The following is a 115,343-nucleotide window of genomic DNA, read 5'->3' as shown; positions in this document are numbered from 1 at the left end:
GGGCCGCAGCAGCGTGAGAGCAGCCGTCCGGTCCGGACGCAGCGCGTGTATGTCAAAATTTCTGCGGACCACGAGCAGCCGCAGGTGCTTACCCGTCTCAAGGAGCTGCTGCTGCTGCATGAAGGGCCGCTGTCCGTCATTTTGTATTACGAGAAGAGTCAAAAAACGATCAGCTTAAGCGATCAATTTAAGGTCAAGCCTTCTCCCAAGCTGTTTCAAGCGATGGAGGAGCTGCTTGGTAAAGATACGGTAAAAGTGAAATAATCGGCGCTTCCTCCGCATACATTTAGTAACCCGGGCTGTCTTACGGCTTGACCGAATAAGACACGTTAAGCGTGAACCGGCCGCATCGTCAATCGGTCCGCCGGAATCACGGTAAGGAATACGTTCGCTATCCTTATAGCTTGTCCCTATGCCAGCGTAATGGACAGCGGAACGATTCCCCTTGGTTATTAGCTGGCTATGGAGGAGGCGTTGTTTCATGTCACATCAGCACATTGTGGAATGGTTGGAAAATCGGGGCGTTACGATCGAGAGGATCGCCGATATCGTTTTGAAGCTGCAGCTGCCTTACAACGCTCAACTGAAAAAAGAAGATTGCATCGAAAGCGTTTTGGCGATTCTGAAAAAACGCGAGGTTCAATATACGCTGTTTACCGGTATTGCGCTTGATGAACTAGCGGAGAAGAAGCTCCTTCCTGAGCCGCTTCAGTCCATCATGGAGCGGGATGAGTCTCTTTATGGCGTTGACGAGACGCTTGCGCTCGGCATCGTTCATGTCTACGGCATGATCGGCTTGACGAGCTTCGGCTATCTGGACAAAGAGAAGCTGGGCATTATTCGCGAGCTGAACGATCACTCGACAGGCATTCATGTATTCCTGGACGATCTTGTGGCGGGACTAGCTGCAGCGGCTTCTGCCCGCATCGCCCACCGGCACCAGGACGAGCTGGACCATTCGACGGTTTCTCCAGCCTCTCCTTCTGCGTCGAATGCGGTACAGGACGGGTCTGATGTCCCTTCAGCCGGCACCTCCCGTGCTGACGACGACGCAACCTCCGAACCATAAACTTCGAACAATTCCTGGATCGAACAGGGGTTTCTGAACCATATGCAGAAGCGGGGGCTGCCCGGCTTCTCTTCTTTTTTTCACCACAGGATAAAAACGTGTGCGGACGCCTTGAACCTTTCTTGCGGGGAAAAGAGAAGATATGATATCATTAGTGCATTATGTTCGGGAGGTCTTTTTTCATGTGGACCGTTATTTATATAGCTCCTACAGCAAAAATTGCAGACAGAATCAAGCAGAAATTGACGGAAGAGGGCTTTCTGGTTCAAGTACGGGCCATAAACATGACGAAAAATCAGTTTGAAATTTTAGTCCCGGAAGGTGAACTTGAAGAAGTTCAAGATGTGCTGAATTCCATATTGCATAGGTCTTAAGAACCGAATGGATCACATTTGAACTCTACGCAAGCGAGGTGTAATCGTGTCATTTATAGATTTGTTTCAGAAGAAAAGAAAGTATGCTACCATTCCAAGCGCGGACAGGTCTGTCACACGAGCAGGTGACGGCGGTGACTTATTGCCGGAGGATAAGCCGAAACGGGAAATTCCCGAGGGCTTGATGAACAAATGTCCGAAATGCGCTGCGATTCAATTTACTAAAGAATTGGACAAAAACTTGAAGGTATGTACCACATGCGGGTATCACTTCAAACTCAGCGCGGTCGAACGCATTCAGATGGTTATGGATGAAGGCCGCTTTTTTGAATATGACGCCGAGATGAGCTCGGAGGATCCGCTTGAATTTCCGGATTATGTCGGCAAGTATCGTAAAGCCGTCGATGCGACTGGCATGAACGATGCGGTGATCACAGGCGAAGGAACGATCGGCGGTTTTCCTGTCGTTGTAGCTGTCATGAGCTTTGACTTCATGGGAGGCTCGCTCGGCTCGGTCGTCGGCGAGAAAATTACGAGCGCTATTGAGCATGCGATGCAAAAGCAATATCCGTTAATTATTTTCTCTACATCAGGCGGCGCCCGCATGCAGGAGAGCATTCTCAGTCTGATGCAGATGGCCAAGACAAGTGCGGCTTTGGCTCAATTCAATGAGCAGGGCGGCCTTTATATCTCGGTCATTACTGACCCTACGTTCGGCGGGGTTTCGGCCAGCTTTGCGATGCTTGGCGACTTTATTATTGCCGAGCCCGGAGCAGCATTCGGATTTACAGGCAAGCGCGTCATCGAGCAGACGATTCGCCAGAAGCTCCCCGACAATTTCCAGACGGCGGAGTTCAACTTGAGTCATGGGCAGGTAGACATGGTAGTTGTACGCAAAGAAATGAAAAACACGCTGACCCGGATACTGGATCTGCATGTTGTGAAGGGGGATTTGGCAAATGGCCGGTGAATTGCCCTTTGAGCAGCCGCTATTGGAGCTGAAAGCCAAGATTGAAGAGCTGCGCAAGTTCGGCGCCGAGAAGCAAATCGATTTCTCGGACGAAATCGCCCGTTTGGAGCAGCGCTACGAGCAGGAAGCCGAGAAGGTCTACAGCAATTTGACGACGGCGGAGAAGATGCAGCTTGCCCGTCATGCGCAAAGGCCGACGACGCTTGATTATATCCAGCATATTTTCACGGACTTTATGGAGCTGCACGGTGATCGTCATTACGGTGACGATCTGGCCATTGTAGGTGGACTGGCCCGCCTGGACGGAATTCCCGTTACCGTAGTCGGTCACCAGAAGGGCAAGGATACGAAGGATAACATTGCCCGCCATTTCGGGATGCCGCATCCGGAAGGCTTCCGTAAAGGCTTGCGTTTGATGCAGCAGGCTAACAAATTCAAACGCCCTATCATTACGTTCATCGACACTCCGGGGGCTTATCCTGGAGGCGCTGCGGAAGAGCGGGGACAGAGTGAAGCGATCGCCAGAAACTTGATGGAGATGGCTTCCTTCGGTGTGCCGATTCTCTGTGTCGTTGTCGGCGAAGGCGGCAGCGGCGGTGCGCTTGCGTTAGGAGTAGGGAACCGCGTATTTATGCTGGAAAATGCGATCTATTCGGTGAGTACGCCGGAAGCGGCCTCGTCGATTCTGTACAAGGACGCGTCCAAAGCAGGGGAAACAGCGGCGGCGATGAAAATCACCGCGAACCATATTCATGCTCTCGGCGTCGTGGACGGTGTCATTCCTGAGCCGCGCGGCGGAGCGCACCGTGATGTAGTCCGCCAGTCTGAGCTCATTAAAGAAACCTTAATAAAGCAGTTGAAGGAGTTAATGCAGCTCTCAGAGAAAGAATTAATCGAAGATCGCTATCAGAAATTTAGAAAAATCGGTAGGTTTACTTACATTCAGGAGGGTAATCACAATCATGCGTAAAACCAAAATTGTATGTACGATCGGTCCGGTGAGCGAATCGCTTGACATGTTCAAGAAGCTCATCAATGCCGGAATGAACGTCTGCAGACTGAACTTCTCACACGGCGATTTCGAAGAGCACGGCAACCGGATCCGCAACGTGCGCCAGGCTTGTCAGGAGCTTGGAAAGAATGTAGCGATTCTGCTTGACACGAAAGGCCCGGAAATCCGTACAGGTAAATTAAAGGATGACCAAAAGGTCGAATTGATCCAGGATAACTTCATTACATTAACGACGGAAGACGTGCTGGGCGATGCCGATCGTATCTCTGTCACTTATAAAGATTTGCCGAAAGACGTGAAGGTCGGTTCCACGATTTTGATCGATGACGGTCTTATCGGCTTGGAAGTCGTAGACTTGACGAGTAAGGAAATCAAATGCCGTATCGTGAACGGCGGCTTGTTAGGCGGTAAGAAGGGCGTTAACGTCCCAGGCGTTAAAATCAATCTTCCGGGGATTACGGAGAAGGACGCTAACGATATTATTTTCGGTATCGAGCAGGGAGTTGACTTCATCGCTGCTTCGTTCGTGCGCAAAGCGAGCGACGTCATCGAAATCCGCGAAATTTTGGAGCGTCATAATGCGACGCACATCCAGATCATTTCCAAAATCGAGAATCAAGAGGGCGTTGAGAACCTGGATGAGATTCTTGAGGTGTCCGACGGCCTGATGGTTGCGCGTGGTGATCTTGGCGTTGAGATTCCTGCCGAAGATGTGCCGATCGTGCAAAAAGCGATGATCAAAAAATGTAACCAAGCCGGGAAGCCGGTTATTACCGCAACGATGATGCTGGATTCCATGCAGCGCAATCCGCGTCCGACTCGTGCGGAAGCAAGTGACGTGGCCAATGCGATCTTCGACGGTACCGATGCAGTGATGCTGTCCGGTGAAACGGCTGCAGGGAAATATCCGATCGAATCCGTTATGACGATGGCCAAAATTGCCGAGCGTGCTGAGACGGCTCTGGAGCACCGTGAAATCTTTATCCGTCAAAGCAATGCTCAACAAAGAACGGTTACGGAGTCGATCAGCCAGGCTGTGGCTAACTCCGCTATGGATCTTGATGCCCGTGCGATCTTGACGGCCACAGAGAGCGGCTATACGGCACGGATGGTATCCAAATACCGCCCTAAAGCGCCTATTATCGCCGTAACTCCTAATGAACAGGTGCTTCGCCGCTTGTCGCTCGTATGGGGTGTCATTCCGGTTAAGGGTGAAAAATGTGAAACGACGGACGAGCTGTTCGAGCTTGCCGTAGACAGCAGCGTCAAAGCGGGCTTGGTCAGCTTGGGCGATACGGTTGTTATCACGGCCGGCGTTCCTGTAGGCCGCTCCGGAACTACGAACCTGATCAAAGTGCACCAAATTGGCGAAATGATTGCCAAAGGTCAAGGCATCGGAACGCAAATCGCAACAGGCAAGGTTATTACCGCCCGCACTCCGGAAGAAGCGAACGCCAAGGCTGTAGAAGGCTGTATTCTTGTGACCCTTACAACGGATAAAGAATATATGCCGGCTATTGAGAAGGCTGCAGCGATCATCACGGAAACCGGCGGTATTACCTCTCATGCGGCAGTGGTCGGTATCAGCTTGAGCAAGCCGGTTATCGTCGGCGTTGAGGGCGCTTTGGGATTAATCAGTGACGGCACAGAGGTATCCATTTATCCTGAGGTCGGTGTCATTTATTCCGGCCGTGCCCGCGTATTGTAAAAAGAAAAGAGGCTTGTTAGGCAGCAGGAGGGGACATGCCTGCTCCCAACAAGCCTCAACCCCGGAGTGAAGTCGACGTTATAATCGGTTTCACTCCTTTTTTATCAGCAAAGCAGGTAATATCCGTTACACGCGGGTGAACAAGGCATAGTCCGTGACCAGGCCAAATTTTTTAAAAAGGCCATAATAGCATAGTAGGAGGGAAAGCATGACTCCATCCGCATGGTTTGAACATACGATTAGAGTTCGGTATCAGGAAACGGACCAGATGGGTGTCGTCTATCATGCCAATTACTTGAATTGGTTTGAAATCGGAAGGACGGAGCTGATTCGGGCACTAGGCATGCCTTATCAGACGATTGAAGAGCTGGGGCTGCTGCTGCCTGTTATTGAGGCCGAGCTGAATTTCCGATTGCCCGCGAAGTATGACGATCTGATCACGATTCGTACCCGAATAGAGGATTTCACTCATTTGCGGCTGCAGTTTGCCTCCGAAATACGCCGGGGCGAAGAGCTGCTGGTCAGCGGCGGAACGCGGCACGTATGGGTGAATAAAGAGTGGAAGCCTACCAGAATCGATAAGGCTGCGCCGGAGCTGTATGAGCTGCTTCAAAAACAAGGCTGAATCGGAATACATAGCGCGTCTTTACATAAAATTTACAAACAACCTAATCTCCGATGACAATGTCGAACTACCATGAAGAAAGTAGAATGAAAACGGTAAGCCGTTGCAAGAGACGGATAGTTTCATTTTCGAAAACGGGCAAATCTGATGGAGGTTACGTGATCCTATGAAAGAGATGACGCAAAGAGAAAGAGAAGCATCATCGAATTATTTGAATAGAGATTTAAGCTGGCTTGAATTTAACTGGCGGGTCTTGGAAGAAGCTCAGGATGCGGAGACGCCGCTCCTGGAACGAATCAAATTTTTATCGATCGTATCGTCTAATTTAGATGAGTTTATGAGTGTCCGGGTCGCAGGAATCAAGGACCAGATTAAGGCGGGCTACGTAAAAAAGGATTTCACAGGCTATACTCCGGCAGGCTTGTTCAAGCGCGTCATGAAACGGTCTGCCAAAATGGTAGCGGAGCAGTACAAAACGTATCGCGATATATCGCGGCAGCTGGCCAAGGAAGGCATCATGTTTACGGAGTACGAGGATCTGAATTTGACGCAGCGCAAAGCGATGGATGAATATTTCCATGAGATTATTTTTCCTGTGCTGACTCCTATGGCGGTTGACCAGAGCCGGCCTTTTCCGCTTGTTCATACCCAGGCGCTTTATCTGGCGGTCGTCCTTATGAAAGAGGGAGAGGATCCGGACAGCGAGCCTTATTTTGCTATTGTTCAAGTGCCATCCAATTTATCTCGCTGCATAGAGGTTCCGGTTCGTACCAACAGCAAGAAGCATGAGTTCGTCCTGCTGGAGGAGCTGATCGAGCAGCATATTCAGACGCTGTTCTCCGGCTATATCCCTATTGCCGTGAACGGCTTCAGGCTGACACGGAACGCCGATCTGACGCTGAACGAAGAAGGCGCGGAGGATTTGCTCGAAGAGATCGAGAAGGAGCTGAGACGGCGCAGATGGGGCTCTCCTGTCCGTTTGGAGGTCCAGAAGGGCATTCATCCCTATGCCCTGGATCAGCTGCAGGAGGAGTTCGAAATTTCGGACAACATCTTTGAAATTGACGGGCCTTTGGATCTGACCTACTTTATGAAGCTGTCCGGCTCCTTGAAGGGCTACGATCATCTTCGCTTCAAGCCGGTAGAGCCTGTCTATCCAGCGGAGCTGATGGATACGGATGACGTATTCGAAACGTTAAGACAGCAGGATGTGCTCGTCTACCATCCATACGAATCGTTCGATGCCATGACGGACTTTATTTGCCAAGCGGCTTATGATCCCCAAGTGCTGGCGATCAAAATGACGCTCTACCGGGTCAGCGGCAACTCGCCGTTAATCCAGGCGTTGGCGAGCGCAGCGGAATCGGGTAAGCAGGTGACGGTTGTCGTTGAGCTGAAGGCCAGATTCGACGAGGAGCGCAATATTGCTTGGGCACGCATGCTTGAACAGGCGGGCTGCCATGTCGTCTACGGGCTGGTCGGCTTGAAGACCCATGCCAAGATCACCTTGGTCGTTCGCCAGGAGCAGGAGGGGTTACGCCGGTATGTGCACGTCGGCACAGGCAATTACAACGATAACACGGCAAAGCTGTATACGGATGTCGGCCTGTTTACTTCCCATCCGATCATCGGCGAAGACGCCTCTGCTCTGTTTAACGAAGTGACAGGCTATTCGGCGCCGCATAACTGGAAAGCGTTCGGCGTCGCTCCTACTGATTTAAAGGATAAGCTGTTTGAGAAGATACGCCGAGAAGCGGCTCATGCCTCGATGGGCAAACCGGCTCGAATCATCGCCAAATTCAACTCCTTGTCCAATCAACAGATGGTCGATGAGCTGTATGAGGCTTCCAAAGCGGGGGTTAAGATCGATTTGATCGTACGCGGGGTTTGCTGCCTGCGTCCCGGTGTGCCGGGACTCAGCGAGAACATTCGCATCTTAAGCATCGTGGATCGATTCTTGGAGCATTCGCGCATTATCTATTTTGAGAACGACGGAGACCGGGAGGTTTATATCTCCAGCGCGGACTGGATGACGAGAAATTTGACCCGCCGCATTGAGCTGATGTGCCCGGTATTTGATAAGGATATACAGGAGTCCCTCATACGTATACTGGAGCTGAGCCTCAACGATAACGTCAAGGCCAGGCAGCTGCAGTCCAATGGAATGTATGAACGGGTAGTCAATGAGGAAAAACCGCTGAGAAGCCAATTTGAGGCCATGAAAATCAGCTCATGGAAGAAAAAGCATCACTTCCATCTAACGTAAGCTTCAGGCCCCATATTTTTTTAAAGTCTTTTTGCAAAGCCGCGACCTCACCGTATTCCACGGAGGGGTCGTGTTTTTGTTTCACTTGAAGCTGCAGCTTGTTATCCGGTGTAACGGCCGCCTCCAAGGAAGTGAAGACTTGAGTTTCCGAGCTGTCCAGCGCAATGGCCAGCTGCAGCAGCGTGCCGAGCTTGATGATGAGGTCACAGTCGGATTCCTGCAAAACTTCCTTGTATTGAAGGCAGATTTGCTGGGTTCTGCCTTTCGTTTTGAATGCCGCAATGGCCGCGCAGAGCAAGGTTTCCCGATGACTCAGCCCATCCAGCCTCGAATTGGCGATCATATAAAAGGAGTGCTTGGAGAACTGGTAATACTGGAACGATACACCGATCCGATAAAGCAGCGCCGCGATACGAAGGCAGGTTCGGCTGCTATCGTCCAGCCCATGCAAGCCTTGAAGGGCGTCGAACAGCTCCGTGGCGAAGTCAGCTACCTGCTCCAGATGCTCCGGAGGAACGCAGGAATGAAGCCCTAGCAGATTGCGGGCGCTTCGTTCGGCCAAGCTGTACGGCGAATGCTGACTGGACAGGTATGATTCGTAAAACAATCCGTCCCTAAGCCCCGCGCCGCTGATGATGTAATGGCTTGCTCCGCAGGCTTCATACAGAGTATGCAGGATCGTCAGCCCCGGCACAATGATGTCGTACCGGTCCTTGGAAAGTCCGTCGACCTTTTTTCTTTTATCTGCAGGGAGCGAGGGCAGCCATTGCATGAGTTCGTTCATATCCTCCGCTGACATGGCGTAGTTATGCGTAAGCGGAAGCGGGTATTTCCGCTTCTTTTGATTGATTTTGCACAAGCTTCGTATCGTGCCTCCCAAGCCTATCATTGGAAGCCCCGGATGCTCCATGATCCAGGGCTCGCTTACGACAGCTTGCTGGACCATATGACGGATGCCGTTAATTTGCTCATGGGTGAACAGGTTTCCTGAAGCGAAACGGGCCGTAGTATTCACCGCGCCAAAAGGAAAGGATACGCTTCGTTCGAGCTTGCGGTTACGGAACAAAGAGACCTCTGTACTGCCACCGCCGATGTCGACCAGGAGACCATGCTCAACGTTCAACGCATGGATCATGCCCAAAAAGCCGATTCGCGCTTCATCCTCTCCGGACAGCAGCTCGACGGTCATTCCGCTTCGTTCCTGTATCATATCGATAATTTGCCTGGAATTCGCCGCATTCCGTATGGCCGCCGTTGCTGCTGCCCGTACTTCTGTAACATGATAGGTGCGGCAAATCGTTTGAAAATGAAGCAAAATCCTAACAATAAATTGTATGTTATCTTGAGAAAGTGTATTATCGGCGTCAATCCGTTGGCTCAGTCTGGCCGATTGCTTGAACTCTCCAATTACTCTATAAGCATGAGAAGCGTTGATTTCATATACGACAAGTCGAATGGAATTGGAACCGATATCGATGATGCCGATTCTGCGGGTAGCAGGCATAGGATTCCTCCGTAGGCTTCATAGTTTCAAATAACATTATTTTACCATCGTTTGTCTCCGGAGCAAAATGTTTCTGAAAACGGACTTCTCGCTTGAACGAGAACACTTCTTAAGTGGAAGTGATAGGAGTTTTGCACTTTTTTCATAAATAATCATAAAATATCAGCACCCCATAATGTTCAATCCTTTTCCTCTGCCAAAGCGGAGGCTTTTTTTACCTGTTTCCTGTTTATAAAAAATAAACCCTCACTCCTTTGGGAATGAGGGTTTACTCTGCCATAATCGAACGGATAACATTCCGACGATATCGGATGCGGCAATTTTCGAAGCACAAGGCTCCATTTTGTAGGGATACTTTTCGGATATTAAGGAGCTGTGTGAGCAGATGCAGTGAGAGATGAATAAGTGATATTAGCAGTGGTTCCAACGGCTAGAGTAACCCCGCTCACAGTCACCTGTATGGCATAGGTATGCATCCCGGGAGCTAATGAAGCAGCGAAATACGTAATCGGAATAGAGCGACTGATCGATAGAGCCCCAAGAAGAGTAATGGCAAGAAGCTCAGAACTAGCTGCTGTTGCAACAGGAGCACCATCTTGAAGTAATGTTACAGTGAATACAGGGTTTAATGCAGCAGCGAGTACAGCTGTAAAGCTAAGGTTTACGGTTACCATACCGTCAACAATGGCTTGGTTATAACTAGCAGTTGTGATAGGTAAAACAATAGAAACAGCATTAACTGGGGTACCAGCGGCAGTGATTGGGGTTGGTACAGTACCCTGAGCACCGACTGCGGCAGAACCTAGCCCAGTAGGTCCAGTAGGCCCAGTAGGCCCAGTAGGCCCGGTAGGTCCAGTAGGTCCAGTAGGTCCAGTAGGTCCAGTTAGTCCAGTAAGACCGGTTAATCCGGTAAGACCTGTTTCACCCAAATTTCTCATCTCCTTTCATTGTTTATACAGCATGATATGCTAAGAGACTCTAATTGATAGGGTGTCTGCATTACAGCATGTACCTATTTTTGCTAAAACGGAACAACTGACATAAAAAGAGCAGGTTATGCTTTGCTAAAAGCCATAACCCGCCGCTATAAGTTTAGTCATCTTCTTTAGATTGGGGCAATTTATTCGATGAAGTGTCTGATAGGAATGCCAATTCGTTGATGGAATAGTTAAGTCGTTTACCAAAGTTTTTTTGATTCCGGATTGTCTTGTTATTTGCACGATTGGAAGCACCCAATTTATCCTTCTTAATCGACCTTTTACCATTTCTTTGTTTCTTATTTTTCATTGGTTTTATCCTTTTTTAAGAATTTACACTCGTTTTATTAATACGCTGACAACTTCGCTATGGTGACTAAAAACGAGTCTGTATACCATGCAGTGACGATTTTGTAATGTATGCGTGAAGCTCATGCACCGGGCAAGCTTCTTTATGATAAAGGCGATAAAGGGGAGGGATGCGTCTGTAGTGCTCTTATCTCCCGCAATTGGACAAGGTGTTGTTTCAGGAATCATTATGCTATTATTGGAAAGACTAAAATCCAGTGCCGTATCGGTTTTTGAAACTTCTTGACTCATGGGAAATTCCCTGTGAATACAGAGATAGCATATGTTTATTGTGCTGATAATGAACTTTTATGTCCAAATTTGTTTCCTTTGTTCGTTAAATCATTTATAGTAGAACTATAGAAGTTCTCTATAAGTGAACAACTTCACTTATATGCATGGACGTCTTTTCCATGTATAAGTTATTTGCTTGCACGCATAAAAGCAAGTACAGACCCTTGGTCGGGGATGCTTCGATACGTTTTTTTCAGAACCATGATCTATGGTATAGTAACTATATGAACTTGATCGCAAAGGAGAGATTGCTTTGACTGCTACTAAAGGATTAGAAGGAATTGTTGCTACTACGTCCTCCATCAGCTCCATTATTGACGGTGTTCTCACCTATCGTGGGATTGACATTGATGATTTGGCTGAAAACGCAAGCTTTGAAGAGGTTGCTTATTTGCTGTGGTACGGCAAGCTGCCGAACCGCTCCGAATTGGCTCAACTGGTGAAAGACCTGAATACTTACGCTCCGGTTCCAAGCCAAGTGATCGAGCAAATCAAATTGTATCCAAAGGATACGAACTCTATGGCAGCTCTTCGTTCGGCAGTATCTTCTTTGGCCCTTTATGATAAAGAAGCCAATGATATGTCGCCGGAGGCTAACCTTCGCAAAGCGATTAAATTGCAAGCTCAGATTCCTACGATCATTGCTGCTTTTGCTCGCATCCGTGAAGGCAAAGAACCGATCGCACCTAAGAGCGATGCTACTTCGGTTGCGCAAAACTTCCTGTTCATGCTGACTGGCAAAGAGCCGGATAAAGTGGCTATCGAAGCTTTGGATAAAGCGCTTGTTCTTCACGCTGACCACGAGTTGAACGCTTCCACATTCGCAGCTCGCGTTACCGTTGCTACGCTGTCCGATATTTATTCCGGTGTTACATCGGCTATCGGCGCTTTGAAAGGACCTCTTCACGGTGGTGCGAACGAAGCGGTTATGGCTATGCTTGAAGAAGTAGGCACCTTCGAGAACGTTGAGAACTACATCAACACTAAGCTTGAAAACAAAGAAAAAATCATGGGCTTTGGTCACCGCGTTTACAAAAACGGCGATCCGCGTGCAAAGCACCTGCAAAAAATGTCCCAAGAGCTTGGTAAAATTACAGGCAACATGAACTGGTACAACATGTCCATCAAAATCGAAGAAATGGTTACCGGACAAAAAGGTTTGAAGCCAAATGTTGACTTCTACTCCGCTTCCGTGTACACTTCCTTGGAAATCCCTCGCGATTTGTTCACGCCGATCTTCGCGATCAGCCGTGCATCCGGATGGACTGCTCATATCCTAGAGCAATACGAGAACAATCGCTTGATTCGTCCTCGTGCAGAATACACAGGCCTTTCTAACCAAAAATACATTCCGATTGAAAATCGTTAATCGATTATCAATAAAGATTATTTAAGCAAGCAACGGGTTGTTGCAGTTAGCTTGTCCCAATCCCTAGAGGAGCGGGGACAAGCGCTGCGGCTCCCGTTCAATTTTGTGTTTTCTTACCCACCATTTTAAGGAGGCAAACAAAGAACATGGCTCAATTCGAAAATTACGCACTGCCTACAGAAGGCGAGAAAATTTCTATTGTTAACGGTAAGCTGAACGTTCCTAACAACCCTATTATTCCTTTCATCGAAGGTGACGGAACAGGTCCAGACATTTGGGCAGCTTCCAAACGCGTGCTTGACGCAGCTGTAGAGAAAGCATACAAAGGCGAAAAGAAAATCGCTTGGTACGAAGTATTTGCCGGCGAAAAAGCATTCAACAAATTCAACAACTGGCTGCCAGCTGATACATTGACAGCAATTCGTGAATATATCGTTGCTATTAAAGGACCTTTGACAACACCAGTTGGCGGCGGTATCCGCTCCCTGAACGTTGCTCTTCGTCAAGAGCTTGACCTGTACGTTTGCTCCCGTCCGGTTCGTTACTTCAACGGCGTTCCGTCCCCGGTAAAACGTCCTGAGCTGGTTGACATGGTTATTTTCCGTGAAAATACAGAAGATATCTATGCAGGTATCGAATGGGAAGCAGGCTCTGCAGAAGTTAAAAAAGTGCTTGAATTCCTGCAAAAAGAAATGGGCGTTAAGAAAATCCGTTTCCCTGAAACTTCCGGTATCGGTGTAAAACCTGTATCCTCCGAAGGATCCAAGCGTTTGGTTCGCTCCGCTATTGAATATGCAATCCAACACAACCGCAAAACGGTTACCTTGGTACATAAAGGTAACATCATGAAATTTACTGAAGGTGCCTTCAAAAACTGGGGTTATGAGCTGGCTGAGCAAGAGTTCGGCGACAAAACCTTCACTTGGGCACAATACGACAAAATCAAAGCAGAGCAAGGCACTGACGCTGCTAACCAAGCGCAAAAAGAAGCTGAAGCTGCTGGCAAAATCATCGTAAAAGATGCTATCGCCGACATCGCTTTGCAGCAAGTATTGACTCGTCCTACGGACTTTGACGTTATCGCTACATTGAACCTGAACGGCGACTACTTGTCCGATGCTTTGGCAGCGCAAGTTGGCGGTATCGGTATCGCTCCAGGAGCTAACATTAACTATGTAACAGGACACGCTATCTTCGAAGCTACTCATGGTACGGCTCCGAAGTATGCTGGTCTGGACGTAGTTAACCCAGGTTCCGTTATCTTGTCCGGCGTTATGATGCTTGAGCACCTGGGCTGGCAAGAAGCTGCTGACCTGATCTACAAAGGTATGGAAACAGCTATCAACAACAAAACCGTTACTTACGACTTCGCTCGTTTGATGGAAGGCGCAACTGAAGTTAAATGCTCCGAGTTCGCTAACCAAGTTATCGCTCATATGGAGTAAGAGGGACCAACCCCCTAAATCCCCCTTCGCAAGGGGGACCCCAAGGGTTACGCCCCCTGGACGACGTAAAGTTGTCTAAGGAGAGGCAAAAGTGGATGGAAGCATGGCAAGTGTATGGACCGCGTTTGTCCCGGAAGCTTGAGCTAACGCCAAGCATCCCGCGACACGCTACCAGATAGAGCCTGAACCAACCCCCTAAATCCCCCTTTGTAAGGGGGACCCCAAGGGTTACGCCCCCTGGACGACGTAAAGTTGTCTAAGGAGAGGCAGAAGCGGATGGAAGCATGGCAAGTGTATGGACCGCGTTTGTCCCGGAAGCTTGAGCTGACGCCAAGCATCCCGCGACACGCTACCAGATAGAGCCTGAACCAACCCCCTAAATCCCCCTTTGTAAGGGGGACCCCAAGGGTTACGCCCCCTGGACGACGTAAAGTTGTCTAAGGAGAGGCAGAAGCGGATGGAAGCATGGCGAGTGTGTGGACCGCGTTTGTCCCGGAAGCTTGAGCTGACGCCAAGCATCCCGCGACACGCTACCAGGTAGATAAAAAAATTGTGTGTGCCTCAGATTCTTTGAGGCACATTCTTTCTACTCTGGACGAGGGAAAGGTTACATTATTCTGCTTATCAAAAGTGCGAAAAGGGGACAGGGATTGTACCGAAAAGTTTACGTGCCGCCTTTGAAAGTGTGTTCCCACCTTCTAATCTAATCAAGGAACATACTTTCAACAGCGGCTGAAGGTACAACCCTTCACCTGGCAGCACTCTTTTTGAATAAGTAAGACCAAATAAACTTTCAGGAGGCTATACTCATGGGAATCAAGCGTAAAAAAATTACGGTTGTCGGCGCTGGTTTCACTGGTGCGACTACGGCGTTGATGCTGGCTCAAAAAGAACTTGGTGACGTAGTATTGCTGGACATCGCACCTTTGGAAAACCCTACTAAAGGGAAAGCATTGGACATGATGGAAGCTTCCCCGGTCCAAGGGTTTGACAGCAACATCGTAGGCACAGCCAGCTACGAGGACGCGGCCGGATCCGATATCGTGATCATTACGGCTGGGATCGCCCGCAAGCCTGGCATGAGCCGCGATGACCTCGTGAACACGAACGCAGGCATCGTAAGATCCGTTTGCGAGAACGTTAAACAATCCTGCCCGGATTCCATCGTGATCATCCTGAGTAACCCTGTGGATGCCATGACTTACGTAGCCTACCAAACTTTGGGCTTCCCTAAGAACCGTGTCATCGGTCAATCCGGTGTCCTGGATACGGCCCGCTACTGCACATTTATCGCTCAAGAGCTGAATGTATCCGTTGAGGACGTACGCGGCTTCGTATTAGGCGGCCATGGTGACGACATGGTTCCATTGGTTCGTTACTCCAACGTTGGAGGCATTCCTATCGAGAAGCTGATTCCAGCTGACCGCATTGAAGCTATTGTGCAGCGTACCCGTACAGGCGGCGGAGAGATCGTCAACCTGTTGGGCAACGGCAGTGCATACTATGCGCCTGCAGCTTCCTTGGTTCAAATGACGGAAGCCATCGTGAAAGACAAGAAACGCATCCTTCCTTCCATCGCACTGCTAGAAGGCGAGTATGGCTACGAAAACCTGTTTATGGGCGTACCTACTTTGCTCGGCGGCGACGGCATCGAGAAAATATTTGAGCTGGAACTGCTTCCGGAAGAGAAAGCAGCTCTGGATAAATCCGCCGAATCCGTACGCAACGTCATCAAAATCGTTACGGGCTAACGGACTCGAATAGAGCCTATCATCCATCCAATAACCAGTCGGGGACTCGTCCCTGGCTGGTTATTTTTTTGCCGACACTCGTTAAGTGGACACCATTGCATAGGTTGGAAAATGATGCTATTATACATATGACTGACTCATCAGTCATAAATGGAGAGCTTGATTTGTAAGAGGGGGATGGAGTGTGGGAGAGGACAAGAAATCCAATATGATCGAAGCCGCACTGAAGCTTTTTGAAGAGCAGGGCTATCATCAGACGAAGGTTTCGGATATTGTTCGGGAGGCAGGAGTTGCTCAAGGAACGTTTTATTTGTATTTTCAAAGCAAGGAGGATTTGTTCAGAGAGATCGCCGCATCGTGCCTGGAGGAGATTTCAGCGGCGCTCAAGCTCGGCCCGGACCAATCCTGCGAGGATGACGGAGTGTTTTATTGGATGATTCACCGGGCATTAACGGTCTATTATCAGAACCGGACGATTTTACAGATCTTGTACCGTAATGGAGTAGCTTCCCAGGAGATTAAAGATATATCGGACGCCTTTTATTATGAAATGATGCTGATTATTAAAGGGCATATGATGGAAGCAGGAGATGCACCACAATTTACGGAGGAGCAGCTGGAGATAGCCGCCTTTTCCAAAATCGGGATGGTCGAGATGGTCGCCTATCAATGGTTCGTCGTTAAGCAATGCGGTCCGGAATATATCGATGCCATAACGGAAGCTATCGTGAAATCGGATTGTCCGCCAGGCATGAAAACGGAAGTGAGCGCGGAATGATCGACAAGCTGATACGATACCGCAAGGTGACGCTGCTGTTTTTTATCATGGCTGTTCTTATTGGTATTGTGAATATATTTACTTTGAAGCAGCGGGAGAATCCGGAGGTTGACCTGACGGTGGCTTTGGTGAAGACTGTGTATCCAGGAGCGTCACCGGAGAAAGTCGAGCAGTTCGTAACGCGCCCACTGGAAGAAAAGATCAAAGAAATGAGCGATATTTCGGTTCTCAGCTCCACTTCTATGGCTAACGTGTCCATTATTAACGTAGAGGTGAAAGCCGACACGGATATTAAAAGTGCCTGGGATACTTTGAAGCAGAAGGTACAGTCCGCCGAGAGCGAGCTGCCGTCCGAAGCGCATAAGCCGGAAGTGAATGATGATTTAAGCAAGATAGCGGAGCAAATCTTGCATTTTACCGTGGAAACTCCCGATCAGCTGGAGCCGCTCAGACCGACGATGGAAAACTGGAAGAAGCAGCTGGCTACGATTAGTGGAGTAAGCAACGTGGACATTGTGGGCTTACCCGATCAGGAAGTGGCCGTCGTTCTGGACACCGAGAAGATGGATACGTTCCATCTGCCTTGGAGCATTGTCGCGCAGGCGCTCCTGAACGGCCATGACCGAGTTCCCTTGGGGACGGTAAATAAAGACAGCAAATCCTACTACGTCAACTTGAGCGGGGAATGGAAGTCTGCCGCGGATATCGCCAATACGGAATTACTCGGACTCCCTAACGGCAAGTCCCTGAAAATAAAGGATGTAGCGGATGTCAAGCAGCGCCCTAAGAAGACGGAAGTCAGCGTGCTCCATAACGGCAAACCTACTCTGGATATTGTCATTAATGCGGAGAAAGGGGCTGATATTCCGGCTCTGCAAAAGAGAATCGACAGCAAAGTGGCGGAGCTTAAAACGCAGCTCCCCGAGCAGGTGACCTTAAGCTCGCTGTTTTCGCAAAAAGAGAGCCTCGATCATTTATTCAAGGAATTGGGCCGGGAGCTGCTCATAGGGATTGCCGTAGTTATTGTAGTCTGTTCATTGGGCTTGACGTTCGGTACCTCGCTGATCGTAGCGCTTGCGATCCCTATATCGATTACGGTTGGCTTTATTCCTGTAGAGGCGCTAGGGATTGACCTGAACCAGATCACGATTGTAGCTATTGTCATTGTTCTTGGGATTCTGGTCGATGATGCTATCGTAGTCAATGATAATATCCAGCGGCGTCTTCAGCTGGGCGACGATCCGGCCAAAGCGTCTTTAGAGGGCAGCCGGGACGTAGCCATTTCGATTCTGACCGCTACGATTGCCACTGCCGCTGCATTCATGCCGCTGTTTTTCCTGAAAGGCAATATCGGAAGCTTCATTCGTCCTCTGCCCGTCGTTATTACGTTGACCCTTGCAGCTTCTATGGCGATGTCGCTGACCATCATTCCTATATTTCGTCAGTGGGTTGGGGAACGGGTATTGAAGAGAGGCAAGGCATTACATACAGGAAATACGGCGCCGGGCTTGTTAGGCAAACCGATTCAGAAGCTCAGCGCGCTGTATGGCAAGCAGATTTATAAGTTTTTAAAAAGGCCTTTACTAACAGGGCTTGTAGCGCTGTTAATCGGAACAAGCAGCTTCGGATTGCTGCCGCTGCTAGGGGTACAGTATTTTCCTCCGGCCGAAAAGGACGAAATGCTAATCGATTTCAAGCTGCCGACCGGCAGAGTATTCGCGGAGACGGAATATACGCTAAGTAAAGCGGCCGATTGGATGCAGAAGCAGAAAGGCGTCGTATTTGTATCGGCATACTCGGGCAGCTCGACCCCGCGGTTCTATTATTCGGAATCCGACATGTCTGGAATCGAGCTAGGGCAGCTATTCGTCAAAATCGACCCGAAGGTCATTCGCACGAAGGAAGTAATTACCGAATGGAGACAGCAGCTGAAAGCGATGTTTCCGAAGGATGTGGAAATTACGCCTCGTGAGCTGGAGCAGGGACCTCCGGTAGGAGCCCCTATTGCGGTAAGAATCAGCGGCGATGATCTCGACCAGCTGCGCCAGCTGTCGGAAGAGGTGAAGGGGATGCTGGCCCGTATTCCGGGTACGGTGAGCATTTCGGATGATGTAGGCGTCGATATGAACACGATTGAGATCAAGGCGGATCCTGACAAGCTGAGATTGTTCGGGGTAAGCGACAAAGATCTGTCCCAGACGCTGAGAATAGCGACGGAGGGTCTGAAAATTACGACGCTGCAGCAGGGCAAGGAGCTGTTGGACGTATCCCTTTACGCCAAGGAAAGGAATGCCAATCCTGTAGACACGATGGGTAAAATGTATGTCCCTGCGCAAAACGGCGGAACCGTGACGGTGCGCGAGCTGGGCGATATTCAGAGCAGCAAAATGATGAAGCAGATACATCACCGCAACCAGACACGAACGATCATTGTCCGCAGCTATGCACAGGACCGGCTACCTGACGAAATCGTTAAGGATTTGAAGGCCGACATGAACCAATATAAGCTTCCGGCGGGGTACACCGTAGAATTCGGAGGCGAGAATGAGGAGAGGAACGACGCCTTCGCTTCGATCGGCAAGCTGTCTATAGTCGTTGTATTGCTCATTTACATTATTATGGTCATGCAATTCTCCTCCTTATCGATCCCGATTCTCATTCTTTCCACGGTGTATTTGGCCGCCGGGGGCGCTGTTATCGGATTATTTCTTTCGAACTCGCCGATCGGGTTCATGGCTCTGATGGGGCTGGTCAGCTTGGCTGGCATTGTGGTGCGAAACGGTATTATACTCATCGAATTTATCGAGCAGGCCAGAGAGCATGGCTTACCGCTGTATGAAGCGGTGGCGGAAGCGGGCAAGGCAAGACTCAGACCGATCCTGCTAACAATGGCAACTGCTATCGGCGGCTTGCTTCCTATGACCATCATGGGCGGCAACTTGTGGAGGCCGATGGGGATAACCATCATTTCGGGCTTGATTTACTCGACCCTGCTAACCTTGATTGTGGTGCCGTCCCTTTTCGTCATTCTGGCCAAATGGCGTGATAAACGAGCTGCCAAAAAAGGCGTTGCCGTTCACAATTAGGGATGAAATATGTGCCAAAACAGCTGCCAACATTTGCTTAGGATTGGACAATTCAGGTATAATTAAAAGGATTAAACTAAGCAGATGGGGGCATCCGAATGATACAAGTGTTCGTATATTTACACGTGCTGTCCGCTATTCTTATGGGGATTTATCTCATGTTTCCGTTCCTGTCCATGCGGGTTCAAGCCTTGTCCGGTTCGGCGCAGTTCGGCTTTTTAAGCGTGCTGTTCGCAGCGAATCGGGCCGGCCAGCTGGCATTGGTTATCGGATTGTTGTCAGGCGGATATTTGGTCAGCAAGCAGCATTACAGCGTTCTGTGGATGGTTCTGGCGGTCGTATTGTTCCTGGCCTTGGGAGCATTAACCGGAGTGCTGGGCAGCGCTATGCGCAAAGCTTTGGCTGATCCATCCGGCAGCAAAATCAAGGACCATATCGGTAAAATCAAATCGGTTAGCGTGATCGCAGGGATTGTTTTCTTTGTCCTCGTCACCTTGATGAAATTCCCGTTCTACGCCAGCTAATAGCAGATAGGCAAAAAAGCTCGAAGGTCAAGTAAGGCCTTTGAGCTTTTTTTACATTATAAACTTATCAATTCAGGTGCTTCCCCAAAGTACCTGGCTCAGCTTCGAAGCCTGAGCCACACTTTGTGAGATGATTTTACTTGCAGGTCTACTCATTCATGTTCAAGTCGTTCTGAATTAGAGTTGCGAAGCTTGTTCTTATAATATACGGTCATAGCCTGCTTCAAAAAGGCAACCTCTTCTTCCAGAATATGATAGGCTTGCGCTTTCCGCTCATCGGGCAGCGACTGGAATTCGGCGCAAGTCCTCTTCATTCCTTCCTTGATCACGCAAGCAAAATAACCCCACAAAGTGGGGAATTGGCTTCGAAGCTGATTCAGATACTTTGCGGAGAGCCCCGAAATTTATAAATTCTGGCCGTCAAAAAAGCTCAGGGATAGGTATCCCCAAGCTTTCGCGTATTATTCTTCGGACAATTCGTCCAGCGTCTTTTCCAGACTCGGTGCCATATGCTTCAGGAAATACTCCATTTCCGGCATGTTCATCTCCTGAATGGAGTGCTCGATTTGCTTCTTGGCGCTACCGAATTCCTTGTTGCCTGCGGACAGCTCGGTCACGCATTTCAAATAAGCGTCTAACAGATCGGCCGCCTTGACATAACGCTTCAGCTCCGGATCCAGTCCGGCGGATTTGGCGTCGATCAGAGGCTCGTACACGGGCTTCAGCTTTGGAGGTATCATGTCCAGCAGGCGCTCTGCCGCCATCTGTTCGATGTCGCGAAAATTGGATAATATTTTGGGATTATGATGCTTGACCGGCGTCGGGATATCCCCCGTGAACACTTCCGTAGCGTCATGGAACAAGGCCATGCTGACAATGCGGTCGGTCGGAACGTTGCGGTTGAATTCCTCATTAGCAATGGTGCAGAGCACGTGAGTCAGCAAAGCGACATGAAACGAATGCTCCGCCACGTTCTCCTTAACGATGTTGCGCATGAGGCTCCAGCGTTCAATATAACGCAATCGGTACATATAAGCGAAAAAATGACTGTCCATCCAACTCATCCTATCCTGTTTACTACTTTATCACCGGCGTCTGCCGAGCGGAAAAGCTTTGTACAGTAGGATTATACACGATTTGCGCTCCGATGACAGTTTCCAAATCTTTTAGCGTGATAAATAGTTGATGATTCTTCGTCCATAACGCCTTCTGCAGCGTCACCGGCTTGGCGGTATTGCCCGGATTATTGCCGGCAGCGGCGATCTTCTGGCTGTTGACGGTTCCGGTCCACTGGCCGGTTTTATACTGAATGGTCACCGTATTCCCGTTTACGGTGGCTTTGCCTCCCAGCTGCGCCATCGTTTCCACAAGAGGCAGCTCATTGGTTGGCGGTGTGAGAGCTACAATGCTGCGAACAATGGAATTATGAAGACCCTCGGGTGTAATCAGACTGTTCCCGGCATTGATTCGTGGGATTTTCATCGCATCGACATCTCTTGTCGCCATTTCCGGTATGATCGTGAATGCGTATTTAATTCCGCCTTGGCGGATATATTCAATGGCTTTATCATCATAGAAGCCGTAAGGATAAGCTAAAGTGTCGGGCGGCTCGGGGTCCACCGCGCTTAATTTGGTTATGCAGGTCTGGGTATCCTTAATGACACGCTGCTTGTATTCTTCTTCCGTCTCCTTCTTGCCGTTGGTGACCAGCCTGCCGATGAGTGCGGCGGAACCGTCGGGCAGCTTATGGTGAAAATCATCCGTATGACATTGGGCGTCAATGAAATTCGTATCGCTCGTCATCTCGGTAATCTCGTCCTGGGATAATGAAGGGATGTAGCTGGCTAACGGATTCTCCAAATCCTTCGTTATGACGAAATTAACGGCAGGGATCCGCATGCTTTTCAAAATAGGGTAAGCGTTCACATAGAAGCTCTCATAGCCATCGTCGAAAGTGACCAATACGGCGTTATTCGGCACGGAGGCCCCGTTCATGAACTCCTTAAACTGGCTCAGCGTAATGAATTGGTAGCCTTTGCTTTTCAAAAAGGTCAGCTGATCCTGAAACAGCTTGGTGGTGATAGTGCCGAAGCTTTTGGCGTCGTCATCCACATGATGATACATAATGACTGCAACCTGGTCCTTATATAGGACATTAGTCTTGGCCGCTTGCAGGGACGGAAGAACAAGGCAAAGCCCGAGAATGCTTAATATAACGGCCCTGATGACGAGTTTTCTCATAGCTGTGAGACTCCTTATACGTATAGTCAAAAGTTCCTAATTACGTGTAGTTAAGTATTCTATGATCACTAGTAAATTCCTGCTGTAAGGTTAGAAATCTAAATAAAACTTTAAGGGAGGCGACTTTCTGGAGGATAAAGGGACGTGAAGCCTTACAGGCACTGCATTTCACGGTTTTTGAAGCTGGCGGAATGTGCTATTATATACTTATGCATCATTGTATATATTGAGCAGGGCCTAATTTGGAAAGGGGATTATATCATGCAGCATTTTCAAGACAGCGTCTATAAACTGATTGTCGAGACATCGACCAATCTTCCGGCGGACGTCCGATTGGCGATTCAATCGGCTCAGGAGCGCGAGGATGCGGGAACGCGTTCGGCCATTTCCTTATCTACCATCGGGAACAACATCGATATGGCGGAATGCAACGTATCTCCTATCTGTCAGGACACGGGGATGCCGACGTTCATCATTCATTGCCCTGTAGGCGCGAATCAGATTGTCATGAAAAAGCAAATTCTAGAAGCTGTCGCTCAAGCGACTAAAGATAGCAAGCTGCGTTCGAACTCCGTTGATTCGTTGACCGGTTCCAACACAGGCGACAATCTTGGACCAGGAACTCCAGTCGTTCATTTCGAGCAATGGGAACGTGAAGAGATTGAAGTCAAGCTGATTCTCAAAGGCGGCGGCTGTGAGAATAAGAACATTCAATACAGTCTTCCGACTGAGCTGGAAGGGCTCGGCAAGGCAGGCCGCGACCTGGACGGTATCCGCAAATGTATCCTGCATGCGGTATATCAAGCACAAGGTCAAGGCTGCAGCGCGGGCTTTATTGGCGTGGGCATCGGCGGCGACCGGACAAGCGGTTATGAGCTGGCCAAGCAGCAGCTGTTCCGTCGCGTGGATGATGTGAATCCTATCGAAGATCTCCAGAAGCTGGAAGATTACATTATGGAAAAAGCAAATACATTGGGAATCGGTACCATGGGCTTTGGCGGCCAAGTATCCTTGCTCGGCTGTAAAGTGGGCGTGATGAACCGTTTGCCTGCAAGCTTCTTCGTCTCCGTTGCTTACAACTGCTGGGCTTTCCGCAGACAAGGCGTTCTGCTGGATGCGAACAGCGGCGATATCAAGGAATGGGTATACGAGAAGGGCGAGACCGTCTCGATGAAGAAGGAAGCGGCAGCGGGTGCAGAAGCGTCCGAACGCCGTGAAGTTGTCCTGCAAACTCCAGTGACGGAAGAGCAAATTCGTCAGCTGCGCGTTGGCGACGTCGTTATCATTAACGGACCAATGTACACTGGCCGCGATGCGCTGCACAAATATTTGATGGATCACGATGCTCCAATCGACTTGAACGGCGCTGCGATTTACCACTGCGGTCCGGTCATGGCGAAGGACGAAGCCGGCGAATGGCACGTGAAAGCGGCAGGTCCTACCACGAGCAGCCGGGAAGAGCCTTATCAAGGTACGATCATTAAAAAGTTCGGCATCCGCATGGTTATCGGCAAAGGCGGAATGGGCGCCAAAACGCTGGCTGCTCTGCAGGAGCATGGCGCAGTTTATTTGAACGCTATCGGCGGTGCCGCTCAATATTACGCTCAATGCTTCAAGAAGGTTAACGGGGTCGATTTCCTGGAATTCGGTACTCCGGAGGCAATGTGGCATCTTCAAACCGAAGGCTTCGCCGCTATCGTAACGATGGACTCCCATGGCAACAGTCTGCATGCGGAAGTAGACAAAAATTCCCTGGAGAAGCTTTCCCTGCTCAAAGAGACGGTTTTCGCCTAAGATGAGAGTATTCGGATTAAGGCTTAATGCCATCATAGAAAAATATTTATCTCTAATTGTCCCAGTATCTTTGATACTTGGGTTTCTTTTTTCTGCGCATCTGAACGGACTCACAGGATGGGCGCCTTACTTGTTCGCCTACTTGACCTTCGTAATGGCTACCGGCTGCAGCTGGAGCCAAATTAAGCAGGCCTTCCGCATGCCCATCCCGATGCTGCTTATTTTTACGGCTGCGCATATTATCGCGCCTATCGTGTCTTATGCGCTGGGCAGCGCCTTTTTCGGCACCCAGTCGCCTTATGTGGTGGGATTCGTACTATTCACGGTTATTCCTCTCGGAGTATCGTCCGTGATCTGGATCGGGCTCTCGAAAGGCAGCGTTCCGTTAGCGTTGTCCATGATCGTGATCGATTCGGCTTTGAGCCCGTTCGTCATTCCGTTCGAGGTATCCGTGTTTTTCGGAGCGGAAGTGGGTTTCGATCATCTCAAGGTCATGATGGATTTGATCAAAATTATCGTTGTCCCGACGGTTCTGGGGGTTATCGTGAACGAGCTGTCGCGGCAAAGATTCAAGGAATGGTCGGCACCGTTCTGTGCTCCCAGCTCCAAAGTGGCCATGGTGACGGTTGTAGCGATCAACGCGGCGGCTATTCAGCCCTACGTCATCCAAATGAAGCATGACATGGTCGTCGTCATCCCGTTGGTTGTGCTGATGGTTATCTTTTGCTATTTGATCGGCTTTGCGTCCATGTTCGTGATGAAGCGGCATGATATTGTCGTCACCGTCGCCTATTCCTCTGGAATGCGCAATATTTCACTAGGCCTGGTGCTAGCGCTCGCTTATTTCGAGCCGTTAACGGCGGTGCCGGTCGTACTGTCGATTCTTATCCAGCAGCCTTTTGCAACCCTGAACTTCTGGTGCCTGAAAAAATACGAGAAGTCTCGTCTTTACAAAAAATTAACTGGCATTCCTCCTGCTGAACAGCTACGCTATTGACTATACTGTCTATTAAATGAATGAGTGATAGCGGGGAGGACAGCATGGCAGTAAGACCATGCGGCTCCTGCACATAGAACGGCCCTGCAAGTCGATAAGCAGCCTCAAACGGAGGGAATTATGCAAAAATTTCGAGTTCGTCTCACCTTGCTATTTATTGTGCTGATCGGAGCCTCGATGCTGGCAGCCGGACTGTTCATGTCACGGATGTTGAAGGAGTCTCATATTGAGGCCCTGAAGACGAATATGGATAGAGAGCTTAAGGTGATCTTGTTTACCCTGGATTGGAAGCAGGAAGGTACGGAGATCGAGCAGATGCGATACTTCACCGATCTGGCGAAGCAGCTGAAGCAGTCTGCCGATGCCCGCGTGACGTATATACGAGCCGATGGTAAGGTGCTTGGGGATTCGGATTCGAATCCGCAGGAGATGGAAAATCACTTGTCGCGAAAAGAGGTAGCCGAGGCGGCCAAAAACGGGGAGTTCGGCTCCGACATGCGGTACAGCACAACGATTCAGCGCAATATGCTCTATGTTGTCGTTCCGGTCAAGGACGGCTCTAGCATCAAAGGCTATGCCCGGCTGGCCATGAGTCTGGAGGATGTAGACGCCTCGATCCGCAAGGTTTGGTATGGCATCCTGATAGGCTTGCTGACGGTTTTCGTTATTGCTGCTTTAATCAGCTACAGGGTTGCGTATGGTCTGACCCGCCCCATTGAGATGATTACAAGAGTCGCTAATCAGATCACGAACATGAACTACAAAGCCAGAGTGCACCTTCGGAAAAAGGACGAGGTAGGTCAGCTGGGGCAGGCGATTAACCAGATGGCGGACAGTCTGCAGCTGCAGATGAACCGGATTCTCGAAGACGAGAGCCGGTTGAAAAGCGTCCTCGAGAATATGATCAGCGGGGTCGTTATGATCGACCGCGACGGGAAAATTGTGCTGCTGAACCCATCGGCGGAAGATATCCTCGGCTTCTCCGCGCAGGAGCTGCTGGGCAAAAAATTCGACGAAGCGAAGCAGCAGTATGAGTTTACGCAATTGATTCAGGAATGCATTGATTCCCGGGAGCTGATCCGGGATGAAATGATATTTTATTACCCGTCAGAGCGCATATTAGAGATCAACCTCATCCCTATCACTTTGAACGAAGAGGAGTGGGCGGGTGTGCTGATCGTACTCCATGACATTACGGCCGTCCGGCGTCTGGAACGGATGCGCAGCGAGTTCGTCGCCAATGTATCCCACGAGCTCAAAACGCCGATTGCTGCGGTCAAAGGCTTTGCGGAGACGCTGCTTGCCGGAGCATTGAACGATAAGGAGACGGCAAGATCGTTCCTGCAGATTATTTTTGACGAGAGTGAGCGGCTGAACAGGCTGATCGGAGACATCCTCGAGCTCTCGAAGATTGAGTCCAAGCGGATCCCGCTGCAGTTCTCTCCGGTGCATATGCATACGTTTGTCGGCAACTGCCTCCATGTCATGAATACGGAAGCGATGAAGAAATCGATCTCCCTCGATATGCAGGTGGATGAAGACATGTACATTGAGGCGGATGAGGACAGGCTGCGGCAGATTTTGATCAACCTTTTATCCAACGGGATCAATTATACGCCGGAAGGCGGTAAAGTGAAGGTGAAGGTAGAGCCTATCGATCCTGTCGGAGATGAATACGAGCGGATTCTTATGACGATCTCCGATACCGGCATAGGGATTCCCAAAAAAGATTTGCCCCGCATCTTCGAACGGTTCTATCGCGTAGATAAAGCCAGATCACGCAGCTCCGGCGGAACCGGTCTGGGTCTCTCCATCGTAAAGCATCTGGTAGAGCTGCATAAGGGAACCATTCGTGTGGAAAGCGAAGTGGGGATGGGAACCCGATTCATCATTGAGCTGCCTGTGATTCATTAATTGTATATAGAGGCCTTATGGATTTTTCAAGATTCCATAAGGCTTTCTTAACATTGGTGCTTGAAACGGTAGCTGGAGGGGCATCCCACCGGAGTATATTGGCAATAGTTCTAGCTCTATAGGTTTCTCAGCAAACTTACCCAATATTTGATGCCAGGGGGCAAAATTTTTACATGAAATTAACACTTTACATTTTGCCAACAAAACTAGGCTATGATAAGCTTGTCTTATTAGAAACTAAAACGGGGGATTCCCATGACGCAAAAAATTTTAGTTATTGAAGACGAGCCTACGTTAGCAAGACTGCTCTCTTATAATCTTTCTCAAGACGGGTATGAGACGAAAGTGGTCGATCACGGCAGTGAAGGGCTGCAGACCGCACTTCAGCATGCTTTTGATTTGATCATTCTAGATATTATGCTTCCGGGGTTGAACGGGTTTGAAATCCTGTCCAAGCTTCGTCAGAAGGGCAATAAAACGCCGGTCATCATTTTGACGGCACGGAATGCGGAGGAAGAAGTCGTACAAGGTCTGAAATACGGCGCGGATGATTATATTACGAAGCCTTTCGGAGTAGCCGAGCTGCTGGCGCGCGTCTCGGCGGTGCTGCGCAGGACGATGTCCGAGGAGCAGCTGCAGGATAGAAATACGACCGGGGAAAAGGTCATTACCGCCGGCGATTTGTATATTTACCCGGAAAAGTATGAGGTTATGCTGAACGGGGAATCCATACCGCTTCGACCGAAGGAGTTTGAGGTTCTTCTCTATTTGGTTCAACGGCCCGGAGTTGTCGTGACACGGGATGATCTGATGAATATCGTCTGGGGCTTCGACTATATCGGCGGACAGCGGACGGTGGATGTGCATGTCAGCTCTTTGCGCAAGAAGCTGGAGATGAATCAGCAGAGCGTACAGATTGAATCGATTCGGGGAGTCGGCTATAAGCTCGTCACCTCCGTGGTGAAAAAAGCATAGTTGCTGAAAATAGAAGCGGGCCTGCTAAGGTGGCGCTTCTTTTTTTTGACTTACTTTAGTTGGGTTCACCGAAAAGTACCCGAATCAGACTCGATGCCATGGCCCGCATTAAAGTTGAAGCTGTTGAGGAGCCCTGGTTTCGAATGACGATGCTTCTGCCATTTCCCGGGAAATTTCTGTCGATTGCTGACGACTGGATGCGGCAGGATGATTTGGAAGCGAATCATTATTTCATGACAAAATCGGATATAATATCAGCCAGATTAGAAATATCTTTTCGGGACATTCTTCACTATACTATGGCTAAGTAAGGAACAAGTTCATGTGAGAGACCGTACCCAAGGAGGACGAACAGAATGTCTGCTAAATTTAGAATAGGGATTATCGGCTGTGGCGGCATTGCCAATGGGAAGCATATGCCGGCATTGAAAAATCAGGCTAACGTTGAAATGGTCGCCTTTTGCGATATTGAGCTGGAGAGAGCTCAGGAGGCGGCAGCCAAATTCGGAACTCCGGATGCCAAAGTATATGAGGATTATAGAGAGCTTCTGAAGGATAGCTCCATCGATATTGTGCATGTGTGCACACCGAACGATTCCCATGCCGAAATCTCGATCGCTTCGCTTGAAGCGGACAAGCATGTCATGTGTGAGAAGCCTATGGCCAAGACAGCCGCTGACGCGCGCAGGATGGTGGAAGCTGCCAAGCGCACCGGCAAGAAGCTGACAATAGGGTATCAGAACCGCTTCCGTTCCGACAGCCAGTACCTGAAGAGAATATGCTCCGACGGCGAGCTGGGCGAGATCTATTTTGCAAAAGCACATGCCATTCGCCGCCGTGCCGTACCGACCTGGGGCGTGTTCCTGGATGAGGAGAAGCAAGGCGGAGGCCCATTGATCGATATCGGGACGCATGCGCTGGATCTGACCCTTTGGATGATGGACAATTATAAGCCAAAAGCGGTATTGGGCACGGCCTTCCATAAGCTGTCCCAAAAGCATGATGCAGCTAATGCCTGGGGCTCGTGGGACCCGGAGAAATTTACGGTGGAAGATTCGGCGTTCGGAATGATCACCATGCAGAACGGTGCAACGATCATGCTGGAATCCAGCTGGGCGATCAACATGCTGCAAACGGGAGAAGCCAAAACCACCCTTTGCGGCACGGAGGGCGGGGCCGATATGCAAGACGGTTTGCGCATTAACGGTGAAAAGCACAGCCGCCTGTTCATGAATCAAATTCAGCTGGACGCCAAAGGCGTAGACTTCTACGACGGGAAAAAGGAAAGCCCGGCCGATCTGGAAATGCGCTTGTGGCTTGAAGCTGTCGAGCAGGATAAGGAGCCAGTTGTTACGCCGGAGCAGGCCTGCGTCGTTTCGGAAATATTAGAGGCGATCTATGAATCGTCGAAAACAGGGAAGGCCGTTTATTTCGACTGATGCCTGTTACATTATAACGAGCGAAAGCCCGGGTTCCTTTCAAAATAGAAGGCGCTCGGGCTTTTTTTACTTTTTTACGCCGGGAGGATGGGCATTGCCGGCTTTTTCACATGTGAAGAAGGGAAAGGTTTGATTGTGGTCCGGCTACTTGCCTGCCTTGCCCTGGACGTACGAAGCATTGAACAGAAACAGCCTCATAAGCAAATACAGCGAAGGGATGAGCAGCAGCAGGCCTGCAATAAAGGCGATGATCAGCGCAATGCCCATTTCCGGGCTTGTGACGCTCTTGTGGATCGAAACGATAGGATACAAGATGTACGGCAAATGCGCCGCTCCATAGCCAAAGAAGGCAAAGAAGAATTGCAGCATGACCAGAATAAAGGATAAGCCCAGCCTTCGCCGCTTCCAAATCAAATAGGTTGCGATTAAGAAGCAGACGAGCGAGAGCACGAACATCCATGCATAATGAAGCATGTTGTCAAAGTGCCACGGATTATGGCGGTATATGGCAAAGAAGACGAGCAGGCTTGCCAGAATCGTTGGGGCGCTCCAGCCGATAGCGAAGCCGCGCAGAACTTCCATTGCCTGGCTGTCCTTGGCTTTATTGGCGTAGTAGGTCAGAAACGCCGCAGAAATAAACAGAATACTGACCAGCGACAGCACCACGACGGACCAGGCGTAGGGACTGGTGAACAGCTTGCCGTACAGAAGGTTGACCTGTCCGTCCTGCTCCTGAATAAATCCTCCTTCCGAGAGGGTCAGCACGATGGACAATGCCGCCGGAATGAACAGGCCGCTAGCGCCATACAGCAGCAAATAGATGCTGTTATCTTTAGCTCCGTAAGTGCTGAACGCGTAATAGGAGCCGCGAATGGCAAGCAGGATGATCGCAATGCTGCCGGGCAGCAGCAGGGCGGTTCCCAGGTAATAGGCCGTATCAGGGAAAAAGCCGACTATTCCGACCATAAAGAAGATGAGGAATACGTTCGTAACCTCCCACACGGGGGACAAATACCTCTCGATGATGCCATGCACGAGATGCTTTCTTCCCGTTATCATGCTGTAATAGCTGAAAAATCCGGCGCCGAAGTCAATTGAGGCGACGATCAAATATCCATAAAGGAAGATCCAAAGTACCGTAATGCCGATAATTTCGATATTCATCTCATTTCGCCCCCCTCCAGGCCTCGTCCGGCCAATTCCTTCTCTGCTGAGTTGCTCCTGAACATTTTGCGAAGCACAGCCCATACCGTAACTCCCAATACCAGGTACAATAGGGCGAACAGCAGCAGCATCCAATCCACATTCGCGGATGTGGTGGCTCCGTGCACGGTTTTCATATAACCGCGGAGAATCCAGGGCTGCCGTCCGACCTCGGCCAATATCCAGCCGCATTCGATGGCAAGCATAGCCAGAGGTCCAGAAGCCACAATACAGCGCAGCAGCCAGCGGGGCAGCTCGCCCCCCTTCGCACGGCGGGCTCTTCGGGCGAACAGGATGTACGCCAGGCACAGCACGATCAGGAGGCTGCCGATGGCCACCATCATATCAAACAAGTAATGAATATAGAGCGGAGGCCGCTCATCCGGAGGAATGTCGTTCAATCCGGTTACAACGGCATTCGGCTTGCCGAAGGCAAGAATGCTCAAGGCGAATGGAAGCTTAAGCCCATAACGGACTTCATGGTTTTCATCGAGAATTCCGCCGAGGACCAGCGGAGCCCGAGCAGTTGTCTCGAAGTGCCATTCCGCGGCGGCAAGCTTCTCCGGCTGATATTCGGCAAGGAACTTGCCGGACATATCCCCGATGACGGCCGTCAGCACGGAGAACACTAGTCCGGCGAGCATCGTCAGCTTCAATGCTTTGGTGTAATAAGCATGTCTTTTCCTTGCAAGCAGCGATACAGCGGCGATGGCCGCCAGCAAAAACGCGCTGGTCATATAGGCGGAGGACAGTACGTGAGCGGTTTTGCTAGGCGTTGCCGGGTTAAACATAGCGACCAGAGGGTCGATATCGATGATGGTTCGCCCCTCCAGCTTGAAGCCTTGAGGCGTATTCATAAAGGCGTTCACCACAGTAATAAAAAAAGCGGATAACGAGGATCCGATAATGACCGGGATGACGATGGAGAAGTGGGTCCACGGATTGCGGAAACGATCCCAAGTATATAAATAAATGCCCAGAAAAATAGCTTCAAAGAAAAAGGCGAAGGTCTCCATGAACAGCGGCAGGGCGATAGCTTGACCGGCAATCTGCATGAAGCTCGGCCATAGCAAATTCAGCTGCATCCCTATGCAAGTTCCGGTGACTACCCCTACGGCGACGGAGATGACGAAGCCGCGTGCCCAACGGCGGGCCAACAGTTGATAGTGAGGGTCCTTCAGCTTGATTCCAAGAAACTCCGCAATGGCAATCATCACGGGAACGCCCACCCCGATCGTGGCGAACAGGATGTGAAAGCCCAAGGTAAGCCCTGTCAATATGCGACTGTACACCGCAGGATCGTAGGACATCATTATCAGCTCCTTATGTCATTAGGCAGGATATGGATTATTGTTATCCATTTCCTCCAATGTTAGTATAAGTATATGAATGTGATTTAATTCACATGGAATGAGGGAATGGTGCTGACGTTGACAGACGCTCTGAACGCTGATATGTTGAACGAAAAGCAGGGCGGCGGTAAGCTTGGGAAAGTGGGGCTTGTAATGCTCATAAGATGGGAGCGGGTATATGGGCAGGTCCGCCTTTTGGCTCTCTATGACTTCAACCATGGCTATGATTGCTGAAGGTAGTCATACATCATTTGAAACCGGATACATCCCCTAGAGGAGTACGGTCAATGTTCATCGATTATTCATTATGTCATGAGTAAGGAGAAGCGATTGTGTATAAAGTGCTGTTGGTAGATGACGAAATGTATGTAAGGAAGGGCTTGATGAGTTTAATCGATTGGGAGCAGCTGGGCTATGTTATCGCCGGGGAGGCGGAGAATGGCCAAGAGGCTCTTGAGCTTATAAAGGAGCTGGAGCCGGACCTGGTCATCATAGATATCCGTATGCCGGTTCTTGACGGTTTGGACGTGATAAGGACTGTGGCGGAGCAGGAGGGGAGTCAGCCCAGCTTCATTATTATAAGCGGCTACCACGATTTCAAGTATGCACAGCAAGCGCTTCGCTACGGCGTTGTCGATTACATATTGAAGCCGATTGACGAAGAGGAGCTCCAGGGCACTCTGCTTAAGCTATGCGATACGATCAACATGAAGAAGCTGACCCGGATAAGCAAGGGCAGGCGTGTAGGAGGATCGGTGCTGGAGCTGCTAATCCAGGGACAAGTGAAGCAGGAGGACGAACCGGAGCTGCTATCGGCCCTCCGTATGGAGGGGGCTGCCCGATTCTGCTGCGCTCTCATTGAGCTGCGCTTGAAAGGGGATACATTACCGGCACCCCGACAGGAGCACGTTATAGATTGCATTCTTCAAGTGTTCAACGTGCCCGGTATGTCCGTTGACCGAATTCCTCTGATACAGCATGCTGACGGTAAATACAGCCTCCTCATCCACTACGCGTGGCTGGAGAGCTTTGACCAGAGACTGGAGATCAGCCTTCGAGCCTTGCAGGGAAGTTTAACGAAGCTGGCCCAGGGGACGGTAACCATCTTCGCCGGAAAACCGGTGAGCAGGCTGACGGAGGTGAGGGAATCCTTTGTAACCGCTGGTGAGGCCGCACAATATCAATTTGCCATGGACGGCGAGACGGTAATCATGTATGAGCAGGTACAGGGGATTCCGCTGTATGCGCTCGATATCGATGCGGAGCTGTATAAGCAGCTGATGGACCAGCTGGAGGAGCAGGATCAGGAAGCCTTGCTGCGCACGGTGGATCATATGTTTCACCAGTTTCAATATAAACGCTTTGCGCCCCGTGCCATCGGGAATACTATCGCCCGCTGCGTTATCAGCGTAATTCAGCTGGTCAAGGAGCTTGAAGGCGATGAGAAGCCCCTCACGGTATTGCCGGAGATTATGCAGTGGCAGCAGATGAATATAACGCTCAAGGAGCTAAAGGAGCTGCTTGTCCGATTTTTGGTCCAGGCGTCGGAATATCTTGATCAGCTTCGTAAGGAGCAGTCCAAGGGAAGTATTCATAAGGTGAAAAAATATATTGAAACCCATTATGCCGAGAACGTCAGCCTCAAGAGCATGGCGGCAGCCTTCTATATGAATCCGGCTTACCTCGGTCAGCTGTTCCGTAAAACCTACGGCGTCTATTTCAACGATTTTTTACTGCAGCTTCGGATTGATGAAGCCAAGAAGCTTTTGCGCCAAACCGATTTGCGCATTTATGAAATCGCCCAGACGGTCGGCTTTCAGAATGCAGACTATTTTGTGACCCAATTCGAGAAGCGCGAAAGTGTAACGCCTACTGAATACCGGAATAAAATCATCGGACACTAAAACCAAGGCGGCGGCAATCATGCTAAGATTATTTTTGAATAATGTCAAGCTTCGGAATAAGCTGCTTTTGATGTACTTCTTCTCTGTGTTTATTCCGATTGTATTAACCAACGTTATTTTTTACTACGTGACCACGAATAACGTTAAAAATCAGAAGACCCGGGACGCCGTGACGGCTATGGAGCAAACGAAGAGCGAGATTCGGAATTTCATCGACGAGGCGGTAGGAATCACCTACCTGTTTTATACGGATACCGTGTTTAATCAGATGCTGGATGAGGATTATTCCAGTAACAGCGAATATATCGAGGCTTATCAGTCCTATATTCGACCGTCCTTTTACCGGGTATGGCAAGCGAATAAGTCCGTTAAGGAAGTGCAGCTGTTTGTCGATAATCCGACGATTTTGACCTCAAGCAATATCGATCATATTTCGCAAGAGCTTCAAAAAACAGATTGGTACACTACATTGTTTCGGACCAAGGTTCCTTATCCGCTAGTTTTCAAATCCGGCAATACGTTAAGCCTGCTCCAGCGTCTCGACAATTATGCTTATTATTCCAATTATCTCAAGCTTTTAAAGGTGGAGCTGAATATGCAGACGATGCAGGAGCTCCTTCAGCATTCCGCCTTTGAGGGTAAGCTCTACCTTGTGGACCCGCAAGGGCGGATCGCGTACTCTAACGACGGTTCCGTTGATTGGGCGGACAGCAATATTTCCATGGCTTCGCTCAGCTTTCCTGATCAGCGTGTTCTAACCTTCCGGTCAGATTATCAAAATATCAATTATTTAAACGGCTGGAGTCTGCGCGGGGTTATGGATGAGGTCAGCATGCTGGAGGAGGTGCGTAAATCCGGTTCCTTCGTCATTATTTTGGCCTGTCTAAATTTCCTGGTGCCGTCAATCATCCTTGTGTTTATCGCCCGTTCCTTGCATGTGCGGCTGATTCGTATTTTGAAGCATATGAAAAAGGTGAAGAATCAAAATTTCGAAACGATTCCCGACGAGGAGTCCAGAGACGAAATCGGCCAGCTGATCGGCGAATTTAACAGGATGACCCTGCAAATCCAGAGCTTGATCGAGGATGTCTATATGGCAGATATTCAAAAAAAGAATTTGGAGCTTAAACAGAGGCAGGCTCAGCTGCATGCGCTTCACAGCCAGATTAATCCTCATTTTTTATTTAATGCGCTGGAGACGATCCGCATGCGGAGCTTGATGAAATCCGAGAAGGAAACGGCCCGAATTATTCAGAATATGGCCAAAATGCTCCGGAGGTCCATAGCCTGGGGACGTGACTGGGTTACGGTAAGAGAGGAAATGGAGCTTGCCTTATGCTTTCTGGAAATTCAGAAGTACCGCTTCGGTGATAGATTGGAATACCGTTTGAATGTTCAGGAGGAGGCGTACGGCAGTTCGATTCCCAAGATGTCCTTTCTCCCTTTTATTGAGAATGCCAGTATTCATGGTGTGGAGAAATCCCCGGAGAGCGGACTCATCTGTATTGATCTATACCTGGAAGAAGATGTTCTCGTATTCCGATTAAGCGATAACGGGATGGGCATTCCGAAGGACAAGTACGCGGAATTGATGGAATATCTTCACGAGAAGGACTCGTTCGGAGAGCATGTTGGAATCAAGAATGTATACACACGGTTGCAAATGTGTTATGGCGATTCATTTGATTTTCGGATACAGAGCGAGGAAAACTTCGGAACGATCGTCGAAATCCGGCTTCCGTCAGGCGACCCGGTTACATGATGTGAAGGACAAGGGTGCGGCTGAAAAGCTTTCCGTATCGGCCCCCCCTTGTAAAATGTGTGAATAAGCATGCCCCACTTAGTGGGGTTATTATATTTTCATGCATTTTTCAAAGTATAATCTAAAGTTTGCCGGGTGAACAAGAAAACGATTACGAGCTATACTGAAAATGCTTACATAGAAACTAAATGGTGAAAGGGGAACAAATATAGAAATGGTCAAACGGAAAATAGTACTGGCCGGCTTAGCCGTGTCCCTCTTAGCTGCGACGGTTGCCTGCAGCAAACAGCCCGCAGCAGATAAACAACTAACTACATCCGACGATACAACACCGGTTACCTTCTCGTATTACAGCTTTTCGAGCGGTAAGGATATCATGGCTAACCAGACCGTGATAGGTAAAGAGCTGGAGAAGCAGACAGGTGTCAACTGGAAGATGGAATTTATAGTGGGAGACCAAAAAACGAAGTCCGGCGTCATGATCGCCTCCGGTGATTATCCCGACGTCATAGTACCCGAAGGCGAAATCGATAAGCTGATGGATGCAGGCGCATTCATTGCACTTGATGATCTGATCGAAAAGTACGGACCGAATATTAAACGGGTATATGGCCCGTACATGGATAAATTCCGCCAGAAGGACGGTAAGATTTATCACCTTCCGTTCTCCGCGAACCAAGGATATATCATGGACCCGAACATAGGTCAGGGTGCCTTCTGGATTCAGCGCTCCGTGTTGAAGGAGTTTAATTATCCGAAGATCAAGACGCTTGACGAATACTTCGATCTCATTAAGAAGTACAAGGAGAAGCATCCGCAAATGGATGGCAAGGATACTATCGGCTTCGTTTCCTTTGCAGGCGTGGCGGACAACTTCTTTACGCTGACGAATCCTCCGATGCACCTCGCCGGATATCCGAACGATGGCGGCGTCATTGTCGATATGAAGACGCAGGAAGCCAAAATTTTTGCAGCTACGGACTTGGAGAAGCGCTGGGTCCAGAAACTGAACGAGATTAACGCAGAGGGCTTGTTCGATCCTGAATCGTTCGTCGTGAACAAAGACCAATATTTGGCGAAGCTGACCTCCGGCCGCGTTCTTGGTTACTTCAACTACGGCTGGCAAGTAGGCGATGCTACGAACAACCTGAAGAAAGCAGGGATTGATGAGAAACGGTATGCTCCCCTGCCGATCGTATTCGATAAGGATATAAAGGATCAATACATCGATCCGCCGTCCTTCGTGAACAATCGCGGGATCGGAATCTCCGTAAAGGCGAAGGACCCGGTCCGCATTATCAAATATTTCGACAACATGCTCAAGGAAGAGAATCAAATCCTCACACAATGGGGGATTAAAGACGAGACTTACTCGGTTAATGACAAGGGACGCTTCGTTATGAACGCGGATCAGATCGCCAAGCGTAACGACCCGGAATTTAAGCGCTCTTATGGCTTCCAATATTTTGAATACAGCTGGCCTCGGTATGGCAACAATTCCTTGCTGAAGGACGGCAACGCGTTCGCCGTAGGAAATCAGCCGGAAGTAGCTTCAATGAGCTATACCGAAGGGGATAAGAAGATTCTAGAGGCTTATGGCGCTAAAGTATTTACCGACTTGTTCGCTAAGCCCGATAACCGTCCTTGGTTCCCGGCATGGAGCATTAACCTGGGTCAAGGGACACCGGAACAGCTTTTCGGTCAAAAATCAGGCGACCTGCAGAAGAAATATTTGCCGAAGCTGATCATGGCTAAGCCGGAGCAATTCGATGCGATATGGAACGAGTATGTAGGAGAAATGAACAAATTGGATAAAAAGCAATATGAGGCGACCATAACCAAGGTGGTTAAGGACCGTGCGGCAGGCAAGTGGTAAGGAATATGCGATGAAAGGTTTTCGGAAGGCCGGCTTGCATGAACTCCGGCCTTCTCTTTATAGAACGCTGTTTTCGTAAATATTGTTGCTATTAAGACAAAAAAACCGCTTAAAGCGGTTGGTAAACCCAATAAAGCATATTATTTCTTCTTAACGTCCGCCGTCGTCTGTGCTGGGTAAGACTGGTCAATACCGCCGCCGTTCGGAATTTCAATGCTCACTCGGTCACCTACCGCAACCGCGTCGTAATCAGCTTGTTCCGAAATCCACATTGCGTTCGGTTCGGCGTTCATCAATATTTCATTAAGGGGAGCTTCGAAATTGGAAGGTTTGTCACGTACCACGAGGATTCTCCCGCTTTCTTTTGAGACGACGAATCCATCTTTGTAATCCCAACGTTCATCGGAATTGCTTGAAGATGAACAACCTGTAACAACAACAAGCATTGCTATCAAATTTTTGTTGCGTACTCATATAGGTATTTAATAGTAGGGGTAGTTATGCGCTTTCCCTGAACTTCTGGACAGTCATAAAGTTGGCTCTTCTGCATGTATCTAGGAGCATTTTCTTCTGCCTATCTGCATGCTCCAGCCTCTTGTGCAATTCCAAGAATCGGAACCAGAACATGTAGTTGTCAATGTACTTGGTCGCAACGCCTTGGAATCTGTCCATCCACTTCTTCAAGCGAGAATGGAACGAATTGACGTGCTGGATGTGGTAAACCGACTTCGACACATGCGTTCCACGCGGAAGAACTTCATGGGTCAAACCCTTCATCTTGGCGAATTTTTTGTAATTGGTGGCACTGTCCGTGCATAGCAAAGAGGAGGGTGCAAGATACCCTCCGATGACCTTATCTATTTCTTCCGCTTTGATGCGACCACGACCGCCCATTTGACAGATGATATTGCCGCTGCGGTCATAGGCGACAACGATGCTCACTTGCTCCCTGGAGATGCCGCGTTTGCGCTGTTCCTTCTTTTCGTTCGACCGCGTTTGCGAGCGTTACGATGCGGAATGCCGCCTTTACGACCTTTCTCGGACTCCAAAAAGTGAGTTTCATCGCTTTCGATGATACCGCTGAGTTGAGCGTTTCCAAGAGAGCGGATTGCGTTGAGTATCTTGTGCCTCCAGTAGAATGCGGTCGAAATATGCATCTTAAGCCGTTCTACGATTTTGGGCAGTGTATAACCTTCAACCATCAACTCGAAGTATTTGAGCCATAGGTTTGGCTTGTGAGTACCCGCCATCGGTGTTCCCGTCATGTCATTGAAAGATTTGCCGCAGTCCTTGCATAAATAACGCTGGCGACCGCGATATTTGCCGTTCCGCTTAACACTTAGGCTTCCGCAGTGAAGGCACGCCAAACCACCCGAGAACTTCGTTTCTCGGATATCACCTATTATTCCGTGAATTTTGGGGGTGGGGAACAGCGTTTCTTTCATTGCTTCGAATAAGCGGTGCTGCTCCTTTTCTGGTAGGTCGGTAAAGTTCTCGTATACTTTGAGCCAATCCATGAATCATTTCCCTCCTGCGGGATTTTCACTGTATTAATAGTATACCCAAAAGAGCAACAATATTTCAGAAAACAGCGTTATAGAAAAAGCTCGGAAAGGAGCAACATCAGGTGAGAAAACATACAGATACGGCCATCCTGCAGGCAGGAGCAAACGCCTCAAAGCTGCAAGCGTCCCGGCTATCGCTTTTCTTTAAAAAGCTGATGCAGCAAAAAACGCTGGTTGTGATGTCGGTACCGTTCTTGATATGGGTGTTTGTGTTCAAATATGTTCCATTGTGGGGGTGGACCATCGCCTTCCAAAAATACCGGCCTGCGAGAAGCTTCGCTGATCAGGAATGGGTAGGCTTGGCAAACTTTCGGTTTCTGTTTAATGACGATGCGTTTTACAGGGTGCTGCGCAATACGCTTGTAATGAGCTCTATCAAGCTTGTGCTTGGCTTCGTCACGGCGATTGCCTTGGCGATTCTGCTTAATGAGCTGCGCCATTTGGTGTTCAAGCGGGTAGTTCAGACCGTCAGCTACTTACCGCATTTTATTTCTTGGGTCGTTGCGGCCAGCATCATTTCGACAGTGTTATCGCCGGAAGGCATCGTGAATATAATCTTGTTGAAGCTGGGATTGATTGAGGGCCCTGTGCTATGGCTTGGCAAGGGCGAATATTTCTGGGGTATTCTCGGAATGTCCGAGGTTTGGAAAGATGTAGGCTGGAATACGATTGTGTATTTGGCTGCGATCACGACGATCGACCCTTCACAGTATGAAGCGGCTGAAATCGACGGAGCCAACCGGCTGCAGCGCATTGCGTACATTACACTTCCCGGGTTGAAGCCGGTTATTGTCATTTTATTGATTATGAATCTTGGGCATATTCTGGAGTCGGGTTTCGAGCCGCAATACTTGCTCGGGAACGGGATGACCGTGGACTTCTCCGACAACCTTGATATATTCGTGCTGAAATACGGATTGAACATGAACAATTATTCCCTTGCGACGGCGGCAGGCATGTTCAAGACGGTAGTTAGCTTCATATTCCTGTTCGCTGCCAATTCGATCGCGAAGAAGCTGGGCGAAAGCAGACTTTTCTAAGGAGGCAGAGCAAGAATGAGCGACATTACCCCTTCGTCACGGAGATATTCCAATCTGCCGGACACCTTATTCGATATAGGCAACGTGATAGCGATGTGCTGTCTCATGGTTGTCACGCTGTATCCGTTTGTCAACATGGTAGCTGTATCGCTCAATGATGCGAACGATTCGATTCGCGGCGGTATCTACCTATGGCCTCGAATGTTTACTTGGAAGAACTACGAGTACATTTTTAATGAAGCAAGCATTTATCACGCAACCTTAATATCCGCGCTGCGAACGGTCCTCGGTACGGTCGTATCCGTGTTCTGCACGGCCATGCTGGCCTATACGATCACCCGCCGGGAGTTTGTGCTGCGCAAATTTGTCACGCTGGCTTTCGTCTTCACCATGTACTTCAGCGGGGGCCTCATTCCGGGATACCTGCTGATTCGTGAACTGGGTCTGACGAACTCCTTCTGGGTCTATATCATTCCCGGTATTATCGGCGTATTCAACATGATCGTCATTCGCTCGTTCATCGAGGGCTTGCCGGACGGCTTGCTGGAATCGGCGCGAATCGACGGTGCAGGCGAATTTACGACCTTCATGCAGATTGTGCTCCCGCTAACGGTTCCGGCGCTCGCGACGGTTTCGCTGTTCGTGGCGGTTGGACAATGGAATTCCTGGTTTGATGTGTTCCTGTACAATTCCTCGAACACGAATCTCAGTACCCTTCAGTACGAGCTGATGAAAATATTGCAGACGTCGAACACATCCGCGAATTCCGGCGCTACTGCCGCCGACGCATTCGCTTCCGCTCAAAGTGGTGTTACAGCTGTAACACCGACATCCATACGTGCAACCATGACGATTATCGCCAGCTTGCCGATCATTATCGTGTATCCGTTCTTGCAGAAATATTTTGTCAAGGGCTTGACCGTAGGCGGAGTGAAAGGCTGATACATCAATCGCGATTGGATGAATTGCCGTTCTGCCCGCCCATGGAAGTAGAATGGCATGCCGTCATGCATCCCAATCTAGGAGGACCTCAAAGTGATAGATAACGGCTATTCTGCCTGGCTTCGATATGAAGAGATAACAAATAAGGAGATACGGAAGACAGACCTGCAGTGGTTGAAGCAGCTGATTATCCCTGCCGAGGCGGGAGAAGGCCCGCTGCAGACAGCTGTACAGGAGCTTGCCGAGGCCATCGGCAGCATTTCCGGTGAAGCCCTGCAAGTAACAGAGCGCATACCCGGCTCAGGACGTTTTCTGGCTATCGGCGTATACGGCGGCTCCGCTTTGGTTAACGCAGCTGTCTCCCAAGATGAAACGGAGAACGTATCAGATGAGTGCTATTGGATTCGGACGGTCCGATCTGCCGACGCTTCATACGAATATGTGGTGCTTGCAGGTCTATCGGAGAAGGGCGCTTTGTATGCCGCCTTCCATTTCTTACGGCTGCTTCAGACAGGCGAGCGCCTCGACGCTTTGGATATACGAGAGGCGCCGGTGAACCGGCTTCGGATGCTCAATCACTGGGATAACATCGACGGCAGTATCGAACGCGGCTATGCAGGGAGATCTATTTTTTTCAATAATGATGCAGTGCTGTCGGACTCCGGGCGCATTCGGGATTATGCGAGATTGGCCGCCTCGGTCGGCATCAACGCCGTTGCTATCAATAACGTCAATGTACACCGTCAGGAAACCTTCCTCATCACGGAGACCTATTTGCCTGATGTAGCCCGAGTGGCTGAGGTATTCCGCAGGTACGGTATCAAGCTGTTCCTGAGCGTAAATTACGCTGGCCCGATGGAGCTTGGCGAGCTGGATACGGCGGACCCGCTTGATCCTGTCGTTGCCGACTGGTGGAAAGCCAAGGCCAAGGATGTATACCGCTATATTCCCGACTTCGGCGGCTTTCTGGTCAAGGCGGATTCCGAGAACCGTCCGGGTCCGTTCACTTACGGTCGCGATCACGCCGATGGCGCCAATATGCTAGGGGAAGCTCTTAGGCCTTATGGCGGTCTCGTGCTATGGAGATGCTTCGTCTATAACTGCCATCAGGACTGGAGAGACCGTTCCACGGATCGGGCGCGTGCGGCGTACGATCATTTCAAGCCGCTGGACGGGCGGTTCGCGGACAATGTCATTCTCCAGATCAAGAATGGCCCGATGGACTTCCAGGTGCGGGAGCCCGTTTCACCGCTGTTCGGGGCGATGGAGCAAACGAATCAGCTGATGGAATTCCAGATTACCCAGGAGTATACCGGGCAGCAGAAGCATGTATGCTATTTGATTCCGCAGTGGAAAGAGATACTGGATTTTGATACCTGCATCCAAGGGGAAGGGTCGTCCGTTAAAGCGATCGCCGCAGGCAGCGTACATCCATACCGCTATTCCGGCATCACGGCGGTAGCGAATATCGGAGACGATGAGAATTGGACCGGACATCATCTCGCGCAGGCTAACCTGTACGGCTTCGGGCGTCTGGCATGGAACCCGGACTTATCCGCCCAAGCCATAGCTGAAGAATGGACGAAGCTCACCTTCGGCCAGGACCCTGAGGTGTTGAAGACGGTTGTCGGCTTCTTGATGGCCTCTTGGCCGATCTATGAGAGCTACACGTCGCCCCTCGGCGTAGGCTGGATGGTTACACCTCACTATCATTACGGACCGGATGTGGACGGGTACGAATATTCCAAGTGGGGTACCTATCACTTTGCCGACCGCGACGGCATCGGCGTAGACCGTACACAGGTAACGGGTACAGGTTACACGAAGCAGTATGCCAAGTCCAATGAGGAACTTTACGACCGCTTGGATACTTGTCCGGATGAACTGCTGCTGTTTTTCCATCATGTGCCGTATACCCATAAGCTTCATTCAGGTAAAACGGTCATTCAGCATATTTACGACACGCACTTTGAAGGTGTAGAGCAGGTCGAACGATGGAAGGCCGAGTGGCTTAAGCTGGAGGGCAAAATCGATGAAAGCCGCTTTGACCATATCCGCAGGCGAATCGAGACGCAGCTGGAGAGCGCGAGGCAGTGGCGCGACGTGATAAATACGTATTTTTACCGAAAATCAGGTATTCCGGACGAGCTGCACCGGAAGATCTACTAGGAGGATTGAGCTATGTCGTCGTCAATGCTGCACGTGCCCGCGTTGCATTCCATCAATCGGAATTACTTTGATATAGGCGCAGCGGTCAACCTGAAAACTATCGTATCGGCTAAGGAGCTGATCGCCGCCCAATATAACAGCATCACAGCTGAGAATGATATGAAGTTCGAGCGTGTCCATCCGGAGGAGGAGGTCTATACATTCGACGCCGCCGACCGGATCGCTGATTTTGCCGGTCAACATGGCATGAAGCTGCGTGGTCATACTCTGGTATGGCATAACCAAACCTCCGATTGGGTGTTCACAGGAAAGGACGGATCGCCTGCCGATCGTGAGCTGCTGCTCTCACGCATGAAGTCCCATATCGATACGGTAGTCGGAAGATATAAGGGAAGGGTGTACTGCTGGGATGTCGTGAATGAAGCTATCGAGGACAAAAGCGGGGTATGGCTAAGGGATTCCAGGTGGCTTCAGCAGATTGGGGACGATTTCATTGCCAAGGCGTTCCAATTCGCTCACGAGGCCGACCCGAACGCACTGCTGTTCTATAACGACTATAATGAATGCCATCCTGATAAAAGGGACAAAATCCTTCGTTTGATCCGTTCATTGAAGGAGCAGGACGTGCCGATCCATGGTATCGGCCTTCAAGGGCACTGGAATCTGTACGATCCTTCCCTCGAGACCATTCGCGAAGCGCTGGAGAAATATGCCGAGCTTGGACTAAAGCTCCATATTACCGAGCTGGATGTATCGATGTTCGAGTTTAACGACCGGCGTACAGATTTGCTGGAGCCGACCGAAGAGATGCTGGAACGCCAGGCAGAGCTTTATGAGAAGGTATTCCGCCTGTTCCGCGAGTACAAGGACGTGATTACCTCCGTCACCTTCTGGGGCGCAGCGGACGATTACACCTGGCTTCACGATTTCCCTGTCCGCAGCAGGAAAAATTGGCCGCTCGTGTTCGATGAAAATCATCAGCCAAAGGCTTCCTTCTGGAAGATCGTTAAAGGAACAAGCATAGGGCAAAGGGGAAAATAATCATGAATAAAATGGCAAAGCCAAATGAGCCGTTGGTCACTCATATTTATACTGCGGATCCTTCCGCTCATGTCTTTGAAGGCAAGCTTTACATCTATCCTTCCCACGATATTGATCATGATGGACCTACCAACGATAACGGCGATCAATATGCTATGGAGGATTATCATGTTCTATCCATGGATGACCTGTCTTCTCCTTGCATAGATCATGGGGAGGCGCTGCATCTTAAAGATATTCCATGGGCCAAGCAGCAGCTTTGGGCTCCAGATGCCGCATTTAAAAACAACACGTATTATCTGTTTTTCCCGGCAAGGGACAAAGAGGATGTTTTCCGTATTGGCGCCGCTACAAGCGATTCTCCTTCAGGGCCGTTTAAGCCAGAACCGAATTATATTCCAGGCAGCTTCAGCATTGATCCGGCCGTTTTTGTAGACGAAGATACCAAGGCTTATATGTATTTCGGCGGTCTATGGGGAGGGCAGCTGGAAAAATGGCAGCGGGGAACATTTGACCCTGAAGCTGACGGACCTGCTGCAACCGCACCGGCTTTGGGCCCAAGGGTGGCGGTGTTAAGTGAGGATATGCTTTCATTTGCTGAGCAGCCTCAAGAGATATCCATTATCGATGAGAACGGTAATCCGCTCCTGGCCGGGGATGAAGAAAGAAGATTTTTTGAAGGTCCGTGGGTTCATAAATATAATGGGTATTACTATCTATCGTATTCCACGGGGAATACTCATTATCTTGTTTATGCCATGAGCAAAAATCCAAAAGGCCCCTTTGTGTTTAAGGGCAAGATTCTGCCTCCCGTCATCGGATGGACTACTCATCATTCCATTGTCGAATTTCAGGGGAAATGGTATTTATTTTATCATGACTGCTCCTTATCCGGCGGAGTGGATCACAAGCGCTGCGTGAAGTATACAGAGCTTACCTATAATGAAGACGGAACGATCCAAATGATTGACCCTTATAAATAAGGTGATAAAAAAGCTTCTGCCATCATTGCAAGGAGAGGATGTCATGGAATACATGGCGTCCTTTTTTTTTATTTGTAGCAGTTGTCAATATACCCAGGCTAATTTTACCGATAGGCATCCATGTATGAAGGGAAAGCGGGGAAGGGATAGTAATAGTAAATTTGCAAAGGTAAAGAAGGTGAAGCTTTGCTGTACAATCTTTTGATCGCAGCGGCCATCATATGCGTTGCAGGTTTATTTTTCTCCGTTATGGCTATCCGAAAGCAGAATCAACATGAATATGACAAAGGAATGAATAGCGTAAGCAGGAAACATAATATTGTAGCCAACCCGGCATTAATTGCCTATATTTTGTTTCCGGTCGCTGTTGTCATACTTGCTTTGTTATTTATATATTACGGAGGGTAACTATGGATAAACGTCCTTATTATATTTCCGTCCAAGCCAAAACCATTATGCTCAACCAGGGCGATGCCCCTTATGAGTTTGAAATCATGGCAACGGAAGAGGAGATCGATCAGCTGTATGAATGGTTTGAAGAGCTGGATGAATATGAGCAAGGAACGTTCTTCCGTGCTCATGTGCCGGCTCTGCCTTATCATCACGATAGCTACAATGATGCCTGCGATTATACTTTAAAGCAAATATACCGGTTTATCGCCGATCATGGCTCCAAACAAACCGGCGACCATATCGCGGCTATGGACCTGGACAATATGGGGCACTGGAATAGCAAATAACAGGAACAGACTCGGGAACCTGGTTCTCTCGAGTCTGTTTATGGTTCTCATTTCTTTTGGCGGTATACCCTTTCGGGCCGTCCGACAACACCATAGGATAGATCGGCGTACACGGTGCCGAGACTAACCAGATGCTCCAGATAACGCCGGCTGGTGGATCGGCTGACACCGATGAGTTTGGCAATTTGCTCGGCCGTCATGCCGTCCGGGGCTTGGGAGATGGTCTGGGTCACTTTGACCAGGGTCAGCTTGTCGATCCCTTTGGGCGGGAAGGAGACCTCAGGGCTGCTTTCCTTCTTCGCGGATCCTGCAAGCAAGCGGTCCACATCGCTTTGGCTGATGCTTCGGTTCTCGTTCAACCGGTTCAGCTCGCGGTGAAAATCGAGATAACGAAGCAGCGTCTCCTGCAGCCGGTCAAAGATAAGCGGCTTCATAATATAATCGAAGGCGCCGCTGCGCACGGCCTCCCGGATCGCCTCGGCTTCCTTGGCTGCCGTAATCATCACGGCATCCGTATCCCGATAATGCTGCCGGATATATTGCAAGATGTCCAGGCCGCTCGATCCCGGCAAATAGATGTCGAGAAGCGCGAGATGGGGCCGCAAAATATCCAATTGCTCCTTGGCCTGGGATTCGTCTGTCGCAATGCCGACGACGGCGAAGCCTTCTACCTTCTCGATAAAACGCCGATGAATTTCGGCAATTCTTAGATCATCCTCTACAATCAGCACTTCAACCGTGGGAAGTTGGCTTTGAACAGTCATTTCAGTTCCTCCTTTTCCCGAGTTTGACCTGCTTTGGGTAGGGCTACCGTAAAGATGGTGCCTCCGGCAGGGTTCTTGTGAAAGGTAATATAGCCGTTCAGCTTGCCAACTGCATGCTGCACCAGGGCAAGTCCGATTCCCCGATGGTCTCCTTCCTTGGTCGAAAAGCCTTTTTCATATACAGCGTGAGCCATTTCTTCTGAAATACCTACCCCGGTATCCTCGCATTCAATAATAAGATCTTCCCCCAAATCGGTCATAAACAATTGGACTCGCTTCTCGGGTCTGTCTTCACACGCGAGCACCGCCTCCATGGCATTGTCGATCAAATTACCAATGATAGTGACAAGTAAATTGCGGTCGACCTGCTCCGGAATATCGCGGAAGGAGCTTTCGTGATCAATCTCAAAGGTCAGCTTCAGCTCCTGAGCATGATTATATTTGCCGATCAGGAGCCCGCCGATCATAGGATCGGGAATTTCCCGCATGATGAATTGCACGAAATTTTGATGAACGTTCGTTTCCCTTGTAATGAGATCAACGGCTTCCTGATACGATTCAAGCTGGATTAAGCCGGAAATGACGTACAGCTTATTCGAAAATTCATGGGTTTGCGCCCGAAGCGCATCGGCGAAGCGCCGAACCTGGGACAGCTCCTCGGCGAGCCGGTACAATTCGGATTTGCTTCGAAAGCTCGAAACCGCCCCGGTAACCTGGGAGTTCATATCCAGGATGGGTACCCGATTGACGACAACTTCAAGGTCGCCAATCATCATTTCACGGTCAACCTCCGCGTTTCCAGTTCGAACGACCTCGTGAAGGCGCGTATTGGGAATCACTTCTTCGATATGCTTTCCTGCGATGCTCTCATTCTCAGGCAGCTGAAGGAGCTTCAGGGCATAACGGTTGGCAAGCGTAACGATTCCCTTGCGGTTCACGGCAATGATCCCCTCGTGAATTGATTCGAGAATCGCCTGCTTCTCGGTATAGAGGGCGCCGATTTCCTCCGGCTCCAGGCCATGGATGGAGCGCCGAACACTTCTTGCAATTAGGATGGACCCGACTATACCAACGGCAAGAACGATCAAAGTAACCCATTCTACTCTAAGCTGATAGATGTCATCGATGTGATCGATAGCCTCGGTAAGGAAGCCGACGGATACGATACCGATTACGTAACCGTTTTCATCAAAGACGGGAGCTTTTCCCCGAAGAGAAGGACCGAGAGAGCCGGTAGCTTTGGAAATGATCGATTTACCTTCCAGCACGGGACCGTTATCACCGCCGACCATTTCTTTACCGATTCGGTCCGTGACGGGATGGGAATAGCGGATGCCGTCCCGATTGCCTACCACGATATATTCGGCATCGATTTTTTCACGAATCGTCTCCACAATGGGCTGGATGGTCTCCGACGGATTAGGCTCATAGAAGGCATGCCGAATTTCGGGCATAAGGGCGATGGTTTCGGCCACTTTAAGCGCCCGGTTGCCGATCTGATCTTCAAACACCGATGTCGTTATATAGTAAAAAATACATCCGAGGCTGACAATAACTAAAGAGAGAAGCGAACAAATAATGAGAATAAGCTTGGTTTGCAGCCGCATGGTAAGAACCCCCGTTTTTGGATGAATGATTGAGACTAAGTCGGCGACAGGTTATACGGCTCATTTATCATATCCTACTGCACGTTTGAACTCGGAATGAATATTCCTCAGATAATCATAAACGGTAGCCGCCGTTTGAGCAATTGGCTTGTGCTGGAATTTGCCGGCTTACGCCGTGAACAATATGAACAAAATGCCCACAAAGGAGTTAATGTAAATTAATTTCGTTAAACTTTTATAATTCCGTTCGTGATGGTATTCTGAAAACGCTTCAAAGAAAGCGCATACAATATGGTGGATAAATAACGGAGGGGTTAACATGTTAAAACCTGTTTGGACGTCGTCTTTAAAAATAACAGCCATCGGTCTCTTGGCTATCAGCTTGGCAGCTTGCGGCAATGCGGGATCGAAGCCTGCGGCAGCAGGAGGAGAGAAAGGCAAGGACGCTGCTCAGCCGTCCGCATCGAAATATCCGGAAAAGGCGATCAGCTTGATTGCTCCATCCGGTGCGGGGGGCGGCTGGGATATGACGGCCCGAACAATAGCCAAGGTGCTTTCGGAGACCAAGTCGCTGGATAAGCCGATTACCGTTGAGAACAAGCCGGGCGGGGGCGGCACCGTCTTCATGGCGGAATACGCGACCAAGGATGTGAAGGACAATTACAAGCTGTTCGTGAGCTCTCCGCCGATCTTGATCAACAATTTGAAAAAAGAAGGCAACACGCCGTTCGGCTATAAGGATACGACGCCGCTTGCTCAATTGACCAAGGATTACGGAGCGATCGCGGTCGCCGCAAACTCCAAGTATAACGATTTGAAATCGCTGTTGAACGACATGAAGGCCGATCCGAGCAAATTGACCGTAGCCGGCGGCTCTGCGCCGGGCTCCATGGACCACCTTGTCTCTATTTTGCCGGCGTTTAAATATGGAATTGATCCGAAGAAGATCAAATACGTTTCCTATGACGGAGGCGGCGAAGCCTTAACGGCGCTGCTCGGCGGCAACGCGGACGTGCTCGGCACCGATGCTTCTTCGCTGGATCAATATCTGAAGGCAGGCAAAATCAAGGTGCTTGCTGTATTGGCCCCTCAACGGCTCGGCGGCAGCATGAAGGATGTTCCTACGGTGAAGGAGCAGGGAATTGACGCGGAGTTCCTCATTTGGAGAGGCATTTTCGGTCCGAAAGAGATGAATGCGGACGCCAAGAAATTTTGGGACGATACGCTGAAGAAGATGGTAGAGTCCGAGCAATGGAAAAAAGAAATGCAGGCGAACAACTGGGAAACGGATTATAAAAAAGCGGACGATTTCAAAGCTTATTTAACCGCACAGGAGACGCAAGTCAAAGATGTTCTGACCGCATTGGGCATGCAGAAGTAGGGAGAGGATGGCTATGAATAAAACGTTTGACCGTTACGCCGGAATTGTTTTTCTGGCGATAGGCGCAGCCTTCGCCATCGGGAGCCTCAGCATATCGACAAGCGCGTACGGCAGCAATGTCGGGGCGAACATTTTTCCTATGGTGCTAGGCGCTTTTCTCGCTCTTTTGAGCCTTCGACTTATCTACGAGACGTTTCGCAGGCAGCAGGCAGAGAAACAGAAGCAGAACCTGGACTATAAAAGATTTGGTATTATTTTTGCGGCAGCTGTCCTGTACGCATATTTTCTGGAGGATATCGGGTTCGTCATCTCGACGTTTTTATTCCTGTTCATAGGCTTTCAGACGATGCAAAGGGGAAGAATCTGGATCTCGCTGCTCATTTCCGCATTATTTTCGTACGGTGTGTATTTTCTGTATGTTAACGTGCTGGACGGTTCTCTTCCCGGATTCCCAACTTGGCTAGGCTTATCTTAATTTTACGAGCTTAAGGAAGAAGCATAGGTTCCATGCATAAGCTTGCAGGAGGTAATGAAATTGAGCACGATAGATTATTTGCTTCACGGACTAGGAACAGCGATGCAATGGCATAACCTCGTATTCGTCTTCCTGGGAGTGTTAATCGGCACGGTCGTCGGTGTGCTTCCAGGCATCGGACCCATGAGCGGGGTTGCGCTCCTGATCCCGATCACGGCGACGATGACAAGCGGGCTGGGGCCCGAAGAAGCCGCTACCAGCTCCATCATATTGCTTGCAGGGGTCTACTACGGCGCTATGTACGGCGGTTCAACGACCTCGATTCTGCTGAACACTCCCGGAGAGTCCTCCTCTGTCGTCACAACGCTTGACGGCTACCAAATGGCCAAACAGGGCAGGGCTGGGGCGGCTCTCGCAATCTCAGCCATCGGCTCCTTCGCGGCAGGCATCATTTCGCTGATCGGCTTGATTTTTCTGGCACGTCCGCTATCCGCGATGGCGATCAAATTCGGTCCTGCGGAATATTTCTCGCTGATGGTGCTGGGCCTTCTGGCGATAAGCGGACTCGCCGGCAAATCGATGGTCAAAGCACTTATGATGACCGCGTTCGGTTTGCTGCTCGCGACGATCGGTATTGACAGCGTGTCCGGAGTCGAACGGTTTACCTTCAACATTCCGGAGCTATACCAGGGGCTTGAATTTCTAACGGTTGCCGTAGGTACATTCGCCGTAGGCGAAGTGTTCAAGACGATCCTGGAGCGGGAAGGCAACGACGGCGAGCTTGCGAAGATCAACCGCATTTTGCCGACGAAGCAGGATTTGAAGGATAGCGCGGCCCCGATCGCAAGGGGCTCCGTACTTGGCTTCTTTATTGGTCTGCTGCCAGGAGCAGGCGCCATTCTGGCTTCCTTCTTCGCTTACATCGTTGAGAAGAAGCTCAGCAAAAACCCGGATAAATTCGGCAAAGGGGCTATTGAGGGGGTTGCCTCCCCTGAATCGGCGAACAATGCCGCATCCGGCGGCGCCATGATCCCTCTGCTCAGCTTGGGAATCCCGTCCTCAGGGACGACGGCGATTCTGATGGGCGCCTTTATCATGTATAACGTGCAGCCGGGTCCGCTTTTGTTCCAGGACCATCCACAGCTCGCATGGGGTGTTATTGCCAGTATGTTTGTCGGCAACTTGATGCTGCTCGTTTTGAACATGCCTCTCGTGAAAGTATTCGCCAAGGTCATCGAGACGCCGACCAAATATTTAATTCCTTTGATCATTGTGTTCTCGGTGTTCGGCGTGTATGCCGTACAATACTCGACTTTCGACCTGCTGCTCATTATGGGCTGCGGCCTTGTCGGATATTTTCTGGCGAAAAATGATTACCCGCTGGCGCCTCTCGTGCTGGGACTTATTCTGGGCCCGATGATGGAGAATAACATGCGAAGAGCGCTGACAATATCCAATGGCGATTTCATGATTTTTCTGCAAAAGCCGGTATCATTAGTCTTCCTGATCATTGGATTATTGTGGATCACAATTCCGTTGTTCCTCAAGATGAGAGGGAAGAACGTACTGGTTAACGAAGAAGGATAAAGAGGACGGGAGCGGCAGTACCGGCGCTAAAAGCCGGTACTGCTGCTTAGCCGTTATCAAGGTATTCTTTTTTGTAGGGAAATCCCATATGAATATAGTATTTGGTCCTCCATGCCCGTACTATTCCTTGCGTTGGAATCGGGAACCCTATTGGCAGAACACATTAAGAAAGGAAACAAACCGCTATGGATGTTCAATGGTTGCTGTTAGGACTTGTGCAGATTATGTTTATCAATATCGTCTTAAGCGGTGACAACGCGGTCGTTATCGCTCTTGCATGCCGCAGCTTGCCGCAGGAGCAGCAAAAGAAGGCGATCTTTCTGGGGAGCCTGGGAGCTATTGTACTCAGGGTGGTGCTGACCTTTGCCGCTGTATGGTTGCTGCAAATTCCTTATGTTCAGCTGGCGGGCGGCGTGCTGTTATTATGGATCGCGCTGAAATTAATGAAGCAGGAGGATCACGAGGAGAAGCTCGCATCCAGTCATCGGCTCGGAGCAGCCATCAAAACGATTATTGTCGCCGATCTGGTGATGAGTCTGGATAATGTGCTTGCTGTTGCCGGAGCCGCCGCAGGGAATTACCTGTTAATCGGATGTGGACTTGCCTTCAGCATCCCATTGATTATATGGGGAAGCAAGCTGCTGATGAGCTTGATGAAGCGCTACCCGGTTATTGTGCTGCTCGGGGTCGCCTTGCTCGGCTATACATCGGGAGAAATGATACTTAACGACAAGATGGTCGGTCATGCGGTAGAGTCGCTCAGTCCTGCGCTTCATACGCTAATTCCGGTTGCGCTCGGCGTTCTCGTCGTCGCTATAGGCAAACTGCTTGAGAAGCGGCAGCATAAGGAGAAGGGGCAGCAGATTCCGGCGGCACAAGAACAAGAGGTACAGAGTCACGTATAAAAAAGTCAGGGCTTAGGGCTTAAGATGATAAAAGCTCGGCAGGATGCGTCTGCATGGAAGCAGAGATCCGGCCGAGCTTGTTGTTTGGAGAAAGGCTATTTGACCCCAACGGCGGTTCTTGAATAATCGTATTCGTTGGATTTAGCTATGATGGCATTTTTCGAATCCTTCACAATAATTTCAAGCTTTAGCGGGGATGAGCCTGGTTTGGCCTTATCCGGAAGCATGGAGGCCTTCAGCTCCTTGTCGCTGGTCCATTGGGTCGGAACCTGCTCACCGTTAATGCTTAGAATGCTGTTGAACGGAAGATTCGCTCCCGAGATTTTCAACACATCCCCATCCTGTGAAGACTCGGCTTGAACGCTGTTGATGACCATGGATCCCGTACCGAGCGTGTAATGTTCGTCATGGATTTTATTCTTCAGGCCATCGTAGCCAAATTGTTGACCAAATACAATGTCGTACTGTAATCTTTCGTACGTTTTTAAGCTTTCCTTGCTTATTTTCATATCCGCATACCGATTCTCCGGCGGGATGACCGGAATTCGCTGGTACAGCTGGTACAAGTAATCCGTGTAATAGCTGCCTGGCCTTTGCGCCAGCTTCAAGGTGTAAGGTCCTAGGAACGAAGGGCTCATATCCAAATGCTCCTTCGGCACATGCAGGTAGTTGTTCCACACCAGCACGGGAACCCGGTACATTTTATCGAGAAAATCAGGATCGTTTTCTTCTAGGTAGCCTGTATCTCTATACGCTTTATAGTCGTCGCCCAAGCTAGGCAAATGATCCCCGAAGAACACGATGATCGTTGGTTCGTCGATGCTCTCGTAATGGGTCACCATGCGCTTCAGCATGTCGTCAGCGCCAAGCAGTCCTTGCGCATACGTTTCGAGCAAGCCTTTGGATTCCCCTGTGACACCGGTCACCTCAATCGTATTTTCCTTAAACTTACCCGGATAGTAATGGAAGTGGTTTTCCATCGTATTGGCAAAAATAAAGTCAGGTCCCTCCGTCCGGGCGCTTGCTTCGAATATTTGCCTTGCCACCTCGCGATCCGCAAGATAAGGCCCCTCATAATCCTGCTTCATAAATTCCTGTGAAATGAATTTGGAAAACCCGAATTTCTCATAAACCTTCTTGCTGTTATAGAACCAGCTGTGAAACGGGTTAATGGCTGTCGTCTTGTAGCCCTGCCGCGATAAGATTCCGGCCAGCGAATCGATATCCTTGTTAATGTATTGATTGTAAGCTACTGAGCCCTGCGGCAGAAAACGCATCGAATTGCCCGTGAGCACCTCAAACTCCACATTTGCCGTTCCGCCGCCATATTGCGGGGAGAGCATGGTGCCGCTGGTGTACTTTGAAACCAATTCATGATAGAACGGAAGCGGGTCGCGGCTGAACTTGATATTCTTGATCTGCGTCGCATCCCAGAACGATTCGCTCAGTACGACGATGATGTTCGGCTTAACGTCCCCCGGATCACTGACGGCGGGGGTTACGGATGAAACGACGTTTCGTATACTGTCGGCGTCATACCCTTCCGGCTGGCTCATAAAGAGGAATTTCATATTCATCATCGTAGAGAGCAGAAATCCGTTCGTACGCACGTTCTCCGACGGGTCCCAGGCCAAATTCTGAACCTTGGTCCAGGTTTTCAAGGATAGAGAGCCGTCGGTGTAGATCGAGCCCAATAGAAGAACGGATGCAATGCCCAGAACTAAACGGTGCTTCCAGCGGAAGAAGAAAGGAAACCGCGGAAGCTTGTAAAGCAGCAGCAGACTGATCGCTATAAACGCAATAATACCGGAAATGACCGTAAAGTTAAGAAGTCCGCTGAGGTATTGCACCATATCCTTCGTTTCGCTCGTTAACAGCAAATCCCACGGAAGAAAGGGAACGCCAAGAATGCTCAGCTTGACTCCGCTGATTAACCCCATGATAAGACAAAGCGTCGCAACGAGCCAGAAGGACAGCTGCACTCTGCCTGTAATAGCGATAAAAAGAAAGAGAACTGCCAATACTACCAGCGTGTTAAGAAACAGCTCGGGCAGGGCATGGAATGTCCAGCTGAAGGTATCTCCCCAGCCGCCTCTGCTCATGAGCTCCACTAAAAAAACAATCCATATAGACCAGACAACCATAGGCAGCCGCCGTGCGACCTTGATCCCCTGATTGCGAACTGCAAGCTGCAGCTCCCCCATGTATATCACCACATTATCTATATTAAATTATTGTAAATACCATCCTAGTATAGCATACATGGGGGCCATGAACATAAGGGAAAATTCGGGGCTGCACCGCATTTTGGAAGCGCTTTTATCACACCGTTTTTTCAACCGGGGGAAGCCTTCAAATACGGACCTGCAAAAGGAAAAGACCGCGCAACCCCTTCACAAGGTCATGCGGCCTTCTTCTGCCGGTAAAGACACTTCTCTATTTGCTGGCTACGCGATCATCAGATAGCAGCTCGGGTACCGTAACAATGGTATATCCGTTCTCCTTCAGGTAGGAGATAATCAACGGAAGAGCCTCAATCGTATTGTTCAGATTTCCGCCTTTGCCGCCTGCGGAATGCTGCAAAATAATAGCTCCCGGACGCAATTCTTTTTTGACGGCGCTCATGATTTCTGCGGCGGATTTGCCCTTCCAGTCCAGCGTATCGACGGACCAGCCGATGATCTGATGCCCTGCGGCACCAGCAGCATCCAGGACATCGGCAGATACCGCCCCATAAGGAGCGCGAAAGAGTGTCGGAGCTTGTCCGGTAATGCTCTTCAGCAGGTCATCGGTCTTGTTGATTTCGCTTTGGACCTGTTCGGCATCCTGCTTGGTCAGCAGCTGATGATCCCAAGAATGATTGCCGAGCACATGGCCCTCCTCCAGAATCCGATTGACCATCTGAGGGTGCTTGCGCGCGTTGTCCCCGATCAGGAAGAAGGTGGCGTGGATCTCGTGCTTTTTCAAAATATCCAGTATCCGCGGCGTATACTTGGTGTCGGGGCCATCATCAAATGTTAATGCGACGCGTTTTTCAGCCATTTTTACCTGGTTCACAACGGTGCTGCTGTGATGAACCGGTTCCTTAGTTATGGAGGTCTGGCTGATGGGGGTGGAGCTTAATGCCGGTTCAGGTGCCGGAGACGGTTCGACGGCTTCCTGTTTTACCGGTTTTTGTCCGCATCCCGCTAAGAAAATGATCATCAAAATAACTACAATTGCCGCGTACTTGCTCATCCATTCCACTCACCTTATTATGTCTATCAATCTATGAATCTATTATAGACCAAGCGAGGGAATTTGTCGTGAATTGTCGACCTATTATAAAGAAATATTTGGAGCTTTTTGTCTTTTCATGCGGTACGGATTTGATTATGATGAAAGAGGTTAAGAAAAAGGATATATGAAAGTGTGAACGCAGCCATTATCGAAGAAAAGAGGATGATCTGCATATGAATATTCGCATTGGGATGATCGGAGCCGGAGGGATCGCCAAATCGCGTCATCTGCCCAATTTGAAGGAAATAGAAGGCGTTGAGCTGGCGGCTGTTGCCAATCGGAGATACGAGAACGCACAGGAGGCGGCCGAGCAGTTCGGCTTCCGCAAGGTATATAAGACGTGGCAGGAGGTTGCGGATGATTCCGAGGTAGATGCCGTATTTATCTGCACGCCGCCGATTCTGCACCGGGAAATATCGGAATACTGCATCGCCAGAGGGAAGCATGTATTCTCGCAAGCCCGTATGGCTATGGATCTGGAGGATGCTTTGCAGATGTACAAGCTGGACCAATCGACGAGCCTGACGACGATGCTGTGCCCTCCGCCGAATTATATGAAGGTAGAGCCGTTCGTCATGCAGCTGCTGAAGGACGGGGAGCTTGGCGAGGTTCGTCATGTTCATTTGACACACCCTTCATCGCAATATGCGGATGCGTCCAAGCCGCTGTATTGGAGACAGAGAGCGGATTTGCAAGGAATCAATGTGCTGGATGTCGGGATTATGGGCGAAGTGCTGAATAAATGGTTCGGTCCTTTGCAATCTTTATGTGCAGACGGGCGCATCTGGGTGGAAGAACGGCCTCAAGACGGGGATGGCAGGAGCAGGGTGGAGCTGCCGGATTCGGTTACGGTTCTGGGGCAGTTTGCCCGGGGGCCGCTGCTGACAGCCTTGTTCACAGGAGCGGTGCAGGGTGGACAATCCCAGCTGACCATTTATGGAAGCAAAGGGACGCTGACCTGCTATCCGGAACGGACTCAGCTGGCTTTACATACCGGAGGCGAGGAAAGAAAGTTGGAGGTACCGGAAGCGCAGCGCAAAGAGTGGACCGTAGAGCGCGATTTCATTCAAGCGGTGCGCGGCGGCACCAAAGGCAGTCCGTCTTTCACCGACGGAGTCCGTTATATGGCGTTCACCCAGGCTGTTATGGACTCCATCCGTACGGGACAGCGAGTGGAAGTTGCTCACATAGAATAACTGACAGAAGCTTGTGAAAACGATGGAAGTGCCCTGCATCCCCGATCGGTGGAGCGCAGGGCATTTTCCTGTACTCATGACAGTGTATAAGGGACATTAGAACAAGCTGAATAATGCGCTCATGAAGCTTTTTTTCTTGGCGGCTTTCGGCGTTTCGCGGAGGGAGGCGAGGGTACGTTCGGAATAGCGGGACATGGAGCGCTGAATGCTCTCAACATCCGCCGCCAATGCCTGAACGGTTTTGCGTATTTCCTCAAGCTCGGTCCGATGCTGCAAAATTTGCATGGAAACGATATCGTCCGCTTTTTTCGCCAGCTGAAGCTCCAGCTGATTGATACGCTGAAGAAGCTCCTCCGTAACAGGAGATGGCTGTGAAGGCACGAATGACGGGGACGATTTCACAGCATGAGAGTCCTCGTTCAAGATAGCCTGCATCGTCTTGCCTTGCTGAAGCTGCTCATGAATAGATCTCAGACGTTCTATGTCTTCGGGAGAATAAATGTAATGACCGAGCGCATCCTTTTGAAACCATCCTTGAAAAAAGGCAACCCAACGCTTCACCGTAGTGGAGCTTACCCCAAGCATCTGAGCGGCTTCTTTGGTAGATACAAATTCCATCTTCACATCCTCCGATCTGTTTCTTGAAATGAATGATTGCTTCCTGATACTAGCTATTCGCCTCATTTCCCCGAGTCCCTGCAAGGGTGACAAAGGTAGTGCTCATTCGCTAAAGAAAGTAGTTTTTCTATGCAATCGTCATGGATGCGACAATCTTTCCCGGCGGCGTGTCAATAAGGCGGGGAATTCGGGAAAAAGGTCAAATTTGAAAAAGAGAAGGGCGACAAGCTTCGCCCTTCTCCTGAAGTCTATCCTTTTTATCCTATGCTAACGAGCTTTTTCTCCCCCTCTTGCTTGCGGGGACCTGCTTCCGGGTCTGTCCCGGCTCCCTCCTCAACAGCAGGTTCTTCTACCTGGCCGCGGGCTGCATTCACGTCCGTTTCGGAGTCCGCTTCTGTGCGTGATTCCTCTTTCATCAAACCGGCGGAAGACGGGGGAAGACCGGTCTCCTGATCCGCATGGTCATCAATCTGGAATTGATGAATTTCATGGAACAGCTTGCTCGACAGCTCCAGAATATCGTCGGCTTGGGAAGCAATAAGCTGGATAGCGGTGTCCTGCTGCACCGAGGTGGAATTGACCTCCTCCACACCTGCCGCCGTTTCCTGAGCGATAGCTGCGACGAACTGAACCGACTCCACCAGCTTGCCGTTCATTTCCTTCGCGGTGCCGATTTGCTCCTGCATATGGTCGATATGCTCGGACAAAATGTCCATCGACGTGCGGATCTGTTGGAACGCGTCGATGCTCTCAGTCATTTTGTTGTTCTGTTGATCGAACGATTGTCTGGCGACATTCAGGTTCGCTTCAAGCTCCTTGGTCTGCTCAAGCAGCGCACGGATAATGACCGCGATGGATTTGGACGATTCATTCGTCTGCTGAGACAGCTGCCGGACCTCTTCGGCGATAACGGAGAAGCCGCGTCCTTGTGCGCCCGCACGTGCCGCCTCGATAGCGGCGTTCAAAGCCAATACATTGGTCTGATGCGAGATATCGGTAATGGTATTGATGATTTGATGAATTTGCACCGTGCTGCCGGATAGGCTTTCCATGGCGGCGTACACTTTGTTCAGCACCTCTTCGGAGGATTGGGTAGCTGCTCTTAATGTTTCCATGGAGGTGGAGCCCAAATGGGTGTTAAATGCGGCCTCCCGGCTTTTTTGCTGAATCGTTCTGGAATTCTCTGCTATTTTCTCTATCTCGTGCTCCACCTCGGCAATCAGATACGTACTGTGCTCCGTTTGTCCGGCCTGCTGATCAGCGCCCGTAGATATTTCCTGTATGGCTCGGATAATATCAGCGTTGGCGGCCGCCGTAGAGCTGGAGAAGCCGTGGAAGGAGCTGGAGTGCTCGGAAAGCGACAAGGCAATGGATTGCAAATGCGAGAGCATGTCGCGAATCTGATCGGTCATGTGGTCGAAGCTGCGGCTCAGCTCACCGAGCTCGTCCTTGGAGCTGCTGTTGATTTTGGCTCTTAAGTCGCCCCTGGCCATGGCTTGTACCGCCTGCTGCAACTTGCGGATGGGCTTGACGAACGAACCGATCAGCAGCGCGGCGATGGCGACACCCGATACGACGACAAGGAAGGAGGCTATCCACATGGCGATGACCGTACGGTCCAGCAGCGTCTGGGTTTCCGCTATCGCTTGCGCCGCGTCCTGCGAGTAGGCGATATAGAATTGGTCCACATTGACGAATATGTCCGCCATCAATCTTTGTGATTCATTATATAAGTACTCCATATTTTTATCGAGGTCCGCCGCAGGGAGCTTGTTCTCTTGAACCAGTTTGGCTGCAACGTCGAACGTATTCGTATATTCAACCGTTAACGAAATCAGCTTGCTGCGCCATTTGGCTTGTTCTGCTGTGGTGGCCGTATCGCCTATTCTTTTGATCATTCCATCGAAAACTTGTCTTTTCTCATTATATTTAGGGATGTACTCGGCTTTCTTGGAAATTTCAAGGCCTGATGCAATGATATTCAGCTCCTGCACCATTTCCTTTAATTCCAGGGCCATTAGCCTTAATTCCACCTTATCGTTCTGCTGGCTTAGATGCACCTTCATTTGATCCACTTGACGAAGATTGTACAAGGCTGCGATCAGAAACAAGACAAGCATCGCGGTCATGCCGATCATCAGCTTCATTTTTAAAGTCCAATTTGATAGAGTCGGCAGCTTCTTTGTCTTTGCGCTCATGAATAACCCCTCCACTTTTCCTTCATTAATAGAACCGGGACATTCGATCGAAGTCCTAGATCCTTTTTCCTATAGTATAGAAAGGGTTTATTAACACAGTGCCAAATATATGTAAAAAGTAATGAAATTCGACAAAAATAACTTTTACATTCCGTTTACGTTTTGAGGGTTTAAACTTTACATTGGCTTGTTAAGATGTCCAAGTAAACAAAATACGAGCCAAAATAAAGGGAGGACATGAAGAGATGTTTAAACATTTCTCGAAAAAAGGTTTCACCTTCGCATTGATCACCATTCTTCTTATGGGGGTTCTCGCAGCCTGCGGTACGAAAACACCGGCTCCTGATTCAAAAGCACAAACGAACGGCGCGGCTCCTGCTAACACGGACAAGAAGCCAGAACCGGCCACGGAATTGACAGGAACTGTAACGGCATCCGGATCCAGCGCATTGCTTCCTTTGGTCAAACAAGCTTCCACTGAATTCATGGAAAAAAATCCGAAGGTTACGGTTAACGTAACGGCCGGCGGTTCCGGTACAGGCCTGAAAAACGTTGCTGACGGTACTTCCGATATCGGTAACTCCGACATCGCAGCAGGCGACGAGTACAAAGATAAAGGCTTGGTTGACCACGTAGTGGCTATTGCTCCATTCGCACTGATCGTTAATAAAGATGTGAACGTAGATAACTTGACGAAAGCTCAAGCTGCCGATATTTTCATGGGCAAAATCACGAACTGGAAAGAAGTTGGCGGTAAAGACGCTAAAATCGTAGTGGTTCATCGTCCGGACAGCTCCGGTTCCCGTGCTCTTGTGAAACAAATCGTATTGGATAAACAAGAATTTACAAAAGACGGCGTAACTCAAGAGTCCAGCGGTGCGGTTGCAACAACAGTAGGCTCTACTCCAGGCTCTATCGGTTATGTTGATACTCCTTATTTGAACGACACAATCAAAGCTTTGAAATTCGAAGGTGTAGCTTTCTCCAAAGAAACGATCAAAGAAGGCAAATATCCTTTGTACGGTATCGAGCATATGTACACTAAAGGCGAAGCTAAAGGCGCTGTGAAAGCATTCATCGACTATATCACCAGCCCAGACTTCCAAGGTAAGAAAGTGGAAGAACTGAAGTTCCTGCCTGCAGATCTGCTGAAAAAATAACAATGCTTCAAGAGAGATCCGGTTCTATAGAGCCGGGTCTTTTTTTGACATAAAAGATGATTTTTTCAACGCGTTTCAATCATTTTTTACATTGTCTTAACAATTCAACGGCATGGCTTTAACAAATGTCCTCTATGATAAAAAAGAACCATACAAGGCGCACGGACGTTGGATGACGGTGCATCAAGCCGTGGTCGTTCATTTAATAAAGAAGTAGGGGGCAAAAGGTCGTGAATTCTTTCGTTGACAAGCTGAATGAGAGAGCAACAGTAGAAAAGAAAGTTAGCCGCTGGACCAAGCAACAAAACCGCACGGATCAAGTGATGAAATGGATCTTTGTCGGCAGCGCCATCCTGGTATCAGCCATTATATTCTCCATTATTGCATTCGTAGGAATCCAAGGAGTCAAGACATTCTCCGGCGTATCCCCTTGGGAATTCTTTTTCTCAACGGATTGGACGCCGAGCCAGAATAAATTCGGGATATTTTCCTTCTTGTACAGCACGCTGCTGCTGACGCTGTTATCTGTAGTATTTTCCGTACCGCTGGCTTTATCTGGTGCAGTGTTCATGGCAAAAATTGCGCCAAATTGGGTGCGTGAGATCATGCGTCCGGCGACGGACCTTTTCGTAGGGATTCCATCCGTAGTATACGGCTTGATAGGATTAACCGTCGTTGTTCCGATGCTCGCAAAAATGACGGGAACGATCGGGTACGGAATTTTGCCGGCGGCGATTATTCTGGCGATTATGATCCTGCCGACGATCCTGTCCATCTCTGAAGACGCGATTCGCGCTTTGCCCGGCAGATTGGAAGAAGCATCGCTGGCACTGGGCGCTACCCGCTGGCAAACGATCTGGAGAGTGCTGATTCCGGCTGCTCGTCCTGGTATCATTACAGGGATCATTCTTGGAATGGGCAGAGCAATCGGCGAGACTATGGCCGTGTTCATGGTTATCGGGAACTCACCGCAAATGCCGGGATCGCTGCTGGAATCCACTACCGTACTAACAACCGCGATCGTTAAAGATATGGGGAACACGAATTACGGTACGACCTGGAATAACGCGCTTTATTTGATGGCGCTGGTGCTGCTCCTGATCTCCTTGTCCATGATCGTTATCATCCGGTTGGTTGCCAAGAGGAGTGAATTGAAATGACAAGTAAAACAACGGATCGTATCGCTACGGCATTCTTCTGGATAACCGGCATCATGATCATGCTGCTGCTGGCGTGGTTCCTGATTCGAATCTTGGGTGACGGATTGCCGCAGCTATCCTGGAAATTCATTACCGGCAAGCCTCAGGAGATTATGGCTGGCGGCGGCGTAGGGCCGATGCTGTTCAACTCCTTCTATATCTTGTTCTTGTCCCTGTTGTTCTCCCTTCCTATCGGGATCGGAGCGGGAGTGTACTTATCGATCTATGCCAAGCAAAATAAATTTACGGATTTCATAAGAGTTTCCGTAGAAGCATTGTCTTCCGTACCATCCATCGTTTTCGGATTGTTTGGCTTCCTGCTGTTTGTGAACTTGTTTGGATTGAAATTTTCCATTATCGGCGGCGCGGCTACTTTGTCCCTGCTGAATCTGCCGGTCTTGGTCCGCGTAACCGAGGAATCGCTTCGTTCTGTTCCGGAATCATACTGGGAAGCATCTCTTGCACTCGGATCGACCCGTTGGCAGGCGATTCGTAAAGTGCTCTTGCCTGCCGCTATGCCGAGCTTGATTACCGGGATTACCCTTGTGGCCGGACGGGCCCTGGGGGAGTCGGCCATCCTGATCTATACCGCCGGTCTGTCGGTATCCCGTTTCTTTCCGGATTGGAATCCGCTCGCGATGGGAGAGACGCTGGCTACGCATCTATGGTACGTCCAGTCGGAGGCTATCGTTCCTGACGCCAAGCAAATTGCCAAAGGAAGCGCAGCGCTGCTGCTTATCGTCGTGCTGGTATTCAACCTGCTGATCGGAATTCCTAGCCGCTTATTACAAAAAAGACTTTCCGGGGGGAAATAAGCATGATGGAGAAAAACAAAATCAAAGTAGAAAAGCTCAACCTGTTTTATGGAGAAAATCAGGCGCTGCACAGCATTGGATTAGAAATCAAAAACAACTCCATTGTGGCCCTGATCGGTCCTTCCGGCTGCGGTAAATCGACTTTTCTCCGCACTTTGAACCGGATGAACGACCTTATCGACAGCGTTAGAATTACAGGCAGCATTTATGTGGATGGACAAAACATTTATGGCCAAGAGATGGACGTCGTGTCCTTGCGCAAAAAGGTCGGCATGGTATTCCAGCGCCCGAATCCTTTTCCAATGAGCATTTACGATAACATTGCCTATGGGCCTAGAATACATGGCACGAAGAAGAAAGCCGTCTTGGATGAAATTGTGGAAAAAAGCTTAATGCAAGCCGCTTTGTGGGATGAGGTAAAGGATCGTCTGCATAAATCCGCTCTCGGCTTGTCCGGCGGTCAGCAGCAGCGCCTTTGCATCGCCCGGCTGCTGGCGGTAGAGCCAGACGTTCTGTTGATGGATGAGCCTACATCCGCGTTGGACCCGATCTCTACCTTGAAGGTCGAGGAGCTGACGCAGACCTTGAAGGAAAAATATACGATTATTATCGTGACGCACAACATGCAGCAGGCCGCACGTATTTCCGACTTCACTTCTTTCTTCTTGAACGGCGAGTTAATTGAATCCGATCAAACGGATAAAATTTTCACCGCACCAACGGATCAAAGAACGGAAGATTACATCACCGGGCGTTTCGGATAATGCAAACGATGCGAGGGGGCTATTATGGATACTAGAACAAGTTTTCACCAAAATGTCGATGAGCTGCAGCAATCGCTTCTGAAGATGGGCAATCTGGTCGAGGAATCCATCTCGAACGCGGTTGACGCCTTAGCCAAGCTGGATGACAAGCTCGCGAAGAAGATCGTGGTCGAAGATGATATCATCGACGGCATGATGCTGGAGATCGAGGAGCGCTGCTTGCGCCTTATCGCGCTCCAGCAGCCGATGGCAGGAGATCTGCGCATCATCGGCACCGCGTTGAAGATCGCAACGGATCTGGAGCGGATCAGCGATCACGCTGTTGATATCGCCAAGATCGCGATCCGCTTATCCGGCGAAGAGCTTATCAAGCCGCTGGAGGATATCCCGCATATGGCGGTGCTCGTGCGGGAAATGCTGCACGAAAGCCTGCTGTCCTACACCGAGCGCAATATTCACCGCGCGGCTGCGCTGGCCGAAAAGGATGACGAGGTCGATAAGCTGTACAGCAGCCTGATGAATGAAATTATCGGGATGATGAACAGCGAGTTTGCCCGCAACCGTCAGCTGTCGCATCTGATGTTCGTAGCTCACTATTTGGAGCGGGTTGCCGACCATTGCACGAATATCGGTGAAGGCGTCATTTATATTGTGACGGGGAAGCGCAAGGATTTGAACATATGATGGGAGGACCGCTTTGGCGGTCTTTTTGTTTGTTGAGGGGCGGACGAGGTTGGCTCGAAATGTTGCTCATACTTCGGTGGGGTATGCCCCTCCGGCCGCTGTTGAAATCCGTGAATCTGATTAGAATTAGTGGTATTTTCACGGATTTCAAAGGCGGACGTAAACTCCTCCGAGGCATACCCCCCTCCGTACTTAGCAGCATTTCTTGAGATACGGGCAGCTCAACAATACCCCCAGACCGCCAAAGCGGTTTGGGGAGTAGAAGGGATAGGCCGCCGGTTAATCGGCGGCCTTGATTTCAATGCGGTTGCCTTCTGGATCGATGATGACCCCGGTGGTGCCCCAGCTCAATTTGCGGACGGTAATTTCCGTACCACGCTCGCGAAGCTCGTTGACGGTTTCATAAAAGTCGGAGACATCGATTCTTAGAACGGTGGGGTTCTGTGCTCTCGTTTTTTCAACCGAAGAAGCAACGCCATTATTCTCAATCATTAAGTAGCTCTCACCAAAATCAAGGATGGCCAAATCTTCTTTTTGCTCCCGAAGGGGGAGTCCGATTTTATACAGATAGAACTCGAGTGCTTCTTGATAATGTTCCGTAAACAGGATGATTCCGGATTCTTTCATTTTCACATTTGATTCCTCCTCATCTAATTTTATACATATTATACTATAATATTTATAAAGTGCAAGAACATATGCATAACCCCTATAAAGGATTCCTCTAATCAAGCATGTCTTCCCGTAATTCCCATAATAAAACACAAGAAAATAACAATAAAACAGCGTATGTCTCCATAAAACAGCAACATTTCCAGCGAGTTAGTTGTCAGCGTTTACAGTATCTTTGAGATGAGCCTGCAAGGGTCTTTATTCTTATCTTATGAGGATTTACATTAGATTTACAAAACTGATTCGGGACTTTTACACTGGGTTAAACATCCTATGTTAGAGTGGGATATATATCCATTAGCCCACAGAGGGGATGAGACGTATGACCGCTGTCCACAAGAATTCGGTCTTCCACGCGGATAAGACATATTTACAGAACGAAATTCAAATGATATTGCGGCATAAAATGCTCCATTCCGTTTATCAGCCTATCGTATCCTTAAAGGACGGCAGTATTTTAGGCTATGAAGCGTTGACGAGGGGACCTCATAATCATCCGTTCCATTCGCCGCTGCCGTTATTTACTTATGCCGACGAAACAGGACAGCTGTACCCGCTGGACAGGCTGGCAAGGGAGAAAGCGATTCAAGGAGCCTTCTTCGCCTCCGGGTCAGAGCTCTTGTTTATCAATATATCCGCAGCGATTCTTTACGACCCCCAGTTCGAGCCGGGAAGGACGCTGGAGCTGCTGCAGGCACAAGGAATGAGTTCGGATCGGATCGTATTCGAAATAACGGAGAGAAGCTCCATTGAAGACTTTTCCATGGCGAAGAAGCTGCTGATGCATTACCGCAATCAAGGCTATCGCATTGCCATCGATGACGCCGGTGCGGGATATTCGTCCTTGCAGGCGATTGCCGAGCTGCATCCCGATTTTATTAAGATGGACCGTTCCCTGGTGCAGGGCGTAGAATCGCATAAAACGAAGGAAGCGATACTGGAAACCTTCGTTTCTTTTGCCCAAAAGCTGAATATAGAGATCATTGCGGAAGGCATCGAGCATCCGGACGAGCTGCATCATTTGACCCGAATGGGCATTCATTACGGGCAAGGATACTTATTGGGGAGACCTTCCTTGGAGAAAGCGGCGCTGGCTCCGGAGCTGGTCGAACGCATCGTCCAACAGCGCAAAATCCACGATTCGGCGGGCAGCACATGGGCTATCGGCGATTTGATTGCGCCTATCCGTACCTTTGACAACAAGGCGCTGATATCGGAGGTGGCGAACTATTTTAAAACGAATGTGAACGCACCTGGCGTCGTCATTGTTTGCAAGGATGTGCCCGTCGGTCTGATGATGCGGGAGAGGTTATTTCAGCAGCTGGCCGGCCAATACGGGTTTTCTCTGTTCTGGAACCGGACGATTGATCAGGTAATGGATGCGGAGCCGTTGATCGTGGATCAGCATATGCCGGTGGAGACGGTGTCCCAGCTGGCAACCTCGAGAGATATCAACAACTTGTACGACCTGGTTATCATTACGAACGAGGGGAAGATGGCGGGAGCCGCTTCCATTCGCGCCATATTGGAATGCATCACCAACGCCAGGATGGAGAGTGCGAAGGTGGCCAGTCCTTTGACCGGGTTGCCCGGCAACATTCAAATTCATCGGGAGCTCAATAAATGGCTGATGGAGAAGAAGCGATTTTCGGTTATTTATGCGGATTTGGATTATTTTAAATGGTTCAACGACCGGTACGGATTTCAAAAAGGGGATCAGCTTATCCAATATACGGCCGATGTGATTCAGCAGTCGATCGTGGTATGCGGGAAGCCGTTCGATTTTGTCGGCCATATCGGAGGTGACGACTTTATCGCCATCACCTCGTCCGTGGACTCGGAGAAGCTGTGCAGGGAGATTATTCGCCGGTTCGATCAGGGCGTAAGGCTCTTCTATGAAGGAGATGATTGGTGCTATGTGGAGGACCGCGGCGGCAACCGGATCGAGGCGAACGGGGTAACCATTTCTTTATCGCTGATCGTATGCGAGCTCGCAGAGGCAGTCACCTTGGAGCAAATATCGAAGGCCTCGGCGAGATTGAAGAAGCTGTCCAAAGGTTATCCCGGCAGCATCGTTCACTGCGAATGCCTGGGACTTGAGCAGCCTCGAAATCAGAATAGCTCCAGCAGCTGATCCATTTGCTGGATGCAGTACACGTTGCGCTTTCCCAGCTTCTGTTGGGAGATCTTCCTGGCTGCGGTGCTGTGGGATTGAACCCAGACGGCATCCAGCCCCGCTTTAGTCGCCCCGCAAACATCATGCTTCCATGAGTTTCCTACCATGACCAGCTGCCTCGGAGATAACTCCATCGTACGGATGGCCGTTTTAAATAAAGGAATGTTGGGCTTTTTGTCTGCAGAGCTTCTGGCTGTAAATATCCGTTCTTCCGGAAAATACCCGTTCAGCTTGAACCGTTGGAGCAAGTGGGTTACTTCGCTTCTCGGACTGTTGCTGATGATGGCCAATTTGAAGCGCGGTGCCAGCGCTTGCAGTGTCTCCTCCACCTTGGGGGCTAATGATTTGGCGGCGAGCCGGGCTTTGCGCACCAGCTGGAAAAAATCGTTGGTAAACTGCTGATGGACCGGGACACGAAGCTCTCTGAGCGCGCTTTGCAGGCACTGCTGCTGCAAATCGTCCAGCTGCAGCCGCGCGGTACGGTTTTTTTTGTGCTGCTGCCAGTAGTTCTGATACTTGCTCCACAGTTCCTCTGCTTGTGGAACATCGCTTTGGACCGAACGGGAGTAATAGTCGTTCCAAACGGAGCGGAAAGCCTGCTCGAAGTGAATCCCCTGATGGATCAAGGTTTGATTGACGTCAAAACAGATGGCTTTCTTGCCCTGGGGCCGGGTTGAGGTGCTCATAACATTCTACCTCCGTTTTGCGCGAAAAGCATCGCCTTATATTCTATGTTTATGCTCATGCGGCCGCCGTCACCCCTAAGAATGGGAATGTGCGCCTAAGCTTTTTTTCTCTTGTTGTCCTATGCTATCATGGAGTAGTGATGTTAAGGAAAATGGGGTGTAACGATGTCGAAATTAATTTTGATTGACGGCAACAGTATTGCTAATCGCGCATTTTATGCATTACCTTTACTCAGCAATTCGAGCGGTCTGCATACGAATGCCGTATTCGGATTCACGACGATGCTGTTGAAGCTGCTGGAGGAGCAAAAACCGACTCACTTTCTCGTTGCCTTTGATGCGGGGAAGGTCACGTTTCGACATAAGGATTACGCTGACTATAAAGGCGGAAGAGCCAAGACGCCTCCTGAGCTGTCTGAGCAGTTTCCGCTGCTTCGCGATTTGATTCGCGCCTTCGGCATGGCCCAATTCGAGCTGGATGGCTATGAAGCGGACGATATTATCGGCACGCTCACCCGAATAGCCGACGAGAAGGGTGATATCGAAGTTCTGGTCGTGACAGGGGACAAGGATATGCTGCAGCTGGCCTCAGACCGGGTTACCATCGCTTTGACGCGAAAGGGCATCAGTGAGGTTGAGCTGTACGATACAAGCGAGATTAAAGAAAAATACGGCTTAACGCCGAAGCAAATTATAGATTTGAAGGGCTTGATGGGGGATGCCTCCGATAATATCCCGGGAATTCCAGGCGTAGGGGAGAAGACTGCGCTCAAGCTGCTTCACGAATATGAGACGGTGGAGGGCGTTCTGGCCCATACGGATCAATTGAAAGGCAAGATGAAGGAAAAGGTCGAGCAGCATGCGGACGACGCCCGAATGAGCAAGGAGCTGGCGACGATCTTCCGCGAGGTGCCGCTCACGACCAAATGGGAGGAGCTTGCCTTTTCAGGTTACGACGGACAAGCTCTTGGCGACATGTTCCGTAAATTGGAATTTAAGTCGCTTCTCGAGAAAATGGATTTCTCGACCGCGGATTCCGATAATGGAGCTCAAGCTTCCCAGGTCGACATTGACGTTGTTACTGTCCAGGACCGGCAAGGCTTGGCGGCCTTGGTGGCGGCGCTCCCCCAGGTTACCTGTCTGCACGTCGAGGCTGCCGGGGATAATCCGCATATCGCGGAGATGATAGGCATTGCCCTGTACACGGAGCACAAATGCTACTATGTGCCAGCCGAGCTGCTTGAATGGAAGGACGAGGAAGCGCTATCGTTCAAAGCCTGGCTCGAATCTCCAGAGAAATCGATAGCTATCTATGATCAGCATCGGGCGGCTCTTGTTTTGGCATGGCGCGGCATTCATTTGCGCGGTACTTCCTTCGATATCCTTCTGGCCGCCTATTTGCTGGACCCGACGGAATCGGCGCTGACCTTGAGCGGGCTGTCGGCCAAATACGGCTTGCCTATATTGAAATCGGATGAAGAGGTATTCGGCAAAGGCGCCAAGTTCCATATTCCGGAGCTGGAGCTGCTGAGCGATCATTTGTCCCGCAAGGCGATGACGATTCATAGCTTGGTAGAGCCGATGAAGCGCGATTTGGAGCAAAGCGAAATGAACGAGCTGTTCTATGAGCTGGAGCAGCCGTTGGCCAGCGTCCTTGCGGACATGGAGGAAAAGGGCATCAAGGTCGATATCGAGGCTTTGAAGCAGTATGGCCAGGAGCTTGGGACACAGCTGGAAGCTATTATGAAATCGATCTATGACGCGGCCGGAACGGAGTTCAACATCAACTCGCCGAAGCAGCTTGGCGAGATTTTATTCGAAAAGCTGCAGCTGCCTACGATTAAAAAGACGAAAACCGGCTATTCGACCGATGCCGAGGTGCTCGAGAAGCTCGAGCCGTATCATCCTGCGATCGGTCATATTCTTCACTACCGGACCTTGGCCAAGCTCCAGTCCACCTATGTGGAAGGGCTGCTCAAAGAGGTTCGTCCGGATACGGGGAAGGTGCATACCTACTACCGGCAGACCATTGCGGCAACCGGCCGCCTGAGCAGCCAGTATCCGAATCTGCAGAACATCCCGATCCGGCTGGAGGAAGGACGCAAAATCCGCAAGGTCTTCGTCCCTTCCAAGCCGGGATGGTCCATCCTGACGGCTGACTATTCGCAGATTGAGCTGCGGGTGCTGGCCCATATTTCGCAGGATGAGAAGCTGATTGAAGCTTTTATCAAGGACATGGACATTCATACGAAGACGGCGATGGACGTATTCGGAGTGTCTGAGGATGCGGTGGATTCCAACATGCGCCGTCAGGCGAAAGCCGTTAATTTCGGCATTGTGTACGGCATCAGCGATTACGGCTTGTCACAGAACCTGAACATCACCCGAAAAGACGCCTCGCAGTTTATTGAGCAGTATTTTGCCGTCTTCCAGGGCGTTCGCCAATATATGGACGACATCGTGAAGAAAGCCCGCCAGGACGGCTACGTGACGACGCTGCTGAATCGCCGCCGCTACTTGCCGGAGATTACGGCGTCTAACTTCAATCTCCGTTCCTTCGCGGAACGGACAGCGATGAATACGCCGATTCAGGGTACCGCCGCAGATATCATTAAGCTGGCTATGGTTCAAATGGATGAACGCTTGAAGCGGGACGGGCTCCAAAGCCAGATGCTTCTTCAGGTGCATGACGAACTGGTGTTCGAAGTGCCGGAGGATGAAATCGAGACGATGAAAACAACGGTAGCCGAAGTGATGGAGAATGCGCTGAAGCTAGTCGTTCCTCTAAAAGTGGAAGTTGATACAGGCTTGAACTGGTATGAAGCTAAGTAATATAATATAGGTTCTTTCCGAGATCCAAGCATCCGGGGAATGTGCGAAGGACGAGCTGTGATAGAGGCCGATGCACGTTCCTCATCCCTTTTTTAGCCGCTAGGGACATTCATATTTGCTATAGCTTGTCGGCAGACGTTGAAATAAATATACAGCTTCGAGGTGAACAGCATGCCGGAATTGCCGGAGGTAGAAACGGTTAAACGAACATTAAATCAGCTGATCGTCGGTAAAACCATAGAGCAGGTTGACGTCCGTTTGCGCCGCATTATTCAGCGCCCGGAGGAGCCTGACGAATTTGCCCTGCTGCTTCAGGGACAGACGTTTCATGGAGTGGACCGCAGAGGAAAGTTCCTCCTTCTTCGCACGGATGATTTTACTCTTGTCTCCCATCTGCGGATGGAAGGCCGTTACGGAGTCTACGACAAGAACGATCCCATGGAGCTTCATACGCATGTGGTGTTTCATTTTACCGACGGCAGCGAATTGAGATATAAGGACGTACGCCAGTTCGGCACGATGCATTTGTTCCCCAAAGGAACGGAGCTTAACGAGCAGCCGCTCAAAAAGCTCGGACTTGAGCCGCTGGACGAGACGTTTACATTGGATGCCTTCATAAGAAAGCTGGAAGGACGGACGACCAAAATCAAGCCCTTGCTCTTGAATCAGGAATATATCGTCGGGATAGGGAATATTTATGTGGATGAGTCCTTGTTTGCTGCAGGAATTCACCCTGAACGGGAAGCGGGATCGCTCTCGCGCAAGGAATTGGCTGCCTTGTATGAAGCCATCATCCAAACCTTGAACGATGCCGTAGCGGCCGGAGGGTCCTCTATCAAGTCCTACGTGAACGGTCAGGGGGAAATCGGCATGTTTCAGCATCAGCTGCAAATGTACGGCCGTAAAGGCGAGCCTTGCCAGCATTGCGGACATGAGATTGAAAAGACCGTTGTCGCAGGCCGCGGAACTCATTTTTGCCCGAAATGCCAGCCTTTGAAGCGAAAGAGCGCCCGAAAAGCCGGTGCTTAAAGAAGCCTTCTGACGGGTTTCGCATGATGCACCCCCCGCCCATATCCGCCATATAGTAAAGGAGTACAAAGGTCGGGAGGGAACTACCATGCTGCCTTTTATCTCCTTGTTGATATTGGCTTTAGCCGTCAGTCTGGACGGATTTGGCGTTGGTGTCATGTACGGCTTGCGTAAAATACGTATGCCGCTCTTATCGGTTGCTATCATTTCTTGCTGCTCGGGTTTTATCATTTATCTTGCCATGCAAATCGGGGTGTTCATCAGCCAATTTGTCGATCCGGTGTTTGCCAGGGCGATTGGGGGCGTAATCCTGATCGGGATTGGCATCTGGGCGGTCTATCAAGTCATGATGGAGAAAAAGGATGCGGACAACAGGGATTCCCGCGATTCATCCGGAGTGCCTGTTCGTACTGCGGGAGGGAACAGCGTCCCGACGACACGGGAAGTGCTGAATATTGAGTTGAAGCGTTTTGGACTGGTTATTCAAATTTTGCGTACGCCGTCCATTGCGGACATGGACCGTTCGGGTAATATTTCACCTTACGAAGCTTTGCTTCTGGGGATTGCGCTGTCACTGGACGCCTTCGGAGCGGGGATCGGGGCCGCTTTGATCGGCTTTGCACCGCTTCTTACCTCCGCCGTGATCGCGTTGGCCAGCGGGACTTTCCTGGCGACCGGCTTACGAATAGGTTATAAGTATTCGGATATGTCCTGGCTCCGCCGGTTATCGGTTTTTCCCGGATGCATATTGATTATTATGGGTATTATGAAATTGATATAATGTACTATTTATAGCGGGGCATAACTAACCTAGAACGTCGAAGGAGAATTCCCTATGAATATCGGTTTAACCGGAGGCATCGCCTGCGGCAAAAGCACCGTATCCCAGATGCTGGTGCAGCGCGGCGCGATGCTGGTTGATGCCGACCGTATTGCCAGAGAGGTAGTGGAGCCTGGCAGTCCCGTTCTGACGCAAATTGTGGAACGGTTCGGATCGGAAGTTTTGAATCCAGATGGTACGCTGTTTCGTAAAAAGCTGGGAGCATTGGTCTTTGGCAATCCGCAGGCATTAAAAGACCTGGAAAATATCATGCATCCTTCGATCCGTGCGCTAATTCGCGAAAGAATGCAGGAGTATGAGCAATCGCATCCGGACAAGCTGGTGGTCGTCGACATTCCCCTGTTATATGAATCGGGATTGCAGTCGATGTTCGAAGCCGTCATGGTAGTGTACATACCGCGTAGTCTTCAGCTTCAGCGTCTCATGGACCGGGACAAGCTCACGGAAGACCAAGCGGAGGCACGCCTCAAAGCCCAAATGGATATTGAACAGAAGAAAGCCAAGGCTGACATTGTCATAGATAATCAAGGGACGCTTGCGGATACGGAGAAACAGGTGGAGGCGTTCTTAAGGGGAAGGAGGCTGCTATGAGCATCGGCTTTTGGCGGAAAAAGCGAGTATTTGCTCTTCTTTTAATTACCTTCGTAGTTCTCATGTTCCTTAGCAGTGATATTGTGGGTAAATGGTTATATCCGATCCGCTATCAAGAGGAAATACGGCAGCATGCCGCGAGCTACGAGGTGGACCCGCTATTGGTTGCAGCCATTATTCGAGTTGAATCCAATTATAAGTTGAACATTTCATCCAAAAAAGGCGCTTACGGTTTAATGCAGCTTATGCCGGACACCTCAGAGTGGATCGTGGATGCCGGACGGTTCTCCCCATCCTATAAGAATGATTTGGATAATCCATCCGTCAGCATTGAGCTGGGGACATGGTACCTGGGGTATTTACATAAGGAGTTTAATGGGAACACCATCGCTGCCATTGCCGGTTATAACGCCGGTCAGGGGAAAGTAAACCGGTGGCTTCAGAATAAAGAATGGGATGGCACCTTACAAAATTCGGATTCCATTCCTTATGGTGAAACGAGGCATTACATTCAGCGCGTTTTGTATTATTATAATAAATATCATAAGCTTTATGCGAAGGAATGGGGAATCGCTCCTCAAAAATAAAGAAGCATTGGACAGGCCCCCTAAGGAGCAACTGTCCAATACTTCTACCCGGCTTCTACTTAGCGGTTGCCGCCAGCAAGTGTTTGCTCAGCGATTTGCACCAGGCGACGAGTAATATGACCCCCGATGGCACCAGTGTCACGAGTAGCCATGTTACCGTAGTAACCGTCTTGAGGGATAGCGATACCCAACTCTTGAGCAACTTCATATTTCAGTTGATCCAAAGCTGCGTTAGCTTGAGGTACCACCAAAGCGTTACTGCTGCGAGATTGTCCTGCACCCATGTCTGTTCACCTCCTTGTAAGTTGGTAAACCTATTATGTGCTTTTCCCTGAAGATCATTACAGGGATTCGCTGGCAATATCTGCACGCCTGATTTCGTAACCAAGAGGAGTGATAAAGAAATGAAATGCCCATACTGTGACTATAACGGAACCAAGGTGTTGGATTCGCGCTCGGCCAATGAGAACAAATCGATTCGTCGAAGAAGAGAATGCGAGAAATGTACCAAGCGGTTCACCACCTTCGAAATGGTGGAGGAGACTCCTCTTATTGTTATTAAGAAGGATGGCAGCCGCGAGGAGTTCAGCCGGGAAAAAATGCTCCGGGGCTTGATTCGCGCTTGTGAGAAGCGTCCGGTGTCTGTAGATCAGCTCGATATGATCGTATCCGAAGTCGAAAAGCAGATCCGCAATACAGCAAGCGCTGAGGTCGACAGCCGCGAAATCGGGGAGATCGTAATGGAACAGCTGTATCCGGTGGACGAGGTCGCTTATATCCGGTTTGCTTCCGTCTATCGTCAATTCAAAGACATCAACATGTTCATGCGGGAGCTGACAGACATCTTGTCCAAGCATCAAGTAGGAGAAGATAAAAAGTAATAAGCAGGTGCGGGGAATCCATCGATGATATCCTTTGAGCACCTGTTTTATTTGCTTGATGGGTCCGCGAAAAAAATATTGAATTATCGCTTGACGATAGGCCAAGCACCGTGTATAATACCTAATTGTCGGGTGAAAAATTTACCGAAATCATACGGGGCCTTAGCTCAGCTGGGAGAGCGCATCGCTGGCAGCGATGAGGTCAGGGGTTCGATCCCCCTAGGCTCCATAAGAAAATCCTCGGAACCATAGGGTTCCGGGGATTTTTTTTGAGCCAGCGGGGCCGAACCCCGAGGGTTCAGTCCGCGCGCAGGGAGCGGAAGCGGACGAGCACGGCGTTGAATTCTACCGCCAGGCTTGTCGTCGGAGGGAGGCTCCGTCAGCAAGTTAAATGAGGAATTCAACATCCCCCCCCCCTAGGCTCCATAAGAAAATCCTCGGAACCATAAGGTTCCGGGGATTTTTTTGAGCCAGCGGGGCGAACCCCGAGGGTTCAGTCCGCGCGCAGGGAGCGGAAGCGGACGAGCACGGCGTTGAATTCTACCGCCAGGCTTGTCGTCGGAGGGAGGCTCCGTCAGCAAGTTAAATGAGGAATTCAACATCCCCCTAGGCTCCATAAAAAAAGCGTCACTACGAATAGCGTAGTGGCGTTTTTTTATGTTCACAGGGGGAGCGAACCCCTGAAAGGGGTTCAGTCCGCGCGCAGGGAGAGGAGCGGACGAGCACGGCGTTTGAATCTACCGCTAGGGTTGTCATCGGTGAAAAGGCAATCGAAAGCAAGTCAAATGAAGGATTCAAACATCCCCCCTAGGCTCCATAAAAAAAGCGTCACTACGGATAGCGTAGTGGCGTTTTTTTATGAACATCGATAGCAAAAGCAAATATAACATCGCCGCCATCTCCTGTTTTTTGGTGGGAGATGAGAGCCAAAGTCGATTTGGTCATCCGTGACGGTTACTTCCAGCCCATACAGCTTTAATGTTTAAAGATGAATGTAGCGCCAGTTGTTCCTGGCTCATTCCTTTCTGTAGTCGCAAGAGTCGTATTCGCTCACCGATATGTCGTCTTTGATTCATAATTCACACCCCCATAAAATGATAAGTTTTTTCTTGTTTTTGCCCTAATATGATAAATCTACTAAAAAAGTATCTAGAGATACGATATCGTGAACGATCATCCAGAATTTATGGCTGCATATATGAATTCCCGCCTTTGGGCAATAAAAAAGACGCTTACAACGAAGGCAACTTTAAAGATTGCACGAGAAATAGTCTTCATCTCATGAATTTTTGAAGTTGTTCTGTGTCTACGTCAAAATGTTTGTTATTATTGGCAGCTAGTGCATAGTCATTATACTTTACGGCTGTGGGACCCTTTGCTAAAATCGCGAGTTCCATATCAAAAGTGGGAAAACCGTTAATGAGAATAATATACATATACTTACCAATAGTTTTGTTTTTCACATTAAGCCTATTCCTTTTAGACTGACGAAGGTGTTTCCTCCAATTATGAGGTGAACTAGCACTTCTATGCCTACAATTTCTCCTGCTCTCACCAGCCTTTTGGTTAATTCTACGTCTTCTGGAGAGGGATTAGGGTCACCACTCGGATGGTTATGAGCATGAGAGAGGAGCTACAACGTTTAATTGCTGCGTGGAATACTTACCTTGGATGAGCGATTGCAGCGCTGAGAGAGCCAATCGAAATGATTTCTTTATAGATCACTCTGTTCTTTGTATTCAAAAATAAGAAAATGAAATGTTCTTTGGTTGCATACCTGAGTTCAGGTTCAAGTAAGTCAAATGCGTCTTTAGGACTGCGTATTATTGTTTGCTCATAAGTTGGAATGGTCAAGTTCTTTACAAGCTTTAACAGGGCTGTTAACTGACGAGCTTTACCCATGCCGATTCCTTTTAAGCTTGTGAGTTGCTGCTCGGTGACGTCCACTAGCTCTGCTGTAGTCGGGAACTGGTCAAGTAGCTGCTGGATGGGATAGCTGTCGGCACCTTCACGTAAGCATTCTGAAATCAGCTTTTTCAATTCTTCATTGCGATTGTTCATAAAATCTACTTCCTGATTATATTGACGGGTACAAAAAGGCTGGACACGCATGAATGTGTCCAGCCTTTTCGTTGCCTCTCGTGAGGACTACCTATTTGTATAAGTATCAGGGGTATAATATAGAAATGAATATAGAAATATTTCTATATTCAGAAGTATCTTGAGTGTACTTACAAGCTTCATTGTTGGAAAAGACGGTGAAATTAACTCTATGATATCAGGATATCCAATTATATGGAACCAAAAAAGGAAAATGAAGGAATGTGTCGAATTTATGGTTCTCAAGATATATTAATTTTTTTGCGAATAGGGAAACGTGACTATTAAATGCATTAATCCTGCGATTTAAGAGTTTGAGGATGGTTGAAATGACGTGTTACCTGCATTTTGTTTCCAAATAATGTAACTTAAAAAACGAAAACAAGTAGTATCAAAGATTTTTAAATCTCGTTATCGTTTCGCTGAATGCAGGATACTAGAAAATAGCGCTAATTACAGTGAATTGGGGTTGAAACTATGAAAGTTAGCAGGATAAAGGTGAATAATTATAGACTACTGAAGAAGTTTGAACTTGATTTCGAGAAAGAATTGTCAGTTATTATTGGTAAAAATAATTGTGGCAAAACCTCTCTGCTTTCAATCTTGGATAAATTTATTGGAAAAAGAGCAACTACAAATGCATTTTCCTATGATGATTTTAATATAGATTTTCAAAAAGAAATTAAAAAATTGGTTGAAATAGAAAATAATGATGTGGCTGAAGATCTAAATATCGGAATATCACTAACTGTTTTTATCGAATACGATGAGTCAGATAACTTGGCCAATATCAGCAAGTTAATGATGGATCTTGATCCTGACAATAATACTGTTGTTATTAGGTTTGAGTATGTCTTACTAAAAGAGGGTTTATTAAAAATAAGATCTGATTATATACAATATAAGGATGGGCAAGAGAGAGCAAATAAGCCCAAAAAGACTATTAATGAGTTTCTAAAAGACAACCACAAGAAATACTTTAAAATATTCAAGAAAGCGCTAAGTTATGATCGTAACACTTCTGCTGAACATGATAAGGAATTTATTGATCTAGGGAAGGACAATATACTTCTCGAAAAAATAATTAATTTTAAGTTGATTAGTGCCAAAAGAAATGTTACTAATAACGACTCTGATAAAACATTATCGGTTTTATCTTCCAAATATTATGAGAAGAAAGAAGACAAAGGTAATAAATCAGAAAAAATTCAAGATTTTAAAGAAGCATTAAGTAATACAGATTCTCACCTGAATGAAATTTATGATGGTTTATTTGCTGATGTAATTGATAAAGTTAATAAATTTGGTGGGATAAATAAAGGTGATTCAGTAATAAAGATTGCATCTACTCTTCAACATAGGGAGCTTTTGAAAGGTAATACAACTGTAATGTACGATCATAACGCTGAACATTCTCTACCTGAAAATTATAATGGCTTAGGTTATTTAAATTTAATATCTATGATTTTTGAGATTGAAATATTACTAAGTGAGTTCAGGATGGAGTCAAAAGAAAATGAAGCACCGGCTGATATTAATTTACTCTTTATTGAAGAGCCAGAAGCTCATACTCACCCTCAAATGCAGTATGTTTTTATAAAGAACATTAAAGATATTTTAAGGCAAGCGAGTACTGGAGCGGATGGTACGTCATTCAATTTACAAACGGTCATCACAACTCATTCATGTCAAATAACATCAGAAAGTAATTTTAACGATATAAAGTACTTTTATAAATCAAGTAATACTCAGGTAAATTCCAAAAATTTAAGAGATCTTCAAAAAGAATATGAACAGGACGGAGAGATACAATCTTTTAAATTTTTAAAACAGTATCTGACGCTGAACCGAGCTGAATTATTTTTTGTAGATAAAGCAATATTTATTGAAGGTGACACAGAAAGGATTTTATTGCCAGCGATAATGAAGAAAATAGACCAAGAATATAAGGATAATCCTCTGCTTTCTCAGAATATATCTATTGTGGAGGTAGGAGCTTACTCGCAAGTATTCGAAAAGTTTATTAACTTCATTGGAATGAAATCTTTAATAATAACTGATATTGACTCAGCAAAAAGAACTTATGAAGTTGATAATGATGGTAACAAAAAAGAAAAGATAGAAAAATGTAGAGTTTCAGATAAAGAAGCAAACACTACAACAAATTCTTCCTTAAAATACTTTTTCGCTGCTACTTATGATTATTATAATAAACCTGAAAATTCAGAAGCGGCTGTAACTATAGAACTAGAGAAGCCTGTTTCAAGCAAAACAAACGATCTTGATTTTTATTTGAAGTTAGACTTGACTAATAAGCTTCTCCGTAAAGATGTTGAGCTAAAACAGTGGGTGCCAGATAAAAATGGGAATATGTTGGTAATCTATCAGGTGATTGAAACAGACTCGAAGGGAAATCAATATTGTGCCAGAAGCTTTGAGGATTCCTTCTTTCATTTAAACAGACAGTTTATTATCGATAATAAAGAAAATTTTAGAAGTTTGAAAAATATAAAGTATTTTGAAAAAGGTAAGGATCCTTATTTTTTGGCTGAGAATTGTGTAGAAAAAAAACCTAATTTTGCAATGGAGATTCTGCTCAATAGCAAAGAAAAAGATGGTTTAGAGTTTTCAAATTGGGAGATTCCATTATACATAAAGGAAGGTTTACTATGGTTGAAGAACAATTAGAAATCGAAGTCAGAGAAATATTTGAATGTGTTAAGGATAAAAAAAATTTCCTTTTAAGTGGTGGAGCCGGTTCTGGAAAAACATATTCATTAGTACAAGTTATTCGGAAAGCAATTAAGGATAATCCACTAGCTAAAATTTCTTGTGTTACTTATACAAATGTAGCAGTGAAAGAAATTGAGGAAAGAGTGAGCCACCCTAATTTATGGGTATCCACTATTCATGATTTTTTGTGGGATAGTATTAAAAATTATCAACGCGACTTGAAGAAAGCATTAATAAGTCTTATAAATAATGAAGAGTCAAATATAGTAAGTCCTGACGGTGTAGTTGACATAACTTACTTTGATGATTTAATAGATGGCATTCAGTATAAAGAGTACAATCGCATTAAAGAAGGAATTATTTCTCATGATGAAATACTTGTTTTAGCAAATGTAATGTTTAAGAATCATTCATTGCTGTGCGACATTTTAAAAGATAAATATCAGTTTATTTTTATAGATGAATATCAAGATACAAGTCCTTTGGTTGTGGAAATATTTTTGGATCATTTGGGGAAAAGTAGGAAGGAAAATATAATAGGTTTTTTTGGAGATTCAATGCAGTCTATTTACGATGATGGTATCGGAGATCTTAAGAAATATATCGAATCCGGTTTGTTAACTGAAATTCGTAAGAAACAAAACAGAAGAAATCCAAGGTTAGTGATAGAATTAGCCAATAAATTAAGACTGGATGGCTTGGTACAGGAGCCATCCAGTGACCCGAAAGCCCCTAATATGGTAAATGGAGTAATTAAGCAGGGTGATATAAAATTTCTATATTCTGAAAATGCAAACTTGGAGGAAATAAAACAGACTGTTTATTTTAAGGGGTGGGATTTTAACAATCCGAAGCAAACAAAAGAATTATATTTAACACACAATCTAATAGCATCAAAAGCAGGATTTCCTAATTTGATGGAGATTTACGATAGGGATCCTATAATAGGATTAAAAAATGAAATCAGAGCCAAAATTAAGAAAAATGATCTTTTAATAGATGAAAGTAGTTCGTTTGATCAAATAGTGGATTTGGTTGCACTAAAAAATAGACAAAGACAGTTAAAAAAAGATATTATAACTCAGGATTTAGAACTAAATAAACTTTATAATCGATTAAAAGATAAGCCTTATTCTGAGGTTAAAAATATTTATTTGGACAAAGAAGCACTAATTGACGACAGAAAACAAGATGAAGAAGATGAAAACAAAAAAGGCTCCAAAAGAGACCCTTTAATCAAACACCTTTTTAAAATTCAATCAATTGTTCATCTTTATAATGAGAAACGTTACAATGAATTTATTCGTAAAACAGAGTATTCTATAACATCAATAGGTAAGAAAAAAGAAATTAGCGAAATCATTTCAGAGATTCATAATTTTTCGGATAAATCAATTGAGGAAGTTATTGACTATTCCGATTCTAAATTAATTTGTAGAAAAGATGATAAATATAATAGATTTATTCAAGACAATGACTATGTATTCAGTAGAGTTAAGCAAGTGAAATATAGAGAATTTCAAAATCTATTTTATTACCTAGAGGGATACACCCCATTTTCTACACAGCACAAGATTAAGGGGGCTGAGTTTGAGAATGTGTTTGTAATATTAGATAACGGAAAGTGGAATAATTTCAATTTCGAGTACTTATTTAGTGATAGATCAGACAAAGAATCAGTATACTTTAGAACAAAAAAAATATTTTATGTGTGTTGTACAAGGGCTAAGGATAATCTAATTTTATTTTTTCATAATCCTGATGAAACAATTATTAGTCAGGCTAAAAATTGGTTTGGAGAAGTAAATGTGCATAAAATTTAATTTAGTTTCCTCTGAGAACAATAATTGGTGGTTCTCTGCCCCTTCTCTGCATGAGGTCACATTGTTGGTCACACTTTTTCTTTTCTGAGCACCGCGGCGCACTCGAACGTACTCAAGAAAGCCTTGTCCCACAAGGCTTTCCCCCGCTTAAACCCCCATTTCCTCCCGGTGTTATAAGGCTTTTTAAAAACTTCTAAATCGATCGGGCTGTTATAATGCTCATACTTCTGGTCACAATGCAGATAGCGTTCACTCGTTATACAGAGGAGCCTTCTGTCTAAAAATTTTGAGTTTTTTGTCTATCGATGGTTCTTTTAAGGAGAAACTTGATGAGATTTTTTTACAATCAAGTTCGTTTGCTATGAAAACATATTGTGAGAGAAAAATATTGGAAATTGATGTATAATTAAAATATGACAAATGATGATATTATTATTCTTTTAAAACAAGCGCTATCTATGCAATCGACAAAAACTGTAAAGCTCAGGGAACTGGAAAAGCTTGTTGATGGCTCTATGGAATATGACAGTTTCTTCAATGCAGTTAGGCATCTGGAGCAAGAGGGATTTCTCCAGCCAGTTAAATCTCAAGGATTTAATAATTTCGGTCTTGCCTATGCCTATCGCATTAAAAAACTAAGCTTGAGCAAGCAACTCCATGAGCAAATCCGATCGAAACAGCTTAGCCTGCATTCATTAATTGATTTATCTTGCTACTTTGCTCAGGCTGAGGAAAATTGGAAGCAAGATCAAGAATATATTAATAAACTTCATATTTATTTAACGGAGAAAGGTGTCCCCAATAAAGAGGCATTCTCTCCTGAGCGTTCCTATGAATTAGTTGGAGATGAGAAGTGGATTGACGAAGGTGGAGGACGTGTATTTCTGAATCGAATAGGTGTATATTCCTTCTTACGAATTGTTCCAGCAGTAGAACCATTAATGTTTGCAGTCAATCCAAATGAAATGAATTCCAGAGAAAATCTCCATCTAATTGTTGAAAATAAATCGGTATATGCAGCACTTTCGACTTGTCTTGCTGAATCTCCTTATACAACTTTGATTTTTGGTTCAGGCAAAGGATTTTTGTCCAGTATTATGAATTTGGAGCACCAGTTGAATTTACCGGATCATGTGCATCGGCTTTATTATTTTGGCGATCTTGATCGCGAAGGAATCATGATTTGGGATACACTTCATCAGAGACGCGCAGCCCCTCCAGCACTAGCTTTTTATCGAGCGCTTCTGATGAAAGATTTTACTTATGGAAAGCAGTATCAAAAGCAAAATAAGTGTGCGGAAGATAGATTTGTTAGTAACTTTCATTTGAATGAGCAGGACAAAATACGACAAATGCTGGCCGAAGGTGGTTATTATCCACAGGAGGCACTGAAGACAGATGAACTCTGCGACATATGGAGGCGCTCATGGAAAGATTGATGGACGATGCCGTTAAAGGATACGGTGAAAGGATCAAACGGTTGGCAATTATGGATCCGTTGTTCCGACTGAAGTATAGGAAGAAAAACGGGGAAGATGAAAATATCGACTGGTTTTCTATAGGACTGTTATCGCTGTTGTTCTTTTTTGAATGTATGTTACAACGCCAAACGAAAAAAGGCGTTCCTGAACTTGCAGATTTTTTATTTGAAGTATGTGGAAATCGGTTGCGGCTTAGCCGTACCCGATTTTTTCAAATTGCGGAGACAATTGTTCAAACTTACCGCGACCCTACAGGAAAAAGACAGGAAGAGGTTTTTTTTGACTGGGAAACTCAATCAACAGAAGCGTACAGTTTTTCTATATTGAAGACGGCCGGATTCGATAAAACGGAAAATCGGCAATATTACATGTTAGATGAGGCAGGAATCGAACTCATCTTCGCAACCAAAGAGTATTATAGTGAATTTCGTATCTCCATCAATCAGCTTTTAATTCGCAAACAGCTTGAAAAAGGGGAGTTTTCAAACGCCTTGACGGAAATTCATGAAATGCGAATAGCGGTTGAAACGATTCGTGAGCAAATGCGTCGGCTTGGTTTGGACGTGGTTCGGAATATCGTATCGGACGATACATATATGAAATATATGCAAATTGTTAAAGTTACGCACGACCGGTTAGAACGTGAAGACGAGGAGTTTAGAGAACTGTATAACTTTGTTTTAGATACAACAAAGAAGCAAAGCGTTGATTTGCAGACTTCTAAGGATTTAAAGGCGTATGAACAATTATTACAAATTTCCAAGGAGCTTGGAGAAGCACATCATTTGCATCAACAACTTCTTAAAGAATCAATTCGGTTAAAAAACAAAGCGATTGACGCTGCCAAACAAGCACTATATTCCATTGGATTACAAACATTTCACTTTGATCAGGAAATCGTATCTAGACTTGTATCATCACCACTACCACCTATTGCTTCAAACGGATTAGCTAGTGCTTTCACATCTTTAAATCGCCATAGAAGTTGGTCACTGCTGACACTTTTTGATAAGCAACGGAATCTCTCCTCGAATACTGATCAACCGAACAGTGCATACCCTGAAGTAGATGATGAGTATATGGAAGAGAATCGGCAGAAGCAACAGAAAAATTTTTCTTTAATCATGCGACATATTCTTGAGGTTATGAAAGATCGACGTGAGATTGAGCTCAGAGAGCTTGTTGATATGCTTCCGCTACAAATAGTAAATCATCGATCTTTTTATGATTTTTGTTTGATTCTCCATCAACGATCTCCGGCTAAATGGGAACCGGACCGGGAGGGCGATTTATTGGATGGAGCGTTGTCGCAATTACAGGGAGATACATTTGTTTTAACTGAATGTAAGGATATTATTGAACCAACCTCGCGCTTCAAGATTCAGAATATGCAGTTAGAACGAAGGGAGAAGGAGAATGAGATATAGTGAACAGGTTGTCATGCAGGCATTTGAAGTATTCACATATTTGATGGGCGATGGTGAGCGATCAGGAAAAGATATAGAAGCCTATTGGCTCAATGATGATGTCCGTAGCCTGACTGACCAATTCGCTTGGCGAGTAGATAGCGTGATTGTACAAGCCGGGGATGTATTATATCTCATTCCGAAGACAGGACTATCGCCCTTTCATATTAAAATTGAGGAAGTCCGACGTGAACTAGGTGCTTATGCTACAAATGCAGATGTTTATATGATGTACCTGTGCATTCTTGTGTTCATTGGCGAATTTTATTGTAGCTATCAGTCGTCAAACATTCAGAGAGATTTCTTAACTATTGGAGAATGGTTAACTAAAGTTGGAGAACGGTTAGAGTCGTTGCGTGAGCATGGGGAAGAAGTACTTTTACAACATGAGAAGGACTTTAATTGTAACTGGATTGCGATTATTGATAAGTGGGATGCCATGAATGATGTTCGTGAATCGGTTATAAGACAATCGGGGCGCACAGTTAGCCGTGTTAGCTTTCTGTATAAAACTTGCGAATTTATGAAGAAACAACAAATAGCTTTGGAAATTGGTGCGGATGAGTACACTCTGACGGAGAAGGCCCAAATTATTGTTCAGCGTTATTTCATGGAGACAGAGTACAATCGGGGAATTTTACAGTTCATGTATCAGTATGACGGGCGAAGGGAGAACGACAATGCCGGCGATTTCGAAAATTAGATTTGCGAATGTTGTGTATGAAGGCGGAGGTAAAAGATACAATGACGAAATTTTTTATTTTGATGGACACAACGGAGCGATTTTATTGGAGAACGGCGGCGGTAAAACTGTATTTATTCAGACTGCTCTTCAAGCTGTTATCCCACATACAGACCTTGCAGATCGAAAATTGCTTCAAACATTGTCTCTCGGGGGAACTCCTGCGCATATTGCAATTGAGTGGATATTGCAAGATAAACCAAGACAGTACGCAGTTACTGTAGTTACTTTGTTTCTCCGAAATGAAAAGCTAGATTCTCATAAGTATATTTATACTTATCCAGCAAACGATGAGGGTGCTATAGAACATATTCCATTTTCAGTTCCGGATGCAAATAATATGCCACGCCCAGCTTCAGCTGCAGACATGAATGATTATTACGTTAGTATGAGCAAGAAGCATTTGACAGCACGCACATTCCCGACCATTGGCGATTATCGAAACTATTTGGAGCAGCATTTAAAGATCGTAGCAAGTGAGTGGGATTCCCTCGCTACGATAAATAGTGGGGAAGGTGATGTAGAGGCCTTTTTTGAGAACTGTAAAACGACCACTGATTTAGTAAATCGGTTGCTTATACCTACCGTTCAGAAAGCAATCGGAGGAAGCGGAGTTGGCGGATTTGCTGACTTATTCGAAGGTAATAGGGACAACTTTCGTAAAAATAAACAACTCAAAGATCAAATAGAAGAGAACAAATTGATTGAGCTCGAGCTTTCTGGAATGATGGCGGGGTTCGAACGGCTGGAGCTGATAGAGCGAGAACAAAACAATCATAAGCAGCATGCAAAAGCAATTCACCATTTTGCACTCGACCAGAAGAATGAACTCGATAAGAAGTATAAATTGTTACAGAATAAATTGGAGCATCTTGGAGAGGATGAGAAGAGGCTTAAACAAGAGGATGATTCACTTTCTATTGCTGAATTAAGGAGAAAAGAGCAGCATGCTAATCAACGATATGCAGAGGTTAAATTGGCACATGAGGTTGTGGGCGGTGAGTTAACTCAGACAAAGCAGGAATTAAATAAACTAAAGTATTTGCGGGACAAACAGGAATATGATCGCAAAGTAGCTCAATTGAAAGCTGAGGAAACAAGGCTTGTAACGATGGACGAACAGACAGATGAAAATGAACTACAAGAAATTCTTCAAAACGTGCTGGCTCAACTTAAGGATGTCTACGACGACAAAGAGCGTTATTTGCTAAATGAGCATGAAACGATCAAACGGCAAATAGAGAAAACAAAGCAAGAACAAACTAAGTTGAATAGCGACATTGAGAATAAGCAAGTCGAAATAAGCGAAGTAGATAAAGAGTTAGTGCGGTTGACTACACTTTCAAATGCGTTGCTAGAACAGAAGGAGCAAATTGCTGGTGAAATTTTGGATGATTACAATCATCAAAATGTTGAGACCGAATCTGCAAATTGGGAGAAAGAGCTGAGCCAGGCCCGAGAGGATTTGGCTGAACAGTCAATTTTGGAACAACAGAAGGCCCAAGAGAAAAATGAGCTCAGCGAGCTTCTTGAGGTACTCCGAGAAGATATTCAGAAAACAAATCTTTTGAAGCAATCCTCCGTGGACTATCTTGAAAGAGCTGCACAGGAGCAAAGTCAGCTTCTTTTAAAATTGCAAGGGCTGTTTTCCATCCGAAATGTCTCGGATGTATACCTTGAGCAAGTAAAAATTGAAACAGCGCTTGAAATCGAAAATGATAAGAAAAAGAAAGCAGTAGAAACAGCTCGATTAAGAGAGCGAATTTCTAGCCGCTTGCAGGATTCTTACGGTGAACTGGATGCTTTTGCGGCTGATCCTTGGATTCGCAGATGGATCAAACAAAGCGATCGACCAATCGAAAGTGGTGCTGATTTTGCCGAAAGGCTACTGAAAGAAAAGCGAGTGAATAAGCAAGAGTTATTTTCACGTTTTCCTTTTTGGCAAATGTGTATCGTGGTCCAGTCTGAAGATAAAAATGCGATAGAGCGAAAAATAGAAGAGGCTGCTGATGAACTAACGTTTCCTCTGATTGTGCTTAGTGTTCAGGATGCAAGGGAGCTTGTTGATCAATCTTTCCCTCTTGATACGATAATACCTGCTCATTGGTCGGATGTAGTAGAAACTGAAGGATTCGAGCTTTGGAAACGACAAATTGCCGAGCAAGCCAGTGGAGCGAGGGAGGCGGTAAGTAATTGCGAAGACGAGTTAAATAATATTCGTAAACTTAGGGATCTTTTTTCGCAATTTTTGCAACGTTACCCTCATGATGAATATAGGAAACATGGAGATCAAAAAAGGAAATGCGAAAACGAACTTCGCCGTTTCCAAGAAGATTTCAAGCGGTTAAGTGACAGTTTAAACTTAACGGAAAAGATGATAGGGGCGATTGTAGAAAATAAGCAGTCGCTGTCTGAGATAATTCATGGGTTGGAATATAAGACTCGAAAAGCTTCTGAGTGGCGAGAGAAAGATAATGAACTGAGGTCGCTTAAGCCTCAGATTAATTCATGCGGAGAGGAGTTACAGTTGCTTCAAACCAAATTAAGCAAAATGAAGGCTGAAAGGGTTTCGAGTAGTCGTTTATTGGAAGACCTGAAGGATAACCGACAAGCTACATATGACTTAATTAGTGAGTTAAAGGGAGAGGAGTTATACGAGGAACTGAAACAAGTACAGGGAACGATGCCTGCGCTAGAAACAGAATTAGAACTGAAGCAAAAACGGCTGTTGTATAGGGGAAGACTGTTTCAGGTACAGAAAGATAAAAATGCAGTAATACAGCAAATTCGCCAATATGAAGAAGACTTAGAACGGCTTACAATTATATTAAATGAGTATAATCTAGTTAGTAATGAAACTAATTTTCCGGCAGATGGACAGCTTCGTATTCAACTATTGATGACGCAGGTGTCTGAGCTAGAAAAGCAACTTAAAGCAAAAAGCCTTTCTTTGCATGAGGCTGACTTACATAAGAATACAGCGGAGACGACATTAAACTTAGCAATTGCATCTTACGATTCTCATGGATGTCCTATTCATGTATTTGAGGCCCCATTAGAAATCGTACGTGAACAATTAAGTGAAAAAAGGAAACGTCTCGCATCTGAACGCTTATCTTTGGAACAACATGAGCAGAACACAAAAACTGAAATAGTTGAATTTGATAAAATGTTGAATCTAATAGATAGGCATAATATCAAATTCGATTTTTTATCGGAACGGACACAGCAGGCATTTCTTTCATTAGAAGAGACGGTGTCATTTAATAGGGACAGGATGAAGTATTTATCGATCTCTATGCAGAATGTGGAGCAGGTTTACAAAAGAGTTGAAATTGAGAAGGATAGTGTTAACCGTTCGCGCCGTAAATTCGAGCAATTTGTAGAACTGAAGGTAAGAAACGAGAAAATGCGTCAAGCCGCGCTCAACGGTATCCATCAACGAAGCTCCTTTAGGGAAATGAGAGACTGGGAGCAAGGGATGAAGGAGCGAATAGCACGTGCAACGTCAATTGCTGAGCAGGGGATTCAAGAGTTTGATAAAGACCTGAAACATTTCATCCGGCAAGTTCATACTTATATGAAAACTATATGTGACGAACTTGGTAACATTGAAAAGATGACAAGAGTCAAAGTTGATGAGTCGTATAAATCTATTATTGTTATCACTACGCCTACTTGGGAAGAAGAAGTCGCCAAAGAACGGCTGTTTCGTCATGTTGAGTGGATGAGTGAACGACTTTCCGTAAATGAATACAAGACTGACGAAGGCATAGAGGATATAGCAAAAGTAAGGAGGGACATTGAACGATGGTTACATCCGAAGCACCTATTGACCAAAATAAGTGAACATCCCATTAAAGTACAAGTTCGTAAAGTATCGAATAATAACCGAGTCAGTCATGCACTGGAAGAATGGACTACCTCAAATCTATGGTCCGGTGGCGAAAAGTGGAGCAAAAACATGGCTTTATTTTTGGGTGTTCAAAGTTATTTGTCGGAAAAAAGGCAGCATGTCACAAAAACAAAGACAAATAACAGATCAGCCATTTTAGATAATCCTTTCGGTAAAGCTTCAAGCGATCATGTATTAGAGCCCGTTTTTTTCATTGCAAATCAGCTTGGCTTTCAGGTGATTGCATTAACTGCGCATACCGAAGGCAAGTTTTTGAGGGATTACTTTCCGATTATCTATAGTTGTCGGCTTCGAGAGGCGAAGAACGGTGAAACCTCTATACTTAAGCATGACCAAGAAATCCGTCATGCTTATTTTGAAGATAAGGACCCCATTATTTTGGAGAGATTGGGTAAAGTGGAGAAAATCCAGCAAATAAGTTTATTTTGATTTAACAATTAATAAATAGTGATGTTGATAACATTAGAAAGCACTTCCATCTGTTATGAAAAGTTGGTCACATTTCTGGTCACACTTTTTCTTTTACGAGCGCCGCGGCGCATTCGAGCGTAGAAGCATAAAATTCAAGAAAGCCTTGTCCCACAAGGCTTTCTCCCGCATATTCCTTAACGCACAAAAAACCCATCTCTCCACTGCAGCGATGAGGTCAGGGGTTCGATCCCCCTAGGCTCCATAAGAAAATCCTCGGAACCATAGGGTTCCGGGGATTTTCTTGAGCCAGCGGGGCCGAATCCCGAGGGTTCAGTCCGCGCGCAGGGAGCGTAGCGGACGAGCACGGCGTTTGAATCTACCGCTAGGGTTGTCATCGGTGAAAAGGCATCGAAAGCAAGTCAAATGAAGGATTCAAACATCCCTCCAGGCGTCACTACGGATAGCGTAGTGGCGTTTTTTTTATTTTCGCTGGGGGAGCGAACCCCTGAAAGGGGTTCAGTCCGCGCACAGGGAGCGGAGCGGACGAGCACGGCGTTGAATTCTACCGCCAGGGGTGTCATCGGAGGGAAGCTCCGTCAGCACGTTAAATGAAGATTCAAACATTCCCCTTGGCTCCTTTAAAGTTTGCATTGAAATGCCCTGGCCCTTACAAAGGCTTGGGCATATTTTATTTTTTTCTTGGTTATTTTGGAGAAAGCTGTTTGCCCCTTCATCGTAACCAAACAACATTTTTTCATTTTCTAGCGATATTGAATCGATTCTTTTTATGTTAATGTTAGATTTAAAGATTCGGAGGTGAGGGACAGTTAGATTAAGTTAACTATTTGATTTTAACGTGTTTATGGAAATGTAAGCGATTTAAAGGGAGTGGGCACTATTGAACAAAACTATGAATAAGACACTATCCATCCTGTTAGTATTCACTTTAATGATCGGTTTCTTTGTTGTTCCGCCGCAAGCTGCTCGTGCAGCAACAAGCAAGATTAACGTTGCGCCGAGTGCATTAACTACAGGTGCGAATGTTAAGGTTAGTTCGGAAAATAGTAAAAAAGTAGCACCGCTTGCCATTGCTCATAACGGCACCGATTTCTGGCAAATTGGCGGGACCGCTGCGAATGTTTTTCCAACAGCCGGTAATACCAGTTCCCTTTGGTTAGCTGTAGATTTGGGGACGGATCGAGCTTTTGACGAAATAAGCTTCGACATTCCTGCAGGCTTTTCTAGTGTGAAAGCCCGCATGTCTGTCTATGATGTAGTATATACTTCAGATGATAATGTTTGGGCCACTCTTCCAGCGATAAATAATTCTACTCCAAGTGCATATGATTGGAGTACAAAATCATGGAAATTAGCCAAACACGTTGATGTTCCAGACAGTATAGCTGCGAGTGATCCGAATTGGGGATCCTTAACGCCAAGCAATACGGGTTGGACGGCCACAACTACAGGAACCTTAGCGAAGCCTGTAAATGCTCGTTACGTGATGATCCATTTTACGCAGATTTCAGGAAATCCGGGCACGCTAGGGATGTCGAATCTTAAAATACTAGGTACTCCAACTAGCCCTACGATTTCTCCAGAATCAAGCTCATACGTAAAAGGGACAGGCAGTGCACCTTCGACAACTATCACACTTAACGGTGCTTCCCTTACCGGAATTGCAAAATCAGGATCGGTAACGGATGTCGTTTATCTTAATCAAACTCAAGATTACAAGCTCGGTCCTATATCCGGGGGCACGCAATCGGTCACATTTACAGATACATACCTTGCTTCCCTTCCAGATGGCAGCACATCGCTGACACTGTATTTTTCAGGCGGATCCAAGCTGCAATATACCATTAGCGTGACATCATCTACATACGCCGACACCTATCTAAACGATCCGGGCAGCGGCTATGCCATCATCACGCCGAACTATCCGGGAATGAGCCTCACCATTGGTCGCCCGGCTGTTGTAGATGCCAATGCAGCTTCCAATAAGTTTCCTGTTTTCAATGTATCGAAAGCGTTTGCAGGAACATCCATAGCAGGTACGCTCATAGCACCTAATGGAGGGACCGTGTATACTTTCCCTGCGGCTAGTGTGGATGCAAGCGGGAATGCTGTCATCACCATCCCTGATTCCGTTCCGTTATTTAAGGGAACTTATAAAGCTGCATTAACGTTAACAAAAGACGGGAATACGTTGTATGACAGCTACTACTTCACGGCGATTGATGATTTTGCGAATTACAAATCCATCCCTAATGTTCAGAATTCCAATAATGCAAACGTTGCCAACGTGAATCCTGATTCCTGGGAGAATCAAGTCTATCCGGCCATCCAGATGGATGCTTACGGTAAAATAACCTATATTCCGGATTACAAAGGCAACCAAGTCATGGATTATTCGGCAGTCGGATACAAAGGCGGCGGTGTAGCCATTCCTAATGTGCCCGTGCGTGTAAAGGTGTCACCTCTAGCCAATGACAGTGACGATGCATGGCAAATCATTCAGGATGCCATTGACTATGTCTCGAAGTATCCGATTCAAGAGGATGGGTTCCGCGGAGCCGTATATTTGGAGCCGGGTGTATTCCGCATCAGTAAGCCGCTTAACGTGACAACCTCCGGTGTTGTTATACGTGGGGCTGGTGCGGGAACGGTGACTCCTGTCGTTGGCGATGGTTCCGCTTCCAACCCATACGACGAGCAAATAGCTAGTGAAGAAGCTGAACCTGGAGTTACCAAGCTGATTTCAACTTGGACGATAGTGAACAACAGTTCCTACACTCCTGCGAAAGATCATGCTTCGACAACAGGCAGTCCTTATACAAAAACGGCCAACAGTACATTAATCAACTTTAACGGACAAAGCGTCACGACATCTGCATCCACAACCATTACGGATCAATATGTAGGCGCAGGGCAATATTCCGTGCACGTTGCAAGTACAGACGGTCTGTCCGCAGGTGACCTCATAACGGTGCAAAAAGCGGTCAACGCGAACTGGGTACAAGCCATGTACATGGATAAGATAGACGGCGCGAGCAACTGGCTGCCTAATGGCAAGCTGGAGGGCGGATTTGCCGGCACACCTTTCACCGCAGAACGTACGATCAAGAGCATCGATGCGGCTTCCAAAACGATAACGTTTGCAGAACCGCTTTCGGATAATCTCGATATGCGCTGGGGCGTTGCCAAAGTCGTAAAAACCGCAGAGAGCGGTCGTATCCGTAATGTGGGCGTTGAAAATATTCAAGGCATCTCGCATTTCTACAATACCAACAAGCCATTGCTGTCCAATAAATATGGCAAATACTTTTTATCTTATAACGACGAGAACCACGCTGAAGTGTTTGTGGCGATGGTGAACGTTCGCGACGGATGGCTGCGTAACTTTACGACTTACCATATTGACAGCGCATTTGTGACAGACGGCAATTCGCGTAACATTACCGTACAGGACGGTAATATTCTGGATCCTGTCAGCTTGATGGATGCGGGAGAACGCCGTTATTCGGTGTATTATAAAAATTCGGAATACATGTTTACTCAGCGTGTATATTCAAGATATATGCGTCATGCGTTTATCGTGGATTCCTATACTTCGGGCCCTAACGTTTTTTATAATAGCGTGAGCGAATACACGTCCAATGCGTCCGAACCGCATTTCCGCTGGTCGTCGGGCGGGTTATACGATAATGTCAGTGCTCGAATCTATCTGCAAAATCGATGGAACATGGGAACCTCCCACGGCTGGGCGGGAGTTAACTATCTGCTGTATAACTTCACAGGTCCGTTCATAGCCACGCAGCCTCAGCTTTCGCCGAACTATGTAATCGGTCATTTCTTTGACAAGAATAATAATCTGTTAGGGTCTGCTACGGACTCGACAACCGGCCGCCAGAAACCGGATAAAGGCGACTCCGTTAACATGGCGAATGCCGGGCTAAACGGAGGCAAGGTACCGAATTTTGAGGCATATGAATACAGCGTGACACAGAAGGTGACACCGGCGGCAAACCAGATGCCGGACAGCCTGTATGTTCAGCAGCTGATTAATAGCCACGGTCCACAAGCCGCTGCTAATCTTGAAGAAAAAACAGTTCCACCTATCGATGATCAGGCAAGCGCGGAGAGGCCGAAATTGAAAAACCTTTTGGTTGACGGACAGGCAGTTTCCGGTTTTTCTCCGGATGTTTACAGCTACACCGTTACGCTGCCTCTAGATCATGATTACTCCAAAAAAACGGAGATAACCGCCCAAGCAGATGCAGGCGTTACCGTTGACATTGCCTATCCTCAAGAGGGTACGGCACAAATTACGCTGACAGATGCTAAAGGCGTGAAGAATTTTTATAGTGTGTCGTTTATCTCTATTCAAAAGTCACCGATTGTGATTGCAAGCGACCAGCAAGTGGATACGAGCAACTCCAATTATGCGGTAAACGTCCTGAACCCTGGTGATTATGCCGGTGCAGCCTCGCTTCGTTGGGCAGCTAATGGATCGGCATGGATTAGAATGTATTTGGGAGAGACTGCGAAAACGATAAATGGCGTACAAATAGGGTTTGTGCAAAACGCAACCAGCAAGCGAACTTATAAGCTAAGAATCGAATCTTCGATGGATGGGCAAAATTGGTCGGTTGTTCCATCAGGGGCTGTTATTAGTGATACTACAACGGCCCCAGCAGCTTGGGATGTTGATTCCAATACCTATATGAACTCACTTACGCTTAATGCAGGGAATGTATCACCGGCAGAGAACACTTTGCAGACATTTGCTTTCGATACGCCTGTACAAGCGCGTTTTATTAGAGTAGCTGGTAATGGAAATATGACAGGTACGTCTACAAATGCGTGGAATACCTACTGGAAGCTTCGTCCCGTATTCCCTCAAGCAGAGCCGGAGTACACGCCTCCTACAGGAGTCACTATATCCGGACCGGCAACACTGATTGCAAAGAGCTCTGTGCAGCTCCAGGCACAAGTGACACCTGACACGGCAACCGTAAAAGAAGTGATATGGACATCCAGCAACCCGGCTGTTGCAACCGTGGATTCGACCGGAAAAGTGACTGCCGTTGCGGCAGGAAATGTTACGATCACGGCAACAACAGTAGACGGTACGTTTGTTTCGTCGGGTGTGATCCAGCAAGCCGTAGCTACATATGATTTGACCATCATGAATAGCAGCAACGCCGACTTAAGCTCTTTGAGCCTGTCGAACGGGTCTCTAAGTCCTGCCTTTGCGTCCGGCACAACAGCCTATACGTCGAATGTGGCTGCCGCTGTATCAAGCCTGACGGTAACAGCCAGTGTGTACGATAAGAACGCAACGATGACCGTGAATGGAAATTCAGTGGCAAGCGGCCAAGCCAGCAGCCCTATCAACCTGCAGATTGGCAGCAATGTGATTACGATCGTAGTGACAGCGCAAGACGGAACTACGAAAACCTACAGCGTAACCGTAACGCGTGTGCCCGGCAGCAGCGGCAATCGTGGCAGCAGTGGCGGAAGCGGGGGTGGAGCTGCGCCAGGAGACTCCAAAGTGACCTCGACGGACGGCAAGCTGACGTTAACGGCTGGCAAGTCCGGAGAAGTGAGCTTGAACAACGACATTGTGGTCTCGATCCCTGCCAATGCCAGCAGTAAGGAACTGAAGCTCACCATTGAAAAATTGGTGGACACTTCGTCTCTGATTAAAAAGGAGGTTCTGCTCAGCTCGATCTTTGAGATTCTGAAAAACTTCCCGGAAAACTTCAGTCATCCGGTCACGCTGACCTTTACGTTCAATCCGGCAAGCTTGAAAAACAATCAGGCGGCAGGCATCTTCTATTATGACGAAACGAAGAAAGCATGGATTGAAGTCAAAGGCAGCAAGATCAACGGAAACAAGATTTCCGTCGAAGTCGATCATTTTACGAAATTTGCCGTACTAGCAGTAGATTCTGCGGCGGAGCAGCCAGCTCCTGATGTAAACCTGAGCGATCTCACGGGTCATTGGGCAGAGGCTAATGTCAAGCAAGCAGTAAACAAAGGAATCGTCAGCGGCTATCCGGATGGTACATTCAAGCCGAATAACACGGTAACAAGAGCGGAATTCGCCGTAATGCTGATGAACACATTGAAGCCGCAAGGAGACGGGGCAGCACTAAGCTTCACCGATAAAGCGGAGATTGGGGCCTGGGCGCAGAAAGCCGTGGCGCAGGCGTTCCAAGCGGGGATTGTGAAAGGGTATGAGGATGGAAGCTTCCGTCCGGATACCCAAATTACTCGTGCTGAGATGGCTGTAATGCTGTCCAACGCTTTGGGTCTGACTACCGAAGCTAATGCGGTAACCGGCTTTGCGGACGATAAAGACGTTCCTGCATGGGCAAAAGGCGTCGTAGCAGCGATGAAGAAACAGCAACTTGTAGAAGGCAAGGGAGACAACGAATTCGCTCCTGCAGCTCCTGCAACAAGAGCCGAGGCGGTAACGGTGCTCTTGAACATGCTGGCACAATAATCCAAGTAATTGTAATGCTCCAATCATGAGGAGAGGTTATTCTGCAGGAAATCTTATGGTTTCCTTGCAGGATAACCTTTTTTTTGAAATCATAAATTTTCAATTCCGAGGTTCCCTGGAACGCAGTCGTTCCTCTTAAATAGCCTTGATCAGAGTCCTTTCATCCTTTTCCTGCGATTCTAGGGCAGTCTTCGGTTTGGTTGAGGGATGATTTTTGGTGTACAATAAAACTGCTCCAGTGATCTCGATACATGGACATGCCTAACCGGCTTGCGATTTACGCAGGTGTGACTTCGGCAGGCAGACTGTTCACAAGCTCTTGATTGCGTTACTGGTTGTTTCCGTTGTAAGCCTTACGAAGATGGTTATTCCGAGGTACCGGGTTAGAGGTCGTCTATTCCAAGAAAAGGAAGGAGAATTATCATTGAACAAGGAGCAATTGGATCGAATTCATACCGGAAAAGGGTTTATCGCAGCGTTGGACCAGAGCGGAGGGAGCACTCCCAAGGCGCTGCTTCAGTACGGTATTAAGGAAAACAGCTATTCCAATGAGGAAGAAATGTTTGAGCAGGTTCATGAAATGAGAACACGCATTATCAAGAGTCCCGCTTTTGATTCGAAGTATATTTTAGGTGCGATCTTGTTTGAAAATACGATGGACCGCATGATAGATCAGCTATTTACGGCCGATTACCTATGGGAGAAAAAAGGCATCGTGCCTTTTTTGAAGGTAGACAAAGGACTGGCTGAGCTGGAAGAGGGCGTACAGCTTATGAAGCCGATACCTGATCTGGACAGCCTGCTGAAGCGGGCGAATGAAAGACATATTTTCGGGACCAAAATGCGTTCCGTTATTAAGGAAGCAAACGCCGCAGGCATTCGAAACGTGGTGGAGCAGCAGTTTGAAATCGGCAAACGGATTGTGTCGGCGGGGCTTGTACCGATCATCGAGCCTGAGGTGGATATTCATAGTGCGGACAAGCTGAAATCAGAACAGCTGTTAAAAGATGAGCTGTACAAACAATTGTCCGCGCTGGATCAGGATGCGCGTATCATGCTGAAGCTCTCCATCCCGACGGAGCCGGATTTTTACCGCGATTTGATGAACGATCCGCATGTCGTAAGGATTGTTGCCTTGTCCGGCGGCTATGATCAAACGGAGGCTAATGAAAAACTGGCCCGCAACCATGGGTTGATCGCCAGCTTTTCGCGCGCCTTATCGGAGGGGTTAACAGCCCAGCAGACCGATGAGGAATTCAATGCGAAGCTGTCTCATTCCATACAATCGATTTACGAAGCGTCCATAACTTGATTCCGGTGAAAGGCGCAAGTGTGCTCAACAGCCTAGCCCCACTTCGTGGGGCTATTTTTTACGGCAGCTTAGGAGGCGGAGCTGTCTATAGCGCCAGCAGATTATCTCAGCAAGGTAAGGATGGAATGAATGCTATTGTCAACGAAAGACTTGTCGGGACGGGATTTGAGCAGGACGGTCAGTCCGATTAAGGAAACGACCAAGGTCTGCGCCAGCGCTTTAGCATTCAATTCACCGGAAAGCTCGCCCGATCTTATTCCCCGCTCAATCGTCTCCTGGAACAAAGCGGAGAGATACATTTGATGCTCCCTTGTCAGGATTTCGTATTTCTCATCGTGGGGGGCAAGCTCGACCATTGTGTTGATACAAAAGCAGCCGCGGCTTGGGCCTTCCCGGTATTCCTCCATTACAACGCCTTCCAGAAATGCGCGGAACGCTTCTTTCACCGAAGGCTGCTGCAGCTTACCTCGAACGTGTATGGCGTGAGTTTTCGTATATTTGCGCAAGGCGGCTTCGAACAAACCCTTCTTATCTCCGAAGGCAGCATAAAGACTTGGTTTTTGAATCCCCATTCTGGAGGTCAGATCGCTTAACGAAGTAGCTTCGTACCCCTTTTCCCAAAATAGCTGCAGGGCTGCATCCAGCGCCTGCTCCTCATCAAATTCGCGAGGCCGAACCATCATACCCCTCATTTCCATCAAGCTTGTTTTCAAAATCGTCTTGCTGAAAAAAATATTTCATACCGATTGGTACGTTATTATTGTATCCCCGAGCCATCACAATGTCAATGAGACTCTGATAGTGAAGAAGAATATTTATAGCAAGAAGGTAGCGAGGGAAAGTTAATACATAACAATAACGTCCGTTTAACGACTTGACAACAAGGATGACGCTAAGTTATGTTATTTTCAACTTAATTATGTACCGAACGGTATGTAACTATGCTGCATAATGACACAAGAGGGTGGGAGAAAGGAATGGAAAAGCTTGAACAAACGTCATCGGCCTGCATGAAGGAAGCAGCCCGGGATAGAAGGGCCGCAAACGAGGGTACCGTCGGGATTAACTCTCCTTTGGCCGCTAGCTCCGTATCTCGCCGTACGGCGCTGACATTTGCGGTGGCTTGCGGGATGGCGGTGGCCGGAATTTACTACGCTCAGCCGCTTCTCGACGCTATGTCAAACGAATTTGGCATCGCCCCTTCAACCATCGGCGTCGTGATTACCGTTACGCAGGTTTGCTATGCGTTAGGATTGATCCTGCTGGTGCCGCTTGGAGATTTGTTGAATCAGCGGAGGTTAATTTTAGGGCAGATGCTGCTTTTAGTCCTGGCTTCGTCCGTGGTAGGCCTGGCTCCCACAGGTACGGTACTTTTTGCGGGCATCGCTCTCGTCGGGTTTCTGGGCGTGGTCACTCAGACACTTGTGGCCTTCGCGGCTGCACTGGCTTCTCCGCACGAACGCGGACGGGTCATAGGCTTGGTAACGAGCGGGATCGTTATCGGCATTCTGCTTGCCAGAACCGTGGCCGGATTGCTGACGGACCTTGCCGGATGGCGTTCGGTCTATCTTGTCTCAGCATCCTTGATGCTCCTTATGATCCTCTTGCTATTTCGGGCTTTGCCAAATAAGGAACACGAGAATTCACCTCTGTCTTATTGGCAGCTGCTTCAATCGGTACTCTTACTGTTTGTAGAGGAACGAACGCTGCGTATCCGCGGGCTGCTGGCTTTTTTCATATTTACCGCATTCAGTGTTCTGTGGACCTCGCTTGTTCTGCCGCTCAGCGCGCCGCCGTTTTCTCTCTCACATAGCGCGATTGGGGCATTCGGGCTTGCAGGAGCAGCGGGGGCGCTGGCGGCGGCCAAGGCAGGCAAATGGGCGGATCGCGGATTAGGGCAGCGGACAACAGGGGTTGCGCTTATCCTGCTGCTCGCGTCATGGGGGCTGATTCGTTTGGTTGAATCCTCCTTGTGGATACTGATCGTTGGAGTCATTATCCTGGACTTTGCCGTGCAGGCAGTGCATGTCACGAATCAGAGCATGATCCTAAGCGTAAGGCCGGAATCGCGCAGTCGGCTGACTGCGGCTTATATGATCTTCTATTCGGTCGGCAGCGCGACAGGTTCGATTGCATCCACCCTCACTTATTCCCTCGCCGGCTGGAGCGGCGTATGTATACTGGGCGGCTCGGTCAGCGCTTGTGCCATTATCTTTTGGGCATGGACCCGGACGGGGAGATGATGGAAAGGAGGCAGGATAATAGACGGGAGGCCTGCTGCCAGCCCTACCTCATTTCCATTCCTGTATTCCGGATTTTCATATCGTAGGTGATTTGAATTTCGGCTTTCGGGAAATCCTCCTTCCAGTCCAGCTTTTCCCATATTTTTGGTTGAAAGGAACGGATTTTGCTCCCAAGCCCGAGGATGTCTGAACGATATTGATTCTGAAGCTTGGCAATAACAACCTTCGCTTCTTTCTCCAAATATTTCTCGGCATCCTTTTCCATTTTGGCGATTTCTTCTTCTTTGAAAAGATTGGAACCGAATGTTTTCTCCAGTAAATCTCCTTCCAGAGAGATGTGTGTTTTGGAGACGACATGTCCGTCGACGTAAGAAATTTCATTCCGGGATTTGACGAACTCCGTATTGATGGTAATCAGTTGGCTCGGATTCCCCTGATAGGGGAAGGTGATGTTGCCCCCGCTTTTCCTTTCCCGGATTCTAAGCATTTGCCACGTATCCTGGCCCGGAAGAACGCCGACCATCCGTACCCCGCGGAAAACGGCCACTCCTTCCCACCTTATATCGTCATCCTTCACTTCGACGTAATTCAAATACGGGTCGCGCGTTTTGGAGGTCAGATCGATATAAAATTTTCCCAGGTTCATGTCCGGGATTCGGCCGCTTTTGGCTCCATTTTCTATAAGGGTCATGACGTATACGATCGGGATTTGCTCGAGATTTGGACCGGCCTTCAGCAGATCCCGGGCTTCTCCCTTTACGATTAAAGGCCACAGCAGCCGGCGGATTTGCGGATCTCTGCGGAATGGATCGAATATATGGTTGACACCCTCACGGGCAGCGGCTTCGCCGATGGCGATGACCCTCGTATGTCCATAAAACAGCTCTTGGTTCAGCCGTTTCTGCAGATTTTGAAACGCTTCGACAACCGTCTTTCCTTCCGAGCTCATCACCCGAACCGCTTGTTTGCCGCCACCCGCTCTCCCGCCGCTGGCTCCGGCTATTTTGATCGGGATGGGGATTTGAACCGTTACGAGCAAATGGGACGGATGCTCCTTGGATTTGTCAATCGCGATACCTACGACAGAGGTGCGCTCCTCGATTTCACGCCGATCCCAACAGCCGGTCATCAGGAGCTGGAAGCCAAGCAGGCAGGCAAGCAGAACCCATTTGAATACAGGATGCCTGAAGGTCATTCTTTACCGCCCCCCAAATTAATCTGAGGACTGGTTGCTGCTTCCTTGTTTTTGCCTCCCGAGCCTTTTTTTCGGATGATAGCCAGCAACAAAAGTATGCCGGGAATGGTAAAGGCGACCGTACTGCCGAAATACCCCAAGTAATCGGAGTACTCGAACAGCTTCGTCGTGCTTGGGGGATACATCGCCAGCCAGTAAAAAAGGGGCAGATGGAAGAGCGCGATCAGACGGTGCCCTTTCAGATGAAACATTTGTCTCAACAGAAGTGAGCCGGCATAATACGTATTACCGACCGATGTAAATACGGCGGCTACCCATACGCCCAGGAAGGCGGATTCCACACGCTCCAGGATTAATCCCGGCACCTGCGTCGTTTTGACCAGCTCCAGGGTAGGCCAGGCGAGCAGCTCCAGCTCATCTACACCGAACACAGCTGTCCCCGCAATGACGATCAAGGCATACACGATTCCCGGTATGGCTATGCCCCACATGCTGGCTTTCATAATTTTTTGAGTGGCTGCGGTGTAAGCCAGAAACATGAGCATGATCTCAAAGCCTAGAAAGGAGGTAGCTGATGATGCGACTCCTTTCATGAAGTTGAACCAGCTCACACGAAACATCGGAAATAAATTTTCCAGATTCGCACTCTGGTAAGAGGAGAGAGCTATACCCAATATCGGAATGACGATGATGACTAACAAAATTTCATTGACACGCGCAAGCACCTGCACATCATGTAAGGTAAAAACAAAGGCTACCAGCAGCATGGAGATGATAATCACCTCCAAAGGGGTTCTAATCAGAACGGTAGTTACCACCACTTCGCCGAAGATTCTCGCAACAATGGCCGTGCTGATCACCCAGTACACATAGTACGGAAGGAGGACAGGAAGACTGAGTATCCAGCCAACTGCGGGATGCTTGGAGTTCCCCAGTATCTGTCTGGCGTACTCGACTATGCTTTGGTATGGGAACCGTTTGGCCAGCGACGTAATGATGTACATCGCCAGCATGGATAGCATCGCACCCAGAATGGTCGAAAGCCAGCCGCTTTCCCGGGCATAGTGCACGGAGCTGCGGGGAAGGGTGAGGACGCCGACACCGATAATGGTGCTTGCTATGAGCCAAGAAGATTGACGTACGGTCATCGTATTGGACGAATCATTTTCCTGCTCTCCGTTATGCTTCAATTTGTTGTCCCTCCTTCCTTAGGGCCCATTCGATTTTCATCCTTCGGTTTAAAAATTTTCGGCCGTTTCTTCATCCAGTACAGCGGAGCGCGGATGACCGTATCCTTCATATCCGATACTTTGCTTGGAGCCAGAGGGGACAGGTAAGGAACGCCGAACGATTTGAGCGAACACAAATGGATAATGATCAAGATCAGAAACAGCATGATCCCGTACAATCCGAATAACGCGGCGGCGATCATGACCGGGAATCGCAACATTCGGAGCGCGATGGCGGCGCTGTAGCTCGGGGCCGCAAAGGAACCGATCGTCGTCAAAGCGACGACAATAACCATGATCGGGCTGACGATGCCGGCCTGTACCGCCGCTTGTCCGACGACCAGGGCGCCGACAATGCCAATTGTCGGACCGATCGGTCCGGGCAGCCGAACGCTGGCCTCCCGCAATATTTCCATCGTTACCTCCATTAGAAATGCTTCGACGATGGAAGGAAAAGGAACGGTGGAGCGTCCCGCCGCCATCGCGATGACCAGCCTCGAAGGGATCATCTCCGGATGAAACGAGCTGAAGGCGATGTATAGAGAAGGCAGCAGCAGGGCCATAACCATGCTCAGGAAGCGGATAAGCCGGATAAGAGTGCCGATGAGAAACCGTTCGTAATAATCCTCGGGACTGTGATAAAACTGGGAAAACACAGCAGGAGCGATGAGGCAGAACGGCGTACCGTCGCATAAGATGATCACTTTTCCTTCCAGTATATTGGCGGTCGCTTTATCCGGCCGTTCCGTATTCTGAATTAAGGGAAAAGGAGTCCAATGGGCGTCCTCGATCAGCTGCTCGATATATCCGCTTTCCATGGCGGCGTCGATGTCGATTGCCTCAATTCTTTGAATCACCGTGTTCACGATCTTCATGTTCGCAACGCCATCAAGGTAAATGACGGCGATATCCGTATTGCTCCTTCTTCCGACGGTCATATTTTTTATAACGAGCGACGGGTCCTTCAGACGAAGCCGGATTTGTGCCGTGTTGACTCTGAGCGTTTCAGTAAAGCCGTTGCGCGGGCCGCGCACGACCGATTCCGTTCTCGGCTCCTCGACCCCCCGTTTGTCCCAGCCTTTGGTGTTCAACAGAAACGTTGTATCGGTTCCATCCATAAGAAAGACGGTGTCCCCCGATAAAATGCTGCGGATCGCCTTGTTCAAGGTGTTCGTTTCCCCAACCTCATTAATGGGCAAGCCGTATTGCTTGAGCGTATCAAACACACGGCTCGAATCGGCGGATGGATCAGGCTCAAGGCCTTCACGGGTGTTGAACATTGCCGCTTTTAAAATAAATTCATCAATAATGACCGCATTGGTTAATCCGTCAATATACACCAGCGCCGCAGCGTATCGCGGATTTCCCCCGATATGAAAATGGCGGATGACTAGATCATCGCTTTTGCCCAAAGATTTGTGAAGCGTTTGAATGTTCTGCTCCAGCTGGTGGCTGATCGCAATTTGCTCCATCTGGTTGAGCTTCTCATCCAGTTTAGCTTCGTCCGACGCCCGTTTTTTTTGTCTCAAGAAAGACATCGGATTGCGGATATCTTTGAACATAAGCGCATCCCTCCTATGTTTAGACATTCCCTGAACAGCCAAATTTATGCAAGCTTACTTTGCTGTTTAAGCGTTTGGCATCATTAGATGGAGCTCATCCAGAGGCTAAAGATATCCGGCTTTTGGGAGCGGCTGTCATCGGTGGATACTACAAGGAAGATGGCGGGAGTTTTCGCGGCACAAGAGCAGGGCATATGCAACATGATACAAAGGGAGGATAGACGGTCTGAATACAGCATCGATAGAACGAAACTAAGGCCTCTGCCTATAAATAAGGCAAAGGCCTGCCAATATTGCCGTAGCCGAGCTTGCTTACGGTTCGCTGTCATTGTCCTTCTTCAGCTTGGTCATCTCGGTCAGCGTCATCTCATTACATTGTTTGATAAAGGTAAGGATCAACTGCAGCTCCTGATCTGTATATTGCGAGAGGATCTGGAGAGTCGATTGCATGACCGATTGGAACAGGGGTGAAATTTGAGCCGATCCTTCCGGTACGGGTTTGACGATGACGCGTCTGCGATCCTTCGGATCCTTATCTCTAACAACATAGCCTGCTTGTTCCAGACGGTCGATTACGCTCGTAACGGCTCCCGTAGTAAGACCGGTAAGCTGTGCCAGCTGTCCGGCTGTCGCGGGCCCGATTCCATTCAAGTAATCCAGACATTTGTGATCGGTGGCATTCAAACCTAGCTTCTCGGAAATCAATTGGTGAAACATAACGGCACGTGCGCTGTTCTGCCGCAATTCGTGGAGTAAATCCTGCTGTATTGATGAAAGCTCGGCAAAAGGTAAACTATCCCTTGACATTTTCATACCTCCGCATTAAGATAAAAATATATCTTGATTCGTTAAGATAATTAATTGATGAAGAAAATTTATGTATTAAGATTTTGTTCCTCCCAAGTATATCACAAGTGGTCTGAATGAACAAAAATCTTATCGTGGTAAGACAAATGGGTTGATTCTCATTGAAGTTCAATGGCTTATTTAAGCCTATCCGACCGGTGACGGGTGGAAATAAAAAAAGAGGAGCGATTAGCATGGATAGGAATCATTCGCAGGATATTGCAGAGATTAATGAGCTTTTTCAAAAGCTGAAATGGGCATGGGATCGTGGGGATGGAGCGGCTTACGGTTCTTGTTTTACAGAAGATGCCGATTATGTGACCTTTCAGGGGGAACATTTGCAGGGAAGAAAAGCAATTGCCGAAACCCATCAACAGCTGTGGAACGGTGTACTACGGGGGTCTACGCTGGAAGGAGAGATCAAGAAGATCCGGTTCTTATCGCCGGAGACAGCGATCTTCCATGGACTTGGCGTCGTCAAATTAAGATGGCAAAAAACGGCCCCGAGCAAAAGAGACTCTATAAATACCAACATGGTTGTTAAACAGAACGGCAAGTGGGTCATAGCGGCGTTTCAGAACAGCAGAATCTCAGGACCGAGCCTGATGCAAAAAATATTTATGAAGGTGAGCAAATGACAAGAAGCTGTTGAGACAAGGGGTACCAATCGGCCTCAAACAACATGAGAGACGAATGTATTGAAACGGGAGGCACGGTTGCGATTCCTGTTACTATTGTGCCTTCGGTAACGTTTGCTTGGGCCATGCTTGCAGAACTAACACCGTGTAAATGACTAACATTCCCTTCAATAGAGCTGCGGTGGTATCAAAGGTATGGTGGAATGATGGCAGTCATATTCTAATCAGCAGCAAATCGGCAAAATCGGTATTTTATCGTTCCTTTTCCTTATCGATAGCCCTATTCGTAGTCGATCTTCTGACAGCCGCCTCTTCTATTCATATGTCGATACTAATCGTGGGGAGGGCCCTTCAGGGATTCGGAGCCGATGCTTTCTGTCCGGGATTAAGCATCTGGATCGGCGGAGCCTTCCTTATCTCTGTTCGTATTGCGGGTAGGCAGGAGTAAGCTTACAGCCAGGCAGTTCACCGAGCTGCTTGGCTGTTTTCGAATTGATTGCTGCAAATTAGGCTCGTCCGAGGACTCCGGGCAGCCGGGATAATAATAAAAAAAACCACCCCTATCATAAAAAATGACATCCCCGGCCATACGCTTGTATCCTACAATGAATGAAGCAACAGGAAGAGGGGGGACGATCGCTGCCATACTATTTTGTAAACGGTTCCGCCGATCAGGGTCATTTCATCATGGATTTTATGAGGAAAGGGGTCAAACTGCAATGAATGGTTTTATGCGTTTCAAGAAAACAGCGGCGATATTATTGACCGCATTGATGGTCACCAGTTCCGGTATATGGAATGCTCCTTCCGTATCCGCAAGCAGTTCATCCGGTGTTGATGTGCTGGATCCGGATTTTATAGCAAGTCATGGAGGTAATTTCGTCCATATTGACGCAGATCCTAACCGATCGCCTTTTGATGTTTTTGGAGAGGCATTTGGCACGGATAATCCTGTTGAGGGTGCTACCAAAACAGTAAGACAAATCCTGCCCGAAGCGGCCAGGCATGTAGAGAATGTATATGACGCCGCATTGGGACAGGAAGTATTCAAAGTCGAGGTCAACGGTAATGATTGCTATACCTGTTATTTGCATGGAACGAAGTATGATCCGGCAACCGGTCAATTTACCGGCGGCAATGACGATAGACAAAGAATTGAAATCAGGCCGGGGGAAGAAAGCAGGAACCTGGTAGCGGTTGAAAATGAAATCACGGCTTTTCACTGGAAGCTCAAGATCGATAAGGATATTCAGAAGCCCGACGGCTTTTTTCATATTTTCCAGTACAAGGCTTACAATTCCTTCGGTCTAGTCGGCAACAAATTACCGCTTCATGATGCGGCGAATTACCCGAACTTCTCCAGCTCCGAGGATGGCAATCCAATATTAACGTTCACAATATCGTCGTCGGCGACTCAGAATCTGGAGTTCCGTTATGCGGATATCGGAACGGATGCCGGGCAAGAAACGCTTGCGAGCGTGCCGCTCAACTCCGTTAAGGACAAGTGGGTCGATATTACCGTCAAAGTGCTCAACTCCGAGTATGGCTGGGTGACCATGACCATGAAGGATGCAGCGACCGGCAAAGTAATCATGGAATATAACGATCCGAACCGGGTTCTGGACATGTGGAGACGTCCCGAGATCAAGTATAACAATCAGACCTTTGAAGGGCCTTATCCTGCAGTGTCCAATATGATTAACCGTCCGAAATGGGGGATTTACCGCAAAGCGGACAAATCGAACCCGAATGTCAAGGATGCCAAAATTTATCTTGCCGATATGACGGTAGCCAAGTCAGCCGTAGGCGTGTCGTCCGTAAACCTTGCTTATAATAAAAAGGCTTACAATGTAGGGGCTAAAACGGGGAATGCTCTCCAGGTAGCCAACGCAAAAGCGGAGAGACTAACGGACGGCGTACAAGTGGATCCGGTGAAATATACGAACTTGACTGCCGTACCCCTGAATAATACATCCGCACTTGGCGACTTAAGCTGGATGGGTACCGAAAGCTCCAAAAAAGGGAATGTCATTGTTGATTTAGGGAAGAAAATGGACTTTAACCAAGCGAAGCTTTTTGCAAAAACCTTGAGATTGAAATATGTTAACGTCTCCATAACGGATGATACGGCTGATCATGACGCAGGGGCTTTGGAATCCGTTTCATTCACACCTGTAGATCCGTTGTATACAGATGGCGGCAAAGATTGGACTTACTTTAACGCTGCTAATGGCGGTGGAGACGATACGGCAGATAAACAATACGTCATCGATCTTGGAAAAACCTATTCGTCCAGATATGTAAAGTTTTATTTCGAAAATGGTTCTGGTTCCAACACAGCCGGCACTACGACAGCGCAAATGACAGGTCCTCCGCGTTTAACGGAGCTGGAGATTTATAACGCACCGCAAACGCCAAACAATGTAAAAGTAGATTACACCGGGGGTTCAGAAGCAACGATTTCATGGGATCCGGTGCCTGCTGATTATTTCGTGATTTATGATAACGGAAAACCATTCGTAGAGAATGCGGCTTCGAACAGCTTCAAGCTGACGAATTTAGATCCTGGTGCTGAGTATCATTTTACCGTGAGAACCGCTTATACGGATCCGTATTCGTTCAAACCGATGCTTTCCGCGGAAAGTGAGGCTAAGGTGCTGCATACGGACGGAAATCCGATCATCCCTAACCCTCCTGTATCGGTTACAGCGACAGCTGTGTCGGATAAATCGATTAACATCAGCTGGGACGCCGTATCGGATGCGCAGAGCTACAAGGTCGTATTGGCTACGGACGGTTATGAAAGAACTATCGCTAATGATTATAAGGATACCAGTTATACGATTAAAGACCTTTCTCCAGGCATGCCGTACCAGGTGAAGGTGTATTCGATAAGACGGGGTACTCCGTCGACAGCAGCTGCGGAAGGACAGATTATAACTACAGGGATCAGAAACCCTTCCGATAACCTATTGTTTAACAAGGAGGTTCAGTATTCTAGAGTCTGGAATGACGATACGAGCAGCTACGGTGCAGGTAAAGCTTTGGATAACGACGTGGACAGTTCCCGCTGGGTTGCTCTCAAAGGTTCCGCATCGGCATGGATGATGGTTGATATCGGAGAAACCACTCCGGTCAATACGTTTGAATATTACAGCTATCAGAACAAGCTGAAAAAGGTGTCTTTCTACTATGCAACGGATGGAGAGGCATTCTCAGATCCTGACAGCAGCAAGTGGACTAAAATCGTGACCGACGACCGCGTCAGTCAAGGAAAGTACGGCAATCCGGCAATTTCTAAAATTGCGGAGAGAATTACGATCCCTGCTCCCGTCAATGCAAGATTTATAAAATTCACGGTTGATGAAGTGGACGGAGACATTAATGTAAATGAAGTGAAGGCTTTCGGACCTATTTCCTTTGTAGGGACCTCTGCATTAAAGGCTGTGAATAAGACGGATACCAGCGTCGATCTTAACTGGGGCGGCGCAACCACGAACCTGCCGGCTTCGAGCTACGAAATCTATCAAGGAAACGGCAAGCTAGCAACGGTAGCCACTAATGTCTATAGCTATAAGGCAACTAATCTATCGCCAAATGAGGATTATACATTCAGGGTGAGGGCTGTAAGCGAGTCTGTTTATAATTCCGTATATTCCACACTGGGCGGATTGACGCTTAAAGTCACTACATTACCGTCTTCGGGTACGGACCCAGGCACTACAGATCCAGGTACAACAGATCCTGGCACGACCGATCCGGGCACGACCGATCCGGGCACGACCGATCCAGGCACGACGGATCCAGGCACGAGCGACCCAGGCACAACCGATCCCGGCACGACCGATCCGGGTACAACGGATCCAGGAACGACCGACCCAGGTACACCAGAGCCAGGTGTCATCGCGGCACCAACTGGACTTACAGCGGTACCAAGGAACACCCAAGTCTTTTTGTCATGGAATACGGTCAGCGGTGCGACTTATTATAATGTGAAGCGCAGTATGACGGCGGGCGGAGCCTATTCTACAGTAGCTGCGAATGTAACAAACAATGTATATACGGATATCGGCTTATTAAACGGGACGAAGTATTATTATGTTGTAACAGCCGCCAATGCTAAGGGGGAAAGCTTCAACTCAAGTGAAGTATCTGTCACGCCTTATGCAGTAAGCAGTGGCAGAGGCAGCAGTGGAAGCTCAGGCGGAACTTCTGCAGGAACCGGTACTCCAAGCGTACAGCCTTCCAAGGACGGGACACAGACGGTGACACTCGATCCTGTTATGGAGAAGGTGGCTGACGGCCGTTCGATCGCGAAGGTAGCTCTCGATACAACGACGCTGGCCAAAGCATTGGAGGCACTAACATCTAATGGCTCCACAGCAACCAAATTGACCATCGAAGCAAAGAGTGGTGACGCAGCGACAGCGAAATTCCTGCTTCCAGCTCAGCCATTGGCGGATGCGTTGTCCAAATTGCCTGCATTGATCTTGTCCATGAAGTATGGCGATGTTGCGTATGATCTGCCGATTAAAGCGGTTGATTTTGCTGGAATGGCCAAGTCACTTGGTGTAGACATGAAAGATTTAAGTATTACAATTACGATGGAAAAGGTTAATGATACGATTCTGGGGGACATCAAGGATAGAGCCAAGCAAGCCGACTTGACGCTCCTGTCGGGAGCAGTTGATTTTCAAGTTACCGTAGAGGGCAAAGGAAAATCGGCTGCAGTAAATGATTTTGGACTTCATTATGTAACCAGAACGATGAGCATCGGCAAATCGGTGGACGCGAAGAAGGCAACAGCCGTGCTGTATAACCCGTCGAACGGAGAGTTCAGCTTTGTACCTGCGATCTTTACCGCTGCAGGCGGCTCCACTCAAGTGATGATCCAGCGTCCGGGCAACAGCATTTATGCAGTAGCAGAGTCCTCCAAAACCTTTGCCGATATGAGCAATCATTGGGCTAAAGCCGATGTAGAGCTGCTGGCCTCCAAGCTAGTAGTCAAAGGAATGACGGATACCGGCTTTATGCCGGATAACCGGATTACCCGCGCGGAATTTGCAGCGATCCTGGTTCGCGGGTTGGGACTTTCCGAGAACAATGCGGCCAAGTTCAACGATGTAAAGACAACCGACTGGTATGCAGGTGCGGTTGGTGCAGCTGCCAAAGCAGGTCTGGTTGACGGCTTTGAGGACGGCACATTCAATCCGGATGCCAACGTGACCCGCGAGCAAATGGCGGTCATGGTTGCAAGAGCAATGAAGATCACTACTAAGCAGCCTGCTGCCGACATCAAAGCTCTGGATAAATTCACGGATCAAACGTCTATTAGCGGATGGGCTAAGGAGGCGACGGCACAAGCTGTGAACGCGGGCATTATTAACGGGATGATGGACCGTACCTTCGTTCCGGCGGAACATGCAACAAGAGCCGAAGCCGCCGTTATGGTCAAACGCCTTCTGCAATATGCACAGTTAATGAATTAACAAAGAGTTAGGGAACACCTTTGCCCCTCCGCAATGAAGAGAGAGGGCAGAGGTGTTTTTTTGCTTACATCCGTTATTGCTCAACCCGTGATAAGGAGGGGAGGGTTATGGAAAAGACACTTGACTTTTGAACGGAAAAGTTTTACCATGTTTTCACATGTAAGTGATCACTTGCATATAAAAGAAAGGAGGAGAGCCGCATTAGCAAGGAGATGAGCAGCAGCGACAGATTGCTTACGGCCGTGATCGAGCTTGTTGCCGAGAGAGGGTACAACGGCGTCTCTACCAAAGAAATTGCAGCCGCAGCCGGAGTGAACGAAGTGACGCTGTTTCGGCTTTTTGGCAGCAAGCAAAATCTTCTGGAGACAGCCTTTCATCAGCATCATTACAGTGAAGAAATGACAAGGCTGTTTCAAGAAAAGCTTGTATGGGATTTGCACGCCGATCTGCTCCTGATCAGCCGTACCTATCATGAGGCGATGAACCGCAACCGGAAAATCATCCAGATTGCCCTTAAAGAAGGGAGTGTCTTTTCGGAGTTTCGGGAAAAAGCAAATAAACACCCTCAGAAATTGAAAGAGCTGCTGGCGAACTATTTTCAGACCATGCATGAAAAAGGAAAGCTGATCGAAGCGAATTGGGAGCTGCAGGCCTTGTCGTTTATGTGGATGAACTACGGAGCCTTCGTCAGCAATCTCCACTCGGACAGTCCGAGCTTTCCCGCAGCCCCGATGAATGCATTTATTGAGGAAAGCGTACGTACCTTTGCTAGGGCATTAACCCCCTAGTATTATTTTTAACTGTGATGTAAGTAAGTACTTGCACACAACAAAGAATCATATAATAAAGAACATCTGGAGGGGAAAAAGCTTATGAATACGGATGTAAAGCAGCAAGGGGACTCGCTGATACGTATCCTGATGTTTACGGTCATGCTGTCCTCGATGAGCGCTCTCATGTTTAACATTGTCCTGCCGGAAATGAGTGAGGAGTTTCAGCTTTCCATCGCTCAGGTTAGCTGGATTTCATCGGCCTATACGTTGATTTATGCCGTAGGAACGGTAACCTATGGGAAGCTGGCCGATCAATATAAGCTGAAAAGCGTCATCACCTTCGGGCTCGTCTTGTTCGGAGTCGGCTCATTGATCGGTCTGTGCTCCCAAACCTTCGTCATGGCGTTAATCGGAAGATGTATTCAGTCAGCTGGCGCGGCCGCTATTCCTGCAACGGCAATGCTGATTCCCGTACGCTATTTTGCCCCTGAACGGAGAGGGGTGGCTCTAGGGATGACGGCTACGGGGTTAGCGCTCGGCAGCGCTATTGGACCGGTCGTATCCTCTCTTATTGTGAGCGTTGCCCATTGGAGGTGGCTATTTGCCGTGCCGCTGCTCATTCTGATCACACTTCCTTTCTACCGCAAGCATCTGGGGGACGAGCGGGGGACTCCAGCTCCCTTCGATTGGATAGGCGGCCTAGCCTTAGCGCTTACCGTAGTGCTGCTTTTAATCAGTGTTACCAACGGGGGATGGTGGTTTGCGTTAGGCGGCTTGATCGCAGCGGCAGGCTTTATATGGCGAATCCGCACGGCGGCCGTACCGTTCGTTCAACCGGGGTTGTTCCGGCATCAGCCGTATGCTTCAGGGGTAGTACTGGCATTTATCATCAATGGCATCGGGATGTCCCTGTACTTTATTACCCCATTGCTGCTGTCACAAGTCCATCAGCTGTCTCCTCAGTGGATCGGCATGGCGATGGTCCCGGCAGCCGTTGCATCCGCTATCTTGGGCCGCAAAGGCGGAAAGCTGGCAGATGCCAGAGGCAACGCCTTTCTTTTCAACACGGCATCCTTGCTTCTTATTGCATGCTTCCTGCTGCTCTCAGCCTTCTTAGGGATCTCCCCGTTATGGGTGTCAGCCATTCTGATCCTCGGGAATGTAGGCCAGTCCTATATGATGATTACGATGTCCAACACCATCTCCAGAACCTTGGAGCCGAAGCAAACGGGAGTCGGCATGGGGATGTTCTCGATGCTGAACTTCATTTCACAAGCGATTGGAACAGGGGTGTACAGCACCATATTGGATATCCGGACCACACACTCCTGGAATCCGTTGAATCTCACTCCCGGAGGAGCTATATTCAGCAATATCTATCTCGTCCTCGGCGGGTTGCATGTGCTTATTTTCATGGCTTACTATTTTCAATATAGCGCTTCCCGTACCAGAGCAGAGGTAAGAAAACAAGGGTGAGTGCGGTATCGCGGCTTATAGCAGATGGGGCTGGAAAAAAGGGTTCGCTGAGTCTTAAGCAAAGACTTTGCGGGCCTCTTTTTCATTTCCAATATTTACATCGAATGTTATGATGAAAGTGCGGGTTTTCATAAGCTGAGTCTTTTTATCAAGGAGTGATGGTTTGCCGTTTACATTTGCTCACCCATTGTATTCGTTGCCTATTAAATACATCAGGCCCCGATATTTTAGTTTAATAGGACTTATTCTCGGAAGCATGTCTCCGGATTATGAGTATTTTATTGCGCTGGAGCCTTATCAAACGATAGGTCATACCCACAAGGGACTTTTATTGCAGGCGCTTCCCATAAGTGTAATCTTATTAATCCTGCTTCACCTGATAATGAAACCTTTAGCAGCCCATCTGCCTTCTGTGTTTCATCTAGATGTCAGAGCGATCCATCTCATCCGATACTTTGATTTTCGAAATGTGAAGAATTGGATTGTATTTGTCGTTTCCGTTGCACTCGGCTTCTATAGTCACATTTTTGTGGACGCGTTCACTCATCAAGCTGGTTATTTTGTTATGAGGTATCCTGTTCTTCAAAAAACGTATGGATCCGTCCCGTTATATAAGCTGCTTCAATACGGTCTATCTCTCATTGGTTTGGCGGCCCAGGGCTTTCTAATAGTAGTGCTGCTAATCAAAACCCCGAGTACTGCAAAAAACTTTAGAAAAATAGACTCGAAGAGAAAGCTTTATTATTGGTTAGTCGTATTGATTACAGGGATAGCTGTCGTCATCGCAAAGCTGCTGTTTACTTCAAGCACCAATGTTGCAGGAATTATTGTGGTCTCATCGATATCAGGATTTTTCATAGGGCTGATTGCAGCGAGTGTTATTTTCGGGAGGAATAATAATAAGGGATAACACCGCGGCTTTATTCTTATCATGATCAACGCGGAGGTATGTATGAAGACTATCATTTACATGGTGAGGCATGGTCAATCTCCTAAATTAGCCGATTCATTGGGTAAAGAAATACTTGTTTATGAACATCGTAAAGAAATGGTTTATAGAATGGAATTCAGCGAAGAGAAGTTGATAGATATAGAGAGAGTGTGGAAAGTATAATGCAGTGAAGGAAGGTGCGAGATTATATTCCGAAAAAGATATGTGAGCAAATTCATGAGGGCACTGCTTTATTTATTTATCTTTATTAGATCGGAACCTGAGAACCCCGTACATAAGGAAATAATAAGTGTAATTTTAGATTGGCTTAATAAAGATATAAAGTTTGACTTTAGAACCATACGTACGCTTGTTGCTAGATTGAATAAGATTAGGAATGATACGTGCAGAAATAGAGTGATTGCCGAATTAAACTCATTTTGGGTTAAAACAGGGAATTTTAATATGAATCGGGTCCAGATTAGTGTTGAGCCAATAATTTATATACTAGAGGAAATATATAAAAAGCTTGAATTGCAGGAATTTGATAAAGTGCGAATAATGGCGAGTTCGGTACATAACTATCCTTCATTTATTTTAGGAACACACTATTGCAATTCGGAAGAATTCTGGAAGATTCATATAAATTACTATAATAGAGTATTCGATGAGGGATTCATGAGTAAATGGGAATTCTTATTCCTGGTTGAGTATCCCAAAATGGTTCATGAAAAGAGAAAATAGACTTATTCGAGGAAGTAAGAACATTTCTTCTTATGCTTTTTAGGGATACGAATACGTGAATGCAGTGAACCCAACTAAATAAAGGCAGTGATATTCATTGATAGAATCTATCGACTCATTAATAAGTCTAAACGGTTTAATCTGGATGTCCTTGGTTATGTTCGTCATACACGACTTGGAAGAAATTATTTGGGTGGATCCGGTTATCAAGAAGCATAAGAAAACCATATTAAGTCGGTTACCTAACGGGTTAAAAACAAAAGCAGAACCAATGCTGAATATAACCAGCAGCCAGTTTGCCGTTGCTGTATGGATTGAATTTATTCCTTTAACGTTCGTAACCTACTTGGCAGCAGAGCGCGGCGAGTATTGGGGATATTTGGCTTTTATCACGATTTTTTTTATTCATGTATTTACGCATCTGGGGCAATCCCTGCTGCTTAGGATTTACACTCCGGGGGTCGTTAGTGCAGTGCTGGTTGTTCTTCCATTTACAAGCTATGTGCTGTATCGAATGACGAATGAATCGCTGGTAAGCTGGAATGAAGTATTTGTGAGCATAGCGTTTGGCTTGATCCTTATTCCCATTGTTCTAACTGGGCACAAAATTGGCAAGAAGCTGGTTGCTAGTGGGTAGGGAGGAGTTTTCGAAGGTTGTTGGAATGTAGAACTTCAAGGAAGTGAATTCATTGATTTATGTTACTGGCGATTTGCATGGAAATATAGACATAAGTAAATTAAACCAAAAACGTTTT

Annotated in this window: 83 protein-coding genes, 1 tRNA gene and 3 pseudogenes (2 of these 87 cut by a window edge); 63 read left to right on the top strand and 24 right to left on the bottom strand. The window is 47.9% G+C overall.

Annotated elements, in window-relative coordinates; genetic code table 11:
* From GGC63_RS03705 to GGC63_RS03670, 8 genes and pseudogenes are all read left to right on the top strand, one after another.
* On the top strand, positions 1 to 264 hold the end of the coding sequence (locus tag GGC63_RS03705; protein WP_192701138.1) for a DNA polymerase III subunit alpha. The gene continues 3,396 nt to the left of window position 1, outside the view; only the last 264 of its 3,660 coding nucleotides appear in the window; the start codon falls outside the window, past its left edge; the stop codon is at positions 262 to 264.
* Positions 265 to 481: 217 nt separating this feature from the next.
* A pseudogene (locus GGC63_RS03700) lies at positions 482 to 946 on the top strand (phosphatidylglycerophosphatase A); the annotation flags it as partial.
* Between the two features lie 305 nt (positions 947 to 1,251).
* Positions 1,252 to 1,443 carry a hypothetical protein gene (locus GGC63_RS03695; RefSeq protein WP_028548091.1) on the top strand — a complete coding sequence of 64 codons (192 nt, stop codon included), beginning with the start codon at positions 1,252 to 1,254 and terminating at the stop codon, positions 1,441 to 1,443.
* 46 nt (positions 1,444 to 1,489) lie between these two features.
* The gene (gene accD / locus GGC63_RS03690; protein WP_192701136.1) at positions 1,490 to 2,413 is read left to right on the top strand and encodes an acetyl-CoA carboxylase, carboxyltransferase subunit beta; all 924 of its coding nucleotides are present in this window, start codon (positions 1,490 to 1,492) and stop codon (positions 2,411 to 2,413) included.
* Positions 2,403 to 3,383: an acetyl-CoA carboxylase carboxyl transferase subunit alpha gene (gene accA / locus GGC63_RS03685; RefSeq protein WP_192701135.1), complete on the top strand. Its 981-nt coding sequence runs from the start codon at positions 2,403 to 2,405 to the stop codon at positions 3,381 to 3,383. Before accD ends, accA begins: the two co-directional genes overlap by 11 nt.
* Positions 3,376 to 5,133, top strand: coding sequence for a pyruvate kinase (pyk, locus tag GGC63_RS03680; RefSeq protein WP_192701134.1), 1,758 nt, complete (start codon positions 3,376 to 3,378; stop codon positions 5,131 to 5,133). The genes accA and pyk overlap by 8 nt, the downstream gene beginning before the upstream one ends.
* A gap of 208 nt (positions 5,134 to 5,341) precedes the next feature.
* The gene (locus GGC63_RS03675) at positions 5,342 to 5,758 is read left to right on the top strand and encodes an acyl-CoA thioesterase (RefSeq protein ID WP_192701133.1); all 417 of its coding nucleotides are present in this window, start codon (positions 5,342 to 5,344) and stop codon (positions 5,756 to 5,758) included.
* A 166-nt stretch (positions 5,759 to 5,924) separates the two neighbouring features.
* Positions 5,925 to 8,024, top strand: coding sequence for an RNA degradosome polyphosphate kinase (locus GGC63_RS03670; RefSeq protein ID WP_192701132.1), 2,100 nt, complete (start codon positions 5,925 to 5,927; stop codon positions 8,022 to 8,024).
* On the opposite strand, the gene GGC63_RS03665 is transcribed toward GGC63_RS03670, so the two are convergent.
* A complete protein-coding gene (locus tag GGC63_RS03665) occupies positions 7,984 to 9,528 on the bottom strand; it encodes a Ppx/GppA phosphatase family protein (RefSeq protein ID WP_192701131.1) in 1,545 nt (514 codons plus the stop codon). The genes GGC63_RS03670 and GGC63_RS03665 overlap by 41 nt on opposite strands.
* A gap of 1,872 nt (positions 9,529 to 11,400) precedes the next feature.
* Between GGC63_RS03665 and citZ the strand changes: the two genes are divergently transcribed.
* From citZ to GGC63_RS03635, 6 genes are all read left to right on the top strand, one after another.
* Positions 11,401 to 12,516: a citrate synthase gene (citZ, locus tag GGC63_RS03660; protein ID WP_192701130.1), complete on the top strand. Its 1,116-nt coding sequence runs from the start codon at positions 11,401 to 11,403 to the stop codon at positions 12,514 to 12,516.
* Between the two features lie 146 nt (positions 12,517 to 12,662).
* Positions 12,663 to 13,961 (top strand): NADP-dependent isocitrate dehydrogenase, encoded by a 1,299-nt coding sequence (gene icd / locus GGC63_RS03655; protein ID WP_192701129.1) that lies wholly within the window; start codon positions 12,663 to 12,665, stop codon positions 13,959 to 13,961.
* Between the two features lie 809 nt (positions 13,962 to 14,770).
* Complete coding sequence (gene mdh / locus GGC63_RS03650; protein WP_079908410.1) at positions 14,771 to 15,712, top strand: malate dehydrogenase; 942 nt, start codon at positions 14,771 to 14,773, stop codon at positions 15,710 to 15,712.
* 184 nt (positions 15,713 to 15,896) lie between these two features.
* Positions 15,897 to 16,490, top strand: a complete 594-nt coding sequence (locus tag GGC63_RS03645; RefSeq protein ID WP_192701128.1) for a TetR/AcrR family transcriptional regulator — start codon at positions 15,897 to 15,899, stop codon at positions 16,488 to 16,490.
* Positions 16,487 to 19,576: an efflux RND transporter permease subunit gene (locus GGC63_RS03640; RefSeq protein ID WP_192701127.1), complete on the top strand. Its 3,090-nt coding sequence runs from the start codon at positions 16,487 to 16,489 to the stop codon at positions 19,574 to 19,576. Before GGC63_RS03645 ends, GGC63_RS03640 begins: the two co-directional genes overlap by 4 nt.
* Before the next feature lie 98 nt (positions 19,577 to 19,674).
* Positions 19,675 to 20,100 (top strand): hypothetical protein, encoded by a 426-nt coding sequence (locus tag GGC63_RS03635; protein WP_079908413.1) that lies wholly within the window; start codon positions 19,675 to 19,677, stop codon positions 20,098 to 20,100.
* Positions 20,101 to 20,252: 152 nt separating this feature from the next.
* Here the strand turns inward: GGC63_RS03635 and GGC63_RS03630 are convergent, their stop codons facing one another.
* From GGC63_RS03630 to GGC63_RS03620, 3 genes are all read right to left on the bottom strand, one after another.
* Positions 20,253 to 20,414 (bottom strand): hypothetical protein, encoded by a 162-nt coding sequence (locus GGC63_RS03630; protein WP_192701126.1) that lies wholly within the window; start codon positions 20,412 to 20,414, stop codon positions 20,253 to 20,255.
* Positions 20,415 to 20,561: 147 nt separating this feature from the next.
* Entirely contained in the window at positions 20,562 to 21,155 is a 594-nt protein-coding gene (yfbR, locus tag GGC63_RS03625) for a 5'-deoxynucleotidase (RefSeq protein WP_079908414.1), read from the bottom strand.
* Between the two features lie 22 nt (positions 21,156 to 21,177).
* A complete protein-coding gene (locus GGC63_RS03620) occupies positions 21,178 to 22,341 on the bottom strand; it encodes a polysaccharide deacetylase family protein (protein WP_079908415.1) in 1,164 nt (387 codons plus the stop codon).
* Between the two features lie 261 nt (positions 22,342 to 22,602).
* On the opposite strand from GGC63_RS03620, the gene GGC63_RS03615 reads away from it, so the two are divergent.
* The 5 genes from GGC63_RS03615 (at position 22,603) to GGC63_RS03595 (ending at position 29,460) form a co-directional block, all read left to right on the top strand.
* Positions 22,603 to 24,135 (top strand): fumarate hydratase, encoded by a 1,533-nt coding sequence (locus tag GGC63_RS03615; RefSeq protein WP_192701125.1) that lies wholly within the window; start codon positions 22,603 to 22,605, stop codon positions 24,133 to 24,135.
* A gap of 130 nt (positions 24,136 to 24,265) precedes the next feature.
* Complete coding sequence (locus GGC63_RS03610) at positions 24,266 to 25,132, top strand: bile acid:sodium symporter family protein (RefSeq protein WP_225947883.1); 867 nt, start codon at positions 24,266 to 24,268, stop codon at positions 25,130 to 25,132.
* Positions 25,133 to 25,252: 120 nt separating this feature from the next.
* Positions 25,253 to 27,046, top strand: a complete 1,794-nt coding sequence (gene pnpS / locus GGC63_RS03605) for a two-component system histidine kinase PnpS (RefSeq protein WP_192701123.1) — start codon at positions 25,253 to 25,255, stop codon at positions 27,044 to 27,046.
* A 255-nt stretch (positions 27,047 to 27,301) separates the two neighbouring features.
* The gene (locus GGC63_RS03600; protein WP_192701122.1) at positions 27,302 to 28,021 is read left to right on the top strand and encodes a response regulator transcription factor; all 720 of its coding nucleotides are present in this window, start codon (positions 27,302 to 27,304) and stop codon (positions 28,019 to 28,021) included.
* A 356-nt stretch (positions 28,022 to 28,377) separates the two neighbouring features.
* Complete coding sequence (locus GGC63_RS03595) at positions 28,378 to 29,460, top strand: Gfo/Idh/MocA family protein (RefSeq protein WP_192701121.1); 1,083 nt, start codon at positions 28,378 to 28,380, stop codon at positions 29,458 to 29,460.
* A 144-nt stretch (positions 29,461 to 29,604) separates the two neighbouring features.
* On the opposite strand, the gene GGC63_RS03590 is transcribed toward GGC63_RS03595, so the two are convergent.
* Complete coding sequence (locus GGC63_RS03590; protein WP_192701120.1) at positions 29,605 to 30,624, bottom strand: cytochrome d ubiquinol oxidase subunit II; 1,020 nt, start codon at positions 30,622 to 30,624, stop codon at positions 29,605 to 29,607.
* Positions 30,621 to 31,976, bottom strand: a complete 1,356-nt coding sequence (locus GGC63_RS03585) for a cytochrome ubiquinol oxidase subunit I (RefSeq protein ID WP_192701119.1) — start codon at positions 31,974 to 31,976, stop codon at positions 30,621 to 30,623. Before GGC63_RS03585 ends, GGC63_RS03590 begins: the two co-directional genes overlap by 4 nt.
* Positions 31,977 to 32,347: 371 nt before the next feature.
* Between GGC63_RS03585 and GGC63_RS03580 the strand changes: the two genes are divergently transcribed.
* The 3 genes from GGC63_RS03580 to GGC63_RS03570 all read left to right on the top strand — a co-directional run bounded on the left by GGC63_RS03580 (position 32,348) and on the right by GGC63_RS03570 (position 37,557).
* Entirely contained in the window at positions 32,348 to 33,919 is a 1,572-nt protein-coding gene (locus tag GGC63_RS03580; RefSeq protein ID WP_192701118.1) for a response regulator, read from the top strand.
* A gap of 19 nt (positions 33,920 to 33,938) precedes the next feature.
* Positions 33,939 to 35,681: a sensor histidine kinase gene (locus GGC63_RS03575; protein ID WP_192701117.1), complete on the top strand. Its 1,743-nt coding sequence runs from the start codon at positions 33,939 to 33,941 to the stop codon at positions 35,679 to 35,681.
* A 214-nt stretch (positions 35,682 to 35,895) separates the two neighbouring features.
* Entirely contained in the window at positions 35,896 to 37,557 is a 1,662-nt protein-coding gene (locus tag GGC63_RS03570) for an ABC transporter substrate-binding protein (protein WP_192701116.1), read from the top strand.
* 140 nt (positions 37,558 to 37,697) lie between these two features.
* On the opposite strand, the gene GGC63_RS03565 is transcribed toward GGC63_RS03570, so the two are convergent.
* On the bottom strand, positions 37,698 to 38,003 hold the full coding sequence (locus GGC63_RS03565; RefSeq protein WP_225947955.1) for a DUF3221 domain-containing protein: 306 nt from the start codon (positions 38,001 to 38,003) through the stop codon (positions 37,698 to 37,700).
* A 52-nt stretch (positions 38,004 to 38,055) separates the two neighbouring features.
* Positions 38,056 to 39,074 (bottom strand): annotated as a pseudogene (locus GGC63_RS03560) (IS1595 family transposase).
* A 137-nt stretch (positions 39,075 to 39,211) separates the two neighbouring features.
* On the opposite strand from GGC63_RS03560, the gene GGC63_RS03555 reads away from it, so the two are divergent.
* The 6 genes from GGC63_RS03555 to GGC63_RS03530 all read left to right on the top strand — a co-directional run bounded on the left by GGC63_RS03555 (position 39,212) and on the right by GGC63_RS03530 (position 46,037).
* Complete coding sequence (locus GGC63_RS03555) at positions 39,212 to 40,162, top strand: ABC transporter permease (protein WP_225947954.1); 951 nt, start codon at positions 39,212 to 39,214, stop codon at positions 40,160 to 40,162.
* 15 nt (positions 40,163 to 40,177) lie between these two features.
* Positions 40,178 to 41,104, top strand: coding sequence for a carbohydrate ABC transporter permease (locus tag GGC63_RS03550; RefSeq protein ID WP_192701114.1), 927 nt, complete (start codon positions 40,178 to 40,180; stop codon positions 41,102 to 41,104).
* Positions 41,105 to 41,200: 96 nt separating this feature from the next.
* Positions 41,201 to 43,273 carry an alpha-glucuronidase family glycosyl hydrolase gene (locus GGC63_RS03545; RefSeq protein WP_412973848.1) on the top strand — a complete coding sequence of 691 codons (2,073 nt, stop codon included), beginning with the start codon at positions 41,201 to 41,203 and terminating at the stop codon, positions 43,271 to 43,273.
* Between the two features lie 12 nt (positions 43,274 to 43,285).
* The gene (locus GGC63_RS03540) at positions 43,286 to 44,314 is read left to right on the top strand and encodes an endo-1,4-beta-xylanase (RefSeq protein WP_192701112.1); all 1,029 of its coding nucleotides are present in this window, start codon (positions 43,286 to 43,288) and stop codon (positions 44,312 to 44,314) included.
* 2 nt (positions 44,315 to 44,316) lie between these two features.
* Complete coding sequence (locus tag GGC63_RS03535) at positions 44,317 to 45,297, top strand: glycoside hydrolase family 43 protein (protein ID WP_192701111.1); 981 nt, start codon at positions 44,317 to 44,319, stop codon at positions 45,295 to 45,297.
* A gap of 410 nt (positions 45,298 to 45,707) precedes the next feature.
* Entirely contained in the window at positions 45,708 to 46,037 is a 330-nt protein-coding gene (locus tag GGC63_RS03530) for a hypothetical protein (protein WP_079908430.1), read from the top strand.
* Positions 46,038 to 46,084: 47 nt separating this feature from the next.
* On the opposite strand, the gene GGC63_RS03525 is transcribed toward GGC63_RS03530, so the two are convergent.
* Together GGC63_RS03525 and GGC63_RS03520 are read right to left on the bottom strand one after the other, a co-directional pair.
* Entirely contained in the window at positions 46,085 to 46,801 is a 717-nt protein-coding gene (locus GGC63_RS03525; RefSeq protein ID WP_192701110.1) for a response regulator, read from the bottom strand.
* A complete protein-coding gene (locus tag GGC63_RS03520; RefSeq protein WP_192701109.1) occupies positions 46,798 to 48,408 on the bottom strand; it encodes a sensor histidine kinase in 1,611 nt (536 codons plus the stop codon). The genes GGC63_RS03525 and GGC63_RS03520 overlap by 4 nt, the downstream gene beginning before the upstream one ends.
* Positions 48,409 to 48,727: 319 nt before the next feature.
* On the opposite strand from GGC63_RS03520, the gene GGC63_RS03515 reads away from it, so the two are divergent.
* The 4 genes from GGC63_RS03515 (at position 48,728) to GGC63_RS03500 (ending at position 52,756) form a co-directional block, all read left to right on the top strand.
* Positions 48,728 to 49,789: a Bug family tripartite tricarboxylate transporter substrate binding protein gene (locus GGC63_RS03515; RefSeq protein ID WP_079908433.1), complete on the top strand. Its 1,062-nt coding sequence runs from the start codon at positions 48,728 to 48,730 to the stop codon at positions 49,787 to 49,789.
* Between the two features lie 13 nt (positions 49,790 to 49,802).
* Entirely contained in the window at positions 49,803 to 50,264 is a 462-nt protein-coding gene (locus GGC63_RS03510) for a tripartite tricarboxylate transporter TctB family protein (protein ID WP_192701108.1), read from the top strand.
* A gap of 60 nt (positions 50,265 to 50,324) precedes the next feature.
* On the top strand, positions 50,325 to 51,851 hold the full coding sequence (locus GGC63_RS03505) for a tripartite tricarboxylate transporter permease (RefSeq protein WP_192701107.1): 1,527 nt from the start codon (positions 50,325 to 50,327) through the stop codon (positions 51,849 to 51,851).
* A 185-nt stretch (positions 51,852 to 52,036) separates the two neighbouring features.
* Positions 52,037 to 52,756: a TerC family protein gene (locus GGC63_RS03500; protein WP_192701106.1), complete on the top strand. Its 720-nt coding sequence runs from the start codon at positions 52,037 to 52,039 to the stop codon at positions 52,754 to 52,756.
* Between the two features lie 95 nt (positions 52,757 to 52,851).
* Here the strand turns inward: GGC63_RS03500 and GGC63_RS03495 are convergent, their stop codons facing one another.
* Both GGC63_RS03495 and GGC63_RS03490 read right to left on the bottom strand, forming a co-directional pair.
* Positions 52,852 to 54,960 (bottom strand): LTA synthase family protein, encoded by a 2,109-nt coding sequence (locus tag GGC63_RS03495; protein WP_192701105.1) that lies wholly within the window; start codon positions 54,958 to 54,960, stop codon positions 52,852 to 52,854.
* A gap of 232 nt (positions 54,961 to 55,192) precedes the next feature.
* A complete protein-coding gene (locus GGC63_RS03490) occupies positions 55,193 to 55,993 on the bottom strand; it encodes a polysaccharide deacetylase family protein (RefSeq protein ID WP_225947882.1) in 801 nt (266 codons plus the stop codon).
* A 215-nt stretch (positions 55,994 to 56,208) separates the two neighbouring features.
* On the opposite strand from GGC63_RS03490, the gene GGC63_RS03485 reads away from it, so the two are divergent.
* Complete coding sequence (locus tag GGC63_RS03485; protein ID WP_192701104.1) at positions 56,209 to 57,231, top strand: Gfo/Idh/MocA family protein; 1,023 nt, start codon at positions 56,209 to 56,211, stop codon at positions 57,229 to 57,231.
* A gap of 96 nt (positions 57,232 to 57,327) precedes the next feature.
* On the opposite strand, the gene GGC63_RS03480 is transcribed toward GGC63_RS03485, so the two are convergent.
* Positions 57,328 to 57,849 carry a MerR family transcriptional regulator gene (locus GGC63_RS03480; protein ID WP_192701103.1) on the bottom strand — a complete coding sequence of 174 codons (522 nt, stop codon included), beginning with the start codon at positions 57,847 to 57,849 and terminating at the stop codon, positions 57,328 to 57,330.
* Between the two features lie 257 nt (positions 57,850 to 58,106).
* Entirely contained in the window at positions 58,107 to 60,047 is a 1,941-nt protein-coding gene (locus GGC63_RS03475; protein ID WP_192701102.1) for a methyl-accepting chemotaxis protein, read from the bottom strand.
* Positions 60,048 to 60,292: 245 nt separating this feature from the next.
* On the opposite strand from GGC63_RS03475, the gene GGC63_RS03470 reads away from it, so the two are divergent.
* The 5 genes from GGC63_RS03470 to phoU all read left to right on the top strand — a co-directional run bounded on the left by GGC63_RS03470 (position 60,293) and on the right by phoU (position 64,669).
* Positions 60,293 to 61,207 (top strand): phosphate ABC transporter substrate-binding protein, encoded by a 915-nt coding sequence (locus GGC63_RS03470; protein ID WP_192701101.1) that lies wholly within the window; start codon positions 60,293 to 60,295, stop codon positions 61,205 to 61,207.
* 230 nt (positions 61,208 to 61,437) lie between these two features.
* Positions 61,438 to 62,367: a phosphate ABC transporter permease subunit PstC gene (gene pstC / locus GGC63_RS03465; RefSeq protein WP_079908442.1), complete on the top strand. Its 930-nt coding sequence runs from the start codon at positions 61,438 to 61,440 to the stop codon at positions 62,365 to 62,367.
* Positions 62,364 to 63,221 (top strand): phosphate ABC transporter permease PstA, encoded by an 858-nt coding sequence (gene pstA / locus GGC63_RS03460; protein WP_079908443.1) that lies wholly within the window; start codon positions 62,364 to 62,366, stop codon positions 63,219 to 63,221. The genes pstC and pstA overlap by 4 nt, the downstream gene beginning before the upstream one ends.
* Positions 63,222 to 63,223: 2 nt before the next feature.
* Positions 63,224 to 63,985, top strand: a complete 762-nt coding sequence (gene pstB / locus GGC63_RS03455) for a phosphate ABC transporter ATP-binding protein PstB (RefSeq protein WP_225947881.1) — start codon at positions 63,224 to 63,226, stop codon at positions 63,983 to 63,985.
* Positions 63,986 to 64,009: 24 nt separating this feature from the next.
* Entirely contained in the window at positions 64,010 to 64,669 is a 660-nt protein-coding gene (phoU, locus tag GGC63_RS03450) for a phosphate signaling complex protein PhoU (protein ID WP_079908444.1), read from the top strand.
* A gap of 279 nt (positions 64,670 to 64,948) precedes the next feature.
* Here phoU and GGC63_RS03445 read toward each other — a convergent pair whose 3' ends face one another.
* A complete protein-coding gene (locus tag GGC63_RS03445; protein ID WP_225947952.1) occupies positions 64,949 to 65,296 on the bottom strand; it encodes a VOC family protein in 348 nt (115 codons plus the stop codon).
* A 367-nt stretch (positions 65,297 to 65,663) separates the two neighbouring features.
* On the opposite strand from GGC63_RS03445, the gene GGC63_RS03440 reads away from it, so the two are divergent.
* Positions 65,664 to 67,475: a GGDEF domain-containing protein gene (locus GGC63_RS03440; RefSeq protein ID WP_192701099.1), complete on the top strand. Its 1,812-nt coding sequence runs from the start codon at positions 65,664 to 65,666 to the stop codon at positions 67,473 to 67,475.
* Here GGC63_RS03440 and GGC63_RS03435 read toward each other — a convergent pair.
* A complete protein-coding gene (locus GGC63_RS03435) occupies positions 67,454 to 68,203 on the bottom strand; it encodes an HAD family hydrolase (protein ID WP_079908447.1) in 750 nt (249 codons plus the stop codon). The two genes, GGC63_RS03440 and GGC63_RS03435, sit on opposite strands and share 22 nt — an antisense overlap.
* Before the next feature lie 165 nt (positions 68,204 to 68,368).
* Here GGC63_RS03435 and polA point away from each other — a divergent pair, with 165 nt between their 5' ends.
* The 5 genes from polA (at position 68,369) to GGC63_RS03410 (ending at position 74,083) form a co-directional block, all read left to right on the top strand.
* On the top strand, positions 68,369 to 71,035 hold the full coding sequence (gene polA, locus GGC63_RS03430; protein ID WP_192701098.1) for a DNA polymerase I: 2,667 nt from the start codon (positions 68,369 to 68,371) through the stop codon (positions 71,033 to 71,035).
* 171 nt (positions 71,036 to 71,206) lie between these two features.
* Positions 71,207 to 72,064: a DNA-formamidopyrimidine glycosylase gene (mutM, locus tag GGC63_RS03425; RefSeq protein WP_192701097.1), complete on the top strand. Its 858-nt coding sequence runs from the start codon at positions 71,207 to 71,209 to the stop codon at positions 72,062 to 72,064.
* Positions 72,065 to 72,152: 88 nt separating this feature from the next.
* On the top strand, positions 72,153 to 72,845 hold the full coding sequence (gene ytaF / locus GGC63_RS03420; RefSeq protein ID WP_192701096.1) for a sporulation membrane protein YtaF: 693 nt from the start codon (positions 72,153 to 72,155) through the stop codon (positions 72,843 to 72,845).
* A 54-nt stretch (positions 72,846 to 72,899) separates the two neighbouring features.
* A complete protein-coding gene (gene coaE / locus GGC63_RS03415; RefSeq protein ID WP_192701095.1) occupies positions 72,900 to 73,496 on the top strand; it encodes a dephospho-CoA kinase in 597 nt (198 codons plus the stop codon).
* Between the two features lie 2 nt (positions 73,497 to 73,498).
* A complete protein-coding gene (locus GGC63_RS03410) occupies positions 73,499 to 74,083 on the top strand; it encodes a lytic transglycosylase domain-containing protein (protein ID WP_144027753.1) in 585 nt (194 codons plus the stop codon).
* Positions 74,084 to 74,142: 59 nt separating this feature from the next.
* Here GGC63_RS03410 and GGC63_RS03405 read toward each other — a convergent pair whose 3' ends face one another.
* Positions 74,143 to 74,367, bottom strand: coding sequence for an alpha/beta-type small acid-soluble spore protein (locus GGC63_RS03405; protein ID WP_079908453.1), 225 nt, complete (start codon positions 74,365 to 74,367; stop codon positions 74,143 to 74,145).
* 120 nt (positions 74,368 to 74,487) lie between these two features.
* On the opposite strand from GGC63_RS03405, the gene nrdR reads away from it, so the two are divergent.
* On the top strand, positions 74,488 to 74,964 hold the full coding sequence (gene nrdR / locus GGC63_RS03400; protein WP_079908454.1) for a transcriptional regulator NrdR: 477 nt from the start codon (positions 74,488 to 74,490) through the stop codon (positions 74,962 to 74,964).
* A 156-nt stretch (positions 74,965 to 75,120) separates the two neighbouring features.
* Positions 75,121 to 75,193 (top strand) — tRNA-Ala (locus GGC63_RS03395).
* A gap of 1,230 nt (positions 75,194 to 76,423) precedes the next feature.
* Here GGC63_RS03395 and GGC63_RS35055 read toward each other — a convergent pair.
* Both GGC63_RS35055 and GGC63_RS03390 read right to left on the bottom strand, forming a co-directional pair.
* Positions 76,424 to 76,525: pseudogene (locus tag GGC63_RS35055) on the bottom strand (JAB domain-containing protein); the annotation flags it as partial.
* A 101-nt stretch (positions 76,526 to 76,626) separates the two neighbouring features.
* Positions 76,627 to 77,025, bottom strand: coding sequence for a JAB domain-containing protein (locus tag GGC63_RS03390; protein WP_318780974.1), 399 nt, complete (start codon positions 77,023 to 77,025; stop codon positions 76,627 to 76,629).
* Between the two features lie 516 nt (positions 77,026 to 77,541).
* On the opposite strand from GGC63_RS03390, the gene GGC63_RS03385 reads away from it, so the two are divergent.
* From GGC63_RS03385 to GGC63_RS03350, 8 genes are all read left to right on the top strand, one after another.
* Positions 77,542 to 79,752, top strand: coding sequence for an AAA family ATPase (locus GGC63_RS03385; protein ID WP_192701094.1), 2,211 nt, complete (start codon positions 77,542 to 77,544; stop codon positions 79,750 to 79,752).
* Positions 79,734 to 81,620 (top strand): UvrD-helicase domain-containing protein, encoded by a 1,887-nt coding sequence (locus tag GGC63_RS03380; protein ID WP_192701093.1) that lies wholly within the window; start codon positions 79,734 to 79,736, stop codon positions 81,618 to 81,620. The genes GGC63_RS03385 and GGC63_RS03380 overlap by 19 nt, the downstream gene beginning before the upstream one ends.
* A 413-nt stretch (positions 81,621 to 82,033) precedes the next feature.
* On the top strand, positions 82,034 to 83,059 hold the full coding sequence (locus tag GGC63_RS03375; RefSeq protein ID WP_192701092.1) for a Wadjet anti-phage system protein JetD domain-containing protein: 1,026 nt from the start codon (positions 82,034 to 82,036) through the stop codon (positions 83,057 to 83,059).
* Entirely contained in the window at positions 83,047 to 84,528 is a 1,482-nt protein-coding gene (locus tag GGC63_RS03370; RefSeq protein ID WP_192701091.1) for a hypothetical protein, read from the top strand. The genes GGC63_RS03375 and GGC63_RS03370 overlap by 13 nt, the downstream gene beginning before the upstream one ends.
* On the top strand, positions 84,518 to 85,270 hold the full coding sequence (locus tag GGC63_RS03365) for a DUF6063 family protein (RefSeq protein ID WP_192701090.1): 753 nt from the start codon (positions 84,518 to 84,520) through the stop codon (positions 85,268 to 85,270). The genes GGC63_RS03370 and GGC63_RS03365 overlap by 11 nt, the downstream gene beginning before the upstream one ends.
* Positions 85,248 to 89,654, top strand: a complete 4,407-nt coding sequence (locus tag GGC63_RS03360; protein ID WP_192701089.1) for a hypothetical protein — start codon at positions 85,248 to 85,250, stop codon at positions 89,652 to 89,654. Before GGC63_RS03365 ends, GGC63_RS03360 begins: the two co-directional genes overlap by 23 nt.
* 880 nt (positions 89,655 to 90,534) lie before the next feature.
* Positions 90,535 to 96,150, top strand: coding sequence for an S-layer homology domain-containing protein (locus tag GGC63_RS03355; protein WP_192701088.1), 5,616 nt, complete (start codon positions 90,535 to 90,537; stop codon positions 96,148 to 96,150).
* Positions 96,151 to 96,574: 424 nt separating this feature from the next.
* Positions 96,575 to 97,462, top strand: a complete 888-nt coding sequence (locus GGC63_RS03350; protein WP_192701087.1) for a fructose bisphosphate aldolase — start codon at positions 96,575 to 96,577, stop codon at positions 97,460 to 97,462.
* 101 nt (positions 97,463 to 97,563) lie between these two features.
* On the opposite strand, the gene GGC63_RS03345 is transcribed toward GGC63_RS03350, so the two are convergent.
* Positions 97,564 to 98,142, bottom strand: coding sequence for a TetR/AcrR family transcriptional regulator (locus GGC63_RS03345; protein WP_192701417.1), 579 nt, complete (start codon positions 98,140 to 98,142; stop codon positions 97,564 to 97,566).
* Between the two features lie 297 nt (positions 98,143 to 98,439).
* Here GGC63_RS03345 and GGC63_RS03340 point away from each other — a divergent pair, with 297 nt between their 5' ends.
* Complete coding sequence (locus GGC63_RS03340) at positions 98,440 to 99,705, top strand: MFS transporter (RefSeq protein ID WP_225947880.1); 1,266 nt, start codon at positions 98,440 to 98,442, stop codon at positions 99,703 to 99,705.
* 43 nt (positions 99,706 to 99,748) lie between these two features.
* Here the strand turns inward: GGC63_RS03340 and GGC63_RS03335 are convergent, their stop codons facing one another.
* From GGC63_RS03335 to GGC63_RS03320, 4 genes are all read right to left on the bottom strand, one after another.
* The gene (locus GGC63_RS03335; protein ID WP_192701086.1) at positions 99,749 to 100,900 is read right to left on the bottom strand and encodes a Ger(x)C family spore germination protein; all 1,152 of its coding nucleotides are present in this window, start codon (positions 100,898 to 100,900) and stop codon (positions 99,749 to 99,751) included.
* Complete coding sequence (locus GGC63_RS03330; RefSeq protein ID WP_192701085.1) at positions 100,897 to 102,090, bottom strand: GerAB/ArcD/ProY family transporter; 1,194 nt, start codon at positions 102,088 to 102,090, stop codon at positions 100,897 to 100,899. Before GGC63_RS03330 ends, GGC63_RS03335 begins: the two co-directional genes overlap by 4 nt.
* Complete coding sequence (locus GGC63_RS03325; RefSeq protein ID WP_225947879.1) at positions 102,087 to 103,691, bottom strand: spore germination protein; 1,605 nt, start codon at positions 103,689 to 103,691, stop codon at positions 102,087 to 102,089. Before GGC63_RS03325 ends, GGC63_RS03330 begins: the two co-directional genes overlap by 4 nt.
* Before the next feature lie 312 nt (positions 103,692 to 104,003).
* Positions 104,004 to 104,498 (bottom strand): MarR family winged helix-turn-helix transcriptional regulator, encoded by a 495-nt coding sequence (locus tag GGC63_RS03320; protein ID WP_192701084.1) that lies wholly within the window; start codon positions 104,496 to 104,498, stop codon positions 104,004 to 104,006.
* Between the two features lie 233 nt (positions 104,499 to 104,731).
* On the opposite strand from GGC63_RS03320, the gene GGC63_RS03315 reads away from it, so the two are divergent.
* The 8 genes from GGC63_RS03315 to GGC63_RS03280 form a co-directional block, all read left to right on the top strand.
* On the top strand, positions 104,732 to 105,175 hold the full coding sequence (locus GGC63_RS03315) for an SgcJ/EcaC family oxidoreductase (protein ID WP_192701083.1): 444 nt from the start codon (positions 104,732 to 104,734) through the stop codon (positions 105,173 to 105,175).
* 719 nt (positions 105,176 to 105,894) lie between these two features.
* Positions 105,895 to 110,664 (top strand): S-layer homology domain-containing protein, encoded by a 4,770-nt coding sequence (locus GGC63_RS03310; protein WP_192701082.1) that lies wholly within the window; start codon positions 105,895 to 105,897, stop codon positions 110,662 to 110,664.
* A 212-nt stretch (positions 110,665 to 110,876) separates the two neighbouring features.
* Positions 110,877 to 111,452 carry a TetR/AcrR family transcriptional regulator gene (locus GGC63_RS03305; protein ID WP_079908469.1) on the top strand — a complete coding sequence of 192 codons (576 nt, stop codon included), beginning with the start codon at positions 110,877 to 110,879 and terminating at the stop codon, positions 111,450 to 111,452.
* A gap of 84 nt (positions 111,453 to 111,536) precedes the next feature.
* Positions 111,537 to 112,913, top strand: a complete 1,377-nt coding sequence (locus GGC63_RS03300; protein ID WP_192701081.1) for an MFS transporter — start codon at positions 111,537 to 111,539, stop codon at positions 112,911 to 112,913.
* A 163-nt stretch (positions 112,914 to 113,076) separates the two neighbouring features.
* Entirely contained in the window at positions 113,077 to 113,823 is a 747-nt protein-coding gene (locus tag GGC63_RS03295) for a DUF4184 family protein (protein WP_192701080.1), read from the top strand.
* Between the two features lie 42 nt (positions 113,824 to 113,865).
* On the top strand, positions 113,866 to 114,027 hold the full coding sequence (locus GGC63_RS03290) for a hypothetical protein (protein ID WP_192701079.1): 162 nt from the start codon (positions 113,866 to 113,868) through the stop codon (positions 114,025 to 114,027).
* Positions 114,028 to 114,733: 706 nt separating this feature from the next.
* Positions 114,734 to 115,225, top strand: a complete 492-nt coding sequence (locus tag GGC63_RS03285; protein ID WP_192701078.1) for an HXXEE domain-containing protein — start codon at positions 114,734 to 114,736, stop codon at positions 115,223 to 115,225.
* A gap of 52 nt (positions 115,226 to 115,277) precedes the next feature.
* Positions 115,278 to 115,343, top strand: partial view of a metallophosphoesterase gene (locus GGC63_RS03280; RefSeq protein ID WP_225947878.1) — the beginning only. 552 nt of this gene lie beyond the right edge of the window; the window shows 66 of its 618 coding nt (coding positions 1-66); the start codon lies at positions 115,278 to 115,280; its stop codon lies off the right edge, out of view.

The organism is Paenibacillus sp. OAS669 (assembly GCF_014873645.1).
GTDB classification, from domain to species: Bacteria; Bacillota; Bacilli; order Paenibacillales; family NBRC-103111; genus Paenibacillus_S; species Paenibacillus_S vulneris.
This window is presented reverse-complemented; position numbering and strand designations above follow the sequence as displayed.

Bases quoted from the DNA above. Each gene is read 5' to 3' on its own strand.
- GGC63_RS03385 (WP_192701094.1), top strand. From the start codon at position 77,542: ATGAAAGTTAGCAGGATAAAGGTGAATAATTATAGACTACTGAAGAAG.
- pstB (WP_225947881.1), top strand. From the start codon at position 63,224: ATGATGGAGAAAAACAAAATCAAAGTAGAAAAGCTCAACCTGTTTTAT.
- GGC63_RS03435 (WP_079908447.1), bottom strand. From the start codon at position 68,203: ATGAGCACCTCAACCCGGCCCCAGGGCAAGAAAGCCATCTGTTTTGAC.
- GGC63_RS03695 (WP_028548091.1), top strand. From the start codon at position 1,252: ATGTGGACCGTTATTTATATAGCTCCTACAGCAAAAATTGCAGACAGA.
- GGC63_RS03515 (WP_079908433.1), top strand. From the start codon at position 48,728: ATGTTAAAACCTGTTTGGACGTCGTCTTTAAAAATAACAGCCATCGGT.
- GGC63_RS03585 (WP_192701119.1), bottom strand. From the start codon at position 31,976: ATGATGTCCTACGATCCTGCGGTGTACAGTCGCATATTGACAGGGCTT.
- GGC63_RS03630 (WP_192701126.1), bottom strand. From the start codon at position 20,414: ATGAAGAGGACTTGCGCCGAATTCCAGTCGCTGCCCGATGAGCGGAAA.
- mutM (WP_192701097.1), top strand. From the start codon at position 71,207: ATGCCGGAATTGCCGGAGGTAGAAACGGTTAAACGAACATTAAATCAG.
- yfbR (WP_079908414.1), bottom strand. From the start codon at position 21,155: ATGGACAGTCATTTTTTCGCTTATATGTACCGATTGCGTTATATTGAA.
- GGC63_RS03320 (WP_192701084.1), bottom strand. From the start codon at position 104,498: ATGTCAAGGGATAGTTTACCTTTTGCCGAGCTTTCATCAATACAGCAG.
- GGC63_RS03575 (WP_192701117.1), top strand. From the start codon at position 33,939: ATGCTAAGATTATTTTTGAATAATGTCAAGCTTCGGAATAAGCTGCTT.
- pstA (WP_079908443.1), top strand. From the start codon at position 62,364: ATGACAAGTAAAACAACGGATCGTATCGCTACGGCATTCTTCTGGATA.
- GGC63_RS03375 (WP_192701092.1), top strand. From the start codon at position 82,034: ATGACAAATGATGATATTATTATTCTTTTAAAACAAGCGCTATCTATG.
- GGC63_RS03445 (WP_225947952.1), bottom strand. From the start codon at position 65,296: ATGAAAGAATCCGGAATCATCCTGTTTACGGAACATTATCAAGAAGCA.
- phoU (WP_079908444.1), top strand. From the start codon at position 64,010: ATGGATACTAGAACAAGTTTTCACCAAAATGTCGATGAGCTGCAGCAA.
- GGC63_RS03370 (WP_192701091.1), top strand. From the start codon at position 83,047: ATGGAAAGATTGATGGACGATGCCGTTAAAGGATACGGTGAAAGGATC.
- GGC63_RS03315 (WP_192701083.1), top strand. From the start codon at position 104,732: ATGGATAGGAATCATTCGCAGGATATTGCAGAGATTAATGAGCTTTTT.
- coaE (WP_192701095.1), top strand. From the start codon at position 72,900: ATGAATATCGGTTTAACCGGAGGCATCGCCTGCGGCAAAAGCACCGTA.
- GGC63_RS03500 (WP_192701106.1), top strand. From the start codon at position 52,037: ATGGATGTTCAATGGTTGCTGTTAGGACTTGTGCAGATTATGTTTATC.
- icd (WP_192701129.1), top strand. From the start codon at position 12,663: ATGGCTCAATTCGAAAATTACGCACTGCCTACAGAAGGCGAGAAAATT.
- pyk (WP_192701134.1), top strand. From the start codon at position 3,376: ATGCGTAAAACCAAAATTGTATGTACGATCGGTCCGGTGAGCGAATCG.
- GGC63_RS03345 (WP_192701417.1), bottom strand. From the start codon at position 98,142: ATGGTTCGGCCTCGCGAATTTGATGAGGAGCAGGCGCTGGATGCAGCC.
- nrdR (WP_079908454.1), top strand. From the start codon at position 74,488: ATGAAATGCCCATACTGTGACTATAACGGAACCAAGGTGTTGGATTCG.
- GGC63_RS03635 (WP_079908413.1), top strand. From the start codon at position 19,675: ATGATACAAGTGTTCGTATATTTACACGTGCTGTCCGCTATTCTTATG.
- GGC63_RS03485 (WP_192701104.1), top strand. From the start codon at position 56,209: ATGAATATTCGCATTGGGATGATCGGAGCCGGAGGGATCGCCAAATCG.
- GGC63_RS03670 (WP_192701132.1), top strand. From the start codon at position 5,925: ATGAAAGAGATGACGCAAAGAGAAAGAGAAGCATCATCGAATTATTTG.
- GGC63_RS03620 (WP_079908415.1), bottom strand. From the start codon at position 22,341: ATGAGAAAACTCGTCATCAGGGCCGTTATATTAAGCATTCTCGGGCTT.
- GGC63_RS03300 (WP_192701081.1), top strand. From the start codon at position 111,537: ATGAATACGGATGTAAAGCAGCAAGGGGACTCGCTGATACGTATCCTG.
- GGC63_RS03540 (WP_192701112.1), top strand. From the start codon at position 43,286: ATGTCGTCGTCAATGCTGCACGTGCCCGCGTTGCATTCCATCAATCGG.
- polA (WP_192701098.1), top strand. From the start codon at position 68,369: ATGTCGAAATTAATTTTGATTGACGGCAACAGTATTGCTAATCGCGCA.
- GGC63_RS03285 (WP_192701078.1), top strand. From the start codon at position 114,734: ATGTCCTTGGTTATGTTCGTCATACACGACTTGGAAGAAATTATTTGG.
- GGC63_RS03475 (WP_192701102.1), bottom strand. From the start codon at position 60,047: ATGAGCGCAAAGACAAAGAAGCTGCCGACTCTATCAAATTGGACTTTA.
- GGC63_RS03360 (WP_192701089.1), top strand. From the start codon at position 85,248: ATGCCGGCGATTTCGAAAATTAGATTTGCGAATGTTGTGTATGAAGGC.
- pnpS (WP_192701123.1), top strand. From the start codon at position 25,253: ATGCAAAAATTTCGAGTTCGTCTCACCTTGCTATTTATTGTGCTGATC.
- GGC63_RS03640 (WP_192701127.1), top strand. From the start codon at position 16,487: ATGATCGACAAGCTGATACGATACCGCAAGGTGACGCTGCTGTTTTTT.
- GGC63_RS03600 (WP_192701122.1), top strand. From the start codon at position 27,302: ATGACGCAAAAAATTTTAGTTATTGAAGACGAGCCTACGTTAGCAAGA.
- GGC63_RS03290 (WP_192701079.1), top strand. From the start codon at position 113,866: ATGAAGACTATCATTTACATGGTGAGGCATGGTCAATCTCCTAAATTA.
- GGC63_RS03565 (WP_225947955.1), bottom strand. From the start codon at position 38,003: ATGCTTGTTGTTGTTACAGGTTGTTCATCTTCAAGCAATTCCGATGAA.
- GGC63_RS03380 (WP_192701093.1), top strand. From the start codon at position 79,734: ATGGTTGAAGAACAATTAGAAATCGAAGTCAGAGAAATATTTGAATGT.
- GGC63_RS03665 (WP_192701131.1), bottom strand. From the start codon at position 9,528: ATGCCTGCTACCCGCAGAATCGGCATCATCGATATCGGTTCCAATTCC.
- GGC63_RS03365 (WP_192701090.1), top strand. From the start codon at position 84,518: ATGAGATATAGTGAACAGGTTGTCATGCAGGCATTTGAAGTATTCACA.
- GGC63_RS03390 (WP_318780974.1), bottom strand. From the start codon at position 77,025: ATGAACAATCGCAATGAAGAATTGAAAAAGCTGATTTCAGAATGCTTA.
- GGC63_RS03595 (WP_192701121.1), top strand. From the start codon at position 28,378: ATGTCTGCTAAATTTAGAATAGGGATTATCGGCTGTGGCGGCATTGCC.
- GGC63_RS03615 (WP_192701125.1), top strand. From the start codon at position 22,603: ATGCAGCATTTTCAAGACAGCGTCTATAAACTGATTGTCGAGACATCG.
- GGC63_RS03525 (WP_192701110.1), bottom strand. From the start codon at position 46,801: ATGACTGTTCAAAGCCAACTTCCCACGGTTGAAGTGCTGATTGTAGAG.
- GGC63_RS03520 (WP_192701109.1), bottom strand. From the start codon at position 48,408: ATGCGGCTGCAAACCAAGCTTATTCTCATTATTTGTTCGCTTCTCTCT.
- GGC63_RS03490 (WP_225947882.1), bottom strand. From the start codon at position 55,993: ATGAGCAAGTACGCGGCAATTGTAGTTATTTTGATGATCATTTTCTTA.
- GGC63_RS03470 (WP_192701101.1), top strand. From the start codon at position 60,293: ATGTTTAAACATTTCTCGAAAAAAGGTTTCACCTTCGCATTGATCACC.
- GGC63_RS03305 (WP_079908469.1), top strand. From the start codon at position 110,877: ATGAGCAGCAGCGACAGATTGCTTACGGCCGTGATCGAGCTTGTTGCC.
- GGC63_RS03550 (WP_192701114.1), top strand. From the start codon at position 40,178: ATGAGCGACATTACCCCTTCGTCACGGAGATATTCCAATCTGCCGGAC.
- GGC63_RS03495 (WP_192701105.1), bottom strand. From the start codon at position 54,960: ATGGGGGAGCTGCAGCTTGCAGTTCGCAATCAGGGGATCAAGGTCGCA.
- mdh (WP_079908410.1), top strand. From the start codon at position 14,771: ATGGGAATCAAGCGTAAAAAAATTACGGTTGTCGGCGCTGGTTTCACT.
- GGC63_RS03530 (WP_079908430.1), top strand. From the start codon at position 45,708: ATGGATAAACGTCCTTATTATATTTCCGTCCAAGCCAAAACCATTATG.
- GGC63_RS03405 (WP_079908453.1), bottom strand. From the start codon at position 74,367: ATGGGTGCAGGACAATCTCGCAGCAGTAACGCTTTGGTGGTACCTCAA.
- GGC63_RS03570 (WP_192701116.1), top strand. From the start codon at position 35,896: ATGGTCAAACGGAAAATAGTACTGGCCGGCTTAGCCGTGTCCCTCTTA.
- GGC63_RS03480 (WP_192701103.1), bottom strand. From the start codon at position 57,849: ATGGAATTTGTATCTACCAAAGAAGCCGCTCAGATGCTTGGGGTAAGC.
- accA (WP_192701135.1), top strand. From the start codon at position 2,403: ATGGCCGGTGAATTGCCCTTTGAGCAGCCGCTATTGGAGCTGAAAGCC.
- GGC63_RS03310 (WP_192701082.1), top strand. From the start codon at position 105,895: ATGAATGGTTTTATGCGTTTCAAGAAAACAGCGGCGATATTATTGACC.
- GGC63_RS03335 (WP_192701086.1), bottom strand. From the start codon at position 100,900: ATGACCTTCAGGCATCCTGTATTCAAATGGGTTCTGCTTGCCTGCCTG.
- ytaF (WP_192701096.1), top strand. From the start codon at position 72,153: ATGCTGCCTTTTATCTCCTTGTTGATATTGGCTTTAGCCGTCAGTCTG.
- GGC63_RS03340 (WP_225947880.1), top strand. From the start codon at position 98,440: ATGGAAAAGCTTGAACAAACGTCATCGGCCTGCATGAAGGAAGCAGCC.
- GGC63_RS03675 (WP_192701133.1), top strand. From the start codon at position 5,342: ATGACTCCATCCGCATGGTTTGAACATACGATTAGAGTTCGGTATCAG.
- GGC63_RS03535 (WP_192701111.1), top strand. From the start codon at position 44,317: ATGAATAAAATGGCAAAGCCAAATGAGCCGTTGGTCACTCATATTTAT.
- GGC63_RS03590 (WP_192701120.1), bottom strand. From the start codon at position 30,624: ATGAATATCGAAATTATCGGCATTACGGTACTTTGGATCTTCCTTTAT.
- GGC63_RS03440 (WP_192701099.1), top strand. From the start codon at position 65,664: ATGACCGCTGTCCACAAGAATTCGGTCTTCCACGCGGATAAGACATAT.
- GGC63_RS03510 (WP_192701108.1), top strand. From the start codon at position 49,803: ATGAATAAAACGTTTGACCGTTACGCCGGAATTGTTTTTCTGGCGATA.
- GGC63_RS03325 (WP_225947879.1), bottom strand. From the start codon at position 103,691: ATGTTCAAAGATATCCGCAATCCGATGTCTTTCTTGAGACAAAAAAAA.